Consider the following 114,579-nt stretch of genomic DNA (forward strand, 5'->3'; position numbering starts at 1 on the left):
CTGCCGCTGGTGGCGATGGTGATCGGGCTGGCGGTGCTGACGGTCATGTTCTGGCGGGGGCCCGCGCTCGCGGCCGCCCTGGGCGACCCCGAGGTCGAGGCCGGTCAGGAGGGCGCTCCCGCGCCCGAGGCGACGGCCGAGCGCCGCGCCGACTCCACGGACGGCGTCTCGTCCGAGGACCCGCGGGTACCGCTTCCGGACCGCGTCTCCTGAGGTCTGACGGCAAAGAGTAAGCCGCCCGGAGGTTCGCCTCCGGGCGGCTTATGTTTATGCCACGTCTTACTTATTGCTGCTCGGTCACCCGCAGCGAGGCGTAGAAGTCGACGCAGTCGCGGTAGTTCGGCAACAGCCCGCTGTCGATCGCCTCGGCCAGGCTCGGCGCCGCCGCGTCCCGCGCCGACAGTTGCGGCACGTCGGCCGGCCACTCGATGCCCAGGTCGGGGTCGAGCGGGTGTACCGCGTGCTCGCGGGTCGGCGAGTACGTCTCCGAGCACAGGTACGCCAGGGTGGCGTCGTCGGTCAGCGCGCAGAACCCGTGGCCGAGGCCCTCGGCGATGTACACGGCGTGCCGGTCGACGTCGTCGAGGCGCACCCCCTCCCAGCGCCCGAAGGTGGGCGAGCCGACGCGCAGGTCCACGATGACGTCGAGGACCGCACCGCGTACGCACTGGACGTACTTGGCCTGGCTCGGCGGTACGTCGGCGAAGTGGATGCCGCGCACCACGCCACGGGCCGACACCGACAGGTTGCCCTGTGCCAGCCGCAGCGGGTGCCCGACCGCCTCGGTCAGCTTGTCGTGCCGGTAGAACTCGCCGAACAGGCCGCGCGGATCACCGTGCAGCACCGGGATCACCTGGTAGGCGCCGTCGATCGACAGGGGAAGAATCTTCATGCCCGGATCTCTTCGCTAGTACGGCTTGTCGAGAAGGTCGAGGAGGTACGTACCGTAGCCGCTCTTGACCAGCGGCCCGGCCAACTCGCGCAGGTGGGCGGAGTCGATGAGACCGGTCCGCCAGGCGACCTCTTCGATGCAGCCGACCTTCAGGTTCTGCCGTTCCTCGATGACCCGGACGAACTCGGCGGCCTGTACCAGCGAGCCGAACGTGCCCGTGTCCAACCACGCGGTACCGCGGTCGAGAACCGTCACCCGAAGTTCGTTCGCGCGTAGATAAGCGTCGTTCACCGCGGTGATCTCGAGTTCGCCCCGGGCGCTCGGTCGCAGCCCACGCGCGATGTCGACGACCCGGTTGTCGTAGAAGTAGAGCCCCGGCACCGCGTACGGCGACTTGGGCTTCTCCGGCTTCTCCTCGATGGAGATGACCTTGCCGGCCTCGTCGAACTCGACGACCCCGTACTCCTGCGGGTTGGAGACGGCGTACGCGAAGACCCGGCCTCCGCTGATCGCGGTGTTCTCACTGAGCTGACGGCCGAGGCCGACGCCGTGGAAGATGTTGTCACCGAGGATCAGCGCCACGGCCTCGTCCCCGATGAAGTCCGCCGCGATCACGAACGCCTGCGCGATGCCCTCCGGACGCTCCTGGGCCGCGTACGTCAGCGTCAGCCCGACCTGCGAACCGTCGCCCAGCAACCGCTGGAACTGCGGCTGGTCCTCAGGAGTCGTAATGATCAGAATCTCGGAGATACCGGCCATCATCAGGGTAGACAGCGGGTAATAGATCATTGGTTTATCGAAAACCGGCATGAGCTGCTTGGACACGGCCTTGGTGATGGGCCATAGTCGGGAGCCGGTACCGCCCGCGAGCACTATTCCACGCACCGCGCCAGCTTAGACGGCGCCCGACACACCGGGAAAACGGCGGGTTCGCACGCGTCGGACGCACAGCGCACGGGTCGAAGTGGGGCGCTATAGTCCGGTACTCATGAGAATCCTCGTCACCGGTGGCGCCGGCTTCATCGGGTCTCACTTCGTGCGGACCGTCCTGGCTGGAGAGCGCGCCGGAATCACCGACGCCACGGTGACCGTTCTCGACAAGCTGACCTACTCCGGCAACCGGGCCAACCTGGACCCGGTCGCGGACCACCCCGGCCTTACCTTCGTCGAGGGTGACATCTGTGACGAGGGTCTCGTCGACGACCTGGTCGCCGGTCACGACGCCATCGTCCACTTCGCCGCGGAGTCGCACGTCGACCGCTCGATCCACGGCGCCAAGCCGTTCGTGGTGACCAACGTGCTCGGTACCCAGACGCTGCTGGACGCGGCCGTCCGCCACGGCACCGGCCGGTTCCTGCACGTGTCGACCGACGAGGTGTACGGCTCCATCGAGACCGGTTCCTGGCCCGAGGACTGGCCACTGGCGCCCAACTCGCCGTACTCGGCGTCCAAGGCCTCGTCCGACCTGCTCGCGCTGGCCTACAGCCGCACCCACAAGCTGGACGTCGTCGTCACCCGCTGCTCGAACAACTACGGGCCGTACCAGTTCCCCGAGAAGGTCATCCCGCTGTTCGTCACCAACCTGATCGACGGCCGCAACGTCCCGCTGTACGGCGACGGCGGCAACGTCCGGGACTGGCTGCACGTGGACGACCACTGCCACGGCATCGCCCTGGCGCTGACCGGCGGTCGCGCCGGCGAGGTGTACAACATCGGGGGCGGTACCGAGCTCACCAACAAGGAGCTGACCGGCCTGCTGCTGGAGGCCTGCGGCGTCGGTTGGGACCGGGTCGACTACGTGGCGGACCGCAAGGCCCACGACCGGCGGTACTCCGTGGACATCACCAAGAGCGCCAACGAGCTGGGGTACCAGCCGCGGGTTCCCTTCGACACCGGCCTGGCCGACACGGTCCGCTGGTACACCGAGAACCGGAACTGGTGGGAACCGTTGCGGGCGAAGGCCGGGTTGTGAACGGCCCGGTTCTGGTCAACCCGTCCGCCACGGTCGGTACGGACCTGACGGGAGACGGGCCGCGGGCCATGGCACCATGTGACGAGACGCTCATCGATGCTCCGGCACCGCCGGGATCCCTCAGCTCGCGGAAGGCATCCGCATGAAGCTCAACGTCCTGACCGCGATAGTCGGTCTCGCGCTGCTGCTTGTGATCTTCGAACTGCTGCGCCGCCGCCAACTGCGCGAGAAGTACGCCGTGCTGTGGATCGTCGTCGGTCTCGGCGTGGTCCCGCTCGCGGTGTTCCCCCGGGGTCTTGACACCTTTGCCAAACTGATCGGGGTCGCGTCCGGAGCCAGCCTCGTGCTGTTCCTCGGCGTGCTTCTCCTCCTGGTCATCTGCACCCACCTGAGCTGGGAGACGAGCCGGCTCGAAGAGGAGACCCGCACCCTCGCCGAGGAAGTGGCACTCATCCGCACCCAGCTCGCCGAGCTGGACTCCAGGGAGCTCAGCAATGACGAGCGATAAGCGCGTCCTGATCGTCATTCCGGCGTACAACGAGGGCGAGTCGATCGCCAAGGTCATCGCCGAGGTCCACGCCGAACTCCCGGGCTACGACGTGCTGGTGGTCGACGACGGCTCCACCGACGACACTGCCGCTGTCGCCCGTGCGGCGGGCGCGAAGGTGACGGTCCTCCCGTACAACCTCGGGGTCGGCGGGGCGAGGCGCCTCGGCTACCTGTACGCCCTGCGCAACAACTACGACGTCGCGGTCCAACTGGACGCGGACGGCCAGCACGACCCGCGCAACGTTCCGCTGCTGATCGACGCGCTGGAGACCTCCGACCTCGTCATCGGCGCCCGGTTCGCCGGCGAGGGCGAGTACCACGCCCGCGGCCCCCGCTGGTGGGCGATGAGGCTGCTGTCGTTCGTACTCAGCAAGATGGCGGGCACGAGGCTGACCGACACCACCTCGGGCTTCCGGGTGTGCAGCCGGCCGCTGATCGAGGGGTACGCCCGCTGGCTGCCGGTGGAGTACCTGGGCGACACCGTCGACACCGCCGTGTGGGCCATCCGCCACGGCTACACGGTGAGGCAGGTACCGGTGGCGATGCGGGCCCGGATGGCCGGTACCCCGAGCGCAAACCCGCTCAAGTCGACGGTGTACCTGCTTCGCTCGATGATCACCCTCTTGCTGGCCCTCGTCCGCAAGTGAAGCGTCTGCTGCGGGCGGTACCCGCCGGCACGATTCTGGTCGGCGGTGGACTGGCCGTCCTCGGGCTGGCGTCGTACGTCCACCTCGCAGTGGCCGGTCACGCCCTGAAGGACGCTCCGGCCGCCTACTCGTCGGTGTCGGTGCTGTGGGCGCTGGTCTTCTCGGTCGGCATCGGTCTGTTCCTGCCGGTCGAGCAGGAGGTCTCGCGGCTGGTCGCGGCCCGCGCGGTCGCCGGCGAGGGCGTCGCGCCGGTACTGCGTACCGCCTGCCTGTTCGCCGGCGGCATGTTCGCGCTGCTCGTGGTCGTGCTCGGACTGGCCGCGGGCCCGCTGTCCCGGCTGCTCTTCGAGGGCGACCGGCTGATGGTGGTGGCGCTCTGCGGCGCCCTGGCCGGGTTGGCCTGCGAACACACGTCCCGGGGCGTCATGTCCGGGCTCGGTCGCTTCGGCTGGTACAGCGCCCAGCTCGGCGTCGACGGCGGCCTGCGGATGGCGATGGCCGCCGGGCTCGGTCTGGCGGGCGTCCGCTCGCCGGTGGCGTACGCGCTGATCCTGGCAGTGGCGCCGCTGGCCTCGGTGGTGCTGACCCTTCCCGGCGCGCTACGCGGCCTCGGCTCCGGCGCGCCCGTGACGCTGCGCGCGCTGTGCCAGGGTCTGGGCCTGCTGCTCGCCTCGAACCTGCTGATGCAGGTCATCGTCAACATCGGCGTCATCAACGTCAAGCTGCTCTCCCCAGGCGACACCGCGTTCGCGGGCTCCCTGCTGAACGCGCTCCAGCTGGCCCGGATGCCGCTGTTCGTCTTCGCCGCGCTTCAGGCGTCGCTACTGCCGGCGCTGACACGCGCGCTCGCGAGCGGGGACATCCAGGGGTACCGCCGGGTCCTGATCCGGTCGGTCGGGGTGGTCGTGCTGCTCGGCGTGGCCGGCGGGGCCTTCGCCATCGCGGTCGGCCCGGACCTGGTCCCGCTCCTGTTCTCGCAGCCCGACGTGCTGGGCCGGGCGGGCTTCGCCTGGCTGACGGCCGGCACGCTCGCGTACATGGTCGCCAGCGTGGTCGGTCCGGCCGTCGTGGCGCGTGGCCGCCACGCGGCGCAGACCCTCGGCTGGCTGGTGGGCACCGCGGTGCTCGTGGCGATCACGCTCGGCCCCGGGGATGTCCGCCTGCGGGTCGAGCTGGCGTTCGCGATCGGTTCGCTCGTGGTGATCCCGGTACTGGCCCCGTTCGCCTGGTCGCGCCACGCGGCGCCGTCGCCGTCCGGTACGCAGCCGGTCGTGGCGGCCGGCGCCAAGGCCGACTGACGCGGTCAGCTTCCCCCGGACGGGCTGTTGGCGGGCTCCGGTGACGAGCCGGTCGGGCTGGCTACCGGCGCCGGAGCCACCGGACCGGACGTATCCGACGGCTGGGTCGCGGGTACGGGTGCCGGCGCGACGGTGGTCGGCTTGGGCGCGCGCCGTGGCGCCGCCGGAGCGGGAGCCGTAGGCCGCCGGGTCGTTGCCGGCTGCGGCGCGACCTTGGGCAGGCTCGCCGGAGCACTGGTACTGGCGACCTGCGTGAGACTGGGCGACGGAGCGTCCGAGGCGATCGCCGGAGCCGACGGCGCGGGATCGGCCGGGAGAGCGTCACCGGGCGGGGCGCTCTGCAGGCCGGCCCTCGCCGGCGGTTCGGACATCGCCATCGCGTCGGGTACGAGCCGCGTGACGCCGGCGCCGCCCAGCAGGAGGCCGGTAGCCAGGTACCCGACGACGAACCAGCGAGATCGCGGCCTGCGGTGTCGGCCTACCGGCATCCGTACTCCTACCCAGACGTCTTCATCGCGCGGTGAATGTCATGATCATCCACCTTTGTACGCGACGTCCGCGTCCGAGCCGGGCCTGACGGTCAATATCGGTACAAAAGTCCAAGTGGCCGTCGTCGTTCTGCCGGCGCAGGACGACGTTCGGCCGCGTCGCCCCCGGAAACCGGCGTCCGGTTGTGTCCGGAACAGTCCGACAGCGTCCGATGGCGGTTCAGGCGCCGGGCGCGCGGTACTCCACGTTCTGCTTGGCCGCCTGGTCGACCTCTGCCGGGGTCAGCAGCACCGCGGTCTGGGTGGTGGCCCCGCCGGACGCGCCGATCACGAGAGCGACGGCCGCGGCGGCCTTGTTGTCGGGCAGCTCGCAGATCACGTACGTATCGGGCTTGCCGAAGCCGAAGTCGAACGACTCGAGGCGCCCGCCGACACTCTCGGCCATCCTCCGGACCGCCTCGACCCGCCCGCTGCCACCGTCCTTGAGCAGCCCGCGGAGGCCCTCGTTCGTGTAGGTCGCCTGGATGAGGAACCTGGGCATCGAGATCACCCCCTTCAACCCAACCTAGGTTCCCGGGGCGTACCGGCCGAAACGGCCGCTGGGGCAGTCGACCGAAATTCCTCAGAAGGCCGGCTCGCCAGGTCCGCCCTCGTCGGAGTGGACGGCCGTACGGAAACCGCTCCACCTCGGTCCGAGGCCGGCGATCGGACCGGAGCCCCTGCCTAGCGGAGTTCGCCCCTGAGCAGACCCATCGTGAACATGTCGTACCACCGGCCGTCGCGTCGGAAGACCTGACGCAGCCGGCCCTCCTCGACGAAGCCGACCTTCCGGTAGAGGTGGTGGGCACCGTGGTTCTCGGTCACGACGGTCAGCGTGATCTTGTGCAGGCGCATCTTCTCGAACCCGTACCGGCAGATGGCCCGCATCGCATCGGTGCCGTAGCCGCGTCCCCAGTACTCCTTCTCGCCCAGATAGATGTCCAGCTCGGCGCATCCGGTCTCCGGTTCGGCGTCGCGTAGGCGAACCAAGCCGATGAGCGTTCCGTCGGCGCGGACCTCGACCCCGTAGAGCACGTCACCGTACGCGTTGCGCGGCTGCTCCTCCATCCGCTTCCTGACCTGGGCCAGTGACTGGGCATAGCCGTCGCTCATCCAGCGCATCACGTCGGGGTCGTGGTTCCACCGCCATAGCGCGTCGGCGTCCGATGGCTCCATCGGCCGTAGCGTGACCAGGTCTCCGGGCACCATGTCGGGCTGCCTCTCCAGTGCGTCGTGATCGCGTACAGGACTCGGCAGTGGTAGCACAGGCTCAACGTCGCGCTCAACCGATTAGCTGCCCGCTTACGTTTCTACTGGTGGTGGACACGGTGGCTGGACGAAGATGCGCCGCGGCTGGAACAACTGTCAGCGTGGTTTATCCACAGACGCACAGTGGCGGCACAGCGCGAGTCTGGCCGCCATTTACGTCGGTAAGCAGACCTACACGAGCCGCCCGAAATAGCGGCTGTACGTGACGACCTGGGGGCACGAGACGACCGACACAGGCGACCCCGGAGTGGATCGCAGCGGCCATTGTCTGTAGTTGACGCAAGATCAAAGGATGTTCTTGCTGGTGGAGACGAGGGGACTCGAACCCCTAACCCCCGCCTTGCAAAGGCGGTGCTCTGCCAGTTGAGCTACGCCCCCGGGTACTCCCGCGGCACCGGGTCAATTATCACGGCGTCGCCACGCCGAGGATAGCCGGGGACGGCCGGAAGCTATCGCAGATCAGGTGCGGTGGTGGCCTCGTGCCACAGGGCCCGCTCCTCGTTGGCGGAACGGACCTTCTTCGCGATGACTGCGGCGACGCCGAGAACACCAGCGAGGATGATCAGCTTCTTCACCATGTGGGGCTAGCTGGAATCGAACCAGCGACCTCAGAGTTATCAGCTCTGCGCTCTAACCGACTGAGCTATAGCCCCTCATCCTCCGCTGCGGTCTCCCGCAGCGGTGCGACGAGCAAGGTTACCGCACCCGTCTCGCGGATCCCAAACCGGGTACGCCGCACCTGACTTGAGCCTGGCGGCGCGGCGTACCCAAGGAAATCACTCCTTCTCGGCCAGCGTCAGTTCAATTCCACCGACGAGGTCCGAGCACACGTTGTAGATGAACGCACTGAGCGTCGCGAGGGCCGTGAAGAGCACGACGTTGACCAGGCCGAGCAGGCCCGAGCCGACGATGATGCCCTTGGCCGTGATCTTGAAGGTGTTCTTGCTGTCGCCGCCGGTGGCACCCACCATCTCGCTGAGCGCCTTGTTGACGCTGCCGACCACGCCCATGGCGTCGAGCGCCATGTAGAGCACCGCGGTCGCGACCACGCCAACGATGAACAGTACGAACGACACCGCGAACGAGAACTTCATGACCGACCACGGGTCGACCCGCTTCAGGTACAGGCGGGCACGGCGAGGACCGCGGCTGGCGGCCGCGGCCACGGTGGTACGGGCACTGCGGATCGCGGCGCCGACCCGGCCGCCGGGGCCACTAGACCCCGGACCGCCGACCCGGCCACCGGTCTTGATCGGCTGCGTCGCGAGCCCGGGGCGAGTGACCGAGGCAGCGCCCCGGACGGTCGCGCGGGCCACGGCAGGGGCGCCGGCTGCGACCAAGGTCGAGTCGGCCCCCTCCCCCTCCTCTGACGCGTCGTCTTCGTCGTCCGAGGACGGCTGGATGGCATCGGGCGGTGGTGCCATGCCCGGTGCCCGGGTGAACTTGGGTACTGAGGCGGAGCCGGTCGCGGTCGGCTTGGTCGAGCCCTGAGAGTCCGAGTCACCCTCGGACTTCTCACCTGGCACGGTCGCGCGGCCGACCACAACGCCGGTGGCTTCGTCTTCGCCGGTGCTGTCGTGATCAGGGGACTCGGAGTCAGCCTCGGCCGGCTTGGTGGCCGGTCCAGCCTTTCCCGACTTCGCCTGGGTCTCTGGCATTAATTATTCCTGTTCGTCCGGCTCGTCAGCGTTGCGAGCAATCGCGACGAGGGTCACGCCATCCGGCAGGTCCATCAGCTTGACCCCCATTGTGTTCCGATCCCTCGTCCGGCGTACAGGCTTCACCGGAGTTCGGATCACCCCACCGTTAGAGGTGATGGCGAACAACTCGTCGTCCGGACTAATGACGACCGCACCCACCAGGCCCCCGCGGCGAGACGTGATTTTAGCTGTGAGGACGCCCTTCCCCCCGCGCCCCTGGACCGGATACTCCTCGATCGGTGTCCGCTTCGCGTAGCCGCCATCCGTGGCGACCAGCACGTCCATACCCTCCCGCACAACTTCCATAGCTAGCAACTCGTCGCCATCCGTAAAACGCATCCCGATCACGCCCGAGGTCGCCCGGCCCATCGGACGGAGGGCGTCGTCGTTGGCGTTGAACCGGATGGCCTGCGCCTGCCGGCTGACCAGAAGCAGGTCCTCGTCGGGCGCGACCAGTGCGGCGCTGACAAGTTCATCATCTTCACGCAAGTTGATGGCGATGATGCCACCCGAACGGTTGGAGTCGAACTCATCGAGCCGGGTCTTCTTGACCAGGCCGTTCTTGGTCGCGAGTACCAGGTAGGGGGCCACCTGGTAGTCCGGGATCTGGATGACCTGGGTGATCTTCTCTTCCGGCTGGAAGGCGAGCAGGTTCGCGACGTGCTGGCCCCGGGCGGTGCGGTTGGCCTCGGGAAGCTCGTACGCCTTGGCCCGGTACACCCGGCCCTTGTTCGTGAAGAACAGGATCCAGTCGTGTGTGGAGCACACGAAGAAGTGGCTGACGATGTCGTCCTGGCGCAGGCCGGCGCCGTTGACGCCCTTGCCGCCCCGCTTCTGCGAGCGGTACAGATCGGCCTTGGTGCGCTTGGCGTACCCGGTCCGCGTGATCGTCACGACCACGTCCTCGCGGGCGATGAGGTCCTCCATGGAGACCTCGCCGTCGAACGGCACGATCTTGGTACGCCGTTCGTCGCCCCACTTGTCGACGATCGCCGCGAGCTCGTCGGAGATGATCTGCCGCTGCCGCTCCGGCTTCGCGAGGATGTCCATGAGGTCGGCGATCTCGATCTCGATCTTCGCCAGCTCATCGACGATCTTCTGCCGCTCCAACGCCGCCAGGCGCCGCAGCTGCATGTCGAGGATCGCCGTCGCCTGGACCTCGTCGATCGTCAACAGCTCGATCAGTCCGCTGCGGGCCTCATCCACTGTGGGCGAGCGACGGATCAACGCGATGACCTCGTCGAGCGCGTCGAGCGCCTTGACCAGACCGCGCAGGATGTGCGCGCGCTCCTCAGCCTTGCGCAGCCGGTAGCGGGTACGCCGGACGATGACCTCGATCTGGTGCGCCACGTAGTACCGGACGAACTGTGCCAGGTTGAGGGTGCGCGGCACCCCGTCGACCAGCGCGAGCATGTTCGCGCCGAACGTCTCCTGCAGCTGGGTGTGCTTGTACAGGTTGTTCAGCACGACCTTGGCCACGGCGTCGCGCTTGAGCACGATCACCAGGCGCAGACCGGTGCGGCCGCTGGACTCGTCGCGGATGTCGGCGATGCCGGCGAGCTTGCCCTCCTTGACCAGGTCGGCGATGCGCTCGGCCAGGTTGTCCGGGTTGACCTGGTACGGCAGCTCGGTGACGACCAGTTGCGTGCGGCCCCGGCTGTCCTCATCGACGTCGACAACCGCGCGCATCCGGATCGAGCCCCGGCCCGTGCGGTAGGCGTCCTGGATCGGCCCGGTACCGACGATGAGGCCGGAGGTCGGGAAGTCGGGACCCTTGACGATGTTGATCAGCTCGTCGAGGGTGGTCGCCTCGTCCACCTCCGGGTTGTCGAGGCACCACTGCACCGCCTGCGCGACCTCGCGCAGGTTGTGCGGCGGGATGCTGGTCGCCATACCGACCGCGATACCGCTCGATCCGTTGACGAGCAGGTTGGGGATGCGCGAGGGCAGGATCGTCGGCTCCTGCGCCCGGCCGTCGTAGTTGGGGACGAAGTCGACGGTCTCCTCGTCGATGTCCCGCAGCATCTCCATGGCCAGCGGGTCCAACTTGGACTCGGTGTACCGCATGGCGGCCGGCGGGTCGTTACCCGGCGAACCGAAGTTACCGTTGCCGTCGACCAGCGGGTACCGCAGCGACCAGGGCTGCGCCATCCGTACCAGCGCGTCGTAGATCGACGCGTCGCCGTGCGGGTGGTACTGACCCATGACGTCACCGACCACACGGGAGCACTTCACGTACCCGCGCTCGGGCCGGTAACCCGAGTCGTACATGGCGTACAAAATCTTGCGGTGGACCGGCTTGAGGCCGTCACGGACATCGGGCAGTGCCCGACCGACGATCACGCTCATCGCGTAGTCGAGGTACGAGCGCTGCATCTCGACCTCGATGCCGACCGGTTCGATCCGGCCGCGCAGCCCGATCGCACCTTCTGGGCCGTCAGCCGCCGGGGTGAAGTCCTCGCCGTCCGGACCCGTACTCTGCGTCACGCGTCATTCCTTACTAGTCATTGCGTCCGATTGTCCGCTGTGGACAACCGGCTGTGCTGTGGAAAGTCTCAACGGCGCGGGCCGACGGACGGCGGCCACGCCGCCCGTCGGCACGGACACCTAGATGTCGAGGAAGCGCACGTCCTTGGCGTTGCGCTGGATGAAGCCGCGCCGCGCCTCCACGTCCTCACCCATGAGCACGCTGAACAGTTCGTCGGCGGTTGCCGCGTCGTCCAGGGTGACCTGGCGGAGCGTGCGGGTGTCCGGGTTCATCGTGGTCTCCCACAGCTCCGGGTAGTTCATCTCACCCAGGCCCTTGAACCGCTGGATGTCGTCCGGCTTCGCGTTGGGCTTGGTCTGCTGGCGCGCCAGGATCAGGCCGTCTCGCTCCCGGTCGGAGTACGCGTACTGCGCGTCGTCGCCCCGCTTGTTCCACTTGATCTTGTACAGCGGAGGCGCGGCCAGGTAGACGTGCCCCAGCTCGACCAGCGGCCGCATGAACCGGAACAGCAGCGTCAGCAGGAGGGTGCAGATGTGCTGGCCGTCGACGTCGGCGTCGGCCATCAGCACGATCTTGTGGTACCGGAGCTTCTCGATGTCGAAGTCGTCGTGGATGCCCGTGCCGAGCGCCGTGATCAGCGCCTGCACCTCGTTGTTCTTGAGGACACGGTCGATCCGGGCCTTCTCGACATTGAGGATCTTGCCCCGAATCGGCAGGATCGCCTGCGTCTTCGGGTCGCGCCCCTGCTTGGCCGAGCCGCCGGCCGAGTCACCCTCGACGATGAACAGCTCGGAGACGCGCGGGTCGGTCGACTGGCAGTCGGCCAGCTTGCCCGGCATCGAGCCGGACTCCAGCAGAGACTTGCGCCGGGCCAGCTTGCGAGCCTGCTGCGCGGCGATCCGGGCCCGGGCCGCCTGGGAAGCCTTGGTGATGATCATCTTGGCTTCGGCCGGGTTGCGGTCGAACCAGTCGACGAGCCACTCGTTGCAGACCTTCTGCACGAAGCTCTTGGCTTCGGTGTTGCCCAGCTTGGTCTTGGTCTGACCCTCGAACTGCGGGTTGGCCAGCTTCACGGAGATGATCGCCGCAAGACCTTCCCGGATGTCCTCACCGGAGAGCTTGTCGTCGGTGCCCTTCAGCAGCTTCTTGTCCGCGCCGTACTTGTTGACCACGGTGGTCAGCGCCGAACGGAAGCCCTCTTCGTGGGTGCCGCCCTCGTGCGTGTTGATCGTGTTGGCGAAGGTGTAGACACTCTCGCCGTACGACTCGTTCCACTGCATGGCGATCTCTACCGAGATTCCTTCGCCCTCGCCGGCGAACTGCACCACGGTTTTGTGGATGGGGGTCTTGGTCTGGTTGAGATGCCGGACGAAGTCCGCGATGCCCTCCTTGTAGCAGAAGGTGACCTCCCGCGGAGCGGTCTCCGCGCCGTCGGTCTGTCGCTCGTCGCGCAGGGCGATCGTCAGGCCGCGGTTGAGGAACGCGTACTCCTGGATCCGGCGGTAGATCGTCTCGAACTTGAACTCGGTCGTCTCGAAGATGCTCGGGTCGGGCCAGAACGTGACCGTCGTACCCGTGCCCTCGGTCGGCTCCACCTGGGTCAGGGGGCCTTCTGCCTTGGTGTTGCGGAACGACTGCCGCCACAGGTGGCCGGCCTTCTTGACCTCGATGTCCACCCCGGTGGACAGGGCGTTCACGACGGAGATACCGACACCGTGCAGACCACCGGAGACCGCGTACGCCTTGCCGTCGAACTTGCCGCCGGCGTGGAGCATGGTCAGCGCCATCTCGACGCCCGACTTCTTGGTCTTCGGGTGGATGTCGACCGGGATGCCGCGGCCGTTGTCGATGACGCGCACCCCGCCGTCGGGGAGGATGGTCACCTCGATGGTGTCGCAGTAGCCGGCGAGGGCCTCGTCGACGGAGTTGTCGACGACCTCCCAGACCAGGTGGTGCAGGCCGCGCTCACCGGTCGAGCCGATGTACATGCCGGGCCGCTTCCGGACGGCTTCCAGGCCTTCGAGTGCGGTCAGTGACGCCGCGGTGTAGTTGTCCTGTGGTTCGTTCGGCGCTGCCACCCTGGGTCACTTTCTCGCCCTACGACGACTGGGCCGTCGTCTTACCGGGCGGGGGTCATGCGAGCACGCCGCCTGATCAGCACGTGGAGGCCCGTTTCACACGCCCTCGGGCGGTGTCGGCGGACCTTGCCGTGCCGACCACCGCGGCGTGCGCGCGGATTGCTGTGTCGGCTGAGTCTTACGCTCAATCCTACCCGGCGCGACCGACACTTCTGCCCTCTGGGCACGTTTCTCAGCGCCTCAAATCGCCGTAGCGGCCCGAACGGCTCTGCCCGCAACTCCCCCTACACGCTCTGGGCGGAGGCGGGCGCCGCGCACCTGTGCGGGGCGTCGGGCAGAACTTCGGTGGCGTCGTGATCGGTCGTCGCCGGGGACGCGTTGCGTCCGTACTTATACCTAAACGTCGGGCTCTGTGGCTGAAATTCCCTCGTCGAGGGTCGCGCGAACGGGTCGCCGTGCCGTATGTTCCCCGCGCGCGGCCTTGCGTGTGCCGCGCGCACGGGAGGTGAGGCGGGATGGGGCTGGACAACGTCGCGGTGCAGTGGCCGCGAACCGGCCGCTTCTACGACCCGGTGGCGCCGGCGGAGTTCGTCGACTTCGGCGATCTGATCGACAAGGTCCCGGACCTGCCGGGCCCCGCCGCGGCGCTCGCCGACCACATCGCCAAGACCGGAACGCTCCGGGCCACCGGCTACACCGAACTCGTCGATCTCCTACTCGGCCTCGGCGGCGTGCTCTACGCCACGGAGGCCGCGTCCGAGGACGAGGACCCGGTGATCGACCCCGACGGGTGCGCCTGGATCGCCGGCGGCCTGGAGCGGTTCGTCGACGGCCACCGCGAGCTGGGCGAGGAGGTCACCTTCGAGACCGTCGCCACGGTGCTGCGCGCCGCGCTGGAGGGTTCCCGCCTGGCCGACCAGCAGCTCAAGTGGCTGGACGGCCGGCTCGACGCGCTTCGCGACGATTCCGGCGAGCCGCCGCAGTGGAGCTTCACCCGTACCGAGCTGCAGATCCTCGCCGGCTTCTACCGTCGCTGCGCCGACCGCGGCTTCGCCGTCTACGCCGACTACTGAGCCGACCGTTACCCGGTGACCCGCGGAGCCGGTAGCGCCTCCCGCGGCATCGGGTTGCGCCCCGGCACCGCCACGCCGTACCAGTCGTAGATGATTTCCAGGCGCCACCCCGGCGGCACGAAGTGCCGGCACTCCTCGGCCGGCGCCGCGCACAGGATCGCGTCGACCGTGCCGGCCGGCGGAGCCGGGTGGTGCGGCAGCACGCTCTCCAACGGCACCAGCTCGGCGTCGGGAAGCATCAGCCACCACGGATACTCCCACTGGTCACCGCGGATCACGAGCCCCACCCGCCTGGCGCCGGACGCGCGTACCTTCTCGGCGGCCCACTCGTAGAAGGCGCGGTTGCGGGGTATCCGCGCGAAGCGCTGGTCCCACTCGTCCCGCGACAGCACCGAGTTCTGGCCGACGAGCGGGCGCGGCGTTCCGGCCAGGGCGGCCCAGTACCCGTGGAGCAGCCCGGCGCAGACCACGACAGCGAGGGCACCGGCGACCAGGCGCAGCCGCACGCGGGGCACCCGGATCGCCCCGAGGCGGGGCAGCGCCCAGCCGACCAGTGGCGCGCCGAGGATCAGGGCACTGCCGACGAGCCGGTTGCCCCACGGCTGCCACTTCACCACCACCGCGTACAAGACCAGGACCCCGAGCACGGTCAGCGCGTACGCCCGTACCCGCCCCGGCACCCGCCGGGCGGCGACCGCGCCGGCCGTGGCCAGGAGTACCAGCGCCGACTGCACCGGGTACGGCGAGTGGTCCTCGTCCGGCCACCAGCGCGGGTTGGGGTACCGGGCCCTGCCGACCGTGATCGCCCGGTCCTGCGGGTCGACGCCGATCGCGTGGGCGAACCCGATCACCCCGTCGGCGACGGCCTTGTTTATTGCCGGTACCGGTACGACCAGCGTCGAGGCGGCGATGCGCGCGGCGTTGACCAGCAGCGCGGGCGGGTCGTGGCGCTCCAGCGCGAGGCCGTCGCTCTGGCTGGGCGGACCCAGCGGGCTGCCGAACTCGGCGTTCACGCGGCCCAGGTACGGCCCGGCCAGCACCCCGATCAGCACGAGGACACCGAGCGTACCGGCGGCCGCGTGCAGGACGGCCCGCTGACGGAGCTGGGACAGGCCCCAGAGGAGCAGGACCGGCGCGACGGCGAGCCAGCCGGTCGGCTTCGTGACGACGACCAGGCCGGCCGCGGCCCCGATACCGACGACCGCCGGCAACCGGCTGCGCCGGCCGAGCTCGTCGACCACCAGCGTCGCCGTGCACACCACCCAGGCCGCGACGACCAGGTCGTTCTGGGTACTGGTCGCCTCGAGCACCACCATCGGCGCGCTCGCCACCGTGGCCGCGGCGAGCAGCTGACCGAGCCGCCCCACCCCCAGTTGGGCGGCGATCCGCGACGCGGCGAGCGCGCAGCCGAGCGCGGCCGACCACTGCACCAGGTTGTACAGCCCGTCGCCGCCGGTGAGCAGGCGGAGGTGGAGCAGCAGGTACTCGGCGCCCGGTGCCAGTACCACCTGGGGCAGCATCAGCGTCGGGTACAGCGAGACGTCGTGCTGCGCCACCCAGTGCTCGATCTTGGGAAGGTGGTAGTAGTTCGAGTCGTAGTTGTTCGGGGCGCTGACGAGCGCGAGGAAGAGCTCGACGCCGGCCAGGACCGCCAGCGCGGCGAACAGCAGCCGCTCCACCGGTGACGCGGACCGGGCCCGCTCCCGGAGCGCGGACCGGAGACAGGCACCGTCACGCCGGCGACGCAGGAGCGCGAGTACCGCCGAAGCGGCGAACCCGACCAGCCACAGTCCCACGATCGGCGCCGTCGTGACGGCGTGGACCGCCGACAGCACCTCCACCCCCATGATCGCGAAGGCGCCGACGGCCACCCCCGCCCGGACGGCGGCCAGCCGCAGTGGCGCCGTGGCGGCGGCGCGTGGGCGCAGCGCGTACCCGGTCAGGACGACGGTCGCGACGGGAAGCAGGGCGCCGAGCATCACCCGTACGTGTCCCGGGGCCCGCGCCCGCGCACCCGCCTGGGTCCGCGGCTCCACGACGGCGCAGCCGGCCCGTGGATGTGAAGCTTCGTCACGACCCCGTTCCCGATCTCGCCGGCGATGCGGATCAGCAGCTTGGCGGCGAGCAGGCGCAACTGGGTGGCCCAGGCCGTGGACTCGGCCTCGACGGTCAGCTCACCGTTCTCGAGCTTCACCGGCCGGCAGTGCCCGGCGACGTCTGAGCCGACCACCCGCTCCCAGGCCCCGAACACGGTCGCCTCGGCGGTCGGGCGCTGCCAGCCGCGGGCCTTCACCATGCGGGCCAGGACCGAGGCGAGCGGCTGCGGGTCACGCGGATCGGGGCCGGGACCGGAGTAGCCACGTAACCGGCGTCCGCCCTCGGTACCCGTACCGTCGCCCGAATTGCGGCGCCGGGTCGGGCGGGACGCCTCCCGTCGCACGCGGGCCGCTTCCAGCGCGGCCCGGGCCAGTTTCGGGCCGGTGAGATCCTCACCGGAGGGCTGTGATGAACCGGACGGCGGTGACCGGTCCGCGTCATCCGACACGCCGCACCTCCCCGTTCCCGACCTCGTACCGTGTCCCTCGCAGGGCGGCGGGCACATCCGCCTCGACGGCACAGGTGACCAACGTCTGACTGGAGTCGGAGACCAGCTCTGCCAGCCGCTCGCGACGACCCGCGTCCAGTTCTGCGAAGACGTCGTCGAGCGCGAGCACCGGCTCGATGCCCTCCGAGCGGAGCAGATCGTACGCCGCCAATCTGAGTGCGAGCGCGTAGGACCACGACTCCCCGTGGCTGGCGTACCCCTTGGCCGGCACGTCTCCCAGCGTGAGCGTCAGATCGTCGCGGTGCGGCCCGACCAGGGTCGTGCCGCGCTCCACCTCCGACGCCCGGGACGCCTGCAGCGCCTCCCGGAGCCGCTCTTCCAGATTCTGGACACTCAACGGTGCGACAGAACCGTCATCCGTCCACGATGCCGAGTAGCTGAGCTGCGCGCTGCCCCGGCCGGCGCTCACCGCGTCGTAGGCCTTGGCCACCAGCGGGACCAGGGCTGCGACCAGCTCCAGCCGGCCCGCGAGCAGCTCGGCGCCGTACTTCGCCAGGTGCACGTCCCACACGTCCAGCGTCGACAGGTCACCGCGGCTGCCACCGCCCCGCTTCGCCAGGTACGAGGTCCGCAGCAGCGCGTTGCGCTGCTTGAGTACCCGGTCGTAGTCGGCCCGCACGCCGGCGAAGCGCGGCTGGCGGAGCGTGAGCAGCTCGTCGAGGTACCGGCGACGCTCGCTCGGGTCGCCCCGTACCAGCGCCAGGTCCTCCGGCGCGAACAGCACCATCCGCAGCGCGCCGAGGACGTCCCGCATCCGGGTGACCGGGGAGCGCCCGAGTCGGGCCTTGTTCGCCTTGCCCGGCTCGATCGACAGCTCGATCAGCAACTCCCGGGCGTCCTGGACGACCGCGGTGCGGACCACCGCCCGCTGCGCGCCCACCCGTACCAGCGGCGCGTCGGTGGCGACCCGGTGGCTGCCGAGCGTCGCGACGTACCCCAGGGCCTCCACCAGGTTGGTCTTGCCCTGGCCGTTGCGGCCGACGAACACGCACGGGCCCTGCTCAAGGTCGACGGCGACGCGGGGGTAGTTGCGGAAGTCGACCAGTTCGAGCTGGCGTACGTACACCTAATCCTTCTTGAACGCGTGGCCGCCGAACTGGAAGCGCAGCGCGGCGATCGCCTTCATCGCCGGCGAGTCTTCCTGACGGGAGGCGAACCGGGCGAACAGTGACGCGGCGATCACGTTCATCGGCACCGCGAGGCGGATGGCCTCCTCGACGGTCCAGCGCCCCTCGCCGGTGTCCTCAGCGTACCCGCGGATGCCGGACAGGTCGGGGTCCTCCTCGAGCGCCCGGTCGAGCAGGTCGAGCAGCCACGACTTGACGACGGTGCCCTCGCGCCAGGACTTGAACACGCCGGGCACGTCCTCCACGTACTCGGAGGCGCGCAGCAGCTCGTACCCCTCGGCGTACGCGTGCATCAGGCCGTACTCGATGCCGTTGTGCACCATCTTCGCGTAGTGCCCGGCTCCGACACCGCCGGCGTGGACGAAGCCGTACGGGCCCTCCGGCTTGAGCGCCTCGAAGATCGGCATGCAGCGCTGTACGTGCTCGTCGGCGCCGCCGACCATCAGGCCGTACCCGTACTCGATGCCCCAGACGCCGCCGGAGACCCCGACGTCGACGTAGCCGATGCCGCGCTTGCCCAGCCGCTCGGCGCGCGGCCGGTCGTTGCTGAACCGCGAGTTTCCGCCGTCGATGATGATGTCGCCCTCGGACATCGTCGCGGCCAGCTCGTCGATCGTGGCCTCGGTGACGTCGGCCGGCACCATGACCCACACGACCCGGGGAGCCGCGAGCTTGCCGACCAGTTCCTGCAGGCTCGCGACGTCGGAGACTTCCCGGTGGTGGTCATAACCGACCACCTCGTGCCCGGCGCGGCGTAGCCGTTCGCGCATGTTGCCGCCCATGCGGCCGAGGCCGACGAGACCGAGTTGCATGTCTTCTCTCCCAGGATGGATCGTCGCCGCCCCGCGCGCTCCGGGGCGACCAGTCGCGAGGTGCCGTCAGCCGCCGATGCGCACGGGCATGATGAGGTACCAGTACCCCGACGAGATCTCGCCATCCTCACCGGCCGGCTCGATGATGGCCGGCTTCTTCGGGTCGGTGAACGAGAACACGGCAAACGGCCCGTCCAGCGCGTTCAGCCCGTCCAGCAGGTACTGGTGGTTGAACGCGATCGTGAGCGGGTCGCCGGTGAACGTGCAGTCCAGCGCCTCGCTGGCCCGCGCGTCCTCGGTACCGCCGGCCTCGACGACCAGCCCGTCCTCGCTGAAGCGCAGGCGGACCGGGGTGGCGCGCTCGGCGACGAGCGAGACGCGCTTGACGACCTCGGTGAGCGCCGAGACCGCCACCCTGGCCTGTGCGCTGTGGGTGTCCGGGCGCAGCGAGCGCACCTTGGGGAAGTCCCCGTCGAGCAGTCGGGACGTGGTCCGCCGGGCACCACCGGCGAAGCCGATCATGCCCTCACCCACGCTGCCGCGCGCCAGCGCGATCGTCACCTGGCCACCGAGGGGGCCGAGGGTCTTCGCCGTGTCGTGGAGGGTCTTGGCCGGCACCAGGGTGGCGGCGCTCATCTCCGACTCGTCGGCGGTCCACTCGATCTCGCGCACGGCCAGCCGGTACCGGTCGGTGGCGAGCAGCGCGATGCTGTTGCCCTCGATCTCGAGCCGGACGCCGGTGAGGATCGGCAGCGTGTCGTCACGGCCGGCCGCGATGGCGACCTGGGAGACGGCCTCCGCGAAGATCTTGGCGTCGACCGTTCCGGCGGTCTCCGGCATCTGCGGCAGGCTCGGGTAGTCCTCCACCGGCATCGTCGGCAGGGTGAACCGGGCGCTGCCGCACGTGATCTCGACGTGCGAGCCGACCGCGGCCACCTCCACCGGCTTGCTCGGCAGCGCCTTGGTGATCTCGGCCAGCAGGCGGCCGGAGACCAGGGCGGCGCCGTCGGCGTCTGCGTGCACATCCACCGTGACCTGGCTGGAGACCTCGTAGTCGAAGCCCGAGACCTGCAGGGTGCCGTTCTCCACGCGCATCAGAACGCCAGCGAGCACTGGCACGGACGGCCGACTGGGCAGGCTCTTGGCCGTCCAGGCGACAGCGTCGGCCAGTGCGTCACGCTCGACTCGAAACTTCATCGCGGTGCCTCCCGCGTCGACAGATCTGGTTGTGCCTACGGAACCTTAATGGCAGATGTTGACCTCTGTGCGCTGACCCCGACGATCCGCTCGATCAAGTTTTTCCCCACCCTGATGATTGGGTTTTTCTTTTCTAAGAGATAAAACCCATCGTCGTCATAGGTCCTGTGCGTTCTGTGGATGACGGTCGTTTTAGCAGCTCAGACTGGATATTGGTACGTTGACATCCTGTGGGTATCTCGTGCTCCGTCATCCACAGAACGCCGTCTGCGGCTGTGTGGACACCGTCGTCCACAGCTCGTCCACCGACTATCCACCGGTAGTCCACCGCGTTCAGGGGACTTATCCGCAGGCCTGGGGACAGTCGGAAGGCCAAGATGATCACTCTCAGTGGCTAATCCAGATACGCGGAGATACGTCCACAGCGCTATCCCCACCGGTTATCCACAGGCTGTGGACCCGATCGGGTGGTAAAAACGGGCGCAGCGGGCCGCCGGATGGGCGACCCGCTGCGCTACGCGGTGAAATGTCGAGTGTTACGGCATCTGCTTGATGCGGTTGGTCAGCTCGGCGATCTGGTTGTACAGCGAGCGTCGCTCGGCCATCTGCTGGCGGATCTTCCGGTCGGCGTGCATGACGGTGGTGTGGTCGCGGCCGCCGAAGGCCTGCCCGATCCGGGGCAGCGAGAGGTCGGTCAGCTCGCGGCAGAGGTACATCGCGACCTGGCGTGCGTTGACCAGTACCCGGGAGCGGGAGTGCCCCCGCAGGTCGTCCAGGCTCACGCCGAAGTAGTCGGACGTCGACGCCATGATCTGGTCGGCGGTGATCTCCGGGCCCGAGCCGTCCGGGATGAGGTCGCGCAGCACCTCCTCGGCGAGCGAGAGCTCGACCGGTGAGCGGGTCAGGTTGGCGAACGCGGTGACCCGGATCAGCGCACCCTCCAGCTCCCGGATCGAGGACGCGATCCGCGAGGCGATGAACTCCAGGACGTCCGGCGGTGCGAACAGCCGCTCCTGGGCGGCCTTCTTCTGCAGGATCGCGATCCGCGTCTCCAGGTCCGGCGGCTGGATGTCGGCGAGCAGGCCCCACTCGAACCGCGTCCGCAGCCGGTCCTCCAGGGTGGCGAGCTGCCGGGGCGACCGGTCGGAGGTGATCACGATCTGCTTGTTGGCGTTGTGGAGCGTGTTGAAGGTGTGGAAGAACTCCTCCTGCGTACGCTCGCGGTTCTCCAGGAACTGGATGTCGTCGATCAGCAGGATGTCGACGTCGCGGTAGCGCCGCTGGAACGCGCTGGTCTTGTCGTCTCGCAGCGAGTTGATGAAGTCGTTGGTGAACTCCTCGGTCGACACGTACCGCACCGACCGGGCGTTGCCGAGGGTCTGAGCGTAATGGCCGATCGCGTGCAGCAGGTGCGTCTTGCCGAGCCCGGAGTGGCCGTAGATGAACAGCGGGTTGTACGCCTTGGCCGGCGACTCGGCGACCGCCACCGAGGCGGCGTGCGCGAACCGGTTGGACGAGCCGATGACGAACGTCTCGAACATGTACTTGGGGTTGAGCCGGTTGCCGCCGTTGTCGGCCCCCAGGGCGCCCCGGTCGCCGCGGCCGGTACCGGGGCGGACCCCGCGGGACGGCTCGTGGCGCAGATCGACGGCGGGGCGTGCGCCCCCGGTCGTACCGTCGCCGTGCCGGCCGGTCGGGACGGTGGGGCGGTCACCGTGCGGGCCGGTCCGACCGTCGTCGCCGCGGCTGGCCATGGCACCGGCAGTGGACAGTCCCGGCAGCGTCGGGATCGCGCTGCCCCAGTCCGCCGCGGGCGCGGGCGAGACGGGGTCGTCGAAGAGCCGGTCGGGGTGCAGCGGGCCGCCGTCGAGGGCGGCCGGTACGGACGGGACGGGCCCCGCGGGCGAGAGGGGGGACTCGATGGGCGCGGGCAGGGTCGGGCTCTCCTCGGGCTGCCGTACGGTGACCGCCACCTGGACGGGCCGGCCGAGCCGGCGCGAGAGCGCCTCCGTGATCGCGGGCCGCAGCCGGGACTCGATCACGTCGCGGGTGAAGGCGTCCGGTACCGCCAGGAGCGCGGTGTCCTCCACGATCGCCCGTAGTCGGGTCAGTCGTAGGTACGCCCGCTGCTGCGGCGAGACGATCTCGTCGGCAAGCTCCTCCGTCGCCGCGGCCCACACCGTGGCCAGCTCGCCCACGTCCGTCACCGTCGCCACCCCCATCGTTCGTCGCGGTCCATCCCGCGCCCCCCGCCGACCCCGGCGACAGACCCCATTGTCCACAGGTTGTCCACAGCCTGTGTATCAACGAGTGACGTGCCGCAGACGGTCGGTCTAGATACGGACGCTGCGCTACGAAAGTGGCATCGGTGCTGCTTCACCCTGCCCCAACGAACGAACGCCTCGTCGGTTGCTCTGCTGTTCCCCCGGGGCGGGCACGATCGGGGTCGTTCCCGCGTGCACCGCAACGGGGCACGCTAACAGCGTTGTCCACAACCTCTCAACCGCTGTCCACACCTGCTCGCATCGGTCGAACGGATGGCAGGCGGCGCCACGAAGCCGCGATATTGGTCTTTGGGCAGGTACGGCGTACCCTGGAACGGCTGTCCTGTCGCCGGCTGGTAGGCTGGCGCGACGGTGTGTCCGCCTTGACAGCGGTCGCCAGTCCTGAACTGACGGGCGCAGGTCGCCCCCGAAGCATACGAAGACGGAGCCTGACGTGAGCAAGCGCACCTTCCAGCCGAACAACCGCCGGCGCGCGAAGACCCACGGTTTCCGCCTGCGCATGCGGACCCGCGCCGGTCGCGCGATCATCTCGACGCGCCGCGGCAAGGGCCGCACCCGCCTCGCGGCCTGACCGCCCCGCCCGACAGGACTGGGGCGTGCCGTGCTGTCAGCCGCGCAGCGACTGAGGCGGCGGGAAGAATTCGCCGCCACGATCCGAGCGGGCCGCAGAGCGGGCCGGGGCGTGGTGGTCGTTCACCTCGACGCTCCGGATGATCTCGGTACCCCCCAGGTTCCCGACGACACCTCACCGGCGCCCGCCGGGAGAGCCGATCTCCCGGTGCGCGCCGGTTTTGTCGTACCCAAGACAGTGGGCAAGGCGGTCGCCCGCAACAAGGTCCGCCGGCGCCTGCGGCACCTGATTCGGGAGCGGCTGGATCGATTGCCGCCAGGCGCTACCGTTGTGGTGCGGGCGCTGCCCGGGGCGGCCGACCGGGCTTTCCCGGAACTGGCTGAGGATCTCGACGCCGCTCTGATCGCGGCGCGTAGACGCCAGCCACGCCGCTCCCGCAGGGAGGGCAGATGAAACCGGGCCGACTCGTTGCGCTGCCCATTATCGCGTACCGTCGTTGGATAAGCCCGGCGATGCCGGCGCGGTGCCGGTTCTACCCTTCCTGTAGCGCCTACGCGCTCGAGGCGGTAACCACCCACGGCGCCCTGCGCGGTATCTGCTTGGCAGTCTGGCGATTGCTGCGCTGCCACCCATTCCACCCCGGTGGGTACGACCCGGTGCCGCCACGCTCCGGCAAGCGCCCCCGAACCAATCTCGACGAAGTAACTGGAGCCGTGCAGTGAGCAACCTCTTCAGCCCACTGATGGCAGTGATCTACGAGGCCATCTCCGCGATCCTGCTGTTCTGGCATGCCGCCTGGCACAAGGTGCTGGGCGATGCCAGTTGGTTGGCCACCAACTGGTCGTGGGTGCTCGGCATCATCTTCCTGGTCATCACCGTACGGGCCATCCTCTTCCCGATCTTCGTCAAGCAGATCAAGTCGCAGCGGGCGATGCAGGCGCTCCAGCCCAAGGTCAAGGCCCTGCAGGAGAAGCACAAGGGCGACCGGGAGACCATGCAGCAGGAGCTGATGAAGCTCTACCGGGAGGAGAAGGCCAACCCGCTGATGGGCTGCCTCCCGATGTTCCTCCAGGTGCCGGTGTTCCTGGGTCTGTTCCACGTGCTCAAGCACCTCAAGCCGACCATGCCGGAGCGCCTGAAGACGCTGTACGGCTGGACCGTCGGCCAGTTCGACAGCGCCTCGCACGCCAAGCTGTTCGGCGCCCCGATCGCCGGGAGTTTCAAGTCCACGCCGCACGAGCTGGAGCTGCTCGGGGCCAACGGCACCACCGTCAAGGTCGTCGCCGCCATCCTGATCGCCACCATGATCGCCACGACGTTCCTCACCAGCCGCCAGATGATCCTCAAGACCGGCTGGGCCGAGGACCCGCAGCAGCGGATGGTGCAGCGGCTGATGCTGTACGGCGTCCCGTTCTCGCTGCTCATCTCCGGCGCGATCTTCCCGATCGGTGTGGTCATCTACTGGGTGACGCAGAACCTCTTCTCGCTGGGCCAGCAGATGTGGGTGCTGCGTAAGTACCCGCCGCCGAACCAGCCCGGCGCGGCGGCCAAGCAGCCGGCGAAGCCCGACGCCAAGGGCAAGGGTGACGGTGCGGCAAAGCCGGCCGAGCCCAAGGCGCTGGGCCCCAAAGTCGGCGCGAAGCCGGTGAACCCGAAGAAGGGCGGAGCGGCCAAGCGGTAGGTGGGTCGATGCGACCGGCTCGGGTCGCGGGGCACGGCACCCAGGTGCGGCGTCCGATCCGGGCCGTGGCGCTCCCCACCGGCGGCCATCGCCCTCTATACCGACGTCATGTGACGGCGCCCAGTGCGCCCCGATCATCCGGAGATGACCTGTGACTGATACGAGTACTTCTTCCGTCCCCGAGTCGACCGCGGACGCGACTGCCGCCGAGCCCGAGGCCACCACGGCCGAGGAGACCGCTGACGGAGGTACGGAGCGCCCGGCCGCCGACAACAAGGACCTGTTCCGGGAGAGCGAGATCGCCGCGGACTACGTGGAGGGCCTGCTCGACATCCTCGACTACGACGGCGACATCGACGAGCTGACCCAGGGCGGCCGCCCGGTCGTAGAGGTCGTCGGTGCGCGGCTCCAGTCGCTCGTAGGGCAGCGGGGCGCGACCCTCGAGGCCCTGCAGGAGCTGACCCGGCTCGCCGTCTTCCGCCAGACCGGTACGCCCAGCCGACTGCTGCTCGACGTCGGTGGCTACCGTGCCAGCCGTCGCAAGGAACTGGCGGCGGTGGCGAAGAACGCGGCCGAGAAGGTGAAGCAGTACGGCGAGGCGATCAAGCTGGACCCGATGAGCGCGTTCGAGCGCAAGTGCGTGCACGACGTGATCAACGCGCTTTCCGGGGTAGAGAGTGAGTCCGAAGGTGTCGAGCCGAGCCGGCGGATCGTGGTACGACCCGCAAGCTGACGACATCCGGTACGACCTACGGCGCCGCGCACCTCGTGCGCGGCGCCGTCGTTTGAGCGGGGAGGTCGGCGTGAGCTACCGGGTCGCACGTAGGTCTGGGCGCTTCGTCCGGCGGTTTTCGCGCTTCGGTCCGGTGCCCTGCGCGCCTCGCCGGGCGCCCTGCGAGTCTCGTGCGGTGGTCCGTGCGTTTCGTGCGGCGGTCCACGCGCCTCGCGCCCGTCCCGGCAGCCGTGGTTGCCCAGCCGTGAGCCACCCCGACACATCGCTGACCGATTCGACCTGGAGGCCCCTGTGACCGGCCCGTCCTTCGACCCACCGGCCGAAGTCGCCGAGGCGGCGACCGCTCTCTTCGGCGAGCGGTTACCGCTCGCGGCCGAGTACGCCCGGCGACTGGCGACGGACGGCGTCGTCCGGGGCCTGATCGGCCCCCGCGAGACCGAGCGGCTCTGGGGCCGTCATCTCCTCAACTGTGCCGCCGTCAGCGAATTGGCGCCTTCAGAGGCATCTGTTACGGATGTCGGTTCTGGGGCTGGGCTGCCGGGCCTCGTGCTGGCGGTGGCACGGCCGGATCTGACCGTGGTCCTGGTCGAACCGCTCGCTCGCCGCGTCGACTTCCTCTCGGAGGTGGTGGACGATCTCGGGCTCGACAACGTGTCGGTGGTACGGGCACGTGCCGAGGACGCTACCGATCTGTCCCCCACCGACGTCGTCACCGCCCGGGCGGTTGCGCCCCTGGACCGACTGGCCGCCTGGTGCCTGCCGCTCGCCCGGGTCGGCGGACGTCTGCTTGCCCTCAAGGGCGCGACGGCGGCCGACGAGGTGGCGGCACACCGGGATGCGATCGCCCGCCTCGGCGGAGGCGATCCGGTGATCCGATCATGCGGGGTGGGGCTCCTGCCGGAGCCGACCACGGTCGTCGAGGTGGTACGGGAACGGGACGTGACGCCGGCGGCGAAGCGCCCTCGGGGGGCGGGAGCGGTGCGATCCCGCGGGGGTTCCCGGTCTCGGTCGGGCTCGGGGCCGCGTCCACCCAGGCGGTGACCCTGCGCCGCCTCAGGCGGCGAGGGCGGTGGTGGGCCGGCATGGGTTTCGGCCAGGCGCCACTCCCGGGTTGGGATGGTGTGACCCGGGCGGATCGCCGGCTGTGGTCCGGGATGCCGTCGGCGGCCGGTGCGCGTAATCATCGACCCTGTGGTCGCGCAGTGCGGTCTTCCCGCGCGGCCGTAGCCTTGCGGGCGGCCCTGGCGCACCGGGCTAGCCGCACAGGGGTCTTCGTGCGGGGGGTAGCCCTGTGGGCCGCCTCGGCGTGCCGGGGTGGTGCCAGAGGGTGGCCTCGTGGCCGGCGGGCGCCTGCGCGGCCGCCATGCCCGCGGTCCGCCACCACCCGGCGAGCGACACCGCGCCCGAACGGGGAGCGGTCGGCGGCTCACCGCCAACCGCGCCGCGGTCGGCCGGTGGTCGCGGAGTCGGGGCAAGCGATTCGGTGCCGTCTCGCGTCTCGCGCTGTGGCCGGCCGGGCTCGATTTTCGGATAGTGAGATCACGTACCGTCGGAGATCCGAGCCTCCGCGACCCGTCATACGCCAGTAGCTGGCCTTTGCCGGTCGACCAATGTCTGGTCCCGATCGCCGTTCGTCCATCGCTCGTGGGAAGTCCATAGATTCGTGTTCCGGCGCACCGTAGGCTGACCGCGGCGTCTGCGGCTCGCCAAGCCGGGTGTCTGGATCAACGCCCACCTCCTCACTGGAACCGCATGCGCCGTCCGAGTGGCCGACCAGGTCGGCGGCGTTCAGTTATCCGGGACGGACGGGGTTTGACACGGTGCGCGAGAACGGTACGTATGACGAACTCGAACCCGAGCAGGGTGGCAGAGGCAATGTTTCACGTGAAACTGAGGGGTCTCACCGGTTGGCGGTGCCTCATCCTCGGTTCTCGGGCGTCTCGACCAACGAGGCATACCCCGATTGGGCGCCCAACGCCGCGACGCGGGCACCCTCGCCAAGAATATCGGCCGGGCCTCGGCCCCCCGTGGTGGAATTGGACATCTCTGCTCCTGCGAACGTGAGGTGGACCGGTACCGTGTACGAGCGCGGTGCTGCGCCGATCGACGAGGAAGTACCCCTCGGGCAAGACGAGTTGCCCGCATCGACTCGACGCACGCCGCCATCGCCCCGTCCTCACTCCGCCGTACCCGCCGATACCGAGGTCGCCGTGACCGATGCATACGTTTCACGTGAAACTGAAGATCCGCCCCTAGCCCTGGAGGCCAAGCGGGCGGTCCAGATCCTTAACCCGAGCGGCGAGGTCACCATGCCGCGCCCGCTGCACCGCCGGATCGTCAGTGTCGCCAACCAGAAGGGAGGCGTCGGGAAGACCACCACCGCCGTGAACATCGCGGTGGCCCTGGCGCTCCACGGCAACCGGGTTCTGGTGGTCGATCTGGACCCGCAGGGCAACGCCTCCACGGGGCTGAACGTGCCCCACCACGCCGGCGTACCCGACATCTACGACTGCCTGATCGACGGCGCTCCGCTGGACGCCGTGACCCAGGCCGTCGAGGGCATTCCGAACCTCTGGGCCGTACCCGCGACGATCGACCTCGCGGGTGCCGAGATCGAGCTGGTGTCCGTCGTTGCCCGTGAGTCGCGGCTCCGTCGTGCCATCGAAGCGTCCCGGGCGGAGTACGACTACATCTTCATCGACTGCCCGCCTTCCCTCGGCCTGTTGACCGTCAACGCCCTCGTGGCTTCCAGGGAGGTGCTGATCCCGATCCAGTGCGAGTACTACGCGCTGGAGGGTGTTCAGGCCCTCACGAGCAACATCGACCTCGTACGGTCGCACCTCAACCCGAACCTGGACGTCAGCACGGTCGTACTGACGATGTACGACCGGCGCACCCGTCTGGCCGATCTAGTCGAGCAGGACGTGCGCACCCACTTCGGCCCGAAGGTGCTCGACGTGGTCATCCCCCGCAACGTCCGCGTCTCGGAGGCTCCCAGCTACAGCCAGTCGGTCATGACGTACGACCCGGGCTCGCGGGGCGCGGTCTCGTACTTCGAGGCGGCTCGGGAGATCGCACTGCGAGGCGCGGAACAGACAGGAGAGCAGGAATGAAGAACAACCGTCGTGGTGGTCTGGGACGAGGTCTCGGAGCCCTCATCCCCACCGCACCCCCGGAAGCTCCCGGGGCGACGGCGACGGCGACGGCCCTGGCGACGCCGCCCGGCTACTCCCCTGCCCCGTCCCGCCCGGCCGCCGCTGCCGGAGGCTCTCAGGCCGACTCCGCGGAGTTCGTAACACCAGCCGGTCCTGAACGTGACCTCGCACCGGTACCGGGCGCCCGCTTCGCCGAGGTGCCGGTCGACTCGATCGTCCCCAACCTCAAGCAGCCGCGTCAGGTCTTCGACGAAGAGGCCTTGGAGGAGCTCAAGGTCTCGATCGACCAGGTCGGGTTCCTTCAGCCGATCGTGGTTCGGGAAGTCGAGCCGGAGCGCTACGAGCTCGTCATGGGCGAGCGGCGGTGGCGGGCGGCTCAGGCGCTGGGCCGGGAAATCATCCCGGCGATCATCCGCGATACCCGCGACGACGACATGCTGCGGGATGCGCTCCTGGAGAACATCCACCGGGCCAACCTGAACCCGCTGGAAGAGGCCGCCGCCTACCAACAGCTCCTGGAGGAGTTCGGGGCGACCCACGACGAGCTGGCCAAGCGGATCGGGCGTAGCCGTCCTCAGATCTCCAATACGATCCGGCTGCTGAACCTCCCCGCGAACGTCCAGCGCCGGGTGGCGGCCGGCGTCCTGTCGGCCGGGCACGCGCGGGCGCTCCTGAGCCTCGACGATGAGGAAGAGCAGGAGAAGCTCGCGCACCGCATCGTCGCGGAGGGTCTGTCGGTCCGCGCGACGGAGGAACTGGTGGCGCTGGCCGGAGCCGAGGGCAACTCCCGCAAGGCCCCGGCGCAGCGGCGCCCCAAACCGCATGCGCCGGCGCTGTCCGACCTCGCGGATCGGCTCTCCAATCGCTTCGACACGAGCGTGAAGGTCGATATCGGCCGCCGCAAGGGGAAGATAACGATCGAGTTCGCGACTGTGGACGACCTCGAGCGAATCGTCGGGCTCATCGGGCTTGAGGGGCGAGCTCCGCAGGCCGAGTGACGGTGTACTGAGAAAGGGGCGGCCGGTATCCGGCCGCCCCTTTCTGTTCCTCTCCGTGCCGGAGTTCTCCACAGGCTTTTTCCACAGGCGGAGCCGTTTCACGTGAAACCACGCTGAAAACGGGGTCACCGCTCTGTGGATAACCCTGGGAGTTGGTGCGTCACACTGCGCTCGACTGGTCACTCTCCGCCATGCCGGCTCCGTTCGTGACGACGGCTTCCGATGAGCGCCGACCCTCGCGCTTCGGCCCTGCTCAGTAGGGGGGAGACATCGGTATGGACGGTTGCTAGGGTCGGCTCGTGTCCGAGGTACCGCGCCCCCTACCAGGCTTCGCCGCCTGGCCCACGTTCCCCTTCGAAGGCGACCTGCGCGTCAAGAAGCTGGACGATCCAGTTGCCGTGGAGCCTCCGCGGCATGGCGACGATCCGTCCGAGTGCCGTGCCTGCCATGCCCCAGACCAGGCGTACATCTGGGTGAGCGATCGGTGGCGGGTACGAAGCCTGGACCGTCCCACTGGTCTGCCCATGGTCCTCATCCTCGAATCGCGATCGCATCTCGACCTCGGCGATCTGCCCAACATGCTCGCCGCCGAGTTGGGGGTCATGACGGTACGGCTGGAGCGAGCAGTCCGGTCGCTGGACGGTGTGGCGCGGGTCCACGTCAATCGGTGGGGCGACGGCTCGGCCCATCTGCACCTGTGGTTCCTGGCCCGCCCGGCCGGGCGGCTCCAGCTACGGGGGACCTTCCTCTCGCTGTGGGACGAGATCCTGCCGCCGATTCCTGAACATCAGTGGCGGGAGAACCTCGCGCTCGTGGCGGCCTGGCTCGCCGAGTTCGGCGGTACTCCGCTCGCTGAGCCGCCGCGCATCGACTGGAAGTCCCCGGCGACCCTCACCCCCGTTGCCCAGTCGGGACCGGATGCGAACGGCCCCGCGGCCGCCGGTGGTGCGCTGGCAACCGCCGCGGAGGCGCCTACCCCGGATGTGAGCGAGTCGGAGGCCGCCAGGGACCGGGGCGCGGCTCCCGATGACCCGGCGACCACGAGCGCGGACGGGGAGGGGACGCCCGGCGCCCCAGCCCCGAGCGGCGATGATGCGACTGCGGTACCGGCCGTGCCCGGCGAGTCCGCGAGCACGGATGAGATCCGGGTGGTCCCAGGCCCGTCCGGCTTCCCGCCCATCGGCGAGCCAGGCACGCAGCGGCGCACCCGAGCCGCCGACAAGCCCGGTCCGGTCCCGGGTCAGCGCGACGGCTCGGCGGACGGCCAGGGTCAGCGCGACGGCTCGGCGGACGGCCAGGGTCAGCGCGACGGCTCGGCGGACAGCCGAGATCCGGCCGCGTCGACGCCCGCCTAGTCCGCCGACACCGGACCAGCCCGGCTTGTGCCGCCGCCACAAGCCGGCAAAGCCCGCCAGACGCCTGTAGCCGGTCGCACGGCGGCTGGGTACCCGATGGTGCCGCCAGGGCTGGCACAGGGCCACCAGCGGCCGTACAAGGGCACGCCGCCCACCAAGGGCGGCCGGCCTCCCGGCGATTCCGGCCTCTCCCCCTGAAACGGGCGCCGAGGCGCGATCCGCCGGCATGGCCCGGCTCGGCCGGTACGGGATGGTTGGTGCCGCCGTTACCCTCCCCCGACCGAAAAATGCGCGTACGATCCCTCACGGGGGCAAGGAGGCGGGCGGGTGGCTGGACGACGTAACAGCTCTGTGGGGAACGGCCGATGTCACGCCGCCTTGTCAATCTGACCCTCGACACGCTCGAGGACCTGCCACGCGCCTGTCGCAGGTGCGTCTTCTGGGAGCTTGACCCGGTAGCCGCCGAACGGGCCTGCAGTTCGGGTGATCCAGAGCTGGAGAAAGAGGCCTGGGTCTCGCAGACCCTGCTCGAGTGGGGTTCGTGCGGAAAACTGGTGTACGTCGACGGGATGCCGGCTGGCTTCGTCATGTTCGCGCCGCCGGCCTACGTTCCGCGCTCCATGGCGTTCCCGACGTCTCCGGTCTCGCCCGATGCCGTCCTGCTGACGACCGCGCGGGTCGTCGGGGCGTTCGCCGGCGGCGGTCTCGGCCGGATGCTCGTCCAGGGCGTCGCCCGTGACCTGACCAAGCGCGGGGTCAAGGCCATCGAGGCGTTCGGCGACGCCAAGTTCGGTGACGAAGCCGCCGACGACCGGTCCGGGGGCTGTCTGGCCCCGGCGGACTACTTTCTCTCGGTGGGGTTCAAGACCGTACGGCCGCATCCGCGGTACCCACGGCTGCGGCTGGAGTTACGCACCGCCCTGTCCTGGAAGTCCGACGTGGAGTACGCGCTGGAGAAGTTGCTCGGCTCCATGAGTCCCGAGGCGCTGCTGCGCCCGGTACGACCGGCGACCCGCTCGACCCTCTAGGACCGACGAGAACCGCGTCAGTGGGCGGCGGCCTGTGCCGCCGACGAGGCAGCCGACGCACGCAGCTTGCTGACGTCGATCGAGCCGGTGGGCACGTCGATCTCGACCGGGTAGTACATCCGCTGCACCGCGGCCATGATGGCCTCGACCATCAGGTCCCGGAACAGCGGGTCGACGAGCCTGGTGCGGTCGACCGGCGAGGTGAGGTATCCGGCGTCCACCCGGACCGCGGGCATGCGGGTCAGGCGCAGCAGGTCCCAGGTCTTGGAGTGGGTCTGGCAGTTACGCATGCTGGTACGTGCCACGATCTCCCGCTGGACCAGGCCCGCGAGCCGCTCCCCGACCGTGGAGGTCACGCCGCTGGTCGTGCCGTAGTGGTACGTGGCGACGCCGTCCGCGGCGGTGTTGCGGTGACCGTCAAGGTGGATTGAGATGAGCAGGTCGGCGCCGAGGTCGTTGGCGAGCTTCGCGCGTTCCCGGTTGGTGATCGTCTCGACCGGGTTGGGTCCGCGGGTGAGGTACACCCGCATGCCGGCGGCGGCGAGCCGCCCCTCCAACCGGAGCGCGATGTCGAACGCCAGGTCCGACTCGGTCCAGCGCAGCGGACCGTCCGGTACGACGAAGCCGGGGTCGGTCGGACCGCCGTGACCAGGATCGATGACGATCTTTTTTCCTACCAGGGCGGGGCCGGAGGCGTGGAAGGCGGCGGTCTCGCGCAGCAGCTGCGGGCGTCCACCGACGACCTTGCGGCCGAGCCGGCGCAGGGCGTTGACCGTGGCCGGTCCACAGGAGCCGTCGGGCGACAGCCCGACCTCGCGCTGGAACTGCGCCACCGCCCGCGCGGTGTACCCGCCGTACACGCCGTCGGCGCGGCCCAGGTCGTAACCCATCTCCAGCAGCCGCTCCTGCAGTTGCCGGACGTCGTCGCCGACGAGCGGGTCGGTGACCGCGTGGTACAGCGCCCGCTGCCCCAGCCGCCAGCGCGCGGCGTCGAGCGCCCGCCAGGTCTCGTCGCTCACCTGGCCGTCGATGGACAGGCCACGCCTCTGCTGGAAGGCCCGTACGGCGATCTCCGTGTCGGCGTCGTACTCAGCGCCGCCGTCGGAGTCACCCAGCAGTCCCAGCGTGCTCAGGATCGTCCTGATCTCCACCACTGCTGGACCGTGGTCACCGCGCCGGATCGGACGCATCGACGACCTCCCTCTGCCTCCCCGAGCGTGCACGGGAAACGCTTGTCGTGCCGGTACTGTGTGCGGGCCGCCGCCGTTATGGGCGAATGCACCGGAGCGTACCGTCCCACGTCCGCTCGCGCCCTTCGGCGGCAACGCCGGTCATGGCGAGGTGGATGAGGCGGACCGGGACGGCGAAAGACGCCTTCGGGAACCTATCGCGGATCTCGTCTGGGAACAAAACACCTAGGAAAGCATGAACTTCTACAAAGAAAACGTCCCGTGCCCTGCAGGGCACGGGACGCTGTAAAGGTACAACTCAGGGCGTTGCTCTGATACGCCTCAGATCGCCGCTTCGATCATGCGGAGCAGCGCACTCTTCGGGTGCGCACCCACGATCGACTTCACCGGCTCACCATTCTTGAAGATGGTCAGCGTAGGCACCGACATCACCTGGTACGCGGTGGTGGTAGACGGGTTGGCGTCGATGTCGAGCTTCACGATCTCCAGTTTCTCGCCGAGTTCGGAGGCGATCTCCTCGAGTACGGGCGCCACCTTGCGGCATGGCCCGCACCACTCTGCCCAGAAGTCGACGAGTACCGGCTTGTCCGACTGAAGGACGTCGCTGGCGAAGGTGGCGTCGCTGACCGACTTGGTGGCTCCCATTTCGGTTCTCCCCTACTTGGTTGTGCTCAGGATTCCAGGGCGATGATGTGACGCTCGGCGTCAAGCGCCGCCGCACAGCCGGTACCGGCTGCGGTGATGGCCTGACGGTACGTGTGGTCGACGACGTCACCGGCGGCGTACACGCCGGTGAGGTTGGTACGGGTAGTGGGAGCGGCCACTTTCACGTAGCCCTCGTCGTCCAGCTCGACCTGGCCGCGGAACAGGTCGCTCCGTGGGTCGTGGCCGATCGCGACGAACACGCCGGTGACGTCGAGCTTGGTCTCCTCGCCCGTCTTGATGTTGCGGACCTTCAACCCGCCGACCTTGCCGCCCCCGTCGATCACCTCGGTCACCACCGTGTCCCACAGCACACGGATCTTCGGGTTGGACAGCGCCCGCTCCGCCATGATCTTGCTGGCGCGGAACTGGTCGCGGCGGTGGATGATCGTGACGGTCTCGGCGAACCGGGTGAGGAACGTCGCCTCCTCCATCGCGGAGTCACCGCCACCCACCACGGCGATGTTCTGGCCCCTGAAGAAGAAGCCGTCACAGGTCGCGCAGGACGAGACACCGTGGCCCAGTAGCTCCTGTTCGCCCGGAACCCCGAGCGGACGCCAGGCCGAACCGGTAGCCAGGATCACGGACCTGGACCGGTACTCGGTGTCACCGATCCGGACGATCTTGATGTCCCCGGTCAACTCCACCGAGGTGACGTCGTCGGTGATGAACTCCGCGCCGAAGCGCTCGGCCTGCTTGCGCATGTTGTCCATGAGCTCAGGGCCGAGAACACCGTCCGGGAAGCCGGGGAAGTTCTCCACTTCGGTCGTGGTCATCAGGGCACCACCCGAGGTCGCGCCCTCGATCACCAGCGGCTGGAGGTTGGCGCGTGCGGCGTAGACCGCGGCCGTGTAGCCGGCCGGCCCCGAGCCAACAATGACGAGGTTGCGGACGTCGTCCACGTGGACTCCCTAACGATTGAGGCTGCGCGAGCCTGTGCTGGCCAGAACGCCATCGTACGAACCGGAGATTCCCGCTGTCGTACGTGTCCCGCATCACCCGAGCGGGGCGCTGTACCGCTGATCGGTGGCGACGCCGCCGGCGCCGCAGGTCGGGCCCACCGCGACCACCCATTTCTGCCCGGTGACCCCGCGTGCGCCGTCCAGCAGGACGATCAGGGCGGGGCTGCCCTCGTACCGCGCGTAGTCCAGCAGGCTGGCCGTGCCACCGTACTGCGTCACGAGCGCCTTGATGCAGGCGGCTCTGGCGATCGGCTCGGTGAGCGGCCGCAGCGCCTCGGGCACGTCCGTCGGCCGGGCCGAGGGCTGTGCGGGCGCCCCGAGGGTGTTCGGGCGGGCGTCGGACTTCGCCGCGCCGCTCGGGGTTACGGGGGTCGAGGAGCGGCCGAGAACCGCGAGGGTCTCGGGGCTGTAGTCCGAGCCCGACGCGTTGACGGCGGCGCTCGCGGCGTCGGAGGCCGCCTCGGGGCCACCCGTGGCCGGCGTCGGCGCGGTCGCGGAGGTGCCGGCCGCGTTGTCCGACGCGTCGCCCGCGCCGCCGAGCAGGTGTGGTCCCAGGCTCACCGTCCCGAGGCCCAGAACGAGGACGGCGGCGGCCACGCCGACCACCGTGCGCCGACGCCAGCGGGGCCGCGCGGCGGTTTCGAGCCCACCGGGCAGCACCGAAAGGTGGGCTTTCACGGGCGGTCTCGGCTCGGCGGCGAGCGCGGCGTCCAGCCGCGCCACCACGTCGTCGGGCATCGGCTCCGACCGCCCGGCCAACTGGGCCAGGTCGGCCCGTACGAACGCGTCAGCGGCAACGAGAGCGGCGTGCGCCCGGGTCCAGGCCGGGTCGGTGGCGACAAGGTGGGCAACGCGTGCCTCATCGGGAGTGCCGTCCAGCGCTCCGCCGATGTAGTCGGCGAGCCGATCGAGATCGACATCACCGTTCACGTGCTGCCCTCCTTCCCTGCGGTCGTGATGCCGGACGGGTTACCGGTCGGTGATGGGACGTCCGCGTCGACCGCCCGGTTCCGCACCTCGGCCGGATCGTGATCGCGCAGGTGGCCCAGCAGGACCGCCAGGCGGGCCCGGCCGCGGGCGCACCGGCTCTTGATCGTGCCTTCCGCCACCCCGAGGACGCGGGCCGCGTCGGCCACCGGGTACCCCTGCAGGTCGACAAGGACCAGGGCGGCCCGCTGGTCCGCCGGTAACTGGGCCAGCGCGGCGTGGACGACCAGCGCGGTGTCCGGGTCGGTGGACGGCGCCACGGTCCGGTCGACCTCCGGCAGCGGTACGGTCGGACGGGCCTGACGCCGGCGTAACCGGTCCAGACACGAGTTGACCACGATGCGGTGCAGCCACGTCGTCACCGCGGAGTCGCCGCGGAACCGGTCAGCGGCCCGGAACGCCGACAGGAGCGCGTCCTGCAGCGCGTCCGCCGCCTCCTCACGGTCACCGGTGGTCCGCAGGGCGACCGCCCAGAGCCGGTCGCGGTGCCGCCGGACCAGCTCGGCGAAGGCCTGCCCGTCCCCGGCGGCATGAGCTAGCAGCAGCGCCCCGTCGTCGCGAGGGTCGCGCGCGTCGCTCTCGCCCACCACGGCCTGAACCCTACCGGTCGGCCGCCAACCCCGGGTTCACTGTACGGAGACCGTGACCTCTTGGACGCCCACCTGGTACTTGCCCGGGCTGGTCGGCACCGACGGCAGTTTCGAGATCCAGATGACCAGGTAGCGGACCGGCTTGTCCGGCAGACCGGGCAGCAGGACGTTCGTCGCCGCGTCCGCCTTCGGGTCGCCGACCAGGCCGAACTCGGCACCGTTGATCTTGAGGGTGCCGCCCTCGCTGGTCGCGACCGCGAACGTGCCGCTGAGGTCGCTGGGCGCCGTCGAGGCGGCCCGGAGTTCCAACGACGCGCCCTGCGCCGACAGCTGTACCTGCACCCGGGCGACGTGCTGCTCGCTGCCCAGGTCGAGCAGGACGCCCATACCGGACTTGACATTCGCGAAGCTGGGGCTGTCGTTGTACTGGTCGGTGCGCCAACCGGTGTTGATGTTGCCGTCGACGATCTTCCGTACGTCGGTGTCGTTCTCGTTCTTCTTGCCCTTGACGTCGTCGACGAGGTGCACCTGGTTGGGGCTGAGCTTCAGCTCGGTGAGTTGACCGGAGCGGGCGTTGCCGGGAGTCGACGTGCTGCGGCCGGGACCCTGCGGAACGGCTTGTCGGTGATCCGACAACACCTGGGTGGCGCCCAGCACACCGGCGAGTGCGATGACGATCAGTCCGGCGATCCCGATCATGATCTTGCGACTGGTGGGGCGGGACGGCCCGGCGACCGTACCGGCGGAGTCGAACTCGTGGAAGCCGGACCCCTCGGCCGCGAAGAGCGGGTGACCGCCCTCCTGCTCGAACCGGCTGAGCTCGCCCACCAGGACATCCGCCGGGGGGACCGCGAGCGTCGGGTTGAGCAGATCCGTCGTGAGCTCGTCCAGGTACGACGGGATCCCGGCCCGTACCTGCCGGGGGGCGGCGAGATTGCCGTCGTTGTCGCGGATGGCGTCGGGCAGCGACGTAGGCCCGGCCTCGGCGTGCGGCCAGTGGCCCGTCAACGCGCAGTACAGGACGGCACCGATCGCCCGCAGATCCGCCTCGGGCGTGGTCGCCTCGTCGGCCCGCGCGTCGGCGAGCACGACCCGCCCGTCACCGGCGATCAGGACGGTGCCCGGGTGGATGTTGCCGTGCGCCATTCCGGTGCCGTGGATCGCCGCGACGGCGTCGGCCACCGCGCATGCGATCGTGGCGGCGCGGTCGGCGTCGAGCGGGCCGTCGGCCACCAGCTCGCGCAGGGCGGAGCCGTCGACCCACTCCCGGACGACGTAGGCCCGGTCCCCCTCGTCGATCGCGTCGTACACGCCGACGAGATGGGGGTGCACGATGCGGCTCGCGGCGACCGCCGCGGACAGCATCTCGCCGGCGGAGTCCCCGCCCGGGTAGCGCAGCACGACGGCGACCGGACGGCGCAGGACGACATCGATTCCGCGCCACATCTGCCGGCCGAGCGAGTCGTTGTTGACGTGCTGCTCGAGCTTGTACCGCTCGGCGAGCACCTCTCCCACGCTGGGGGCGCCGAAGGTCAGCACCTGGGGAGCTCCACCGGGCGCCTCCTGACCTTCGCCGTTCTGGGTCACCCGTCCTCCCTCTGGTCGGACCCGCGCCGCGCGGCGCCGTCGGTTCGCACATAAGCCTAGGCGTTTCCGGCGACCGTCGGGACCGACCTTACCTGGCGGCTCTGATGTTGCGGATATCCCGTCATCGTTCTGTTGCGGACGCGGTGGCGTGCTGTAATTACTCAACTACTTAGTGATGCCGACCGTTGCGCTCGGTGTCCAAGGCTCTCTGGAACGGTACGAAGGGTGACCGGGCGCCGGTTCAACGCCCGAGCCGCGCCCGCAACATTCCGCCCAACTCGGTGACCTCGCGCACCCGCAGGGCGACCGCGGCGGCGACGTACCCGGCGAGCAGGACGACACCACCGACCACGAGTTCGATCACGCTGCCCAGCCAGTCGTCGGCGAGGACGGCGCGCAGCCCCACGACGGCGAGCCCGGCCGGCACCGCCGCCAGCGCCGCCGCCAGAGCCAGCCGGGCCAGCGTCGAGCCGACCGCGCGCAGGCCCAGCCGCCCCATGCGCCGCCGCAGCAGCCAGTACCCGAGCACCGTGCCGAACACGAACGAGATGGCGTTGCCACCCATCAGGCCGGCCGCCACCCCGACGACGGGCAGTACCAGCAGGCCGAGCCACTGCACCGCGATGCGCAGCGCCACCACCGGAAGGTTGATCAGTGCCGGTGTCCTGGTGTCGGGCATCGCGTAGAACGCGCCGAGCTGGAGCTGGCTGATGGCGAACGGCACCAGGCCCAGCCCGGCGACAGCGATCACCCAGCCGGTCTTGACCGCGTTGTCGTGCCCGTAGTCGCCGTGGTCGAACAGTGTCACGCCCAGCGGGCGGCCGAGCACGAGGTAGGCGGCGGTGGCCGGGACAAGGATCACCGACGAGAGCCGGGTGCCGAGCGAGAGCTGGTCGGCCAGGTCGGCGTAGCGGCCCTCGGAGGCGGCCGCCGACATCCGGGGCATCAGCGCGGTCAGGACGGACACCGCCACGATGCCGTGGGCCATCATGAAGATCAGGTACGAGTTGAGGTAGATGGCCGGACCGGGGGCACCTGCCCGGTCAGCGGCGATCTTGGCAATCTTCAGCGCGGCGACCACACCGACCTGGCTGACCAGGACGTAGCCCAACATCCAGCCGCCGATGCGGGCCAGTTCGCCAAGGTGCAGGGCACCGAAGTCCCAGCGCCAGCGCCACCGGAAGCCGACCTTGCGCAGGGCCGGGATCAGCCCGCAGGCCTGCACCACGATGCCCAGCGTGGTGCCGACGCCGAGGACCAGGACCTGGGTGGTGGAGATCGTGGCCGCGGAGTTCCCGGTCGACGGGAGCAGCATGTACAGCGCGGCCGTCGCGATGACCACGATGTTGTTGAGGATCGGAGTCCACATCGGGGCGGCGAAGTGCCCGCGCGTGTTGAGGATCGCCGCGAGCAGCGCCGCGACGCCGTAGAAGAAGATCTCCGGCAGCAGTAGGTAGCCGAGGATGGTGATCAGGTCACGGTCGGCGGCGGGTGTGTCCGCGTTCGCCATCAACCTCGTCAGCAGCGGCGCGGCGGCGACCGCGGCCACCGTGGCCACCGCCAGGAACACCGTGGCGAGGGTCAGCAGGCGCTGCGCGTACGCCTCGCCCCGGTCGGGGTCGTTGGTACGGGCCCGGACCAGCAGCGGTACGACCACGCTCGCCAGCACGCCGCCGAGCAGCAGCTCGTACACCATGTTCGGCAGGTTGTTGGCGAGGTTGTAGTCGTCGGCCAGCGCGGCGGAGCCGATCGCCGCCCCGATCGTGGCGGTACGCAGGAAGCCGGTCACCCGGCTGACGACGCTCAGCGCGGCCATCACGGCGCTGTTGCGCGCGACCGATCCGCCGCCGTCCCCCGGCGAAGCCGGCTCGCCCGGCGGTACCGGGCCGGTGGGCGGCACCGTCGGCAGGACCACGGTCGGCTGTGACTCGTAGCCGGCCTCGTGGGCACCGCGGGTACTGGAGTCGGGGGTGACGACCGGCAGCGCGACGGTCGCGTCTGGGTCGAACGATCGCGAGTTGCCGTAGTCGGCCCGGCCGGTCATGCCTGAGAAGAGTAATGCCCGTTCCCGTCGTCATCGCTGCGGCGGGATACCGGAGGCATCTACCTGCCGCTGCCCGATAGGCTTGCCATCCCATGTCGAACTCGTCCCCCATTGCCCGGGCGAACGCCGCGACCGGCGATGGCCAGGAGCCCGCCGCCACCAACCGTGAGCTCACCGAGGCACAGCGTCGCGCCGTCGCGGAACTGATGCGCGTCTCGCCCGTAGCCGACGAACTGGGGCGGCGTTTCGCCGCCGCCGGTCACGAGCTCCACCTCGTCGGCGGTTCGGTACGTGACGCGCTGCTCGGCCGGCTCGGCGACGATCTCGACTTCGCCACCAGCGCCCACCCGGAGGAGACCCAGCGGCTGCTCGAGGGCTGGGCCGAGGCGATCTGGACGACCGGCATCGAGTTCGGCACCATCGGTGCGGCCCGGCGGGGTCTGCGGTTGGAGATCACGACGTTCCGGGCCGAGGCGTACGACCGGGTCAGCCGCAACCCGATCGTCCGGTACGGCACGAACCTCGCCGACGACCTGAAGCGGCGCGACTTCACCGTGAACGCGATGGCCGTCTCCGTGCCAGACCACCGGTTCACCGACCCGCACGGCGGCCTGGCCGACCTGGCGGCGCACACACTGCGCACTCCCGGTACGCCACAGGAGTCCTTCGCCGACGACCCGCTGCGGATGCTGCGGGCGGCGCGGTTCGCGTCGCAGTTGCGGTTCACCGTCGCGCCCGAGGTGGTGGCCGCGATGACCGCGATGGCCCCCGACCTGGCGCGGATCACCGCCGAGCGCATCCGCGACGAGTTCACCAAGCTGCTGACCGGTGCCGATCCGGTCGCCGCGCTACGGCTGCTCGTCGACACCGGCCTGGCCGAGCAGTTTCTGCCGGAGCTGTCCGGACTGCGGTTGGAGATCGACGAGCACGCGCAGCACAAGGACGTGTACGAGCACACGCTGACCGTCGTTCGCAACGCCATCAACCTGGAGGAGGACGGACCGGACTTCGTGCTGCGCATGGCGGCCCTCCTGCACGACGTGGGCAAGCCGGCGACCAAGTCGGTCGGCCTCGACGGGCGGGTCAGCTTCCACCACCACGAGGTGGTGGGCGCCCGCATGGCCAGGCAGCGGATGAAGGCGCTGCGGTACTCCAAGGACGTGACGACCGCCGTCACCGAGCTGGTCACCCTGCACCTGCGCTTCTACGGGTACGGGCGGGGCGAGTGGACCGACTCCGCGGTGCGCCGCTACGTCGCGGACGCCGGTGACCTGCTCCCCCGGCTGCACAAGCTGACCCGCAGCGACTGCACGACCCGCAACCGGCGCAAAGCGGCGGCCCTGGCAGCCGACTACGACGCGCTGGAGGAGCGTATCGAGAGGCTGCGGGCCGCCGAGGATCTCGCGAACGTACGCCCGGACCTGGACGGAAACGCGATCATGGAGCTGCTCGGGCTCCCGCCGGGTCCGCTGGTCGGTCAGGCCTGGCGCCACCTCAAGGAGCTGAGGCTGGAGCGGGGCCCGCTCGACCACGACGAGGCCGTGGCCGAGCTGCACCGCTGGGCCGCCGAGCGGGGCGTCACCCCACCCGGCTGATCGTCACCTCCACCTTCGGGCGGCCGTCGCCGGGTCCGTTGGAGTCGTCGGTGCCGGCCTCCGCGATCTTCTCCAGGACGTCCAGCCCCGCGGTGATGCGGCCGAAGACGCTGTAGCTCGGGTCGATCGCACTGTCGCGGTACACCAGGAAGAACTGGCTGCCGTTGGTACCCGGCCCGGAGTTCGCCATCGCGACGGCGCCGCGGGGGTACGCGGGGTTGCTCCTGGTGGGCAGGTTCTCGTCGCCGTACCGGTAGCCGGGGCCGCCCTGGCCGGTGCCGGTCGGATCGCCGCACTGCAGCACGTACAGGGCGTCGGTGGTGAGCCGGTGGCACTGGGTGCCGGTGAAGTACCCGCCCCGGGCCAGGGTCAGGAACGAGTTGACGGTGCAGGGAGCCGCGTCGGCGGCCAGGTCGATCTCGATCACGCCCTGGCCGGTGGTCAGCTTGACGTGCGGCCGGCCGGACACCGTCGGACGCGGGTTGGGCGTGGCGACCTGGCGCTGGCCGGAGTCGGTCGTGGCCTGGTACTGGCAGCGCGGACCCGTACCGCCGGACCCGCTGGCGACGGGGCTCTTCTTCGTGCCGCTCCCCGATCCGTCGTCGAGCCCGTCGTCGAGCCCGGGCGTCCCGGCGCTCGGATCGGCGCTCGTCTCGGCGCTCGGAGTGGGTGTGACCATCGCGGTGTCACCGGCGCGGTGGCGGGTCAGCGCGAGGGCCGCACCACCCCCGGCGACCAGGACCAGGGCCGTGACGAGGGCGACCAGCCCCCAGCGGCTGGAGCGGGGCGAAGCTTTACGTGGCATGTGGAGGAAGCATAGTCAAATCGGATATGTCGGGCTTGCGGAAAGCCGTGGCGGCGGGTCGTCGTGCGGAAGCCGTGGTGCGCGGGCCGCACGGGAAGCCGCAGCGCGGGCCCCACGGGAAGCCGCAGCGCGGGCCGCACGGAAAGCCGCGCGCTCAGACGCCGCGCCCCACCCCGCCACGAACCTGCCGCGCGCCGACGATGTCGTCGCCGACCCGCCGCGCCCAGCGCCCGGCCGTCACCGTGTACCAGGCGGCGACCACCGCGTACCCGATCCCGACGACCAGCAGCACGCCCGCCGAGTGCCCGTCCGGCGGGAGCACCAGCGCGGCGACGAACAGGCCGACCACGAAGCACAGGTTGAACAGGGTGTCGTTGACGCTGAAGACCCGGCCCCGGTAGGCGTCCTCGCACTCGTGCTGCAGGGCCGTGTCGACCACGATCTTGATGCCCTGGGTGGCGATGTTGACGAACACCACCGCGATCACGAGCAGGCCCGGCCTGAACGGCAGGCCGAAGGCGACCACCACGACGGCGGTGGCCATGAGCAGCGCGGCGACCCAGCGCCACCCGCCGAAGCGCCGGGTGACCGGAGGGGTGAGGAAGGCCGCGATGAGCACACCGGCCCCGCCTGCGACGAACACCATGCCGAGCCCGCTGATCGACCCGTTCAGGTCCCTGGACGGGTGGAAGTACTGGCGGTACAGCAGGAGCACCGCCAGCGCGAGCACCCCGTACAGCGCCCGGAAGGCCGACTGCGCCAGTACCGCGTACGCGGCGCCCCGCCGGCTGGCGAGGTGCCGTACTCCGCGCACCATGCCGTGGGCGACGGTGACCAGAGCGGCGGCGAGTGCGTCGCGGCGGCGCTCCCCCGCCTCCGGCCCCAACTCGTCCGGCCGGAACGACCATCGCGCGAGTAATGCCGAGGCCAGGTAGCCGACCGGCGCGAGCGCCGCCAGCAGCGCGTACCCGTGCAGGGTCGCCGAGAGCGCGGTCTTCACCAGGATCACGGCGGTGCCGAGCCCGAGCGAGAAGCAGATCGAGCCGAGCGTGCCGCTCAGCGCGTTCGCGGTGACCAGGCGCCGGTCCTCCACCACGTGCGGGATGGCCGCGGACAGCCCGGCCAGGAAGAACCGGTTCAGACCGATGACGAGCAGGGCCAGCCCGACGAAGGCGGCGGCATGCTCCGTCCCGTACCAGATGAAGGCGACCGTGGGCAGTACGAGCAGCGCGCGCAGCGCGTTGGCCATGACGATGATCGAGCGCCGGCTCCAGCGGTCGAGGAAGACCCCGACGTACGGGCCGATCAACGAGTACGGCAGCAGCAGCACCGCGAACCCGATCGCGATCTCCAGCGGGTCGGTGCGCTTCTCCGGGTTGAACAGGACGCTCCCGGCGAGGCCGGCCTGAAACCAACCGTCAGAGATCTGGCTGACCAGTCGGACGCCCAGGAGGCGGCGGAATCCGCGCGCGGCGAGCACGGCACGTAGGTTGCGGGCGTTCTTCTGGGTGTCCAGCAGGGGGCTGGCGGTCGCTGGCACCCCTCGAGCCTACGTGGCGGCGCGCCTGGACCGGGTGCTGCGAACACCGCCGGGGAGCGAGCGCGTGCACACTGGGCAGATGCGCTGGATCGTGCTGTCGACCCCGGTGGGCGACCTGTCGGTCGCCTCCGCTCGTGAGGCCATCTGCCGGGTCGAGTTCGGGCGCGTCGACGCCCGGCCGGGAAGGGCTGAGGGGGTCGACGACGCCGTGCTGGCGGCGGCGACAGCCCAGTTGGAGGAGTACTTCGCCGGCCGCCGGACGGCGTTCGAGCTTCCGCTGGCCGAGGTCGGAGGCTCGGAGTTCGAGCGGGCGGTCCGGGCCGAGCTGTCGCGGATCCCCTACGGCGAGATGCGCACGTACGGCCAGGTCGCCACCGCGGTCGGCGATCCGGGCGCGGCGCGGGCGGTGGGGACCGCGTGCAACCGCAATCCCCTACCCGTACTCGTGCCCTGTCACCGGGTGGTGGGCGCCGGCGGGAAGCTCGTCGGCTTCGGCGGCGGCCTGCCGCGCAAGCGGGTCCTGCTGGAGTTGGAGGCGCGGGTACGGGTGGAGCGCGACTTCGCCCCGTAGCGCACTTCCCCGGTGCACAAACGCCGGACGGCGGCGGGATCACCCCGCCGCCGTCCGGAAAAAACGTACGTTTCCCGTGAAACGTTCCGTCAGCGATCGACCTCGCCGCGGATGAACTTCTCCACGGCCTCGTGCGCGTCGTGGTCGTTGTACTGCACCGGCGGCGACTTCATGAAGTAGCTGGAGGCGCTCAGGATCGGGCCGCCGATACCCCGGTCCTTGGCGATCTTCGCGGCGCGCACCGCGTCGATGATGACGCCGGCCGAGTTGGGCGAGTCCCACACCTCGAGCTTGAGTTCGGCGTTGAGCGGCGTGTCGCCGAACGACCTGCCCTCCAGGCGGATGTAGGCCCACTTGCGGTCGTCGAGCCACGGCACGTGGTCGGAAGGTCCGATGTGGACGGAGGCCTTCTCCATCTCGTGCGGGATCTGCGAGGTCACCGACTGGGTCTTCGAGATCTTCTTCGACACCAGGCGGTTGCGCTCGAGCATGTTCATGAAGTCCATGTTCCCGCCGAAGTTGAGCTGGTACGTGCGCAGCAGCTCGACGCCGCGGTCCTCGAACAGCTTCGCCAGCGCCCGGTGCACGATCGTCGCGCCCACCTGGCTCTTGATGTCGTCACCGACGATCGGCAGCCCCGCGTCCTCGAACTTCTTGGCCCACACCGGGTCCGACGCGATGAAGACCGGCAGCGCGTTGACGAACGCGCACCCGGCGTCGATGGCAGCCTGGGCGTAGAACTTGTCCGCCTGGTCCGAACCGACCGGCAGGTAGCTGACGACGACGTCGACCCGGGCCTCGCGAAGCGCGGCGGCCACGTCGACGGGGGCGTCGTCGGACTCCTCGATCATCTCTCGGTAGTACTGGCCCATGCCGTCGTAGGTCGGTCCACGCTGGACCGTCACGCCGGTGGGTGGCACGTCGCAGAGCTTGATGGTGTTGTTCTCGCTGGCGACGATCGCCTCGGCCAGGTCGCGCCCGACCTTCTTGGCGTCGACGTCGAACGCGGCCACAAACTCGACATCGGAGACGTGGTAGTCCCCGAAGGTGACATGCATCAGACCCGGGACGCGATCTCCGGGATCGGCGTTGCGGTAGTACTCCACGCCCTGGACCAGGGACGAGGCGCAGTTACCGACACCGACGATGGCAACGCGGACGGAGCCCATCGCGAGTGCCTCCTCACTTCTGGCTTATCGCTCCGGCGGGTCCGGAGGCGGGTTGGAAGGGATAGTTACCTGGGGGGGTCGACCGGAGCGCTCGTGCGCGATGAGCTCCTCCAACCAGCGGACCTCGCGCTCACAGGCGTCCAGACCGTGGCGTTGCAGCTCGAGCGTGTAGGCGTCGAGTCGTTCGGCCGCGCGCGAGAGCACGTCTCGCATACCTTCGCGGCGCTCTTCGACCCGGCGACGGCGTCCCTCGAGGATGCGTAGCCGGGTCGCGGAATCGGTACGGGCGAAGAACGCGAAGTGCACGCCGAACCCCGGGTCGTCGAAGGTCTCGGGACCCGAGCTGCCGAGCAGTTCCTGGAAACGTTCCTTGCCCTCTGCCGTGATCTTGTAGACCACCCGGCTCCGCCGGTTGGTCAACAGTGGTGCGTCGGCGGCGGGCGCCACCGACTCCTCGGTGATGCAGCCGGCGGCCTGCAGCCGACGCAGCGTCGGATACAGCGATCCGTAGCTGATGGCTGCCCGGAACGCGCCGAGCTTCGTGGTGAGCTGCTTGCGCAGCTCGTATCCGTGCATGGGCGACTCGTGCAGGAGTCCGAGAATGGCGAACTCGAGCACCGTCGCCTCCCTTCACCACCTGTCCCCCGTGACATCTGCCCGATGTATCGGGTCGATACATCGCACGTTAGGCGCAGCGGTCCGGGCACGCAACTCGAAGCGGTGAAATAGGCGTGTCGGGTCGCTCACTGATCACTATGGGTGACCGTTGTCGCCGTGTTGCGCATGACCGCGTACCCTCGGGCGCATGCGTACGCAGCGCCAGGTCGTCGACTACTCGCTTCGGCGGCGGTCAGTGCTGCGCGAGGTGTACTCCGGGCGGGTCGGTACCCATGAGGTGTGCGACGCCTCGCCCTACCTCAAAAGCGCAGCCAAGTTCCACGGCGAGCCGACCGAGGACCACTGTCCCGTCTGCCGTCGCGAGAACCTCACGCACGTCCACTACATCTACGGCGACGAGCTCAAGCAGGCCGCCGGACAGGCCCGCCGCAAGGCGGAACTGCCGGTCCTGGCGATGACGTTCCGTGAGTTCCAGGTGTACGTCGTCGAGGTGTGTCGTGGCTGCGGCTGGAACCACCTCGTCGAGCAGTACCTGCTCGGCCGGGACGGGATCGAGCAGTCGACCGGGACGGCCGACGCGGTGGGCGCGAACGCGCCGGCCGGTTCGACCGGCGCCGGCCGCACGCCGACCCGTGCCCGTACCCGGCTGCGACCCGGGAGCGGCGAGTGAGGAGAGCTCGCCATACCGACCGTCGGTCCTCGTGGCCGGGTCGGAGCGAGACCTTTGGATCACGTCCGATAAATCGGAACTTATCTATTAACGGCCCTTTCGGTGGCGGCACCGCCCGTGACGTGCGCGGAACCCGGTACGTACGGACGTGTGTCGCTTCGCCGGTAGGTGGCAGGGCTCACGGATCCTGATGATGGCAGTGGTGTCAGCATCACAACCGGCAAGGTGGGACGCATGAACGACGGTGACCCGAACGCCCCCCGGCGGGGGCGGGCCCAGGTTCCGGGCTCGCCCGGTGGCCCCGCTGGCGGGAACCCCTTCGGCGGCATGCCCATGGCGGATGGCTCCGGCGCCTCGTCCGGCCGTGCGCGGGTCGGCCGCGCGTCGGTCGGGGGTGCCGGCGGTGGCGCCGCCGGACGTGCCCCCGTGGGAGGTGCCGCCGGCAGTGCCGGACGGGCCCGCGTACCGGTTCAGAGCGGTGCGGCCGGTCGCGCCACGGTGGGCCGCGCCAGCGTGTCCGCCGGTGCGGCGGACGACGTCATCGAGAACCGGGGAAGCAGTGGCCGGCCGGCGAAGGGCTCGCCGCCGTCGGGCGCCGCGGCCGCGCGGGCCAAGCGGGCCCGGCGCCGCAACATGATCCTCGGCGCGTTCGCCCTCTTCATCATGATCGCCGGTGGCACGGTCGTCGGTGGCACGTTCTTCTACGACGACGTCGCCCTGCCCAAGGATCTGCCGCAGCGGGAGCAGTCGACGACGATCTACTACTCGGACAACAAGACCGAGATGGGGAAGATCGGTAACCAGAACCGGACCATCATCCCGAGCGACCAGATCCCGAAGGACGTCAAGAACGCGGTCGTCGCGACCGAGAACAAGACCTTCTACACCGACCGCGGTATCTCGTACACCGGCATCGCCCGGGCGGCCTGGAACAACATGACCGGTGGCGAACGCCAGGGCGCCTCGACCATCACCCAGCAGTACGCCCGGGAGGTCGCCGAGCTCAAGGGGATCACGTACTCGCGGAAGCTGCGCGAGGCCGTGCTGGCGATGAAGCTCAACGACACGTACGACAAGGACAAGATCCTTACCGCGTACCTCAACACGGTCTACTTCGGACGTAACTCGTACGGTATCGAGGCGGCCGCTCAGGCGTACTTCGGCAAGAGCGCCAAGCAACTGGACGCCGCCGAGGGCATGGCCCTGGCCGCGATGATCAAGAACCCGGCGGGCGGCCCGAACGGCCTCAGCTACTACGACGGCACCGTCCAGCCGGAGCAGGCGGTCGCCCGGTTCGAGAGCATCAAGCCGAACATGGTCGAGATGAAGTTCATCACGCCGGAACAGGCCGCGACGCTGAAGTACCCGCCGATGAAGAGGTACGACCCGAGCGACCCGGCGTTCGCGCCGCAGTGGGGCCTCGACCGGCCGACCGGCAACGTCCTGCACAACGTGATCGACGAACTGACCCACATGACCGACGCGAAGGGGAACCCGATGTTCCCCGACCTCGAGGCCGGCGGCTACCGGATCGTCACCACGATCGACAAGAACATGCAGGACCAGGCCGAGAAGTACGCCAGCGGGAAGCTCAAGGACTCCCCGCTGGCGAGCGCGAAGGCCGGCGCGATCCAGGGCGTCCCACCGGAGCAGAACAAGGTCGTGGCGGCACTGGTGTCCGTCGAGCCGTACAGCGGCCGGGTCAAGGCCTACTACGGCGGCCCGAACGGCGCCGAGCAGGACGTGGCCGGGGTCTGGCGGGACAAGATCCTCAGCCCCGACAAGAAGGACGACTGGGCCGGCTTCGGCCGGCACGCGCCGGCGTCCTCATTCAAGGTCTACACGCTCGGTGCGGCGCTCCGGGAGGGCATCTCCGTCAACTCGTACTGGGACGCCCCGGCGACCAAGAAATACGACGGTGAGCCCGGCGAGATCCGCAACGCGGAGGGGAACGGCAAGTGCGCCGCCGGCCAGACCTGCCGGCTGTGGGAGGCCACGGCGCAGTCGCTCAACGTGCCGTTCTACGACCTGACGAAGCAGATCGGGCCGAGCAAGGTGCTCGAGTTCGCCCGTGACGCCGGGGTCCGGTACATCTGGGACGACAACGGCAAGAAGTACGACCTCAACCCGACCGGTCCGATCAAGGACCCCCTCAACGACGCCCACGTCGGCATCGGCCAGTTCCGGGTCACCGTCCTCGATCACGCCAACGGCGTCGCCACCCTCGCCGCCCGCGGCGCGCGGGCGCAGGCGCACTTCGTCTCGCAGGTGTACAAGGGCTCCGCGCTGCTGTACAAAGAGGCCTTCAAGCCGGCCCAGATCCGCGGGTTCACCCAGCAGATGGCGGACGACGAGGCGTACGCCCTGCAGAAGGTGCTCAGCAGTACCAACCCGGGTCTGCAGCTCGCCAACCAGCGCGTTGCCGCCGCCAAGACCGGTACCTGGCAGGCCACCGAGGGTGCCAGCGACACCAAGAACAACGGCAACTCCAACGCCTGGATGGTCGGGTACATCGCCCCCGACCTGACCAAGAAGCCGCAGCAGTTCTACGGGTTGGCGACGGCGGTGTGGATGGGTGCGCTCAAGGGGGACAGTGTGCCGATCACCATCGGTCGCTCGCCGATGTTCGGCTCCTCCGGTCCGGGGAAGATCTGGAAGGGCTACATGGACGTCGTCACCACCAGCATGCCGAAGACCAAGTTCGCCGAGCCGAAGTTCGTCGGGGACGACAGCAGGGGCAACGTGGCGGCACCGGTGGCCCCGCCGCCCGCCGACCCGAACGCGGGTCAGCCCGGCGGTATCTGCATCCCGCCGTTCTGCCAGCCGGGGCAGCAGCAGCCGGGTGGGCCGGGGCAACCCGGTCAGCCCCCGGCCCAGCCGGGAGTCGTGCCCGGCAACGGCAACGGCAACGGCAACGGCCATGGCAACGGCGGTCAGGGCGGCGGCGGACCGGCACCGGGCACACCGGCCGTGTTCCCGTTCAGACGGAACTGAGCTGAAAGATGTCGAGGCCCCCGCGCGGTAGCGATCGCGCGGGGGCCTCGCCGTTGCGCCCGCCCGGCCGATTACGGCCACCAGGGGCGAAAAGCTGCCGTCGCGCCACACGGCCGCCGGGATCGGGCAGGATGCCAACCATGAGCACGAACACGGTGGCGCAGCCGGACCCCCGCCCGACGAACGGGAGGCCTGACGACCTCGTTGACGAGCCGGCCCGATCCGACCGGTTCGTCCGCGGCCTGTCCGAGGCGATCGGCGGCCCGCTCGGCGAGCACGCCGTACGGCCACCGCGCTCGAGGTTCGGCGGCGGCCGGTTCTGGACCCCGGTGCGCATCGTGCTGGCCCTGACCTGCCTGATGCTGTCGCTGCACTGGGTGCAGAAGTCGCCGTGTCGGGACGGCGCGTGGGGCCAGGACCTACCGCAGTACAAGCACTTCTGCTACACCGACGTGCTCGCGCTGTACTACGCCGAAGGGCTGGCCGAGGGCAAGGTGCCCTACGCCGGTCACGCCGTCGAGTACCCGGTGCTGACCGGCGTGTTCATGGGCGCGCTGGGGCTGCCGGTACACGCGTTCGCCGCCGACAGCCCGGGGATCAACCAGGCCCAGCGCTTCTACGACCTGAACGCGCTGGTCCTCGGCGCGCTCGCGGTCGCCACCGTGGCGATGATCCTGGCGCTGCGCCGGCGCCGACCCTGGGACGCGGCGATGTTCGCGCTGTCACCGGCGCTCTTCGTTTCCGCGACCGTCAACTGGGATCTGCTCGCGGTCGCGCTGTCCGCCTTCTTCCTGTACTTCTGGGCCCGCAAGCGACCCGTGCTGGCCGGGCTGATGCTCGGCCTGGCGACCGCCGCGAAGTTCTACCCGCTGCTGCTGGCCGGCGCGCTGATCGCGCTCGCCCTGCGGACCGCACGGCGGCGGGAGGTCTCCGCCGTGCTCACCACGCTTGGCGTCGCGGCCGGCACCTGGGTGGCCGTGAACGCGCCGGTCGCGCTGCTGTATCCGAGTTCGTGGCGGGAGTTCTTCCGCCTCAACTCCGAACGGGGCGTCGACTGGGGAACGATCTGGTACATCGGCGAACACTTCCCGCTCGGCGGTGACCGGTACGGGCTCCCGCCGTTCCAGTGGCTGGACCACCAGCCCGGGCACGGGACGCTGAACACGCTGTACCTGCTGTTGTTCGTCCTCGCGTGCGTCGGCATCCTGCTGCTGGTCCTCCGCGCACCGCGGCGCCCGCGCCTGGCGCAGGTGGCGTTCCTGATCGTGGCGGCCTTCCTGGTGACCGGCAAGGTGTGGTCGCAGCAGTACGTGTTGTGGCTGCTGCCGCTGGCGATCCTGGCCCGCCCCCGCTGGGGCGCGTTCCTGGCCTGGCAGTTCGCTGAGGTCGCATACTTCGTGTCGTTCTACGGCGAGCTGATGAACGCCTCCGGGCGCAACGTCTTCCCCGAGTGGGTCTTCGTGCTGGCGTCCGTCCTGCGGCTGGGCACGGTGTGCGCCCTGATCTGGTTGGTGGTCCGCGACATCCTGCGGGCCGCCGACGACGTGGTGCGGCAGACGTACCCCGACGACCCTGACGGCGGCGTATTCGACGGCGCCCCGGACGCCGACTGGCTACGCCTGAGCCCGGAGCGCGGGTGGATCGACGGCGAGGCCGCCCCGGCGACTCGCTGACGCGGCGCTACGGCGTGAGCGTGTAGATGATCATGTCGCCGCGCTCCTCGCGGGTGATGCCCAGCGAGTCCACGTTCGCGGCGAGCCGCATCGGGTCGTCGAGCTTGTCGCGGAGGATCACCACGGTGCGCACTCCGGCGGCACGAAGCTGCTCGACACTGTCCGCCTCGGGGAACTTGTCCCCCGCCGCGCGCAGCTCGGCCTGCTTCGGCGGCTGGTATCCGCTGAGGCCGTTGACCATGGTCGGGAAGCCCGACGTGCTCCACAGCATGTACACCTCGTCGTCGTTCCCCTCGTCCGGAAGGACCAGGAACGGACCCCGTAGCTGGCTGAACCCGGCCGGCGGGGCGGGTACCACGGGGTGCGGCATCGTGTTCACGCCCTCGGCCACCACCAGCGCGAGCGGGATCAGCGAGGCGACCCGTAGCAGCCGCTCGCGCCAACCCGGTACGCGGTCGCCCCGCGCGGTGCCACCGCGCCCGGCCAGTCCGGTGAGCGCGCCGGCCGCGAGGACGCCGAGCAGCAGCGTGGTCCAGATGATCAGCCGACCGGGGGTACGGAGGGCGTCGATCCCCGGCAGATGGTAGAGGGCCACGTACCCCAGCCAGCCATTGAACGGCCCGTTGGTGCCGAGCGCGCAGACCAGCGTCACCACCACGGCGGCCGCCAGCGCCAGGCGGGCACGCAGCGACCACGCCGAGACGAACAGCCCGGCCAGCGCCAGCCCGATCAGCGCGAAGCCGGGGAGCAGCGCCATCTCGGGCGGGAACGGCAGGCTCTCCCGGATCGCCGTGTGCGCGGTGCCCCACACCAGCGAGTCCGGCGGGGCAACCAGGAAGCCGCGCAGCGGCGGCGAGAAGACCCTCAGGTCCGAGATGGTCCGGCCCACGTTCGGGTACGTGGCCATGACCCGGAAGAACGGGTAGGCCATGAACGCCGTGACGGCCAGGAACACGACGCCGCCGATCAGGTTGAACAGCACCGCACGGCGCGGTATCCGCCACCGACGCAGCAGCCAGGCGACCGCCCCGACCAGGACGCAGCCGCCGAGCACGTACCCGAAGATGATGCCGATGCCGAAGCCGATCGAGATCTGCCAGGCGGCCACCAACCAGCCCGCGAGGATCCATCGCGGGCGGACCAGCTCGCGCCGGTAGCCGTCGCGCAGCGAGAGCCCGTGCCCCCGGGCCAGCATCGCCAGCGCCAGCACGATCCCGCCGTTCGACATGATGTGCAGGTGGCCGGACTGGCTGTAGTGCCACGGCGCGTACGCGTAGGCGACGCCGGCGAGCGCCGCGCCGACGCGGTTCGCGCCGAGCTGGCGGACCAGGGCGTACGCCCCGACGAACGCGAGCGCGAACGCGAAGATGAACAGCACGTTGTACCGGATCACCGCCGCCACCCAGCCGGTACCGATGAGGCCGGCCGGCAGGTATCCCAGCATGGTGTCGGTGAACGCCAGGCTGTACGGGTTGGGGTAGAACGCGTTGGTGTGCCACAACTGGGACGGGTCGTGGGTGAGGGCGTGACCCGACCAGGACAGGATCCAGGCCACCAGCGGCGGGTCCCCGAGGTCCTCGGGCAACGTGTCGCTCGGGTGCAGTGCGGCCGGCCACGTCATGGCCACGGAGAGCAGGACACCGAGGACGCTCACCACGGTCCATTCGTGGCTCAGCACCCGGCCCAGCCGTCCGGCCCATCGCCGTACCCGGCCCGGAGCCCGGACCGACGCCGGTCCGAACGCCTCCCACCGGTCCGGGCCGTCGCCGGAGGCGGTCACGCCGGCTGAGGCGCCGTCGGCGCCCGAGCCTGCTCCCGGATCCGTCGCTTCGCCGGGGGTGTCCTCCGCCTCCCCGGCCGCCGTGCTTTCCGTGGGCGTGTCGGCCCGGTCCGATCCCGTCGGTTCACGATCGCTGGTCATGGTCGCCTTACGTCGTCAGCCGTTCGCGCAGGTAGGCGATGTCCGCCGCCTGTCCCTCCGCCCCACCGGGCGTCTCCACCACGACCGGGCAGCCGGCCGCGCGGACCACCGCGGTGAGGAGGTCGGGGTCGATCGTGCCCTGTCCGAGGTTGGCGTGTCTGTCCCGTCCGGAGTCGAACGCGTCACGGGAATCGTTGGCGTGGACGAGATCGATACGGCCCGTGATGGCCTTTACCCGGTCGACGATGCCGAGCAGGTCTTCCCCGCCGGCGTGGGCGTGGCAGGTGTCGAGACAGAAACCGACCTCGTACTCCCCGATCGCGTCCCAGAGTCGGGCGAGCGAGTCGAAGCGGCGGGCGCACGCGTTGTCGCCGCCGGCCGTGTTCTCGATCAGGACCCGGGTGCCGAAGCCGCCCGACTCCGCCGCGTACGCGAAGGTCTTCCGCCAGTTGTCGAAGCCCTTGGCGATGTCGTCGCCCTTGTTGACGTGACCGCCGTGCACGATGACTCCGCTGGCGCCGATCTCGGCCGCGGACTTGGTGTGCGCCACGAGGAGCTTGCGACTGGGGATCCGGATGCGGTTGTTCAGCGTCGCCACATTGATCACGTACGGCGCGTGGACGAAGACATCGATCTCACTCGCGCGCAGCTCGGCGGCGTCCGCGCGCGGCTCGGGCGACGCCCAGCCCTGTGGGTCGGAGAGGAAGAACTGCACCACGTCGGCCGAGCGCGCTCCGGCGGCGCCGAGTGGGTCGGTTGAGTCGAGGTGTGCCCCGATACGCATGCGGCAGAGCCTACGACGAACCGCTGACATCGAACCCGCGTCACTGTGCCCTATTCGCGTCGTTAGTCCGATCGACCCCGAACCAAAGGTATGAGCCGCGCCGGTCCCCCCGGTGCGCCCCGGAAGATGTGGATGTCGACGTTGTCTGGACACCGAAGGACCCCAGGCGCGGCGGCGGCGATCGCGGCGGTAGCCTTCGCCGCCGGCCTGAGCCTGGGCACCGCCCCCGCGTACGCCGCAGACAGTCAGACGGTGAACTTCACCGGCGGCAGCGTGCTGAGCATGCTGGTGTGCAAGTCCGAGCCGAGTGTGGCCCGGCTGAACGTTCCCCGCGAGTCGCGCGTCATGTTCGTCAACCGCCTCGGCCAAGCCGCGACGCTGCGCATCAACGGACAGCCGGCGGTGGAGGTCGGTCCCAACAAGGCGGCGCCGGTCGTCTTCCACCGCGGGCCGGTCTCGGTCTCGATGACCTTCTCCTGCGGCGCCGGCATCGTCCAGCAGTTCTCCGCCGCGTCGGTCTCCGTCACCGGTGGGGGTGCGCCGCCGACGCAGAAGCCGACCGCCAAGCCGTCGACGCCCGCCGCGAGCCACAGCGCACCGGCCAAGAGCCGTGCCGGTGAGACCGGTCGAGCGGCGCTGTCGCCGGTGCGGCCGGCCACCCCGAGCAGCGACGCGGTGGTGCCGGCCGGCGACGGCGGTGGTCCGGCCGCACCCGACCCGGCGGCCGGTGCGGCCACCAACTCCGGAAAGGGCGGTAACGCGGTCGCCCTTGAGCCGATCGTGACGGCCTCCGGTACGCCGAGGGACAGCGCCTCGGGCCTGCTCGCGCTGGTCGCCGCGGTTTGCGCGATCGGCGTGACGATAGCGTCTATTCGGGCTATTATCTCAAAACGTACAACTCAGACGCGCTACGCGTAGGGTTCATACAGTCTCCGCGGGGCTCTCGTCCAACTCGCTGGTGTGGTCGTTCCTCCCCAGGTCCCACCCAAGAAACGGACGAGCGCCCCGCGGTCTCTTCAGGTGGTCGGCCGGCGTTCGCGCCGGTCGACTCTTGTATTGACAGTGGCCCGGCTCCACCTTCGGCGGGCCGAGCCGCTATTCTTGTTCGGTTCACCGGCATCCGGTGCCGGTGAACCGACGCACGACCTCCTGCCACGGAAGGACCGTGGCCGCCAGACCAGAGGGGGTGAGCACGTCTTGCGTCATTACGAAATCATGGTGATCCTCGATGGAAGTCTCGAGGAGCGCACCGTCGCACCGTCGCTTGACACGTACCTGAACGTGATCCGGACGTCCGGTGGCTCGGTGGAGAAGCTCGACGTGTGGGGCCGTCGGCGCCTCGCGTACGAGATCAACAAGAAGACCGAGGGTATCTACGCCGTCATCGACCTGCAGGCTGAGCCGCAGGCCGTGGCAGAGCTGGACCGTCAGCTGCGACTCAACGAGTCCGTGCTGCGTACCAAGGTCATTCGGCCGGAAGTCCGCTAAGACATTTCCGGCAGAGCCCGATCACGCTCCGGGCCGAAATTGTCACACCCGAGTGACAATCTGAGCCCGAACAGCCGAATGCGCGCGAGGAGCGACCAATGGCAGGAGAAACGATCATCACGGTCGTCGGCAATCTGACCGATGACCCCGAGCTCCGCTTCACCCCCTCGGGTGCGGCGGTCGCCAAGTTCCGCGTCGCCTCGACCCCGCGCACGCTTGACCGGGCGTCCGGCGAGTGGAAGGACGGCGAGCCGCTCTTCCTGGCGTGCAACATCTGGCGCCAGGCGGCCGAGAACGTGGCCGAGTCGCTGCAGCGCGGCGCCCGGGTGATCGTCACCGGCCGGCTGCGTCAGCGGTCGTACGAGACGCGCGAGGGCGAGAAGCGCACGGTCATGGAGCTGGAAGTCGACGAGATCGGCCCCTCGCTGCGGTACGCCACGGCGAAGGTGCAGAAGATGTCGCGCAGCTCCGGTGGCGGTGGCGGCTTCGGTGCCTCCAGCGGCGGCGGTGGCGGTGGCGGTAACCGGGGCGGCGGCGGTGGTTACGCCGACGACCCCTGGGCCAGTGCCGCGCCGGCCGGTGGAAACGGCGGCGGATCGGGCTCCTCCTTCGAGGAAGAGCCCCCGTTCTAATGGCATTTGGAGCAAGGAAAATGGCGAAGGCTGCGGCACTGCGCAAGCCGAAGAAGAAGGTGAACCCTCTCGACAAGGAGAGCATCACCTACATCGACTACAAGGACACCGCGCTGCTGCGCAAGTTCATCTCCGACCGCGGCAAGATCCGCGCGCGGCGGGTGACGGGCGTGAGCGCCCAGCAGCAGCGGCAGGTTGCCCGTGCGGTCAAGAACGCCCGTGAGATGGCGCTCCTGCCGTACACGACCACGACCCGCTGAGAGGAGGCCGACATGAAGATCATCCTGACCCAGGAAGTGAACGGACTCGGCTCTCCCGGCGACATCGTCGAGGTCAAGGGCGGTTACGGACGCAACTACCTGCTCCCGCAGGGGTTCGCGATTCCGTGGAGCCGGGGCGCGGAGAAGCAGATCGACGTGATCAAGCGGGCCCGCGCGGCCCGGGAGATCCGCGACCTGGACCACGCCAACGAGGTCAAGGCGAGCCTGGAGAACCTGTCGGTCAAGCTCCCCGTGCGCGCGGGTGAGGGCGGCCGGCTCTACGGCTCGGTCACCCCGGCCGAGATCGCCGCTGCCGTCAAGCGCGCCGGCGGTCCCGACCTGGACAAGCGCCGGCTCGAACTGTCCGGCCACATCAAGTCCACCGGTGCCCACAAGGTGCAGATCCGCCTGCACCCGGAGGTCTCGGCGGCGTTCACGCTGAACGTGGTGCCCGAGAAGTAGGTCACCCACGACGCGGAAAACGGGCGGTGCGTACGACGCGCCGCCCGTTTTCGTGTCCGCGGTCCACCGCTCGATCCGGGCGGGTCAGGCGGTGTTGACCACCGTGTAGAGAATGGTCGCGATGCCGGCCCCCACGACCGCGGCGGCGAAGCCGACCGTGGCGGACCGCCAGAACGGCGAGACCCACCGGATCAGCAGCGCCATGAAGGCACTGAGCACAATCGCGATCCCGAGCTCCGGCAGGTGCGCCTGGAACGTCTGGAACGCCGCATCGCGCGGGGCGGGACAGGGCTGCCCGGCCGCGGTGACGCAGCCGGCCTGGGCGGTACTACCCAGCAGCACGGCCCATAGCAGGAACGCGCCGATCGGCAGGCCGAACCAGCCGACCGAGGCGAGGGCGGCGCCGACATACCGGTACGACGACACGTCGTCGGCGCCGCCGGCACGCCTCGCGGTGACGGCGGCCGGCCGGCGGACCGGCTCTCTCCGGCCGGTGGGGGTCTCCCTCCGGCCGTCAACGGTCTCACCACGGCCGGTGACGGCGCGCTGGGTGGTGCTGCCGGCGACGCTCCGTGGACCGGCGTACGCGGTCGTTCGGATGGAACTACGCCTCGGTGGCCACTCTTCCTCGTCGTCGTAACCGCTCACGGCGTGCCGGCCGGACCGGTAGCGGGGCGCGTCGTCCTGGTCGGGCTCGTCGTCGTATCGGGAGCGGAGCGCCCGGCGGCCCGACGGCTCGGAGTCGCCGACCCGGTAGTCGTCCTCGCGGCCGCGGATCGCCCGCGTCACGCTCCTGGGGATCTCACCGGTGTCGTCGTACCGCCGGACGCTGAAGCTCGGCTGCTCACCGGTGTCGCCGCTACGCGGGACCCACTCGCCACGGCTGCTGCTCCAGGAACCGGTCTCCGTGCTCCGGTCGCCGCCGTCGAGGTCCTCGTCGAACGAGGGCGGACGGCGCCAGGAGCCGGTGGTCGCGGTGTCCCGGGCACGCCAGGTGCCCGTCTCGCTGCGCCACGTCTCCAGGTCGGAGTCGGCGTGCCTGCCACCGCCTTCCGCCGGAGTCCCGGCGGAACCGATGGCACGGGTACCGAAGCGGGCCGTGCCCGGGTCCCGGGACCCGACGCGGCCGCCGCTGATGTCACCGGGTTCAAGGTCGATCGTCGTGCCGCTGCGCCACGGGGCCGGTTCGGCACGCCAGGCCTCGGTCGCGGGATCCTCGCCGATCCCGGTCGGCTGCGGCGGACGCCACGAGTCCGTACCGCCCTGGTCGCGGGAGCGGGACGACGCGGGGATGAACCCGTTCCAGCTGGACGAGGAGTCCGACAGCAGGTCCAACGGGTCGATGCGCGGCCGGGTCGAAGCCGGGAGCGCTCGCAGGGCCGCCTGCTCCTCGGCGCGCCGGGAGCGGCGTGGGCCCTCCTCCTCGCTGCGGCGGGAGCGGCGGGGCTCCGGGTCGTCGACGACGCTCGGCCAGGAGCCGGGACGGTACGGGCGTACCGGCTCGTCGTCGTGGTCGCGCCGCGAGACGGTACCGGGCTCCCACCGTGGCTCGTCGTCCGACGATTCGGGGTACGCGGAGTAGCGGCTACGCGGGGAGCGGGGCTCGGGCAGGAGGTCGTCGCGCTCCTCCCGGGAGAAGGACCGCTCCGACGGCGAGAACGACCGCTCCGACGGCGAGAAGGACCGCTCCGACGGCGAGAAGGACCGCTCCGCGGACGGGAGGGCCCGGTCGTCGGTACGGGAAGGCCGGTCCTCGGCCGGGGAGATGGTCGACCAACCGGCCGCGTCCGAGCGGACGCGCGGGACGGGACGGTCGGACTGCCGCCCGCTCCGCTCAGCGGTCCGAGCGGTGCGGTCGCGCCGGGCGTTCAACGGGGTCGGGCGGTCGATCGTCGCATCGCCGAACTCGGCAGCGCTTGGCGGTCGGCGACCATGGCCGTCACGCGGCCTGTCCCCCTTGTCGCGATAGCCCACAGCCGGAGAGCGACCCTTCTGTGACGATGTTGCGGACACCCGGAGCCGGAATCCGGTCGGGTGGATCCGTTCGCCAGCGACGATACCCGGTGCCGTTCGGCGTGTCGTGACCTACTTTGTTTCGTCCACAGGCTGGGGACTAGATCAACCCAGGTCGGAGCGGGTACCGGTGCCTCGTCCCCAAGGTTTTCCCCAGCCACCGCACAGCTGTGCCCACCGGTTGCGGGCCGATGTCCACAGGTTGTCCCGAGGCCTGTCCACGACCCGAATTGTGCTCTGGCCTCGGAGTTTCTACGGTGGTCGCTCGGTGCTCTGTCGAAACTGTCGTACCCATGCGGTTTCCTGACACCTCCGGGGAACCGGGCGAGCAACAGGTCACGGAGGCGGGAGCATGTCGATCACGGATGACGTGCGGGCGGCCGAGTCGTGGCCACCGGACGGTCACGGCGGCGGCGAGCCGCGCGGGACCGCGCAACGCGCCGGCGGGTCCGGCGGCGACGGGCACTTCGACCGCACCCCGCCCCAGGACGTGGCGGCCGAGCAGTCCGTCCTCGGCGGCATGCTGCTGTCCAAGGACGCGATCGCCGACGTGGTCGAGATCCTCCGGTCAGCCGACTTCTACAAGCCCGCGCACACCACGATCTTCGACGCGATCATCGACATCTACGGGCGGGGCGAGCCCGCGGACGCGATCACCGTGGCGGCCGCGCTGCACGACTCCGGCGACCTGGCCCGGGTCGGTGGCGCGCCCTATCTGCACACGCTGCTCGCGAGCGTGCCAACGGCGGCCAACGCCGCCTACTACGCGAAGATCGTCAGCGAGCGTGCCGTACTGCGCCGACTCATCGAGGCCGGCACCCGCATCGTTCAGCTCGGTTTCGGCAGCGCCGCCGGCAACGGCCGCGACACCGACGACCTGGTCGACATGGCGCAGCAGGCCGTGTACGAGATCACCGAGCGCCGCACCAGCGAGGACTTCGCGGCGCTGGCCGAGATGCTGCAGCCCACGCTCGACGAGATCGAGGCGGTCGGCGCGTCGGGCGGGGTGATGACCGGCGTGCCGACCGGCTTCACCGACCTGGACCGGCTGCTCAACGGCCTGCACCCGGGCCAGTTGATCATTGTTGCCGGCCGACCCGGACTCGGGAAGTCAACTGCATCGATGGACTTCGCCCGCAACGCGGCCATCCGGGCGAACTCGGCCAGCGCAATCTTCTCCCTGGAAATGAGCAAGGTCGAGATCGTCATGCGGGTGCTCTCGGCGGAGGCCAAGGTGCCGCTGCACGTGCTCCGCTCCGGCCAGCTCTCCGACGACGACTGGACCAAGCTGGCCCGCTGCATGGGCGAGATCAGCGACGCGCCGTTGTTCGTCGACGACACGCCCAACATGAACCTGATGGAGATCCGGGCGAAGGCTCGGCGGCTCAAGCAGAAGCACGACCTCAAGCTGATCGTCGTGGACTACCTCCAGCTGATGAGCTCGCCGAAGCGCACCGAGAGCCGTCAGCAGGAGGTCGCAGAGCTGTCGCGTGGCCTCAAGCTGCTGGCCAAGGAGGTCGAGGCCCCGGTGATCGCGGTGAGCCAGCTCAACCGTGGTCCCGAGCAGCGCACCGACAAGCGCCCCCAGCTGTCCGACCTGCGTGAGTCGGGCTCGATCGAGCAGGACGCGGACGTCGTCATCCTGCTGCACCGAGACGACTACTACGACAAGGAGTCGCCGCGGGCCGGCGAGGCCGACTTCATCGTCGCCAAGCACCGTAACGGCCCCACCGACACCGTGACCGTGGCCGCGCAGCTGCACCTGTCGCGGTTCGTGGACATGGCGATCTAGACCCGGGACAGTAGCGATACCACCTCGGCGTCACTGACCTGCTCGAACTCTTCGTACCAGCGGCTCACCGCATCGAAGTCGGTTGGCTGTACCGGGCAGATGACCTCGTCGGCGACCCGGAGCAACTGCTCGACGGCGAGCGGGGAGCCGACCGGTACGGCGACGACCACCCAGCGGGCGCCGAGCCGGCGGGCCACCGCGACCGCCGCCCGGGCACTGGCGCCGGTGGCCAGCCCGTCGTCGACCAGTACCGCGATCCGCCCGTCCAGCGCGAGCGGGGGCCGGCCGAGCCGGTACCACTGTTCGCGCCGGTCCAACTCCGCGAGCTCCCGCCGCAGCACGCCGGTGATCTCGTCCGCGGGCAACTGCGCGGCCAGGTCCTCGTTGAGGATGCACACGTCCTCGGCGCTCAGCGCGCCGAACGCGATCTCGGGAGCCGACGGAACCCCGAGCTTCCGTACGACCAGCGCCTCGAGGGTCACCTCCAGGCGCCGGGCGATCACCGCGGCGACCGGCACGCCGCCGCGTACCAGGCCGACGACGACGAGATCCGGGCGCCCGGCGTACTTGGCCAGCGCACCGGCGAGGACGGCGCCGCCCGCCGCGCGGTCGCGGAAACTCACTCCCCCTGTGTACGCCCGACGGCGATGCGCCGCGAACCCACGTGGGCCGGCGCACCCGCGTCGGCAACCGGGTGCAGCGCCGACCGCCAGACCAGGTACGCGGCCGGGTACAGCAGGTACCCGAACCGGGTGGCGGGCATCAGCGCGATCGCGGCGGTGAGCCCGTACGCGCTGAACGTCGCGGCGCTCCCGGCGTCACGCGGTGGCCGGCGCAGCAGCCACCAGCCGATCACGAGGCCCGCCACGACCAGCAGCGCCGCGGCGATGCCCCGCCCGGCCGGCAGGGCCGCCGCGATCAGGTGGCCGGGGAACGGCGACGCCGCCGGGCTGCCGACCAGTCCTCGGCCGAGTGGGAAGTGGACGAGGTTCTCCACGGCCGCACCGGGGTCCACCGCCACGGCCGGCACCACGGCCAGGACCGGCAACCCGAGGGCCGGTACGGCATAGCCGCCGAGCGCGCGCCGGCCGCGGGTCGCGGCGAACGCCAGCAGTACCAGCGCGACCGGCCAGGCGAACAGCTTGAGGGTCCCGGCCAGGCCCATCGCGAGTCCGGCGGCTGCCGGCCGGCCGGTCGCGGCGAGGGCGAACGCCAGCAGGCAGAGCGCGAGGACCGGCAGGTCGTCCCCGCCGACCGCGAGGGCGAGGGCGCACAGCGGCAGTACGGTCGCCGCCTGGGCAGCCCGTACCAGGGTCGCGCCGGGCACTCGCGGCGCCAGCACCGCCAGGGCCGCGCCGAGCGCGACGGCGGTGGCCAGTGCGAACCACACCCGGGCATCGGTCCACCAGGCGTTCCCGGCGAGCGCCCGGGGCAGCCCGAACACCGCCATGCCCGGCTGGTACGGGACGTACCCGAGCAGTCGCTCGTCGGGTGGCATCGCGGCGATCGCCGCCCGGCCGAGGTAGGGGGTACCGGCGTCCAGCAGGCGCCCGCCGGCGCGCTCGACGACGGTCACCTCCTCCTGCGCCTGGCCGTGGGCCGCCTCGACAACGAGTGGTACGAGCGCGGTCGCCACCCAGCACAGCCCGGTGACGACCGCCCGCCCGATCACAGCCGCGCGTCCGACGACGAGTTGGACGAGCACGCAGAGCGTGGCCGCCGCGTACCCGAAGACGGCGATGGCGCCCCAGGCGCGGTGCGGGCCGAGCGTGGAACCGGCCGCGGTGACGAGCGCGAACAGTGCGGACAGGCCGTACAGGGCGAGGTCGACGGCGAGAACCCGCGCCGCCGGACCTCCACGCGGGCGTACCATCACGGCCGCCAGTCTGGCAGATCAGCTGCTGCGGTCGAGGCGCTGGCCGCCGCGGGGGCGTTTCGGGATGCGTACCACCGACCCCGCCTCGTGCAACGGTTCGGCCAGCCGGCCCGGCCGGCCGTCGAAGCCCCGGCCCAGCGCGGCGAGGAGCGCGTCCAGCGACATCGCGCGGGCGAACAGGTACCCCTGGCCGGCGGGGCAGCCCAGCTCCCACAGCCGCCGCCGCTGGTCCTCGCTCTCGACTCCCTCGGCCACGACCATCACCTGGAGGCTGCGGCCCAGCTCCACCGTGGACCGGACGACGGCCGCCTCGGCCGGGGAGTCCATCCCGGAGACGAAGCCACGGTCGATCTTCAGCTCCTGTACGGGTACCCGCGCCAGGGTCGACAGCGACGAGTACCCGGTACCGAAGTCGTCGAGCGCGATCACGATGCCGTCCTCGCGCAGCGCGCGGAGCACCTCGTCGACTACCTCGAGCTGGCTGAGTATGAGCGACTCGGTCACCTCGATGACCAGTGCCTCCGGCGGCAGGCCGTACCGGGCGAGACTGGCCTTGACCGTGCCGGGGAACCGCGGGTCGAGCAGGCTGCGCGGTGACACGTTGACCGCCACCGGAATCGTGTAGCCGGCGGCGCGCCAGGTGACGGCGGCGGCGAGGGCCTGGTTGAGGATCGACTTGGCGAACGCGCCCAGTTGGGTGGAGCGCTCGATCGCGTCGAGGAACCGGGCGGGCGGCAGGTCGCCGTGGTCGGGGTGGTGCCAGCGGGCGAGGGCCTCCGCCGCGATCACCTCGGCGCTGCCGAGGTCGACGATCGGCTGGAACTTGACGGTGAACTCCTCCTCGGCCAGCGCCCGGGCCAGGTCGCCGCCGAGGACGAGGGAGTCGACGTCCGCGGTGTCGCGGGTCGCGGCGTACCGGGTGACCTGCTGGCCGCTCTTCTTGGCCTGGTACATCGCGATGTCCGCGCGGCGGAGCAGTTCGGCGATGTCCGTGCTGCCGTCGGCGACCGCGATCCCGGCGCTGGCCTCGACGCTGATCCGCATGCCGTCGAGGTCCATCGGAGCGGCGATCGACGCGAGTACGGCCTGCGCGCGGGGGATCGCGACCGGCGGCGCCGGCAGCCCGGTGAGCAGGATCGCGAACTCGTCGCCACCGAACCGGGCGACCAGGTCACCGGCGGTGGACAGCGCCTCCAGCCGGCGGGCGATCTCGATCAGGACCCTGTCGCCGGCGGTGTGCCCGAGGGTGTCGTTGACCTCCTTGAACCGGTTGAGGTCGAGCAGCACCAGGGCGGTGACGCCGTGGGGCGGGCCGCCCAGGATCTCGTCGGCGTACTGCTCCAGCCGGCGACGGTTGGCGAGCGAGGTCAGCGGGTCCTGCGCGGCGGCGCGGGCGTGGCTCTCGGCGAGGCGCCGGGTCTCCGCGTGCGCGGACGCGTTGCGGATCGCGGTGCAGAGCGCGGCCGCGAAGGTACGGAAGATGTACTCCTCCCGCTCGCTGAGCGCGACCTGACCGCGGAACCGCAGGCGAAGCTCGCCGATCGCGGTGTCGCCGTCGTGGCTCTCGAGCGGCGTGATGATGGCTGTGCCCTGTGCCGGCGGCGCCGAGTCCGGCGCGTCGTCGTAGTGGACGCGTTCGTCGGTGCCCCGTACCAGCCGGGCCGGCGACGACCCCTCGTGGACCTCGACCTCGACCTCGTCGGCCGAGAACAGCTCGGCGGCCCGCCTGACCGCGGAGCGCAGGACGCCGTCGAGGTCGACCGCGTTGAGCTCGTCCGTCGTGCGGGCCAGACGTTGCCACGCGGCCCGCTCCTCGCGGTTGCGGACGCGGCCTGCGGATGACAGGTGCAGCGCGTACAGCAACGGGGAGAGCCCGATGACCAGCCAACGATCAACCGTCAAGATCATAGTGGCGCCGAGCGCCATGGCCAGGCCGATAGACCGGGAGACCAGCCGGATGTCGAGGTGTTCGAGGAACCGCTCACGGAGCGACGTCCTCGTCGCCAGCGCGATGACGGGGAAGATGAGGCCCTCGTCGACGATCGCGTACGCCAGGGCGGCGACGGGTATGACGAGAAGGTGCCGGGAGAGGCTGCCGGCCAGCTGCTCGGGGCCGACCGGCGGTGCGCCGAGGGCGACCATCACGGCACACGCCGCGCTCGCCGCCAGGCTCTCCTTGGCGACGTTGAACCGGAGTTTCATGAACGCCGACCGGGCCCTCAGGTTGGCGACCAGGACCCCGAGCGCCATGCCGAGCACCACCCAGCCGAACGACACGATTGTCGACGCCATCAGCACCGTCGCGGACTCGGCCGACAGCCAGATGTTCGTGGAACGGATGCGGATGCTGACGCCGCTGATCTTCGCCAGGGCGATCAGGCCGCACAGGACCACGGGGAACAGCCCGGCCGGTTGATGGTCGAAGATGACGTCGCGGAGCGCGGCGAGGATGTTGCCGGCCCCGCACACGACAACGAGACCAACCAGCAGCCGCAGCCGCCCGTTGGTCGCGTCGTCGTCTGTCGTCGTCACATCGCCCGTCCGTTCGCCCCCTGCATGGTGCATGGGGGGCGGGGGCGGATGTCAACCGCTTCGACGGTCCGGTTCGGGCTTCGCGGGCCCGACCGATCGTCCGACTCGGTCCAGTCAGGCCTTTAGCGCCACTCGACTTCACGCACTGTAATCTCCTCATGATCGTCGCCAGCCTGTCGTCCAGCGAACCCCGACGATGTGGTGGTGCATCCGAGCGCTCTGAGCACAAGATATGAGGAGATCGTTGCCGGTGCCCAATTAATTTGTCAGAGCATTCGGCATGTGCGAACTTGGTAATATTTCGTAACAGAAGTCCGATTGTGTGATTACGGACCGTGTCGACTTCATGGACAGCTCTCTGCGATGGTGACTCGCCAGTGGCTGGCGGTCGAGGTTCAGAAATCGCACGGAGTAGTACGGTCGACCGCCGCCAAACGCCCGAACTGCTGTCGGTAAACGCCTCGTCACCGAATGACTGGTACCCGGGAATGAAATCGAGATGCGTCAATTCACTGAACCGGGTGAACGCCGCGCGGCCCCGCCGCCGCTCGACCCGTACGCTCGTGGACGTGGCTGAGCGGTTGACACACGTGGACGACAGCGGCGCGGCGCGCATGGTCGACGTGTCGGGCAAGGACGTGACGGTGCGCCGGGCGGTCGCCGCCGGCACCGTGACCACCACCGCCGAGGTGATCGCGCTGCTGCGGCGGGACGCGCTGCCCAAGGGCGACGCGCTCGGCGTCGCGCGGGTCGCCGGGATCATGGGCGCCAAGCGGACGCCGGACCTCATCCCGCTGTGCCACCCGATCGCCCTGCACGGCGTCCAGGTGGAGCTGACCCCGCGCGAGACGAGCATCGACATCGAGGTCGCGGTCAAGACCGCCGACCGAACCGGCGTCGAGATGGAGGCCCTGACCGCGGTGGCCGCGGCCGGGCTCGCCCTGATCGACATGGTCAAGGCCGTCGACCCCGCCGCCGGGCTGGACCGGGTACGGGTCCTGCGCAAGGAGGGCGGCAAGACCGGGCTGTGGGAGCGTCCGTCGTGAAGGCGCGGGTGGTGGTGGCGTCCAACCGGGCGTCCGCCGGGGTGTACGAGGACACCAGCGGGCCGCTGCTCGTCTCCGGCCTGCGTGACCTCGGCTGCGAGGTGGGTGAGCCGGTTGTCGTCCCGGACGGGCCGCCGGTCGAGGGCGCCCTGCGCACGGCCGTCGCCGATGGCATGGACGTGGTGGTCACCAGCGGGGGTACCGGCATCAGCCCCACCGACGCGACGCCGGACATGACCAAACGGGTCCTCGACTACGAGATCCCCGGCATCGCCGAGGCCATCCGGGCGTACAGCCGGGACAAGGTACCGACCGCGGTGCTGTCCCGAGGGGTGGCGGGCGTCGCGGGTCGCACCCTGATCGTCAACCTGCCCGGCTCCAAGGGCGGCGCCAAGGACGGCCTGGCCGTGCTCGGACCCGTCCTGGCCCACGCGGTAGATCAGCTTCGCGGCGGCGACCACTAGACCGTTAGGCTCGTACCCGTGACGCCGGTGCCCTGGGACGAAGCACGAGCGGCCGCCTACCGGGCCGGAGCCGACGCCGCGCGCGCGGCCGTCGAGACGCCACTGGCCGAGGCCGACGGCCTCACGCTGGCCGCGCCCCTGGTGACCCTCACCGATCTGCCCGCCTTTCCCACGTCGAGTGTTGACGGGTGGGCGGTACGCGGGCCGGCGCCCTGGCGGGTGGTGGGGCGGGTGCTCGCCGGCGACCAGGCGGCGCCGCTGGCCGACGACGGTACGTGTGTCGAGATCGCCACCGGCGCGATGGTGCCGGGCGGCACCGAACACGTGCTGCGCGTCGAGGAGTCCACCCTGGACGGTGAGCTGGTCACCGGCGAGCCGCGACCGAACCCGGAATGGCGCGTACCCGGAGACGAGGCATCCCGGGGCGAGGAGCTGCTGCCCGCCGGCACCCCGGTCACCCCGGGGGTGATCGGCCTCGCCGCGTCCTGCGGTTACGACGCCGTACCGGCACGGCCGGCGCCGCGGGCCGCCCTGATCGTCTTCGGCGACGAGCTGCTGACCTCCGGGCCGCCCGGTGCCGGTCGGGTGCGCGACTCCCTCGGCCCGCAGCTCCCGGGCTGGCTGCGCCGGCTGGGCGCCACTGTGGACACGATGGTCGGGCCGGTCAAGGACACGCTCGACGCGCACGTGGAGGCGATCCGCACGGCGTTCGAGAGCGGCGCGGACCTGGTGTGCACCACCGGCGGGACGATGCACGGGCCGGTCGACCACCTGCACCCGGCCCTCGCCGAGCTGGGTGCGTCCTATGTGGTCAACACCGTCGCGGTACGCCCGGGCTTTCCGATGCTGCTGGCGGCGCTGCCGGGCGGCAAGTTCCTCGCCGGGCTCCCCGGCAACCCGCAGTCCGCGGTCGTCGCGCTGATGTCGCTGGTCGCCCCGCTGCTGGCCGGGCTGCAGGGCCGGGCGTCGGCAGCGACGCGAACGGTCACGCTCGGCGCACCGATTCCCGGCCGGGGCTCGTACACCCACCTGGCTCTGGTACGGCTGGAAGACGGCCTCGCGTACCCGGTCGGCCACGTCGCCTCGTCGATGCTCCGTGGGCTCTCCCGGTCGGCCGGCTTCGCGGTGGTCGCACCCGGTACGAACGGTGACAAGGGCGCTACGCTTCCGCTCGTACCGTTGCCCATGATGGACGGAGAACGGCCGTGACCATCGCGGAGGGAGCGACCACGGCGGTGGCGGTGACCACCGAACCGCTCGACGTCGCCGCGCACGAGCGCCTCGTCGCGCGCGCCGCGGCCGGGGCGGTGGTGTCGTTCGCCGGGATCGTGCGCGACCACGACGACGGGCGCGGAGTCCTGGAGCTCGAGTACGAGGGGCACCCGAGCGCCGGCCGCATCCTCGCCGAGGTGGCCGCCGAGATCGCCGCCGACCCGGCGGTGTACGCGGTCGCGGTGTCGCACCGGATCGGCCGGTTGGAGATCGGCGACGTGGCCCTGGCCGCGGCGGTGTCGACGGCGCACCGCGCCGAGGCGTTCGCCGCCTGCGCCCGGCTGGTCGACGAGGTGAAGGCGCGGCTACCGATCTGGAAGCGTCAGGGTTTCGCCGACGGCACCGAAGAGTGGGTCAACTGCCCCTGATCGAAGAGGGTCGAACGGCACGTGCCCCGCGAGCGTCGTCGCTCGCGGGGCACGGAGTCGGGCTACGGCGTCAGGCGGACGAGCGGACCAGGCCCCGGCGGGCGGTCGCCGGGCGGGGGTCGAAGACCGGCTCGGCCCCCTGCCGCCAGGGCAGCAGCACGACCAGCATGATCGCGGCCAGCGCCAGGGAGTTCTCCATCAGCGCGCCGTACCGGCCGTCGGCGTAGTGCGACATCTGGGACAGCCGGTGCTCGTACCGCCACATCGGTGAGATGACGATCAGCAGGTAGACACCGACCGCCGCGGTGGCGTGGCGCAGCCCCGCCAGTACCGGGAAGCGCCCGATGTTGAAGCCGCGCACCGCCCGCCGGCGCCGCAGCGCCACGTCGACCAGGATCACCAGCGCCGGTACCAGGAACACGAAGTGGTGGGTCCACGAGATCGGGCAGATCGCGTTCGCGGTCAGGCCGATGATCGTGAACGCGGCCATCTCGTCGCCCTCGACGTGGGCGGCCTTGGCCCGCGACAGCCCGACGGCGAGCAGCAGGACGGCGAACGCCAGCCACATCAGGGTGGGCGTGGTGGGCGAGTCGTAGGCCCGGGCGAGCAGGCCGGCCAGGGACTGGTTGGGGGTGGCGTCGACGACGCCGACCCGGTTGGTGTCCCAGACGACGCTGCTGAAGTAGGTGACCGACTCGCCACCGGCGAACAGGTACCCGACGGCGGTCGCGCCGATCGCGGCGCCGATCGCGGTGAAGGCGACCCGCCACTGGCGGGTGACCATGAAGTACACGATGAACAGGCCCGGGGTCAGCTTGACCGAGGTGGCCAGCCCGACGCCGGCGCCGGCGAACGCGCCGGTCACCCAGGCGTGCCGCAGCCAGCCCAGCAGGGTCTGTTCCGGGCGCGGACCGCCGGCCGGTGCGGGGTCGAGGCCCGTCGCCGGTCCGCGGGTGAGGGTCGCCCGGCCGCGCCAGCGCAGGGCCACCAGGTCCGCGACGATGAGGCCGGCCAGGATGAGGTTGATCTGGCCGAAGCCGAGGGTCTCGCGGACCGGTTCGGTCGCGCCCGCCAGCGACACGGCGACCCCGACGGCGAACCAGCGCGGGACGCCGTACCGGTCGGCGATCGGACCGACGACGGTGAACAGGATCAACGCCAGTGCGGCGAGGTTGAGCAGCACGTTGACCCAGCCCGCGGCCTGCGTACCCAGCATCGCCATCGGCAGCATGGCCAGCGCGGCGAACGGGGGGTACGTGAAGCCGAGCGTTGTCTGGGGTGCAACGAACTGGTACAGGTCGCCGCCCTCGGCCCACCACACCACCGCGCCGTGATAGATCCGCAGGTCGAAGAAGTCGTACTGGCGACCGTACGTCCGGACGGCCCACACCGCGACGAGCGCGGTGGCGGCGACGACGCCGAGCCGTACGAACGTGGTCGTCCAGACCTGCCGTGCAACGCGGTGAACTGTGGTGAGCAGGGACGGCGGTCGCTCGACCGTCGCCGGCATTCGGCTGCCACCCCCGTACTGCTGTCGGTTATCTCGCCCATCTCGCCTTGTTCCGACAAGCAGCGTAGAACGGCCGGTCACGCACCACCTCCAGCGTTATCCGACCGTGTCCCATCGCACACGAGCCGGTGATCTGTACGCGCGTGTTAACTCATCGCTGTTTGCGGGGTTATCACCGCTGGAGGAGCGAATAGTCAGCGCGAGACCTTGTTGTTATGGTCTCGCGCTGATCGATGTGATCGTGCCCTTGGTCGGAGGCGGCCGTCAGCGGGTCAGCACACCTGCGACCGGTGTGGACTTCACCGCGAACTTGGCCTCCCTGGTCGCCGTACGCGCGGCGCGGCGCGCGTCGTCAGCGGCCCGCTTGGCCTCCTTCGCCGTGAGGTGTGCCGCCCGTTTCGTCTCTTTGGCGGTGGTGTGGGCGGCGCGCTTGACCGTGTCCTGGGCGTGCTCCGCGAGGTGACCCGTGCGCCAGGCCACGCCCGGCTTTCCTTCGGTGTCGACGGCGGCGAGCAGCAGGCCGCCGAGCAGGCCCAGGTTCTTGAGAAGCTCGGGGCGGTCGAGGATGGGGCGTCCGGTGGTGTCCCCGGGCTCGGGGGACCAGACGTCGCGGCCGGCCAGTGTGGACGGAACGAGCGTACCGGCGAGCGCCAGGGCGGCGGGGCCGACCGCCGTGTTGGTGCCGAGCAGGACACCGCCCACCATCTGCACCACGCCGGTGGCGCGCGCCAGCGAGCGCGGGTCGGTGGGCAGGCCGACCGAGTTGAGGGTCGGCCCCCACCGGTCGGTCACCGCCTGCGCGCCGTCGAGGTACCGGTCGGGATTCTTGTAGGCGTCCAGCCCTCCGCGGACGAAAACTGCCGCGAGGAGAGCGCGAGCCACGGTACGAACTGGTTTCATGCGGCTCCCTTACCCGTCATCGACCGGCTTTACCCTCGACCGGCCTGAATCCTTGCCGCCGCGTCTACCGTGGACCTCAGGCATCCACCGCGGGCTGGGAGCGGAGGTACCGGCCGAAATGCGGCACCGTGAACGCGACGGCGCCCCGCTCGCCGGAGTAGATGAGGCCCTTCTTGATGAGCGCGTCGCGAGCCGGTGAAAGGCTCGCCGGCTTGCGCCCCAGCGCCTTGGCGATCTCGGCGGTCGCCACCGCCGTGTCCATGTCGTCGGCCTCGGCCAGGGCCGCCATGGTGCGCATGTACTCGCGCTCGGCCGGCGTGGCCCGCTCGTACCGGGAGCCGAAGAAGCCGACCGCCAGTTCGGCCTCCGCGTCCGGGGCGGCGACCCGCACGTCGCCGGGGGTGATCGGGTTACGGGGTGCGTGGTCCCAGGTCGCCTTGCCGTAGGCCTGCACGAAGTACGGATACCCGCCGGAGGTCTCGTAGAGGGCATCGAGCGCCTTCGGCTCGTACTCGACCCCCTCGCGCGCGGCCGGCGCGCTCAGCGCCCGGTCGGCGGCGAGCCGGTCGAGCCGGTCGATCCGCTGGTACCTGAACAGCCGCTCGGAGTACGACTTGGAGGCCGACAGCACCGCAGGCAGGTGCGGGAGGCCGGCGCCGACCACGACCAGCGGCGCCCCGGTCTGCGACAGTTCGTGGCACGCGGCGCACAGCGCCGAGACGTCGCCGGCCGGTACGTCCTGCATCTCGTCGATGAACAGCGCGATCCCGGTACCGACGTCGGTGGCGATGCCCGCCGCGTCGGTGAGCAGTTCGACCAGGTCGATCTCGATGTCACCGGAGTCCGCGCGGCCCCGGGCGGCCGGCACATCGATGCCGGGGTTCCACCGGTCGCGCAGCTTGGCGTTGTCCGGGACCGACCTCGCGCCGAACGCTCTCAGGACGCCGAGGAACTCGTCGATGCGGTCCGGCGCGCGGTGGCGTGGCGCCAGCTCGCGGATCGCCATGTGCAGCGCGGCCGTGACCGGCCGGCGCAGCGACTGGTCGGGGCGCGCCTCGATCTTGCCGGTGCCCCAGAGTCGCCCGATCGCCTGCGACCGCAGCGTGTTGAGCAGGACGGTCTTGCCGACACCGCGCAGGCCGGTGAGGACGAGCGAGCGCTCCGGACGGCCCCGGGCGATCCGTTCGAGGACCACCTCGAACATCTCCAACTCGCGGTCGCGTCCGGCGAGCTCCGGTGGGCGCTGGCCGGCTCCGGGCGCGTACGGGTTGCGAACCGGATCCACGATCGCACGGTATCGGCACGTCTAGTGCGTCCGCTAGACATTGGTAGAAGTAACTCGAGCCCCTTCTCGTGCTTTCTAGGAAATTGACTAGATAGCTCTAGAAGGTGCTACTTCCGTTGCTTGAGGCAGAGCACGAAGTCCTTGGAGTCGGCGGGGCTGTCGAAGAAGTAGTTGTGCGTGTATCCCGGTACGCCGTCGCACCTGGCCTTGTCGATCGTCCCGGAGAAGCGCTTGACCACCTCGAACGTGTCCTTGGCGCAGGTGACCACGCGCATCCGAGGTACCTCGTTGCTGCCGTCGTTGACCAGGCATTCACCGAGCTTCACGTCGCCGGCGTCGCCGCTCACGGCCTCGCCGTCGCCGACCACCGCGTCCGGTGGTGGTACCGGCGTCGGCGAGTCGGCGGTGGGTGCCGGCCCCGCGTCCGTCGCGCCGGAGGCGGCGCGCCCGTCGGTGCCCTTCTGCCGCATCAGGTAGAGGCCGACGCCACCGGCGCCGAGCAGGAGTACGGCCAGCACCGCGACCACGGTGACCAGAGACCGCGACCGGCGGCGGCCCGGCTTCCCCGCCGGCTTCGCCACCGGTTTCACCGGCAGACTTGCCGGCAGCGCGGCCGGTGCGTGCGTCGTCGGCGGTGCCTGGGTCTGCGTGGCCGCCGGGTAGGGCTCATTCGGCGTCGTCGGATAGGCCTGCGGGCCGGCCGGGTACGTCGGCGCTCCAGCCGGGTACGTCGGCGCTCCAGCCGACGGGTAGGTCTGCGTGCCGGCCGGGTCCCAGGTCGTCTCCGGGGAACGGGAGTGCGGCTCCCAGGCGGGTGGCTCCCACGCCTGCGGCTCCCTCCGGGGCTGCTGCTGGTACGGGTCGTACGAGGGCGGTTGGCCGTAGCCCGGCGACTGCTCGTGCCTCGGCTGCCCGTGGAACGCCGTGTGCCGCAGATACTCGGGCTGCTGCGGGTAGTCGGCCTGCCCGTACCGCGACGCCGACGGCGGGTACGCGGTCGGGGTCACGTACGGGGAGTCCTGCTCGTACGAGCCGCCGCCCGGCGCGGTCGGCCCCGACGTCGTGCCCCAGGCCTCGCCCGGCCCCCAGGGCTGGCCGTACGACGGGGCCTGCTGCCCGTACGACTCGCCGTTCTGCTCCTGGTACGGATCCCCCGGCTCCTGGCCGTACCGCGGATCCCATGGTTGGCCTGCGGGGTGGCGTCCGCCCGGCGGTCCGGACATCGACATGGGGGCTCCTCCCGGTCGTGGCGGCGTCGGCACCCGCTCCGACCACATGGGCACGGCTGTTACCGGCCACCGTAGCGTGATCGCCTGATCGGCTCATCTCAGGAAAAACCGCGGCGCGCCCATGACCGGAACGTTACGTATGACCGGCAGGTTACGTCGGGAGAAGCGCCGTCGGGGGGCGCCGCACCCTCCGCAACCCGACCGGGCGACCCCGGGTCACCGGTCTGGGTGGCGCTGCTCGTCGTGGTCGGCGTGGCGGTGGTTTCCACGGCGCGCCGCCGGAAGCGGTTGTCCACAGTGTCATCCACCGAACCGTCCACCGAGCCGATCACGCATAACTGCAGCTCAAAGCCGTCCTGACGGCCGTTTTCCACAGGCTGTACGGACCTTTTCCACAAGAGCCCACAGACCGCGCGGAGGGTGCGCTACGGTGCCCCGATGCTCCGGGTGCTGCTCGCTGCCGCGACCGGCGCCGCTGCCGGGCCGCTGCTGCGGACGTGGGTGTCGGCGTACGCGCGGCCGCCCGCGACCGGTCTGGTGAGCGCGATCGCGGCCGGGGTGTTCGCCCTGCTCGCCTGGCGGATACCGGCGGTACCGGCGCTCGCGGCGTTCGGCTGGGTCGGTTGCGTCGGCATCGTCGCCGGGTTCGTGGACGCGGCCCTGCACCGGCTCCCCGACCGGCTCACCGGGCTTGCGTTCACCGGGGCGCTGGTCCTGCTGGCCGCCGACGCGCTCGCCGGCGGCCGGGCCGGCGCCCTCGGCCGGGCCGTCCTGTCCGGCGCCGCGCTGGCCGCCTTCTACGCCGCGCTGGTCGTGGCCAACCCGGTGGGGATGGGGGCCGGGGACGCCAAGCTCGCCCTCAGCCTCGGTACCGTGCTCGGCTGGCTCGGTCCGACCGTGACGTTCCTGGGCGCGCTGACCGGGCTGGCGCTCGCGTCCGTGTACGCGATGATTCTGCTGGCCTCGCGGCGGATCTCCCGCGGCGACCACCTCGCGCACGGCCCGTTCATGCTGCTCGGTGCGCTGTTCGCGATCGTGGTCAGAGACAGCTAGATCAGCCGGAGCTGCCGGTCGCGGGGGCGGCGCGGCTCGTCCCCGCCCCGCCGCTCCAGCAGACCCGGATCGATCGAGGACAGGAACGGCGAGGCCGCCAGCTCACGCTCGGAGCCGTGCCGGAACCGCTTACGGGCGTGGCTGAGGTACAGCCGGTCCTGCGCCCGCGTGAGTCCGACGAAGAACAGCCGCCGCTCCTCGGCGACGTCGTCGTCGGACGGCGCCGCCCCGGGGTGCCGCAGCGGCAGCAGCCCGTCCTCGCAGCCGACCAGGAACACCACCGGGAACTCCAGGCCCTTCGCGGCGTGCAGGGTGAGCAGGGTGACCCGGTCCGCCCGCGGGTCGAGGGCGTCGACCTCCGCGCCGGTGGCGAGCTCGCGCAGGAACCGCTCCAGGTCGTCGCCGCAGCGCAGGGCGAGCGGGGTGAGCAGCTCGACCGCGATGTGGACGTCCTCGGCCCGCACGCCGCTGTTGATCTCGTCCAGCGCCGGCTGGGCGCAGCGGGCCGCCAGGACCTGCCCGACCAGCCGTACCCGCGCGGCGAGCGAGCCGTCCAGCCCGGTGGCGAAGCGCAGCTCCCGGGCCAGGGCTTCGACGCCGGGGCGGTCGAGCAGCCGGTCGTGCGAGCGCTTCTGCACCGGGATACCGGCCCGCGACAGCGCGTCCACGATCGCGGCTGCCTGGGAGTCGGTGCGGTACAGCACCGCGATGTCGTTGAACGACAGCGGGCCGCCGGGCGCCGACCGGGAGTCGACCCGCCCCGAATCCAGCGAGCGGTGCGACACCCCGCCGACGAGTTCGTCGACGGTACGCACGACGAAGTCGGCCTCGTCCGCAACCGACGCCGCCGAGTACAGCACGACCTGCGGCGCCTCGGGGTCGACCCGGGCCGGGTCGAGCCGGCGCCCCGGTACCAGCGTGGTCGGGGCGATGGCTTGGACCGCGGCGGCCAGGATCGGCGCCGAGGAGCGGTAGTTGCGGGTCAGCCGCACCATCCGGGCCTCGGTGAAGTCGGTCGAGAACCGCAGGAAGAACGACACCTCGGCGCCGCGGAACGAGTAGATCGCCTGGTCCGGGTCGCCGATCGCGTACAGGTTGCCGTCCGGCGGGCACAGCAGGCGCAGCAGCGCGTACTGGGTCGGGTCCACGTCCTGGTACTCGTCGACGAAGACCCACTTCCACCGGGCCCGGTATTCGTCGACGAGCGCTCGGTTCGCTGACAGCAGCGCCACCGGCAGCGACACCAGCTCGTCCAGGTCGACCAGGTCTCTGGCGCGGAGCGCCTTGACGTACTTCTCGCGGAGCACCGTGGTGTCCTGCTCGCGGAGCGGCGCGTCGTCGGCGAGCGAGGCGAGCGCCCGGCGGGCCTCCCGCTCGGACGGGTTGGACCCGAGCCCGGCCGCCTCCGCGACGACCTCCAGCCGCTCGGCCTCCTCGGCCACCCGGAAGTGCGGCGACAGCCCGGCCGCGCCCGCGTTCTCGCGCAGGATCGACAGGCCGAGCGAGTGGAACGTGGCGACCGTGACGTCCTCGGCCACCGGTCCGAGCAGCCCGTCCAGGCGCTGCCGCAGCTCCTCGGCGGCGCGCCGGGTGAACGTGATCGCCAGGCACTGCTCGGGGTACACGTTCAGCTCGGCGCACAGGTACGCGATGCGGTGGGTGAGCGTCCGGGTCTTACCCGTACCCGGCCCGGCGACGATCAGCATCGGGCCGCCCGGCGCCGACGCGGCGACGCGCTGCATCGCGTCCAGCCGGTCCAGCAGGCCGGTGCCGACCTCCTCCATGCCGGCGAACATCGGTTCGAACGGCTCGTGCGGCGAGACCGACGGGGCCAGCGGCGGTGCCGGGGTCTCGGTCTTGCGCTGCTTCGGGGTGTTCTTCTTCGCTTTGACGGGGGCGTCGATCACTGCCGCCGGCTTCGGCTTCGGCTTCGGTCGCTGCTTCGGCACGGGTACGTCGAAGAGCGTGTCCCCGGAGTCGCCGCGCAGCTCGGCGGGCTCGAAGAGCCGGATCACGCCGTACTCGCCGTCGTAGCCGGCGGTCCGGTGGACCCGGCCGGCCCGCAGCCGGCCGATCGCCTCGCCGAGCAGCTCCCCGCCGGCGCGCGTCACCTCGTCGAGCGGGGCGTGCCGCAGGATCGAAAGCTCCGGTCCGAGGGCGGCCACGAGCGTGTTGAGCTTGCCGTCGACGGTCTTGGACTTCGGGCCGACCCCATTGACCTCACCCAGGATCTCGGCGAGCTGGATCAGGTGCTCGACCGCCGGCGCCCCGTCCGGGCGGAAGTCGTCGGGCCGGTCGGCCAGCTCCTCGACCCGGTGCAGGACACCGATGGTGAGCGGCTTGCCGCACTCCGGGCAGCGGCCGCCGGTCTCGCGGCTGCGTGCCGGCTCCCAGTTGACGCCGCAGGCCCGGTGGCCGTCGGCGTGGTACTTGCCCTCCTCGGGGAAGAACTCGATCGTCCCCGCCAGGCCGTCGCCGGTCCGGAGCGCCTCTCGAACCGCGTAGTAGTCAAGCTCGGCGGTGAGTAGGGTCGCCTCGCGGGCCAGCGCCGGGGCCGAGTGGGCGTCGGAGTTGGAGACCAGGCGGTACCGGTCGAGGCTGGAAACCCGCCAGTTCATCTCCGGGTCGGACGACAGCCCGGTCTCCACCGCGAAGATGTGGTCGGCCAGGTCGGCGTAGCAGTCGGCGATCGCGTCGAAGCCCGACTTCGAGCCGAGCGCCGAGAACCAGGGCGTCCAGATGTGGGCCGGCACCAGGTACCCGTCCGGGCTGGCCTCGAGGGTGATCTCCAGCAGGTCCCGGGAGTCGAGGCCGAGGATCGGCCGGCCGTCGGCGCCGAGGTTGCCGATGCGCCCCAGTGCGGTGTTGAACCGGGCGACCGCGTCGAGGTCGGGCAGGTAGATCAGGTGGTGGACCTTGCGGGTACGGTCGCCGCGCTTGTAGATCGTGGAGATCTCGACCGAGAGCTGAAACCGCACGGGTACGTCCTGGCCCGCCAGGCGTGGTGGCAGCTTGCGCAGCACGTCGGCCTCGCGGTCGGGGTGCAGCCGGTACAGGCCGGGCTCGGCGGGGACCAGCGACTCGCGGAGGTGGTCGTACCAGGCCGGATGGGTGAAGTCGCCGGTACCCAGGAGGGTGATGCCCTTGCGCCGCGCCCACCAGCTGAGAGTGTCGAGATTGAGATCCCGGCTGCAGGCGCGCGAGTACTTGGAGTGGATGTGCAGATCCGCCACGTACGAAGGCACGAGCCATCCTAGTCACAGCGCGTGTCGTACCCGTACGTCGGCACGCCCTCTTCGTTGACGCGCCGCCGAACTCGAAGATCGCTGAGGTCGGCTACGCCGAGCGCAGCTCGATCAGGGTGATGTCGGGCGGGGCGCCCACCCGTACCGGCGGTCCCCAGAAGCCGGCGCCGCGGGTCACGTAGAGCTGGGTGTCGCCGAAACGGGCGTACCCGGCGATCACCGGCTGCTGGAGGCGTACCAGGTAGCTGAAGGGGAAGATCTGGCCGCCGTGCGTGTGGCCGGAGAGTTGCAGGTCCACGCCGTGGTGCTGCGCGTCGAGGACCTGGATCGGCTGGTGGGCCATGAGGACGACCGGCTTGGCCGGGTCCCGGTCCGCCAGCGCCAGGCCGAAGTCGGGCCCGTCGCCGTACTGGGCTCCGGTGACGTCGTTGACGCCGGCCAGGTCGAGGCCGTCGATCTCGACCCGCTCGTTGCGCAGCACCGACAGGCCGTACGACTCGATCTCCGGGATCCACTCCTGGTACCCGGAGAAGTACTCGTGGTTGCCGGTGACGAAGAACGAGCCCCGGCGGCTACGCAGTCCCGACAGCGGACGCGCGGCGCTGCCGAGCTCGGCCACGCTGCCGTCGACCAGGTCGCCCACGACCGTGACGAGGTCGGCGTCGAGCCGGTTGATGGTGTCCACGATGCGCTGCGTGTGGCCGCGCCCCAGCAGCGGCCCGAGGTGGATGTCGGACACCACCGCGATCCGGAAGCCGTCCATCCGCCGGGGCAGCTTGCGCAGCGTGATCTGCCGGCGGACCACCGTGGGCGGACCCATCGCGGTACGGGTACCGACCGCCGTGGCACCGACGGCGGTCAGCCCGGCGACGATCGCCGCCGACCGGGCCAGCAGCAGCCGGCGCGACGGGTCGGCCACGCCCGGCGGGGAGTCCACCACGGCCGGCTCGGGCTCGGCGGCCACCACCGCCTTGCGCCGGCGTACCCACGGACGCAGCGCGAGCCGCGGGATCTCCAGGACCAGCAGGACGGTGAAGGCCAGGAACATCACCGACAGCCACAGGTAGCCCGGCCAGGCCAGCAGCCGCTGCGAGTCCAGCGGCAGGGCCCGCGTCGCCGCCACGGTGGCCGGTGCCAGCACGGCCAGCGCGATGATCAGAACCGTCCCGATCCGCCGCCAGCGGCCGGGCCGGGTGGTGTCGCGTACCAGCCGGGTCCAGAGGTACAGGTGGAGCAATCCGACCACCAGGACAACCACCAGCAGGAACGCAGAGATCATGGTGGGAGAGACTAGCCGCCGGCGAACGGCGGCAGGACGTCCACGCCCGCCCCCGCCGGCAGGGCGGCGCCCCGGTCGTGGCAGACGACCTCGTCCACCAGGAACGAGGCGACCTCGAGCACCTTCTCCAGGCCGGAGCCGTGCCTGGCCGACAGCGTGAGGATCAGTTCGTCCAGCGTCGCCGCGTCGACCTGCTCCTCCCCGGTCCCGGCCGCGGCCCGGGCGCCGGCGAAGTACCGCACCGTCACCATCGCGTGGCTCAGCCCCCGATCGCCGACATCGGCCGGGCCGGCTGCAGGAAGGCCGGGTCGTCGATGCCGTGGCCGGCCGGTTTGCCCCACATCGCCTCGCGCCACAGCCGTACCAGCTCGTCGTCGGACACCCCGGCGCGCATCGCGCCGCGCAGGCTGGTCTCCTCCTGCGCGAACAGGCACGCGCGGACGGCGCCGTCGGCGGTCAGCCGGGTGCGGTTGCAGGCGCGGCAGAAGGGCTGGCTCACGCTGGCGATGACGCCGACCTTGGCGGGCGCGCCGTCCGGCCGGACGTGGCCAGCCACCAGCCACGTCTCGGCCGGTGCGCCGCCGCGCTCGGCCGGGTCGGGCAGCAGCTCGTACGCGCCCTTCAGCTGGTCGAGGATCTCCGTGGCGGTGACCATGTTGTCGCGCCGCCAGGTGTGCCCGGCGTCGAGCGGCATCTGCTCGATGAACCGCAGTTCGTAGCCGCGCTCCAGGGCCCAGGCCAGCAGCGGCACCGCCTCGTCCTCGTTGACGCCGCGCATCAGTACAGTATTGATCTTGACGGGTTTCAGCCCGGCGGCCTCGGCCGCGGCGACCCCGGCCAGGGTGTCGTCCAGACGGCGACGGTGTGCCAGCCGGACGAACCGCTCGGGGTCGAGCGTGTCCAGGGAGATGTTGACCCGGTCCAGCCCGGCCTCGGCCAGCGGCCGGGCCTTCCGGTCCAGGCCGATCGCGTTGGTGGTCAGCGAGAGGCGGGGGCGCGGTCGCAGCGCCGCCGCGGCCGCGACGATGTCGACCAGGCCGGGGCGCAGCAGCGGCTCGCCGCCCGTGAACCGGATCTCGCGGACGCCGAGCCGCTCCACCGCGATGCGCACGAGCCGACCCACCTCGTCGTCGCTCAGCAGATCGGGGCCGGGTAACCAGGGCAGCCCTTCCGGCGGCATGCAGTACGTGCAGCGGAGGTTGCACCGGTCGGTCAGCGACACCCGTAGGTCGGTGGCCACCCGCTGATAGCGATCGATCAGCGCAACGTCGGGGGTCATGCACCGAACGGTACCCTTCGCCACCGACATTGGACTCGTCATGATCCGCACAACTTCCGATATGTTGCGGTCTCGATGGGCGTGGAGACGACGGCTCCCGGTCAGAAACCGACCGCGCGGGCGGCGGCCAGCACCGAGGAGCGGTACGCCCCGCCGAACAGGGCCGTGTGTACGAGCAGCAGGTACAGCTGGTGCAGCGGTACCCGTTCGCGCCAGCCGGCCGCCAGCGGCCACGCCTCGTCGTACGCGTGCAGGATCCGGTCGGAGTACGGCGCGCTGCCGAACAGCGACAGCAGGGCGAGGTCGGTCTCCCGGTGGCCGCCGTGCGCCGCCGGGTCCACCAGCCACACCCGCGAGCCCGACCACAGCAGGTTGCCCGGCCACAGGTCGCCGTGGATCCGCGCCGGCGGCTCGTCGCCGGCCTCACCCGCGCACCCGTCGATGTTCTCGATGATCTGGTCGATCCGCGCGGCGTCGGCATTGGACAGCGACCCGTTGTCGACCGACATGCGCAGGTACGGCGCCAGGCGGTTCGCGGCGAACCAGCCAGGCCAGGGGCCGGGTGACGGCTCGTTGGCCAGCGGCAGCGACCCGATGTAGCCGGGCCAGTCGGCGCCGAACGCCGGCGCACCGGCGCGGTGCAGCGCGGCCAGCTCGCGCCCCAGTCGCTCGGCCGCCTCCTGCTCCGGCTCGGTCTGCTCGACCCACTCCAGCGCGAGCATCCCGGGCAGCTCGGCGATGACCTCGGGTACGGGTACCGCGCCGGCCTCGCGCAGCCAGCGCAGCCCGTTGGCCTCGGCGGCGAAGAAGTCGGACGGCGCGCCCTCGAGCGACTTGGCGAACACCGACTCGCCGGTGTCGAACGTGAGCCGGCTCGACGCGCAGATGGAGCCGCCCGCGACCGGCGTCTCCCGGATGCGCTGGTGCGTCAGGAACGTCGGCAGGTGGTGCGGGTGCTCGCGCAGGTACGCCAGATCCACGTGTGAAACGTTACCGGCCCCGGACCGCGCGCAGGGCGGTTCGGGCGTCCGCGTACGCGTGCAGCACGTCGCGTACGGGCGCGACGACCAGCTCCCGGCCGACCTCGCGGACGGCGGCGTGCAGCCGGGTGGCCGCCCGCGCCGCGGCGCGTCGGGAGCCGAGCCCGATCAGCGGCCGGACCACGGCTGACACCAGTACCCCGGCGAGCAGCCCGCCGAACAGCAGGACCGTCGCCAGCGGCACCCGGCCGACGTTCGGGCCGGGCAGCTCCGGCAGGCCGAGCGCGAAGAACACGTACCGGACCGCCAGCCACGCCAGGCCGACCAGCGCGACGAGGGTGGCAGCCCACTGGAGTACGCCGACGAACCGCCACCAGGCCGGCCGGCGGCTCACGCCGAGGTCGGTACGCGCGATCACGACGTCGAGCTCGTCGGGCAGGTCGTCGGCGCGCGACCGGGCCGCGTCCAGGATCGCACCGGGCCACGGCTCGGGCAGGCCGGCGCCGGCCCGGTCGCCAAGGGCGCGCAGCGCCAGCCCCACCGCCGCACGCTCGGCGGGCGCGGCCGGCGGCAACGAGGTGGCCTCGGTGACCGCCGCACCGGCATCGCCCAGCCGCAGCCGCCGCAGCGGGTCCGGGCGCAGCCGGCCCAGCCAGCGCGACACCGGCCAGCCCATCTCGGCCAGGGCGCGGCGGCGGTACGCGCGCCGGGTGGCGTCCGTGACCATCGGTACCCCGGCCGCGCCGGCCAGGGCCGTGGTCAGGGTCTCGATGCTCTCCCGGTCGACGCTGTGCTCCGCCGCCTCCGGGCCGAGCAGCGGCTCGAAGGCGGCGACCACGTCGTCCAGGTCACCGCCGAGCCGCTCCAGCGCCGCCCGCCGCTTCGCGACCGCGCCCTCCAGCAGGTCGCGCAGTTGCCGCGGGCCGGGCCGGTCCACCGCGGAGGTGGCGAGCACCGGTACGCCGTCGAGCCCGTCGGTGGTCAGCAGCCGCTTCAGGTCCTCCAGGCAGCGCTCGGCGTCGGCCGGTTCCAACCGGTCGGTCTGGTTGAGGACGACCACGGTGACGTCGCGGTGCCGGGCGAAGTGCGACAGGTACCGCTCGTGCACGACCCGGTCGGCGTACTTCTGCGGGTCGAGCACCCAGATCACCAGGTCGACCAGGGACAGCAGCCGGTCGGACTCGACGCGGTGCGCCTCCTCGACGGAGTCGAAGTCGGGCAGGTCGAGCAGGACCAGCCCGCGCAGCTTGCGCTCGTCGTCGCCGTCCAGGGCGCTCTCCCGGCGGAACCGGCGCGACGGCGGTACGCCCAGCCACTCGAGCAGCTCGCCGCTGTGCTCGGCGCCCCACACGCAGGCGTGCGCCACCCCGGTCGTCGGCCGGCGTACCCCCACCTGGGACAGCTGCAGCCGGGCCAGCGCGTTGAACAGGCTCGACTTGCCGCTGCCGGTCGCACCGGCGAGGGCCACCACGGTGTGCTCCCGGGACAGCCCCATTCGCTGCCCGGCGCGGTCGACGACGGTACGGGCGGGAGCGAGTCGCTCCTCGGGCAGGTGGTCGTCGACCGCCCGCAGGAACCGGCGCAGCGCCTCCACCCGGTTCGGGACGTCGGACAGTTCGGACCGGCCCGTGGTGTCCCGGCGCCACGCGGTGTCCAGGATCATGACTACACCCCGTTCAGGGTCGGCTTCGGCAATCCGCCGCCGCCGGGTAGCAGGGTAGCCGCCCGCGCGGCCTGCGTGGTCGTCGCGGCCCGGCGCAGCCGATCGGCCGCCGTCGGGTCGATGCCGGCGTTGTCGAGTACGGCCAGGAAGCGGTCGGCCTCCTCCTTGAGCAGCGTGGAGATCCGGGCCAGCAGGTCCTGCCGCGCCTTGTCGGCGAGGTCCCGGATCGCCTGGTCTCCGAAGATCGCTTCGAGCACCTTCTGCGCGGCCACCGTGGTGCCGCCGGCGACCGCGATCTCCAGGCCGGTCGGGATGAACGACGTCGCGACGAAGACGCTCACCATCACCAGCAGGCCCGTCGCGTTGACCGCGAAGGCGCCGGCCTTGGCCGCCTTGCGCTTGCCGCCGGCCTCCTTACGTACCAGGTCCAGCACGCCCCGCTGCCAGTCGCGGACCATCCGCTCGACCCGCTCGGGCAGGTCGGCCGAGGACGCGGTCAGTTCGATCGCCGCCTCGGGCTTCTCCAGCAGCGCCGCGCCGGCGGGGTGCGCCCGCCAGGCGGCGACGGCCCGTTCGCTCGCGTCGGCGGCGGCGTTGCGGACCAGGACCACCAGCCCGGAGCCCAGCGCCGCCTGCAGCTGCTGGGCCGGCTCCGACCGACCGGTTATCGCCGCAGCCATCCGGTCGCGTGCCCGTCCCACCTTGGCCTGCAGCCCGCGCATCAGCTCGCCGGTGCCCACCAGGTCCTGCCACCGGGCGAGAACCTCGCCGCGCAGCAGCGCGCCGTCGCGGACGCCCTGCTCGACGGCTGTCCCGGCGTCGCGGTAGGCGGCGCTCACCGCGGCCGCGAGAACGTCCGCGGCGTCGACCTGCTCGGTGGCGGCGACCGCGAGCCGTTCGACGGCGGGCCCGAGCGCGGCGACGGCGCCGTCGACGGTCTGGCGGACCACGGAGGCCCGCGCGGCCGCGGACTGCGCCAGCTCCGCGAACCAGTCCCGCAGCGGCGTCACGATCCGGTCCGGGAGCAGTCCCTGCTCCAGCCGGGTCTCGGGCAGCACGAACAGGGGCGCGGCGCCCAGGTCGTTGGCGCGCAGCATGCCGGTCAGGTGCGGCCCGATCGCGTCGGCGGCGCCCGACGGCACCCGGTCGAGGACCAGGGCGATGGCCGTGCCCCGGTCGCGCGCGGTGCGCAGCAGCTCCCACGGCACGGCGTCCGCGTACCGGGCCGCCGTGGTCACGAACAGCCACAGGTCGGCCGCGGCGAGAAGCTGTACGGCGAGCGCCCGGTTGGCGTCGACCACCGAGTCGATGTCGGGCGCGTCCAGGAAGGCGAGCCCCGGAGTGAGGCCCTCGGACGGTACGACCTGGAGGGCATCGGTGCCGGACGGCCGGCCCGTGGTCCGCTCCAGGCCGGGCAGCAGCCGCGCCTCGGTGAACCAGGGCGCGTCGTCGGGGTGGCAGACGAGGACGGGGGCCCGGGTCGTGGGCCGCAGCACGCCGGCTTCGCTGACCGTCGCCCGTACCAGGCTGTTGACCAGCGTGGACTTGCCCGCCCCGGTGGAGCCGCCGACGACCACGAGCAGCGGTGCGTCCAGCCGGCCGAGCCGGGGGAGTAGGTAGTCGTCGAGCTGGTCGCGGATCGCCGAGGCCTCGCCGAGCGCCTCCTCGGCGCTCGGCAGTGCCAGCGGGTACCGGATCCCGGCCACCGTGTCGCGCACGTCGCCGAGGGCGCCGACCAGGCGTTCTACCCTCGGCGCGACAGCATTGCCCGACGGCTCGGCCCGAGGGCCGGAGCGGGCCGCGGACGTGCTGGTGGAAGGCTCGTCCGCCGACGCGGACCGGCTGGATCGGGCGAGCGTCGGATCGCCCTGCGTGGTCACGCGTCAAGCGTGCACGATCAAGCCCTGACCAGACAATGCGGGGGTACGTATCTGTCGATCCGTTTGCCCGATTCCGCCATGACGGGAGCCCTCCGTGAGGCACGGATCACGAGTATGCGCGTAGGGTTGCGCGTGGTCGGCTCAACTGTGGCATCATTGAGTCCGGTTAACTCAACTTAACGACGGGGATCTCCCCGGCCACTGGAGGAACGAAAACATGGCACGTGCGGTCGGCATCGACCTCGGTACCACCAACTCGGTGGTCAGCGTCCTCGAAGGTGGCGAACCCACCGTGATCGCGAATGCCGAGGGAGCCCGGACGACGCCGTCTATCGTCGCCTTCGCCCGCAACGGCGAGGTGCTCGTGGGTGAGGTCGCCAAGCGTCAGGCGGTGACGAACCCCGACCGGACCATCCGCTCGGTCAAGCGCGAGATGGGCACCAACTGGTCGCTCGACATCGACGGCAAGAAGTACACCCCGCAGGAGATCTCCGCGCGGGTGCTGATGAAGCTCAAGCGGGACGCGGAGTCCTACCTCGGCGAGCAGATCGCCGACGCGGTGATCACCGTCCCGGCCTACTTCAACGACGCGCAGCGGCAGGCCACCAAGGAGGCGGGCGAGATCGCCGGCTTCAACGTGCTGCGTATCGTCAACGAGCCCACCGCCGCCGCCCTGGCGTACGGGCTGGACAAGGGATCCAAGGAGCAGACCGTCCTGGTCTTCGACCTGGGTGGTGGCACGTTCGACGTCTCCCTGCTGGAGCTGGGCGAGGGTGTCATCGAGGTCAAGGCGACCGCCGGTAACAACCACCTCGGCGGCGACGACTGGGACGAGCGGATCATCGACCACCTGGTCAAGACGTTCCGCGGCCAGCACGGCATCGACCTGTCGCAGGACAAGATGGCGATGCAGCGGCTCAAGGAGGCGGCCGAGAAGGCCAAGATCGAGCTGTCCGCCGCCACCACGACCAGCATCAACCTGCCCTACATCACCGCCGGCCCGGCGGGCCCGCTGCACATGGACACCCAGCTGTCGCGCGCGGAGTTCCAGCGCATGAGCCAGGACCTGCTCGACTCCTGCAAGGGCCCGTTCGAGCAGGCGATCAAGGACGCGGGGATCCGGGTCAGCGACGTCGACCACGTCATCCTGGTCGGCGGCTCGACCCGTATGCCGGCCGTCTCCGACCTGGTCAAGCAGCTCACCGGCAAGGAGCCCAACAAGGGCGTCAACCCGGACGAGGTCGTCGCCGTCGGCGCCGCGCTGCAGGCCGGCGTGCTCAAGGGCGAGGTCAAGGACGTCCTGCTCCTCGACGTCACGCCGCTGTCGCTGGGTATCGAGACCAAGGGCGGCATCTTCACCAAGCTCATCGAGCGCAACACCACGATCCCGACCAAGCGTTCGGAGATCTTCACGACCGCCGACGACAACCAGCCGTCCGTGCTGATCCAGGTGTTCCAGGGTGAGCGGGAGATCGCGGCCTACAACAAGAAGCTCGGCACGTTCGAGTTGACCGGCCTGCCGCCGGCGCCGCGCGGCGTACCGCAGATCGAGGTCACGTTCGACATCGACGCCAACGGCATCGTGCACGTCGGCGCCAAGGACCTCGGCACCGGCAAGGAGCAGTCGATGACGATCACCGGCGGCTCGGCGCTGCCGAAGGACGACATCGAGCGGATGATGCGCGACGCGCAGGACCACGCCGACGAGGACAAGCGGCGCAAGGAGGAGGCGGAGACCCGCAACCTCGCCGAGGCGCTGCAGTGGCAGACCGAGAAGTTCCTGGCCGAGAGCGGCGACAAGTTGCCGTCCGAGGTCAAGGACGAGATCAACGAGGCGCTCGGCGAGCTGCGTGGCGCGCTCGGCGGCTCCGACATCGAGCGGATCAAGCAGGCCCAGGAGAAGCTCGCCACCGTCTCGCAGAAGGCCGGCTCGGCGCTGTACGAGCAGCAGTCGGCGGCCGGGGCGGACGCGGATGCCGGTACGGCCGGTGGCGCGACCGGTTCGGGCCCGCAGGCGGCGAAGGACGACGTCGTGGACGCTGAGATCGTCGACGAGGACGACAAGCGGTGACCGAGTCCCGCCGCACGGACTCCGGTTCCCGGCCGGACGCGACCGAGTCGCGCCGGCCGGGAACCGCCGGGGCCGGCCGGCACGCCGCCGGCGCGCCGGAGGAGTCGGCAGAGGAACGGGTCGTCATTCGGGACAAGCGGAAGATGAAAGTGCCTGACGGAAAGCACACGAAGAGTACGGAAGCGGACGCCGACGAGACGGCGGCCCGGAGCGGGGCCGAGGCGCAGCCGGACGCGCCGGCCGGCGATGTGGTCGAGGAGCCTGCGGCCTCGCCGCTCGGCGCCGAGCTGGAGTCGCTGCGGACCGAGCTCGACGAGCGGACCAGGGACCTGCAGCGGGTCACCGCCGAGTACGCCAACTACCGCAAGCGCGTCGAGCGCGACCGGGCGTTGGTGGGCGAGCAGGCGACCGGCAACGTGCTCGCCGCGCTCCTGCCCGTACTCGACGACCTGGACCGGGCCCGTGACCACGGTGACCTGGTCGGTCCCTTCGGCACCGTGGCCGATCAGCTCACCACCGCGCTGTCGAAGTTCGGCCTCACCCCGTTCGGGTCGAAGGGCGATCTGTTCGACCCGAACCGCCACGAGGCGGTCGCCCACCTCACCTCGGCCGAGGTGACGGAGCCGACCTGCGTCGACGTCATGCGCCGTGGCTACCTGCTCGGCGAGCGGTTGCTGCGGCCGGCGCTGGTCGCCGTAGCCGACCCCGAGTGATCAACCATCGTGCCGGTCGCGGTGCCGCTCCGGCGGCACCGCGACCGGTGACCACCTTCGATCAGGAGGCCCCCCGGTGAGTTCCAAGGACTGGCTGGAGAAGGACTTCTACGCTGTCCTCGGCGTCGCCAAGTCGGCCTCCACCGACGAGATCAAGAAGGCGTACCGCAAGCTCGCCCGCGACCTGCACCCCGACCACAACCCCGGGGACAAGAAGGCCGAGGAGCGCTTCAAGGACGTCTCCGAGGCGTACGGCGTCCTCTCCGACGAGCGCAAGCGCAAGGAGTACGACGAGATGCGCGCCCTGTTCGGGTCGGGCGCGTTCCGGCGCAGCGCCCGCGCCGGGGCCGGCGGCGGTGCCGGTGCCGGCGTCCCGTTCGACCTGTCCGACCTGTTCGGGGCCGGTGCCGGGGCGGGCGCCGGTGACCGGCGGTTCGGCGGCGGCGGCGGCGGGTTCTCCGACCTGTTCGGTTCGATCTTCTCCGGTGGCGGCGGCGGGACGGGCCGCCGGGGTGCCGGCCGTGGCCGCGACGTCGAGGCCGAGGTGACGCTGTCGTTCGCCGACGCGGTGCGGGGCGTCACCATGCCGCTCACGCTCCGGACGCCGGGCGTCTGCGACACCTGCCACGGCAGCGGCGCGGCGCCGGGCAGCAAGACCCGGCAGTGCCCGGCCTGCCACGGCTCCGGCCTGGTCACCAGCAACCAGGGCGCGTTCAGCTTCTCCGAGCCGTGCCGGGAGTGCCAGGGCGTCGGCAGCATCGTCGAGGAGAAGTGTCCCGAGTGCCGTGGCACCGGCGGGGTCACCAAGACCCGTACCCTCAACGTCCGCATCCCCCCGGGGGTGAACGACGGTCAGCGCATCCGGCTGTCCGGCCGGGGTGAGCCGGGTGAGCGCGGCGGCGCGGCCGGTGACCTGTACGTCTTGATCAAGGTCAAGGCGGATGAGATCTTCGAACGCAAGGGTGACGACCTTGCCCTGACCGTGCCGATCACCTTCGCCGAGGCGGTGTTCGGCACCGACCTGCGGGTGCCGACCATGGACGGCGCGGTGACCGTCCGGGTGCCACCGGGCACTCCCGGTGGGCGGACCCTGAGGGTACGCGGGAAGGGCGTCGCCACCCGGTCCGGGAGTACCGGAGACCTGCTCGTCACCGTGGACGTGCAGGTGCCCAAGGACCTGTCCGAACAGGCGCGCAAGGCGCTCCAGGAGTTCGCCGACGCGACTCCGCCCGCATCCCGCGAGCGACTCGACGACGCCGCCCGACGGATGACCGGAGGGAGCCGCTCGTGAACGAACACGTGGAACAGGTCGTGATCGGCGTCGAGTCCGACGACAAGGTGCTGATCATCTCGGTGGCGGCGCGGATGGCCGGCATGCACCCGCAGACCCTGCGCCAGTACGACCGGCTCGGGCTGGTACAGCCGGGCCGGTCGTCGGGCGGCGGCCGGCGGTACAGCCCCCGCGACGTCGCACTGCTGCGGGAGATCCAGCGGCTGAGCCAGGAGGACGGGGTCAACCTGGCCGGCATCAAGCGGATCATCGAACTGGAGCAGCTCGTCACCGTACTCCAGGAGCGGCTCGCGGACGCGCGGACGGAGCTGGCCGAGGCGCGGCAGCGGATCGCTCAACTGGAGGCCGGCAGCGCGTTCCCGCGCCGGGATCTGGTACCGCTGTCCCGCAGCCAGACCGCGCTGGTCGTGTGGCGCCCGAGCCGGCCGGCCGGCCAGTAGCGGCGTCAGCCGCGGTAGTGCCTCAACCGATGCGGCGCGGGTTGCGGACCAGGTCGCCCTCGCACCAGTCGCGGTACTCGAACAGGTCCGGTCGGGCCAGCAGCATCCGTACGTTGTGCGCCCAGACCATCAGCACCTCGTCGCCGACCTGCTCGGCGTGCTCGATGAACTTGCGCAGCCGGCGGCGCGGGTGCGCCCGGAAGTTGGTACGGATGGCATCGGCCGCGTAGATGTACAGGCAGTGCAGCGCGAAGCGGCGCGCGGGACAGCTCTGGTCGGCGGCGAGGTCGAAGAGCGTGCCGATGAGTCGGTCACCGGAGACGAGCAGATCCCAGTCCGGGGGCAGGGTGTGGAGCATCGTCGGGTCGGGGTGGTAGGCCCAGGCGCGCAGCTCCGCGGGGGTCGGGTCGACCGGATTCGCGAAGCCGCGAAAAGGCGCTTGTTGAACACTCACCGCTATCTCCTTGGCCAGTCTGACTCCGCGTGTCCTGGCAGGATCGGCGTCACCGTAGCCGGTCAGGCGTCGTTTACGGAAGAGCCCGAGGTGCCGTCCCGGCTGCTCCGGGCCGCAGCACTCCATGATAGGTCGGCCGTGCCGGTACATTGCCCCCTGTGACCGGCGAATTGATGCCCTCCAACCGCGAGATGCGGCTGTCCGATGCCGACCGGGAGCGGGTGGTCGGCTGGCTCAACGCCGCCGTCACCGAGGGGCGACTGACCCTGGCTGAGTTCGAGGAACGTGTCGACGCGGTGCTGCGCGCCAAGACGTACGGCGAGGTGGAGCCGCACCTGGCCGACCTGCCGGTGGGGATGGCGTCCGGTGGGCGGCCGTCGCGGGACCTCGTCGAGCTGCGCAGCACCGCCGCGTCCCTCACGCGCCGGGGACGGTGGGCCGTCCCGCGCCGCCTCGTCGTGCGGAACAAGGCCGGTTCGGTCAAGCTCGACTTCGCCGAGGCCGTGATCGACCACCCGGTGGTGGAGATCGACGTGAACGTGCTGGCCGGAAACACCGTGCTGATCCTTCCCGCCGGGGCGACCGCCGACATCGACGACGTGCGGATGACGGCGGGTCATGCGAGATCGACGGTGCCGGCGAGCTACGACGTGCCCGACGGGCGTCCGCGCTTCGTGGTGACCGGCTCGCAGAAGGCCGGCAACCTGACGGTCCGGTACCGACGCCGCTTCCTGCGCTGGAGCTGGTAGCTCGGGGCGCGGTTCGACGGGGTGGCGACGGTGGTCGCCACCCCGTCGGTGTGTGCGCGTTCTCATGGCGGATTGAAAGTTGAGTTGGATAGACTCAACCCCGGATTTGGGTCTACCGATGAAGTCCGAGGAGCCGATGAACGCCGAACGCCTCACCACGAAGAGCCGCGAGGTCATCAAGGCGGCTGTCGACACCGCCGCATCCCGCGGCCACGCCACGGTCGAGCCGTGGCATCTGCTGCTCGCCCTGCTGGACACCGGCGGGTCGACCGCCGCCGGGCTGCTGCGCGCGGTCGGCGCCAACCCGGCCGACGTACGCCGTGAGGCCGTCCGCGCCGTCGAGAAGCTGCCTTCGGCCCGGGGTTCGTCCGTGGCGGAGCCGAGCATCGCGCGGGAGTTCGCCAACGCGATCGCCTCCGCCGAGCAGATCGCCCGGCCACTGGGCGACGAGTACGTCTCCACCGAGCACCTGCTGGCCGGCCTGGCCCGGGTCGGCGGCGCGGTCGGCAACGCCCTGCGCCGGGTGGGCGCGACCGAGGAGAGCCTGGTCGCCGCGTTCCCGCAGGTACGCGGCGGTGACCGGCGGGTCACCACCGCGGACCCCGAGGAGGGCTACCAGGCCCTGGCGAAGTACGGCGTCGACCTGACCGAGCTCGCCCGCGAGGGCAAGATCGACCCGGTCATCGGGCGGGACTCCGAGATCCGCCGCGTGATCCAGGTGCTCTCCCGGCGTACCAAGAACAACCCGGTCCTGATCGGCGAGCCCGGCGTGGGTAAGACCGCGATCGTGGAGGGCCTGGCCCAGCGCATCGTCGCCGGCGACGTACCGGAGTCGCTGCGCGACAAGCGGCTGGTCTCGCTCGACCTCGGCGCCATGGTCGCCGGCGCGCAGTACCGGGGGCAGTTCGAGGAGCGTCTCAAGAGCGTCCTGGAGGAGATCAAGAACTCCAACGGGAAGGTCATCACCTTCCTCGACGAGCTGCACACCGTCGTCGGCGCGGGCAAGGCCGAGGGCTCGATGGACGCCGGCAACATGCTCAAGCCCATGCTCGCCCGCGGCGAGCTGCGCATGGTGGGCGCGACAACGCTCGACGAGTACCGCGAGCACATCGAGAAGGACCCGGCGCTGGAGCGGCGTTTCCAGCCGGTCCTCGTCGGCGAGCCCACCGTCACCGACACCATCGGCATCCTGCGCGGCCTGAAGGAGCGCTACGAGGTGCACCACGGCGTGCGGATCACCGACGCCGCGCTGGTCGCCGCCGCGGCGCTCTCCGACCGGTACATCACCGACCGCTTCCTGCCGGACAAGGCGATCGACCTCATCGACGAGGCCGCCTCACGGCTCCGGATGGAGATCGACTCGCGGCCGACCGAGGTGGACGAGGTCCAGCGGGCCGTCGACCGGCTCGCCATCGAGGAGATGGCGCTGGCGAAGGAGCCCGACCCGGCCAGCGTCCAGCGGCTGGAGAAGCTACGCGCGGAGCTGGCCGACCGCCGCGAGCAGCTCACCGCGCTGACCGAGCGGTGGCAGTTCGAGAAGCAGCACATCGCCGCGATCTCGTCCACGAAGGAGGAGCTGGAGCGGCTGCGCGGCGAGGCCGAGCGGGCCGAGCGCGACGCGGAGCTGGAGCGGGCCGCCGAGCTGCGGTACGCCCGCATCCCGGAGCTGGAGCGGCGGCTGACCAACGCCGAGGCGGAGCTGGCGGCGCTGCAGAGCGCCGGCGCGATGCTCAAGGAGGAGGTCGGCGCCGACGACATCGCCGCAGTCGTCGGCGCGTGGACCGGGATCCCGGCCGGCCGGCTGCTCGAGGGCGAGACCGCGAAGCTGCTGCGGATGGAGGAGTCCCTGCGGGCGCGGGTCGTCGGCCAGGACGAGGCGGTCGCGGCCGTCTCGGACGCGGTACGGCGCGCGCGGGCCGGCATCGCCGACCCCGACCGTCCGACCGGGTCGTTCCTGTTCCTCGGCCCGACCGGTGTCGGCAAGACCGAGCTGGCCAAGGCGCTCGCGGAGTTCCTGTTCGACGACGAGCGGGCGATGGTACGCATCGACATGAGCGAGTACGCCGAGAAGCACTCGGTGGCCCGCCTGCTCGGCGCCCCGCCCGGCTACGTGGGGTACGAGGAGGGCGGCCAGCTCACCGAGGCGGTTCGCCGGCGGCCGTACTCGGTGATCCTGCTCGACGAGGTCGAGAAGGCCCACCCCGACGTGTTCGACGTCCTGCTGCAGGTGCTCGACGACGGCCGGCTCACCGACGGCCAGGGGCGTACGGTCGACTTCCGCAACGCGATCCTGGTACTGACCTCGAACCTCGGCTCGCAGGTGATCGCCGACCCGACCCTGACCGAGGAGCAGCGCCGGGACGCCGTCATGGCGGTGGTACGCGAGCACTTCAAGCCCGAGTTCCTCAACCGGCTCGACGACATCGTGGTGTTCGCGGCCCTGGCCGGCGACCACCTCAAGTCGATCGTCGGCATCCAGCTCGCCCGGCTGGCCCGGCGGCTGGCCGACCGCCGGCTGGTCCTCGACGTCTCCGACGTGGCGCGAGATTGGCTGGCCAGTAATGGGTATGACCCCATCTACGGTGCCCGCCCGCTGCGCCGGCTGATCCAGACCGCGATCGGCGACCAGTTGGCCAAGGCGCTGCTGGGCGGTGAGGTCCGCGACGGTGACCGCGTCGTGGTGGATCTGGCCGACGACAAGAGAGCGTTGACGGTCCGCGCTGCGTGACCGTTTTCTCTAGCGATCTCGGACGCCTGCGCGACCCGCAGCACGCGCAGGCGTCCAGGATCGCCGTCGAAGGGAGCGACATGGAGGAGCTCGAGCGGAATCTGCGCGAACTGGAGCAGGCCGAGGTGGTCGCGTTCGGCGGAGTCGGTTTCGCCGGCGAGGTGTTGTCGGTGACCAGGGCGTTCGACGCCGTGGCCGACGAGTGCGGTGCGGCACTGCGACCGCGGCTGGAGCGCCTGCTCGACCGGGGATCGGCGGCCGGGCGGGTGTACGCCGCCTTCCTCCTGGCGCGCTGCGACCGGCAGGCCGGTCGGGACGCGTGGCAGCGGCTGGCCGGCGACCGCTCCCCGGTCGAGACCTTCACGGGCTGCGTGAAGAACCGGACGACGATCGCCGAGTACGCGGCCGCCCAGCACGAGCCGGCCTGACCCGCCGGTAAACAGACCCGAACGGCCATGTGATCAGCCTCGCGTATTCGATCTCCACCGGATACCGTGTCCGCCGGATGTCCCGGGAGGCGCCGGGACACCCGGGGAGGAGACGTCGATGGCGTACGCCGCCGCGCCGGTGGAGCCCAAGAGGCGGCCTGCCGTCGTCACCGTCGCGTGCTGGCTGCTCTGCCTGGTCGCCGCGGCCCAGGTGCTGTCGGCCGTCGTCACCCTCAGCCAGTTGGGCGCGAGCAGGCAGGCGTACCGGGAGGTCTTCCTCGCGACGCCAATGAAGGGCGCCGAGGACATGTTCGTGGCGATCTCGGCCGCCTCCGCGGTGGGGTTCGGCCTGCTCCTGGGCGTCGGGTACGTCGTACTGGCGGTCCTGGACGGCCGGGGCCGGAATCCGGCCCGGATCATCACCTGGATCGTCGCCGGCCTGTCCGTCTGCATTTCCGTCGCCGGCCTCGCGCTGAATTCGGCCGCTCTGAGCACCGGTGGTACCGGCTCCGCCAACGGCGCTCCCAGCGGCCAGGAGATCCAGCAGGCGCTCGACAACGCCTGGCCGGGGTGGTACCAGCCGGTGCTCACCACGATCGGAGTCGTCTCCCTCGTCGGCCTGGTCGCGACGGTGGTCCTGCTCGCGCTGCCGGCCGCCAACCGGTTCTTCCGCAAGCCCGAACAGCCTGCGGCGTGGCAGCCGCCGGTCCCGCCGCCGACCGCCTGAGCACATCGATCCGGCACCTTTCACACGAGGAGACACTGGTGACCAAGACCGCACTGGTCACGGGGGCGACCGCCGGCATCGGCGCCGCGTTCGCGCGGCGGCTGGCCGTCGAGGGGTACGACCTGGTTCTGATCGCCCGTGACGAGGCGCGGCTGGTCGCGTTCGGTGCGGAGCTCGGTGACCGGCACGGCGTGACGGTGGTACCGATGGCCGCCGACCTGTCCACGACCGAGGGCTGCGAGCGGGTGGAGGCCCGGCTCGCGGACCCGGCGGCACCGGTCGACATGCTGGTCAACAATGCCGGGATCAGTCTCAACGCACCGTTCCTGCAGTCGACCGTGGATGGCGAGGAGAGACTGCTGCGGCTCAATGTCCACGCGGTCATGCGGCTCACCCTGGCGGCGCTGCCCGGAATGGTGGAGCGGCGTCGGGGTGAGATTGTGAACGTTTCATCGGTTGCGGGTTTCGGCACGCCGATGCCCGGCTCGACGTACTCGGCGAGCAAGGCGTGGGTGACTAACTTCAGTCAGTCGATCGCCGAGTCGGTCCGGTCGTCCCCGGTTCGGGTGATGGCGCTGTGCCCCGGCTACACCCGTACTGAATTTCACAATCGTGCCGGCATAAACATCTCGATGATGCCGGACTGGATGTGGCTGAGCGCCGAGGAGGTCGTTCGGGACGGCCTGCGCGATCTGCGGCGCGGAAAGATCGTCAGCGTGCCGGACTGGAAGTACAAAGTCGCGGTCTTCGGCCTGCGGCACCTGCCGCAGGGCCTGGTACGAACCGTGTCAAAAGACGCGCGCGGCCGCATCCAGCGGTAGACCTTTTGCACAAATTACGCATCTGAACCAATAATGTTTGGGATACGTCGGCGCTCTAGCACTCGATCATTGAGTCGCTGACACGATCGTCAGGAAAGCGACGCTCGTCACAACGATAGTCGTCAGTATCCGGCGTGTCGTTGGTGTACTGGTGGCCCCGGTCGCCCGGAACTGGAAGAATGTGACTGCCGGAATAGCGGGGCGTTCGTGTCCGTCGAACGCGTGACCAGTACGCTTTTCAGCATGACCGAACGTGACGACCTCGGTAAACTCATCACTGAACTGGCTGTGGTAAACGGCCGCGTGAGCTTGTCCTCGGGTGGCGAGGCGGATTTCTATGTGGACCTGCGCCGGATCACCCTCCATCACGCGGCCGCGCCGCTGGTCGGGCGGGTGATGCTCGATCTCGTCGCGGACTGGGAGTTTGACGTCGTGGGCGGGTTGACGCTGGGAGCCGATCCCGTCGCCACGGCTATGTTGCACGCGGCTGCCGCACGTGGCCGGGCGGTTGACGCGTGCGTCGTACGCAAGGCGGAGAAGGTCCATGGCTTGCAACGGCGGATCGAAGGGCCCGACGTGGCGGGACGGCGGGTGCTTGCCGTCGAGGACACCTCTACAACCGGCAAGAGCGTGTTGGCGGCGGTGGAGGCGTTTCAGCAGGCAGGAGCCGAGGTGGTAGGGGTGGCTGTGATCGTGGATCGAGGAGCGGGGGATGCGGTGCGATCCGCAGGGCTGAACTACCGCTCAGTATTCTCGTTGGCCCAGCTTGGCCTTGCGGTTTGAAAATTTGTCGATTCGGACCTGCGGATATGCAGGCGGGTCGATGCTGTTGGTGGAAGGATGGATTTCGTGGGAACTGCGCTGGCCGAGATGACAATGCCTCAGATTTCGCCGCTTGCCGGCGAACCGATCGATCGTGCTGACGCCGAGCGCCTCGCCGGGGTGCTCAAGGCGCTCGCCGATCCGGCCCGACTCAGGCTGCTGAGCCTGATCCAGTCGGCGCCGGAGGGCGAAGCCTGCGTCTGTGACTTGACCGCTCCGCTGGGCCTGTCCCAGCCGACGGTGAGCCACCACCTCCGCATCCTGACCGAGGCTGGACTGCTCGAGCGGGAGAAGCGGGGCGTGTGGGCGTTCTACCGGATCGTGCCGGCTGCGATCGGTACGATCGCCGACCTGCTCACGCCGCCGCGTAAGCGCGCCAGCAAGAAGTCGGCGCGCTGACCGGACATCACGCCCCTGGCCGGGGGCGGGTGTGAACTACGGCGCCGGAGATCCGCGCGACCAGCTCGCTCATGTGGGGAGCGAGGTGGTCCGCGCGGGTCTCGTCGTGGGCTCCGGTGGCAACCTGTCCGCCCGGGTGTCCGGCAACGGTGACTTCTGGGTCACCGCTGCCGGCACCTGGCTGGACCGGCTGGATCGGTCGGCGTTCGTCCGCGTCCGCATCGCGGACGGTGCGACCGTGTCGGACGACACCCATCCGCCGACCTCCGAGCTGCCGCTGCACCTGGCCACCTACCGCCGGCGGCCCGACGTGGCCGCGATCGTGCACCTGCACCCCCAGGCGGTACTGCTGCTGGACGCGCTCGGTGAGCAGATCCGGCTGGTCACCACCGATCACGCCTTCTACCTGCGCCGGGTCGTGACGACTCCGTTCCGGCTGCCGGGCACCGCGGAGCTGGCCGACGAGGCCGCGGCCGCGGCCGCCGACGGTACCAACTGCGTGATCCTCTCCCGTCACGGCTGCTCCGTCGTAGCCGACAGCGTGGAGCTGGCCCACAAGCGGGCGCTGTACCTGGAGGAGGCGGCCCGCCTCACGTACCAGGCGCTGGCCCTGGGCCGGGCCGGGACGCTGCCCGACTGCCCGCCCGAGTTCGTCCGGGCCGTCGAAGCGGGTACGCAGTCCACGGTGTGACCACGCACGCGGCAGGCCTTTCACAGTCGAACGCCCGGAGGAGATCGGTGCGATCTTCCTCCAGGCGCTCGCGGGACGAACTGAAGTCTGTGCTCAGGCCACGTCGTCGCGGCGTGGGGCCGCCATGGCCCGGGAGCGCCGGCGGTCGGCATAGCCCCGGCCGACCTCGATCATGATCGGGAGCGCCGAGAGCAGCACGATCAGCAGCGTGACCGGAATGATGTACGAGTCGATCTTCTCCGGTGGGATGACGTTCGTGATCTGCTTGGCGAGGGCCCAGCCGGCGAGGACGATGCCGTCGGTCCACAGGATCCCGCCGATCACGTTCCAGATGAAGAACTGCTTCGCGGGCATCCGCAGCACGCCGGCGACCGGGTTCAGGAACGTGCGGACGATCGGGATGAAGCGCGCGAGCACGACCGCCTTCGCCGGGCCGTACTTGTTGAAGTAGTACTCGGCCTTGTCCACGTACTCCTGCTTGAACAGCCGGGAGTTGGGCCGGTTGAACAGCGGCCGGCCGTACCGGGCGCCCAGCCAGTGCCCGAGCTGGGCGCCGGCGATCGCGCAGATCGGGGTGACCAGCAGCATCCAGGACAGCGGAAGCTGGATACCGACGATCTCCTTCGCGACGGGAGAGGCCGCGATCCCGGCCAGGAACAGCAGCGAGTCACCGGGCAGGAAAAAGCCGATCATCAGGCCGGTCTCGGCAAACATGATCACCCAGATGCCGACCAGGCCGAACGTCCTGAGCAGGCCCTTGGCGTCCAGAGGGTTGAGCGCAAGCGTGTCATTGAGGGCACGTGTCTTCTCGGCGGTATCCACGGGCAATGAGGTTACCTGTGCCCCGCACGTCCCGGCCTGGTCCAGGCACACCCGCACGCCAGGCTGCCGCCGTGGGTCTTTTCGTGGCGGTCCCCGCCGGTACGGGCATAGCGTGGAACCCGTGGCGGCCGACACGCTGAGCCTGAGCGACCCGTACACGGTGGCGACGAGTTACTGGCACCGGCTCGACGACGGGCGCATCCAATGCGACGTCTGCCCGCGGGCCTGCAAGCTGCGCGAGGGGCAGCGCGGGCTCTGCTTCGTCCGCGGTCGGGTGGACGACCAGGTGGTCCTGGCCAGCTACGGCCGCTCGTCGGGGTTCTGCATCGACCCGATCGAGAAGAAGCCGCTCAACCACTTCCTGCCCGGCTCGTCGGTGCTGTCCTTCGGTACCGCCGGCTGCAACCTGGCCTGCCGCTTCTGCCAGAACTGGGACATCTCCAAGTCGCGGGAGATCGACACGCTCTCCTCGGCGGCGTCCCCTTCGATCCTTGCGGAGACCGCGGAGCGGCTCGGCTGCCGCAGCATCGCGTTCACCTACAACGACCCGGTGATCTTCATGGAGTACGCGATGGACGTCGCGGACGCCTGCCGGGAGCGCGGCATCAAGGCCGTGGCGGTGAGCGCCGGGTACATGAAGCCGGCTCCGCGCGCCGAGTTCTACCGGCACATGGACGCGGCGAACATCGACCTCAAGGCGTTCACCGAGTCCTTCTACCAGAAGATCACGTTCTCCAAGCTGCCCGTGGTCCTGGAGACGCTCGAGTACCTGCGCGACACCGATGTGTGGTTCGAGATCACCACGCTGCTCATCCCCGGCCACAACGACTCCGACGCCGAGATCACCGACGAGTGCGAGTGGTTGGTTTCGCACGTGGGCCCGGACGTGCCGCTGCACTTCACGGCGTTCCACCCCGACTTCAAGATGCGCGACGTGCCACACACCCCGCCGGAGACGCTGAGCCGGGCCCGGCGGATCGCCCGCGAGCACGGGCTGCGCTACGTCTACACCGGCAACGTCCACGATCCCGCGGGTCAGACCACGACCTGCCCGGGCTGCGACCGGCCGGTGATCGTGCGCGACTGGTACGTCATCAGCGACTACCGGCTGACCGACGACGGCCGGTGCGACCACTGCGGCACCTCGCTGCCGGGCCGGTACGACGGGCCGGTCGGCTCGTGGGGCGCGCGGCGGGTACCGGTGCGGCTGGGGATGTGATGGCTGGCGGTCGCCGGGCGGTACGGACGGCGGCCCGGCCGCCCGCGGTCGCCGGGCTCTTCTACCCGGCCGATCCGCGCGTCCTCGCCACCCAGGTCGACCAGCTGCTCGACGCGGTCGACGTGCCGGCGAACGACGTGCTGGCACCCGCCTACGTCGTACCGCACGCCGGCTACCAGTACTCCGGTCCGACGGCGGCCCACGTGTACGCCCGGCTGCGCCACCACGCCTCCGAGGTGTCACGCGTGGTCGTGGCGGGGCCCGCGCACCGGGTACCGGTGGAGGGCTGCGTCGTCTCGGGTGCCCGGGAGTGGCTCACCCCGCTGGGTGAGGTGCCGGTGGACCAGCGTGTCGACGCGCTGGTCGCGAACGGGTACGCGGTCTTCGACGACCTTCCGCACGCGCCGGAGCACTCGATCGAGGTGCAGTTGCCGTTCCTGCAGCGCACCGTGGGCGAGGTGCCGCTGGTACCGATCGTCGTCGGCCCGTCCGGCGTCGACGACGTGGCGGCCGCCCTCTCCGCCGCCGCCGAGCCGGACCCGGCCGGCACGGTCGTCCTGTGCAGCACCGACCTGTCCCACTACCTGCCCGACGAGCAGGCACGGCAGCGGGACGGGGAGACGCTGAGGGCGGTCGGGGATCTCGCCCCGGAGCGGATCGGGGAGGGCGACGCGTGCGGCGTGTTCGCCCTGCGTGGCCTGGTCGGCCTGGCGCGGCGGGTCGGTCTGGAGCCGTGGCTGCTGGACTACGCGACGAGCGCGGACACGACCGGGGACCCGACCCGGGTGGTCGGGTACGCGGCGGTGGCCTTCGCCCCGAGGTAGCGGTCGGCATAGACAATGGTGGGATGGCCCGACGACTCGTGGTGATCGGTGGCAACGCCGCCGGCATGTCCGCCGCCTCCCAGGCCCGCCGCCGGCGCGGCCGGGACGAGCTGGAGATCGTGGTCTTCGAGCGGAGCCACTTCACGTCGTACTCCTCCTGCGGCATCCCGTACTGGGTGGGTGGCCTGGTGCCGGGCCCGGACGAGCTGGTGGCCCGGACACCGGCGACCTTCCGGGACGAGTACGCGATGGACGTCCGGCTGCGGCACGAGGTCGTCGCGATCGACCTCTCCGAGCGCCTCGTCGTGGCGAAGGACCTGGCCAACGGCGGCGAACCGGTCCGGGAGCGCTTCGACGACCTCGTGTACGCGCCGGGCGCCGCCCCGGTGCGGCCGGACTGGGCCGACGGCGGGCCGGCGGGCGTGTTCGGCATGCAGACCCTCGACGACGGGGCCGCCCTGATGGGCTGGCTCGACGCCGACGCCGACGCCGACGCCGACGCCGACGCCGACGCCGACGCCGAGGTTGTCGCGGCGCCGCGGAGCGCGGTCGTCGTCGGCGCCGGGTACATCGGCGTCGAGATGGCCGAGGCACTGGTCCGGCGCGGCCTTCGCGTGACGGTGGTCGAGAAGAGCCCGCAGCCGATGTCGACCGTCGACCCGGACATGGGGGCGCTGGTCCGCGACGCCATCTGCGGGCTGGGCATCGAGGTCCGCACCGGGGTCGCGGTGACCGGGCTCAAGGAGACCGACGGCCGGGTGTCGGCGGTGGTCACCGACGAGGGTGAGCTGCCGGCCGACGTCGTGGTGCTGGGCCTGGGGGTACGCCCGAACACCGACCTGGCGCGCGACGCCGGACTCCCGGTCGGGCGTACCGGAGGGGTCGTCACCGACCTGCGGATGCGGGTGGCCGACGGGGTGTGGGCGGCCGGCGACTGCGTCGAGACGGTGCACCGGGTGAGCGGGCGGCCGGTGTACGTGCCGCTGGGTACCCACGCCAACAAGCAGGGCCGGGTCGCCGGCATCAACCTCGGCGGCGGGTACGCGACGTTCCCCGGGGTGGTCGGCACCGCCGTGACCAAGGTGTGCGACCTCGAGGTCGGCCGGACCGGCCTGCTGGAGCGGGACGCCACCGCCGCGGGCTATGAGTACGTGACCGCCGTGATCAGGTCGACCAACCGGGCCGGCTACTTTCCGGGCGCTCAGGAGATGACGGTCAAGCTGATCGCGGAGCGGCGCACCGGCCTGCTGCTGGGCGCCCAGATCGTCGGGCGGTCGGAGGCGGCCAAGCGGATCGACGTGCTGGCGGCCGCGCTCTGGCACCGCACGACCGTCGAGGAGATGACCGCACTGGACCTCGGCTACGCCCCGCCGTACGCCCCGGTCTGGGATCCGGTCCTGGTCGCCGCGCGGAAGGCGGCCGCTGCTGTGGAGGCGGGTCAGTAGTCGTCGTGCACCTCGACGGGGATCGACTGCTCGATCGCGTCGGCCTCGCTGACGTCGGGCCGTACCCGCGGGGTTTCCGGCCGGTCGTCGGGGACGGCCAGCAGCGCCTGCTCGATCGCGTCCGCCTCGCTGACGTCGGGCCGTACCCGCGGCTCCTCCGGCAAATCCTCGGGGTGAGCCGGCAGCGTCTGCTCGAACGCGTCCGCCAGTGGCGCCTCCGGATCCTCGGTCGCCGGCCGCAAGGGCTCGTCGGCCTCGTCCCCGGTACCCCGGAACTCCTCGTCAGGCTGCGTCATGGCTCCCCCATCCGCTCGTCCCATTTCATACCGTACGCAGCTAACCCCGTCTGATGCGCTCCGAAACTCCAGGTTCGTCCGCCCACCGTGTTTTCCAGGCCCCCGCGCGCACCTCCGCGCTGCTGCGGGATACTCCCTGCACGAGGACAGCGGGTTCCCCCGACGACGGACCCACCAGCCAAGGAGCGTCGCAATGCCCATCGCTTCGCCAGATGCCTACGCCGAGATGCTCGACCGAGCGAAAGCCGGAGCGTTCGCGTACCCAGCGATCAACGTGACGTCATCGCAGACGCTGAACGCGGCCCTTCGCGGCTTCGCCGAAGCGGAGAGCGACGGCATCATCCAGGTCTCGACCGGTGGTGCCGAGTACCTGTCCGGGTCGACCGTGAAGGACATGGTCACGGGCTCCGTGGCGTTCGCCGCGTTCGCCGCCGAGGTCGCGAAGAAGTACCCCGTCAACATCGCCCTGCACACCGACCACTGCCCCAAGGACAAGCTGGACAAGTTCGTCCGGCCGCTGCTCGCCATCTCGAAGGAGCGGGTGGCCCGGGGCGAGGAGCCGCTGTTCCAGTCGCACATGTGGGACGGCTCGGCGGTGCCGCTGGCCGAGAACCTGGAGATCGCCCAGGACCTGCTTGCCGAGGCCGCCGCGGCGAAGGTGGTCCTGGAGGTGGAGGTCGGTGTCGTCGGTGGTGAGGAGGACGGCATCGTCGGCGCGATCGACGAGAAGCTGTACACCACCGCCGAGGACGGGCTGGCCCTCGTCGAGGCGCTGGGCCTGGGTGAGAAGGGCCGCTACATGGCGGCGCTGACCTTCGGCAACGTGCACGGCGTCTACAAGCCGGGCAACGTCAAGCTGCGCCCGGAGATCCTCAAGGAGATCCAGGAAGCGATCGGCCGGCAGTACGGCCGGGAGAAGCCGCTGTCCCTGGTGTTCCACGGCGGCTCCGGCTCGTTGCTCGAGGAGATCCGCGCGGCGCTGGACTACGGCGTGGTGAAGATGAACATCGACACCGACACCCAGTACGCGTTCACCCGGCCGGTCGCCGAGCACATGTTCCGCAAGTACGACGGCGTCCTGAAGATCGACGGCGAGGTCGGCGACAAGAAGGCGTACGACCCGCGGGCGTGGGGCAAGGCGGCCGAGGGGAACATGGCCAACCGGATCGTCGAGGCGTGCCAGCACCTCCGCTCCGTCGGCACCAGCATGAACAAGTAGTTCCGTTCTTCCTCGATCTTGGACACTTGGCGGGCCTGGTCCCGCCAGGTGTCCAAGATCGCGTTCAGCGGGTTGTGAGGAGTGCGACCGCCTCGGCGACGTCGTCGGTCACGTGGATCAGCCCGCTCAGGTCGCCTACCGGCGAGCCGGCCAGCAGGGGTTCGAGCAGTGCGCGGACCGGCAGCCGGTCGGTCCAGTACGCGGTGTCCAGGAAGACGTACGGCCCGCTGATCCCGTCGGTGGCGTAGAACGTCTTGGTGGCGGCCTGGAACACCTCCTGAACGGTGCCGGCCCAGCCCGGCGCGAACACGATCCCGCCCCGGGACAGCCGCAGGATGGTGTCCTCCCGGATGGCGTTGGAGAAGTACTTCGCGACCCGGGCGGCGAACAGGTTGGCCGGCTCGTGCCCGTACAGCCAGGTCGGGATCGACAGCCCGCCGCGCCGCGCGAAGCTGAGGCCGCCCTCCTCGACGGTCGCGAAGTCGTCGCGGACCTTGAGCGCGGCGGCCGTGTACGGGTCGTGGTCGCGGAAGTCGGGTGCGCCGGCCAGGAGCTCGATCGCGGCGGCGAGGTCCGCAGCGGAGCGCTCGGCCAGGAAGGCGCCGAGGTTCGCCGCCTCCATCACGCCGGGGCCGCCGCCAGTCACGACGAGCCGCCCGGCCCTCGCCAGCTCCCGGCCCAGCGTCGCGGCCAGCCGGTAGGTGGCCGAGCCCCGAGGCACCGCGTGGCCGCCCATCACCCCGATCGCCGCGGACCGGCCGGCGGCCGCGATCCAGGAGTTCGTGACGACGGCGAGGGCATTGTCGATCCCGCTGTCGTGCAACCGCTGTACCAGCGCCTCGCGCGGTGCCGGCTGGGCGCCGCCGGCCGCGCGGAAGTGCTGGTACACCACCGTGTCGTACATGCCGTCGAACCCGTCCCGCGCGAAGCCGGCGGCGAGGTCGTCCGGGGTGTACAGCCGGCTGGGATGGGTGGGGTACGGGACCTCGTCGAACGACGGCACCACCAGCGCGCCGCGGCGGACCAGGCCCGCGGTCATCTCCGGCGAGGCGAACCGGCAGCCGACGAAGAGGGCATCGTGAACGTCCACGGCGGACAGTGCGGCGACCGCGTCCCCGTCGTCCAGGCGCAACCCCTGGACGATCAAACCGCTGAGGGTACCGGCGGAGAGGTGGCGGTCCAGCTCAGCTCGCGATTCGACCTCGTTCGGGGTGTCGTCGTGGAGAGCGATGACGTCGGTGGGTGGAGGTGTCGGCACCCCGGTAATCCTGCCGCAACCGGCCCCGAACAGGGCGATGGCCCGAGTACGAGTCTCGGGCCATCGCGGTGCCGGTTCCTGGGGAGGCTCCGGACCTCAATCCTCATCCGCCTTGCGCAAACGCGCACCGGCCGCACGCGTGACGAAGACCTCAACCGTTTGGCCATCTGCGGGGCCGGTGCGGGGGTTGAATTGCGACATGAAGAACCTGCTCCCACAGCCGCCGCCCACGTTGTTGCCCGCCGATACCGAGGCTGACGCGGCCATGGCCGAAGCCGGTGTGGGTGACGAGGAGACCGCCCCGGCCGGCCCGGTCGGCGTTCCGGACGACCTGAAGTCCGTGGCGGCGAGGTTTCCGACCTACAGCACCGCCTGGGCGCGGCTCGGCGAGCACGCGCTCGCCGCGGGCGACCCGGTGACGGCGTACGCGTACGCCCGGACCGGGTACCACCGGGGTCTCGACCAGTTGCGCCGCAGCGGGTGGCGCGGGCACGGGCCGGTGCCGTGGTCGCACGTACCCAACCGTGGCTTCCTGCGCAGTGTGAACGTCCTGACGCTGGCGGCCGACGCGATCGGTGAGTCCGAGGAGGCGGCGCGCTGCGCCCAGCTGCTCCGGGACTGCGACCCCGCCGCCGGCGACGCCCTCTCCGGCTGATCGTCGCCTCTATCGCCTTGATCGTCAGGACTTCCGCATCGGAGGTGTGGTCTCGGAGTGCTCGGGAGACCACAACCTCCGATGAGGAAGTGAGTTGATCTAGAGGCCCTCGGCGACCGCGGCCGCGATCTTCAGCCAGGCGTCCTTCGTCTGGGACGAGAGCCCGCTGTAGCGGAGCGGCTCACCCGAGTCGATCAATCGCTCGTACGGTGCCAGCAGGACGGTACGGGTACGCGCCTGGAAGTGCTGCTCGATCGCCGGGATGTCCAGCTCGCGGCGGCTCGGCGGCATCGACACCACGGTGACGGCGTTACGGACCAGTCGGTGCAGCCCCTGCTGCTCCAGGTAGTCCAGCATCCGGGCGGCGGTCTCGGCGGAGTCGTTACGGGCTGACATCGTCACCACCAGCTGATCGGTCGCGTCGATCGCCGCCTGCCAGTTCTCCGCGCGTACGTTGTTGCCGGTGTCCACAAAGATCAGTTTGTAGAACCGGCTCACGACCTCGCGGATGTCGCCGAACGCCGCCGCGGTGAGCATCTCGCCCGCGGTGGCCGACTCGTCCGAGGCGAGCACGTCGAACATGCCCTCGCCCTGGGCCCGTACGAACTTCGACAGGTCACCGACCCGGCCGTGCGCGCCCCGGAAGCTGTCCATCTCGCGGAGCAGGTCCCGCACCGTACGGGCGTGGAAGTCCTGCTGGGCGCGCATCCCGAGGGTGCCCTGGGTCTCGTTGTTGTCCCAGGCCAGCACGTATCCGCCGCGTCGCTGCCCGAAGGTCATGGCCAGCAGCAGCACCGCCATGGTCTTGCCGGCACCGCCCTTGGGGTTGACCACGGTGACCTGGCGCAGACCGCCGAAGTTGCGCCGCACCATCTCGATGTCGTGGCGGATCTTCTGCTCGCGTGCCCCGGGGCCCAGGTTGAGCAGGCCGAACGTGGACTTGCGGAGCACGGCCCGCATACCGATGGTCGCCACCGGCTCGACCGGGCGCGCGGCGCGGCGGCGGGCGAAGTCCTCCGCCGTCACGGCACCCTCGGGCGCCCAGTCGGCAGGCGCAGGAGCGTGTGGGACCGGCCGCTCGGCCGGCGGTACGTACGTCGGGGCCTGGTAGACACCGGGCGCGGGCGAGTAGGGCGGCTGCGGTGCGACACCGGGTGCCGGCGCGGTCGGTGCCGGACCGGCCTGGTACCCGGCCGCCGGTGGCGCCACGGGCTGGGCCGGTGGCGGAGGGGTGTGCGTCGGTTGTGGCGCCACGGGCTGGGCCGGTGGCGGAGGGGTGTGCGTCGGTTGCGGCGCCGCCTGGGCCGGTGGCGGCGTGGCCGGCTGTGGCGCCATGGCCGGCGCCGGGGGGCCGGCCTGGGCCGGCCGCGACGGCGGGTCCATCGACGCCGGCGGTCCCGAGGACGGTCCGGTGGGCGTCCCCGCTGCTGCCGGCGCCTCCACGGGTGCCGCGGGTGCCTGCGGCGGCTGTGCGGGCGGCGGGTCGGCGGGGCGGTAGATGCCGGGTGGGGACGCAGTCGGCGGCCGGACGCTGGCGGACTCCGAAGCCGCGGCGGTCGGGGCCGGAGCGGCCTGGGCCGACGTCGGAGCGCCCGGCGGGGCGACCGGCGGGGCGACCGGGGAGGTCGGAGCCGCTGACGCCGGTGCCGTCGGAGCGGGAGCGGCTGCGGTGGCTCGCGCGGCCCCCGGTGCCGCTGCTACGCCTGACGCCGGCGGTACGCCCACCCGGCCGTTGCCGCCCGCACCCGGCTCGGTACGCGGAGTGGCCGGCGGCTGGGTCCAGGGTGAGCCCAGGTGCTCCTCGCGCGGGCGGGTCGGTGCGAACGCCGGCGTGGTCGGATCGATGGTGACCGGCTGGCCGTGCACGGGCGGTGGGGCCAGGTGATCGCGGGGCGGCCCGCCACGGTCCTCGCGGGACGACGCGACGTTCTCATCCGGCGGCCAGAACGGCTCTTCCATGGCGTACCCCCCTCCGGGCGATGCACAGCAGAGTTTCGCATGGTTTTGAATATGTCACCGTAGTGGCCTCGGCCGGGCCGGCCGGAACCGTTACGCCGCGAAGACGGCCCACGCTCCTCGCTCCATCCACCAGGTCCTCTTGCGTCCCAGTGTGCCCGCCACCCCGTCATCGACAAATGGAACATCCGCTCGCGGGTGAACGGCGACGGCACGGCCGCGGGCCCGGCGTACCTCCACCCGTACCTCCCGCCGGCCGTACCACCGGCGCGTGGTGACCGGCAGCGCGACCGCCACGTCGAGTACGCCGTCGGCGGCGTCGGCCTTGACGATCAGCGGCAGGTCGTCGACTGTCGCGTATCCGTCGGCGTTGGCGACGGCCGTCGCGAGCAGGGGCTCGGTGCCGTCACTGAGCACGGTGTCGTCGACGTTGACCTGAGCGGCGTACGGCACCGCCCGCCCGGTGTCGTCGGAGCCGCCGAGCAGCGTGCCGTGCAGGGTCACCGACCCGCCGTCGTTGCGCAGCAGGTCCAGCCGGCGGGCGCGCCCCGCCAGGACGGCCGCGGCGACCTCCGCCGGCTCGCGGGGCAGCCCGAGCCGGGCGACCAGCTCCACGTCCCCCATCGGGAGGATGCCCAGTGGGGGCAGGTCGGGCAGGGTGCGGTCGGCCGGGAGATCATCGGGGCGCTTGCTGGGCGCCGGCGCGTACCGGCGGACCAGCCGCCGTACCACCGCGCGGACCTCGCCGTCGGTGGCCGCCGCGACGATCACCCGGGCGTCGGCGTTGTCCAGCACGGCGTCGATGTCCGCGTCGGAGTAGGCCGTGATCGTCTCGACCCGGGCACCTCCGGCGACCAGCGCGTCGCGGCAGGCCAGAACGGGTACCCGTGGACTGCTCGAGCACCCGCCGGCGGGCCCGTCCTCGAGCGTCAGCAGCACCACGTCGTACACCGTTTCGCCTCCTTGTTAGCCTTGCACCCCGGGGCCCGGCCGCGGCCGGAGCGGCACCGACCCCGCGGAAGGCGGAACTCAAATGCCAGCGATCGTGCTGATCGGCGCGCAGTGGGGCGACGAGGGCAAGGGCAAGGTTACCGACCTGCTCGGAGAGCGCGTCGACTACGTCGTGCGGTACCAGGGCGGCAACAACGCCGGCCACACCGTGGTCACGCCGGACGGGCAGAAGTACGCCCTGCACCTGCTCCCGTCCGGGGTGCTGACGCCGGGCTGCGTACCGGTGATCGGTAACGGGGTCGTGGTCGACCCGAAGGTGCTCCTCAGCGAGTTGGACGGGTTGGCCGAGCGCGGCGTGGACGCGACCAGGCTGCTCATCTCGACCGACGCGCACCTGATCATGCCGCACCACCGGGCGCTGGACCGGGTGGTCGAGCGCTACCTCGGCTCGTCCCGGATCGGGACCACCGGGCGCGGCATCGGGCCGGCGTACGGCGACAAGATCGCCCGGATGGGCATCCGGGTGCAGGACCTGCTCGACCCGGGCATCTTCCGCAAGAAGCTGGAGCTGGTGCTGCGGGAGAAGAACCAGATCCTGTTCAAGGTCTACAACCGCAAGCCGATCGACGTCGATGCGGTCGTCGAGGAGTACCTGGGGTACGCCGAGCGGCTGCGCCCGTACATCGCCGACACCCGGCTGATCCTGGGCAAGGCCCTCGAGGCGGACAAGACGGTACTGCTGGAGGGCGCCCAGGCCACGCTGCTGGACGTGGACCACGGCACGTACCCGTTCGTGACCTCGTCCAACCCGACCGCAGGTGGTGCCTGTGTCGGCTCCGGCGTCCCGCCGACCCGGATCAACCAGGTCATCGCCGTGGCCAAGGCGTACACCACCCGGGTCGGTTCGGGCCCGTTCCCGACGGAGCTGTTCGACGCCAACGGCCAGCACCTACTCAAGGTCGGCGGGGAGTACGGGACGACGACCGGCCGGGAGCGCCGGTGCGGCTGGTTCGACGCGGTCGTCGCCCGGTACGCGGCGCGGGTCAACGGCGTCACCGACTTCGTGGTCACCAAGCTCGACGTGCTGAGCGGCCTGGAGAAGGTGCCGATCTGCGTGGCGTACGAGATCGACGGCGAGCGGGTCGACGAGATGCCGATGACGCAGACCGCCTTCCACCACGCCAAGCCGATCTACGAGGAGCTGCCCGGCTGGGACGAGGACATCTCCAAGTGCCGTACCGAGGCTGAGCTGCCCGAGAACGCGCGCCGCTACATCGAGCGGATCGAGGAGCTGTCCGGGGCGCGGGTCAGCGCGGTCGGCGTCGGGCCGGGGCGCGACGAGAACGTGGTCCGCCACCCGCTGCTCTGAGCACCGACCGTACGATCGCGTTGTGCGTGTCCTTCTGATCGGTTCCGGCGGGCGTGAGCACGCCCTCGCCACCGCTCTCGCCGTCGACCCGTCCGTCACCTCGCTGGTCTGTGCCCCGGGCAACCCCGGGATGGAGTCGCTGGCCGAGCTGGTACCGGTCGACGCCGGCGATCCCGACGCCGTCGCGGGCCTGGCCGTACAGGTACGGGCCGACCTGGTCGTGATCGGCCCCGAGCAGCCGCTGGTGGCCGGCGCAGCTGACGCCATCAGGGCGAAGGGCATCGCCTGCTTCGGGCCGTCGGCCGAGGCGGCGCGGCTGGAGGGGTCGAAGGCGTTCGCCAAGGAGATCATGGACGTGGCCGGCGTGCCGACGGCCCGGTCCCGGGTCTGCGAGAGCCCGGCCGAGGTGGCCGCCGCGCTCGACGAGTTCGGGGCGCCGCACGTGGTCAAGGACGACGGGCTCGCCGCGGGTAAGGGCGTCGTGGTCACGTCCGACCGGGGGGCGGCGCTCGAGCATGCCGCCGGGTGCGGCCGGGTCGTGGTCGAGGAGTACCTCGCCGGACCCGAGGTATCGCTGTTCGCGGTCACCGACGGCGAGGCTGCGCTGCCGCTGGTACCGGCTCAGGACTTCAAGCGCGTCGGTGAGGGCGACACCGGCCCCAACACCGGCGGCATGGGCGCCTATGCGCCGCTGCCGTGGGCGCCCGCCGGCCTCGTCGACGAGGTCATGGCCTCCGTGGTGCACCCGACCCTGGCGGCGATGCGCGAGCGCGGCACGCCGTTCGCCGGGCTGCTGTACGTCGGGCTGGCGATCACCGCCGACGGGCCGAAGGTGATCGAGTTCAACTGCCGGTTCGGTGACCCGGAGACCCAGGTCGTACTGGCTCTGCTGGAGACGCCCCTGGCCGGCCTGCTGTACGCGGCCGCGACCGGTGCGCTGGGCGGACACCCGCCGCTGCGGTGGCGCGACGGCTCGGCGGTGACCGTGGTGGTGGCGGCCGAGAACTACCCCGGTACGCCCCGCAAGGGAGACGTGATCACCGGCGCCGACGGCGTGCCCGGCGTCATCCACGCCGGTACGGCCCGCCGTGACGACGGCGCCCTCGTCTCCGCCGGCGGACGGGTACTGTGCTGCACCGCCGCCGGTGGTGACCTCCAAGCCGCCCGGGACGCCGCCTATGCGCTGGTCGACGGGGTCGGGCTGGCCGGCTCGCATCATCGCCGGGACATCGCGCTGGCCGCGGAGCGCGGCGAGATCGCCGTGCCTTAGTAGATCTTGGAGAGTCCGACACCGGTACCGGTGCCGAACTCTCCAAGATCGGGAAGTCAGTCCTCGATGCGCGGCAGGTGCATCGTGACGTCGTTGGAGTCGGCCGCCGAGCGGGGGTCGGGCTGTCGCGGCGGCGGGCTCATCGGCGCCCGGTACGACGATCGGGGACTCGTCGGCGGCTGGTGGGTCGGCGGCTGGTGAGTCGGCGCCTGGCGCATTGGTGCCGGGCCAGCCTGCGCGGGACCCGCCGGTGCCGGGCTCGTCGGCGCGCTGGGCGCCAGGTACCGACGCATGATCTTGCCGGTCGCGTTTCGGGGCAGCTCGGCGACGAAGTGGACGTCCCGCGGCACGCTGAACCGGGCCGCCGTTCGGCGTACGTACTCGCGTACGCCCTCGGAGTCGAGCTGCTCGCCCTGGTAGAGCACGATCCAGGCGGCCAGGCGCTGGCCGTACACCCGGTCCGGGACGCCGACCACGGCCACGTCGCGGACCTGGGGCAGCTCGGCGATGGCGTTCTCGACCGCGGAGGGGTACACGTTCTCCCCGCCGCAGATCACCATGTCGTCCTCGCGACCGTCCACGTAGACCAGACCCTCGGGGGAGACGCGGCCGATGTCGCCGGTCGCGATCAGCCCGTTACGCCACTCCTTGTTGCCGCCGTCGGTGTAGCCCTCGAAGAGCATGTCGTTTCCGACGAAGATCCGGCCGACCTTCTGCGGCGGCAACGGGTTGCCGTTCGGGTCGAGGATCAGCACCTTGGTGCCGACGGGCGATCGCCCGGCGCAGGTGGGGTCGGCGCGCAGCTCGTCGGGCGTGGCGATGCTCGCCCACGACGCCTCGGTCGACCCGTACAGGTTGTAGAGCACGTCACCGAAGACGTCCATGAACCGCAGGACCACCGGCGCGGGCATCGCCGAGCCGCTGGTCGCCACGACCCGCAGCGGGGTGTGGATCCGCCGGCCCTGCGAGGCGTCGAGCATCCGCTGCAGCATGACCGGCACCGCCAGCAGCGCGGTGCACTGGTGCTCGTGGATCGCGGCGAGCGTGTCCATCGGCTCGAACCGCCGGCGCAGCACGACGGTCGCTCGCAGCGCCAGGGCGATCTGCAGCCCCGCGTACCCCCAGGTGTGGAAGAGCGGGGCGGCGATGAAGATCCGTTCGCCGACCGACATCGGGATCCGGGAGATCACCGCGGCGAGCGGGCTGAAGCTCGGCGGGATCGGCCGGCGGGCGCCCTTCGGGGTACCCGTAGTGCCCGACGTGAGCACGATCGTTCGACCCGTCTGCTCCGGCGGAGGTCCGTCGTCGTCAGGGGAGCGCTCGATCAGTCCGGCCACGGTCGGGGTCTCGCGGCCGGCGTCGCCGTCGGCGCTGACCCGGGCGACGGACGGCGGAACGGCCGACACCATCTCGAAGAACTCGTCGTCGTGGATGAGCACGCTCACCTGCTGGTTGTGCAGGACGTTCTCGAGCTGGCCGGGGCCGAGTCCGGTGTTGACCAGGACCACGTCGGCGCCGATCATCCCCGCGGCCAGCATCGACTCGAACATCGACACGGAGTTGCGGCACAGCAGGCCGAGGCGGTCGCCCTCGGCCAGGCCGTACCCGGCACGCAGGCCGTTGGCCAGCCGCCGGGCGTTCATCGCGAGTTCGCCGTACGTGACCGAGCGGGTCTCGTCGATGACCGCCACTCGCCGAGGATCGCGGGCGGCCGCCGAACGCATCTCGCCGGTGAGGGTGAACCCCCACCGGCGCAACGCATTGAGCTGGCGGGCGACCCTGTCGGGCCGCCCCGGGCTGAGTAGGCCACGTCTAGCCAACGTCCGGATCAGGAAGGCTGCTTGCACGTCATCTGCCTATCGCTCGTGGTGCCCCCACGGTAAACCCGTGCCCACCATTCATCGATGTTCGTGATGGAGCCCCCCGTGACCCGGGCACTCAGCGGATGTACATGCCCGAGATCGCCCGAGAGACCACCAGTCGCTGGATCTCGCTGGTCCCTTCGAAGATGGTATAAATCTTGGCGTCTCGATACCAGCGCTCAACTGGATGGTCACGAACGAAACCGGCGCCGCCGAGGATCTGGACCGCCTTTTCCGCGTTGGCGACCGCCACCTCGCCGGCCTTGAGCTTGCTCATCGAGCCCTCACCGGATTCGAACACCCGGTTGTTGCGCCCCATCCAGGCCGCACGCCATACCAGCAGTCGGGCCGCGTCGAGCTCCATCTTCATGTCGGCGAGCGCGAACGCGATGGCCTGGTTCTCGATGATCTTCCGGCCGAACTGCTCCCGGTCCTTGGCGTACTCCAGCGCGTACTCGTACGCCGCGCGGGCGATGCCGAGCGCTTGGGCGCCGACGGCCGGCCGGGACAGCTCGAACGTACGCATGGCTGCCTGGCCGCTGGCCCGCTGGCCCTCCCGGGCCCGAGCCAGCCGCTCGTCGAGCGCCTCCTTGCCGCCGAGCAGGCAGCTGCCGGGCACCCGCACCTCGTCGAGGAACACGTCGGCGGTGTGCGAGGCGCGCAGGCCGAGCTTCTTCAGCTTCTTGGTGGCGTCGAGGCCCGGGGTGCCGGGTGGCACGATGAAGCCGGCCTGGCCGCGCGAGCCCAGCTCCGGGTCGACACTCGCGGTCACCACGTGGACGTTGGCGATGCCGCCGTTGGTGGCGTACGCCTTCTGCCCGCTGATCACCCACTCGTCGGTGGCCTCGTCGTACCGGGCGCGGGTACGCATCGAGCTGACGTCCGAGCCGGCCTGCGGCTCGGTGGTGCAGAACGCGGCCACCTTGGGGTCGTCGGCGTCACCGAAGCACTGCGGCACCCACTCGACCAGCTGGTCGGGGGTGCCGGAGCCGTAGATGGCTGCGACCGCCAGGTGCGTGCCGAAGATCGACATGGCGATCCCGGCGTCGCCCCAGAACAGCTCTTCATTCGAGATGCACAGCGAGAGGCCGGTCGGATCGGACCAGGAGTTGACGAGGAACTCGAAGCCGTACAGCCCGATCTTGGCCGCTTCCTTGATGATCGGCCAGGGCGTCTCTTCGCGCTCGTCCCACTCCGCGCCGGCCGGGCGCACGACCTCGCTGGCGAAGCCGTGCATCCAGTCGCGCAGATCCCGCTGCTCCTCGTTCAGATCGAGCGAGAACTCGGGCATGGCTCAGGCCTTCGGGATGTCGAAGAGGTTGGCGATGTTCGCGGCGAGGCCCAGGTCGCCCTTGGCCTTCAGCTTGCCGGTCATGAACATCATCATCGGGTTGCCGTTACCCGAGACGACCTTGATGAAGTCGACCGGGCCCACGGTGATCGCCAGCTTCGGGTCGTGCTCGGGGGTCGGCGACAGCGTGCAGGTGCCGTTCGAGATGACCAGCTCGTACGTGCTCACGCCGCCGTCCGGGGCGCCGCCGACGTTCCAGTGGATGACGGCGTTGGTGGAGCCGGCCCGGTCCGCGCGGAACAGGCTGGGGAACTTCGCGAAGATCGCGTCGAGGATCTGCTTGCGGTGCTCGCCCTGCAGCAGTTCGGAGATCTCCGAGTCCTTCGTCTGCTTGACGATCTGGGCGAACTGCTTGGGCTCGACGGTGGCGAAGTCGAGGCCGGTGATGTCCGTCATGGGAACCCCTCTGTGGCTGATACCTTACTCGTGCGTAACCTTACGGGCGAGTAGGTAAGCTGGCAAGGTGCGACCCGTCACCTCCAAGCGCGTTCCGCGCGCCGTACGCGAACAGCAGATGCTCGACGCCGCCGTCTCCGTCTTCGGTCGGCAGGGCTTCCACGCCGCCTCCATGGACGACATCGCCGAGCTCGCCGGGATCTCCAAACCCATGGTGTACGCCTACCTGGGCACCAAGGAGGACCTGTTCAGGGCGTGTCTGCACCGGGAGGCGACCCGGATGGTCGAGGCGGTGGTCGGCGCCGTGGGGTCGAGTACCCGACCGGACGAGCAACTGTGGAACGGCCTGCGCGGCTTCTTCTCCTTCGTCGGTGAGCGTCGCGACGGCTGGAACATGATCTA

General features: G+C 70.7%; 104 protein-coding genes and 2 tRNA genes (2 of these 106 running past the window's edge). 52 read left to right on the forward strand and 54 right to left on the reverse strand.

Annotated features, from left to right (window positions below):
• Positions 1-213, forward strand: the end of a protein-coding gene (locus Pme01_RS09240) for a DUF2142 domain-containing protein (RefSeq protein WP_168113644.1). Its footprint begins 1,425 nt before the window's first position; only the last 213 of its 1,638 coding nucleotides appear in the window; its start codon lies off the left edge, out of view; the stop codon is at positions 211-213.
• A gap of 70 nt (positions 214-283) precedes the next feature.
• Here the strand turns inward: Pme01_RS09240 and Pme01_RS09245 are convergent, their stop codons facing one another.
• Together Pme01_RS09245 and rfbA are read right to left on the reverse strand one after the other, a co-directional pair.
• The gene (locus Pme01_RS09245) at positions 284-892 is read right to left on the reverse strand and encodes a dTDP-4-dehydrorhamnose 3,5-epimerase family protein (protein ID WP_168113645.1); all 609 of its coding nucleotides are present in this window, start codon (positions 890-892) and stop codon (positions 284-286) included.
• A 15-nt stretch (positions 893-907) separates the two neighbouring features.
• Entirely contained in the window at positions 908-1,777 is an 870-nt protein-coding gene (gene rfbA, locus Pme01_RS09250) for a glucose-1-phosphate thymidylyltransferase RfbA (protein WP_168113646.1), read from the reverse strand.
• Positions 1,778-1,880: 103 nt separating this feature from the next.
• On the opposite strand from rfbA, the gene rfbB reads away from it, so the two are divergent.
• The 4 genes from rfbB (at position 1,881) to Pme01_RS09270 (ending at position 5,358) form a co-directional block, all read left to right on the forward strand.
• Positions 1,881-2,864: a dTDP-glucose 4,6-dehydratase gene (gene rfbB / locus Pme01_RS09255; protein ID WP_168113647.1), complete on the forward strand. Its 984-nt coding sequence runs from the start codon at positions 1,881-1,883 to the stop codon at positions 2,862-2,864.
• A 142-nt stretch (positions 2,865-3,006) separates the two neighbouring features.
• The gene (locus Pme01_RS09260; protein ID WP_168113648.1) at positions 3,007-3,372 is read left to right on the forward strand and encodes a DUF2304 domain-containing protein; all 366 of its coding nucleotides are present in this window, start codon (positions 3,007-3,009) and stop codon (positions 3,370-3,372) included.
• A complete protein-coding gene (locus Pme01_RS09265) occupies positions 3,359-4,060 on the forward strand; it encodes a glycosyltransferase family 2 protein (protein WP_168113649.1) in 702 nt (233 codons plus the stop codon). Before Pme01_RS09260 ends, Pme01_RS09265 begins: the two co-directional genes overlap by 14 nt.
• The gene (locus tag Pme01_RS09270) at positions 4,057-5,358 is read left to right on the forward strand and encodes a polysaccharide biosynthesis protein (RefSeq protein ID WP_168113650.1); all 1,302 of its coding nucleotides are present in this window, start codon (positions 4,057-4,059) and stop codon (positions 5,356-5,358) included. Before Pme01_RS09265 ends, Pme01_RS09270 begins: the two co-directional genes overlap by 4 nt.
• Before the next feature lie 5 nt (positions 5,359-5,363).
• Here the strand turns inward: Pme01_RS09270 and Pme01_RS09275 are convergent, their stop codons facing one another.
• From Pme01_RS09275 to gyrB, 9 genes are all read right to left on the reverse strand, one after another.
• Positions 5,364-5,846, reverse strand: a complete 483-nt coding sequence (locus Pme01_RS09275; protein ID WP_168113651.1) for a hypothetical protein — start codon at positions 5,844-5,846, stop codon at positions 5,364-5,366.
• Positions 5,847-6,066: 220 nt separating this feature from the next.
• Entirely contained in the window at positions 6,067-6,387 is a 321-nt protein-coding gene (locus Pme01_RS09280; RefSeq protein ID WP_168113652.1) for a GYD domain-containing protein, read from the reverse strand.
• A 182-nt stretch (positions 6,388-6,569) separates the two neighbouring features.
• Positions 6,570-7,094 carry a GNAT family N-acetyltransferase gene (locus tag Pme01_RS09285; RefSeq protein WP_168113653.1) on the reverse strand — a complete coding sequence of 175 codons (525 nt, stop codon included), beginning with the start codon at positions 7,092-7,094 and terminating at the stop codon, positions 6,570-6,572.
• Positions 7,095-7,456: 362 nt separating this feature from the next.
• Positions 7,457-7,532 (reverse strand) — tRNA-Ala (locus Pme01_RS09290).
• A gap of 71 nt (positions 7,533-7,603) precedes the next feature.
• Positions 7,604-7,732: a DLW-39 family protein gene (locus Pme01_RS30830; RefSeq protein ID WP_239088103.1), complete on the reverse strand. Its 129-nt coding sequence runs from the start codon at positions 7,730-7,732 to the stop codon at positions 7,604-7,606.
• Position 7,733: 1 nt separating this feature from the next.
• Positions 7,734-7,807, reverse strand: a tRNA-Ile gene (locus Pme01_RS09295).
• Positions 7,808-7,930: 123 nt separating this feature from the next.
• On the reverse strand, positions 7,931-8,812 hold the full coding sequence (locus Pme01_RS09300; protein ID WP_168113654.1) for a DUF3566 domain-containing protein: 882 nt from the start codon (positions 8,810-8,812) through the stop codon (positions 7,931-7,933).
• A gap of 3 nt (positions 8,813-8,815) precedes the next feature.
• Complete coding sequence (gene gyrA, locus Pme01_RS09305; RefSeq protein ID WP_420850485.1) at positions 8,816-11,275, reverse strand: DNA gyrase subunit A; 2,460 nt, start codon at positions 11,273-11,275, stop codon at positions 8,816-8,818.
• A 186-nt stretch (positions 11,276-11,461) separates the two neighbouring features.
• On the reverse strand, positions 11,462-13,420 hold the full coding sequence (gene gyrB / locus Pme01_RS09310) for a DNA topoisomerase (ATP-hydrolyzing) subunit B (RefSeq protein WP_168113656.1): 1,959 nt from the start codon (positions 13,418-13,420) through the stop codon (positions 11,462-11,464).
• A 515-nt stretch (positions 13,421-13,935) separates the two neighbouring features.
• Between gyrB and Pme01_RS09315 the strand changes: the two genes are divergently transcribed.
• A complete protein-coding gene (locus Pme01_RS09315; protein WP_168113657.1) occupies positions 13,936-14,493 on the forward strand; it encodes a hypothetical protein in 558 nt (185 codons plus the stop codon).
• An 8-nt stretch (positions 14,494-14,501) separates the two neighbouring features.
• On the opposite strand, the gene Pme01_RS09320 is transcribed toward Pme01_RS09315, so the two are convergent.
• The 6 genes from Pme01_RS09320 to dnaA all read right to left on the reverse strand — a co-directional run bounded on the left by Pme01_RS09320 (position 14,502) and on the right by dnaA (position 22,456).
• Entirely contained in the window at positions 14,502-16,529 is a 2,028-nt protein-coding gene (locus Pme01_RS09320; protein WP_168113658.1) for a hypothetical protein, read from the reverse strand.
• A complete protein-coding gene (locus tag Pme01_RS09325) occupies positions 16,472-17,095 on the reverse strand; it encodes a DciA family protein (RefSeq protein WP_168113659.1) in 624 nt (207 codons plus the stop codon). The genes Pme01_RS09320 and Pme01_RS09325 overlap by 58 nt, the downstream gene beginning before the upstream one ends.
• The gene (gene recF, locus Pme01_RS09330) at positions 17,028-18,164 is read right to left on the reverse strand and encodes a DNA replication/repair protein RecF (RefSeq protein WP_168113660.1); all 1,137 of its coding nucleotides are present in this window, start codon (positions 18,162-18,164) and stop codon (positions 17,028-17,030) included. The genes Pme01_RS09325 and recF overlap by 68 nt, the downstream gene beginning before the upstream one ends.
• Entirely contained in the window at positions 18,165-19,037 is an 873-nt protein-coding gene (gnd, locus tag Pme01_RS09335) for a phosphogluconate dehydrogenase (NAD(+)-dependent, decarboxylating) (RefSeq protein ID WP_168113661.1), read from the reverse strand.
• Positions 19,038-19,103: 66 nt separating this feature from the next.
• The gene (dnaN, locus tag Pme01_RS09340) at positions 19,104-20,234 is read right to left on the reverse strand and encodes a DNA polymerase III subunit beta (RefSeq protein WP_168113662.1); all 1,131 of its coding nucleotides are present in this window, start codon (positions 20,232-20,234) and stop codon (positions 19,104-19,106) included.
• Positions 20,235-20,770: 536 nt separating this feature from the next.
• Positions 20,771-22,456: a chromosomal replication initiator protein DnaA gene (dnaA, locus tag Pme01_RS09345; RefSeq protein ID WP_168113663.1), complete on the reverse strand. Its 1,686-nt coding sequence runs from the start codon at positions 22,454-22,456 to the stop codon at positions 20,771-20,773.
• A gap of 496 nt (positions 22,457-22,952) precedes the next feature.
• Between dnaA and rpmH the strand changes: the two genes are divergently transcribed.
• From rpmH to Pme01_RS09395, 10 genes are all read left to right on the forward strand, one after another.
• Positions 22,953-23,090, forward strand: a complete 138-nt coding sequence (rpmH, locus tag Pme01_RS09350) for a 50S ribosomal protein L34 (protein ID WP_168113664.1) — start codon at positions 22,953-22,955, stop codon at positions 23,088-23,090.
• 30 nt (positions 23,091-23,120) lie between these two features.
• Complete coding sequence (gene rnpA / locus Pme01_RS09355; protein WP_168113665.1) at positions 23,121-23,543, forward strand: ribonuclease P protein component; 423 nt, start codon at positions 23,121-23,123, stop codon at positions 23,541-23,543.
• A complete protein-coding gene (yidD, locus tag Pme01_RS09360) occupies positions 23,540-23,812 on the forward strand; it encodes a membrane protein insertion efficiency factor YidD (protein WP_168113666.1) in 273 nt (90 codons plus the stop codon). Before rnpA ends, yidD begins: the two co-directional genes overlap by 4 nt.
• A gap of 20 nt (positions 23,813-23,832) precedes the next feature.
• Entirely contained in the window at positions 23,833-24,771 is a 939-nt protein-coding gene (gene yidC / locus Pme01_RS09365) for a membrane protein insertase YidC (protein ID WP_168114062.1), read from the forward strand.
• A gap of 151 nt (positions 24,772-24,922) precedes the next feature.
• Complete coding sequence (locus Pme01_RS09370; RefSeq protein ID WP_168113667.1) at positions 24,923-25,504, forward strand: Jag family protein; 582 nt, start codon at positions 24,923-24,925, stop codon at positions 25,502-25,504.
• 291 nt (positions 25,505-25,795) lie between these two features.
• Positions 25,796-26,545: a 16S rRNA (guanine(527)-N(7))-methyltransferase RsmG gene (rsmG, locus tag Pme01_RS09375; protein WP_239088106.1), complete on the forward strand. Its 750-nt coding sequence runs from the start codon at positions 25,796-25,798 to the stop codon at positions 26,543-26,545.
• A 779-nt stretch (positions 26,546-27,324) separates the two neighbouring features.
• On the forward strand, positions 27,325-28,617 hold the full coding sequence (locus Pme01_RS31435; protein WP_275408510.1) for a ParA family protein: 1,293 nt from the start codon (positions 27,325-27,327) through the stop codon (positions 28,615-28,617).
• Positions 28,614-29,657 carry a ParB/RepB/Spo0J family partition protein gene (locus Pme01_RS09385; RefSeq protein ID WP_168113668.1) on the forward strand — a complete coding sequence of 348 codons (1,044 nt, stop codon included), beginning with the start codon at positions 28,614-28,616 and terminating at the stop codon, positions 29,655-29,657. Before Pme01_RS31435 ends, Pme01_RS09385 begins: the two co-directional genes overlap by 4 nt.
• A 524-nt stretch (positions 29,658-30,181) precedes the next feature.
• On the forward strand, positions 30,182-31,012 hold the full coding sequence (locus Pme01_RS30835; protein ID WP_239088117.1) for a hypothetical protein: 831 nt from the start codon (positions 30,182-30,184) through the stop codon (positions 31,010-31,012).
• Between the two features lie 365 nt (positions 31,013-31,377).
• Entirely contained in the window at positions 31,378-32,040 is a 663-nt protein-coding gene (locus Pme01_RS09395) for a GNAT family N-acetyltransferase (protein WP_168113669.1), read from the forward strand.
• Positions 32,041-32,057: 17 nt separating this feature from the next.
• On the opposite strand, the gene Pme01_RS09400 is transcribed toward Pme01_RS09395, so the two are convergent.
• The 7 genes from Pme01_RS09400 to murJ all read right to left on the reverse strand — a co-directional run bounded on the left by Pme01_RS09400 (position 32,058) and on the right by murJ (position 40,102).
• Complete coding sequence (locus Pme01_RS09400; RefSeq protein ID WP_168113670.1) at positions 32,058-33,230, reverse strand: N-acetylmuramoyl-L-alanine amidase; 1,173 nt, start codon at positions 33,228-33,230, stop codon at positions 32,058-32,060.
• 321 nt (positions 33,231-33,551) lie between these two features.
• Entirely contained in the window at positions 33,552-33,875 is a 324-nt protein-coding gene (trxA, locus tag Pme01_RS09405; RefSeq protein WP_168113671.1) for a thioredoxin, read from the reverse strand.
• A 26-nt stretch (positions 33,876-33,901) separates the two neighbouring features.
• On the reverse strand, positions 33,902-34,834 hold the full coding sequence (trxB, locus tag Pme01_RS09410) for a thioredoxin-disulfide reductase (RefSeq protein WP_168113672.1): 933 nt from the start codon (positions 34,832-34,834) through the stop codon (positions 33,902-33,904).
• A 93-nt stretch (positions 34,835-34,927) separates the two neighbouring features.
• Positions 34,928-35,824: an RsmA family anti-sigma factor gene (locus Pme01_RS09415; RefSeq protein ID WP_168113673.1), complete on the reverse strand. Its 897-nt coding sequence runs from the start codon at positions 35,822-35,824 to the stop codon at positions 34,928-34,930.
• Entirely contained in the window at positions 35,821-36,468 is a 648-nt protein-coding gene (gene sigM / locus Pme01_RS09420; RefSeq protein WP_373315476.1) for an RNA polymerase sigma factor SigM, read from the reverse strand. Before sigM ends, Pme01_RS09415 begins: the two co-directional genes overlap by 4 nt.
• Positions 36,469-36,507: 39 nt before the next feature.
• Positions 36,508-38,058: a protein kinase family protein gene (locus Pme01_RS09425; protein ID WP_168113675.1), complete on the reverse strand. Its 1,551-nt coding sequence runs from the start codon at positions 38,056-38,058 to the stop codon at positions 36,508-36,510.
• 241 nt (positions 38,059-38,299) lie between these two features.
• Entirely contained in the window at positions 38,300-40,102 is a 1,803-nt protein-coding gene (gene murJ / locus Pme01_RS09430) for a murein biosynthesis integral membrane protein MurJ (RefSeq protein ID WP_168113676.1), read from the reverse strand.
• A gap of 92 nt (positions 40,103-40,194) precedes the next feature.
• Here murJ and Pme01_RS09435 point away from each other — a divergent pair, with 92 nt between their 5' ends.
• Positions 40,195-41,697 (forward strand): CCA tRNA nucleotidyltransferase, encoded by a 1,503-nt coding sequence (locus tag Pme01_RS09435; RefSeq protein WP_168113677.1) that lies wholly within the window; start codon positions 40,195-40,197, stop codon positions 41,695-41,697.
• On the opposite strand, the gene Pme01_RS09440 is transcribed toward Pme01_RS09435, so the two are convergent.
• Together Pme01_RS09440 and Pme01_RS09445 are read right to left on the reverse strand one after the other, a co-directional pair.
• Entirely contained in the window at positions 41,681-42,502 is an 822-nt protein-coding gene (locus Pme01_RS09440; RefSeq protein WP_168113678.1) for a peptidylprolyl isomerase, read from the reverse strand. The two genes, Pme01_RS09435 and Pme01_RS09440, sit on opposite strands and share 17 nt — an antisense overlap.
• 154 nt (positions 42,503-42,656) lie before the next feature.
• On the reverse strand, positions 42,657-44,042 hold the full coding sequence (locus Pme01_RS09445; RefSeq protein WP_168113679.1) for an MFS transporter: 1,386 nt from the start codon (positions 44,040-44,042) through the stop codon (positions 42,657-42,659).
• Between the two features lie 79 nt (positions 44,043-44,121).
• Between Pme01_RS09445 and Pme01_RS09450 the strand changes: the two genes are divergently transcribed.
• Positions 44,122-44,613 carry a methylated-DNA--[protein]-cysteine S-methyltransferase gene (locus Pme01_RS09450; protein WP_168114065.1) on the forward strand — a complete coding sequence of 164 codons (492 nt, stop codon included), beginning with the start codon at positions 44,122-44,124 and terminating at the stop codon, positions 44,611-44,613.
• An 89-nt stretch (positions 44,614-44,702) separates the two neighbouring features.
• Here Pme01_RS09450 and Pme01_RS09455 read toward each other — a convergent pair whose 3' ends face one another.
• A complete protein-coding gene (locus Pme01_RS09455) occupies positions 44,703-45,782 on the reverse strand; it encodes an inositol-3-phosphate synthase (RefSeq protein ID WP_168113680.1) in 1,080 nt (359 codons plus the stop codon).
• Positions 45,783-45,806: 24 nt separating this feature from the next.
• Positions 45,807-46,400 (reverse strand): PadR family transcriptional regulator, encoded by a 594-nt coding sequence (locus Pme01_RS09460; RefSeq protein ID WP_168113681.1) that lies wholly within the window; start codon positions 46,398-46,400, stop codon positions 45,807-45,809.
• Positions 46,401-46,587: 187 nt separating this feature from the next.
• Between Pme01_RS09460 and Pme01_RS09465 the strand changes: the two genes are divergently transcribed.
• The 3 genes from Pme01_RS09465 to Pme01_RS09475 all read left to right on the forward strand — a co-directional run bounded on the left by Pme01_RS09465 (position 46,588) and on the right by Pme01_RS09475 (position 51,737).
• Complete coding sequence (locus Pme01_RS09465) at positions 46,588-47,070, forward strand: DUF5318 domain-containing protein (RefSeq protein ID WP_168113682.1); 483 nt, start codon at positions 46,588-46,590, stop codon at positions 47,068-47,070.
• A 234-nt stretch (positions 47,071-47,304) separates the two neighbouring features.
• Positions 47,305-50,064, forward strand: a complete 2,760-nt coding sequence (locus tag Pme01_RS09470; protein WP_168113683.1) for a transglycosylase domain-containing protein — start codon at positions 47,305-47,307, stop codon at positions 50,062-50,064.
• A 131-nt stretch (positions 50,065-50,195) separates the two neighbouring features.
• Entirely contained in the window at positions 50,196-51,737 is a 1,542-nt protein-coding gene (locus Pme01_RS09475; RefSeq protein ID WP_373315474.1) for a glycosyltransferase family 87 protein, read from the forward strand.
• Positions 51,738-51,744: 7 nt separating this feature from the next.
• Here Pme01_RS09475 and Pme01_RS09480 read toward each other — a convergent pair whose 3' ends face one another.
• Together Pme01_RS09480 and Pme01_RS09485 are read right to left on the reverse strand one after the other, a co-directional pair.
• Positions 51,745-53,658 (reverse strand): putative glycosyltransferase family protein, encoded by a 1,914-nt coding sequence (locus tag Pme01_RS09480; RefSeq protein WP_168113685.1) that lies wholly within the window; start codon positions 53,656-53,658, stop codon positions 51,745-51,747.
• Between the two features lie 7 nt (positions 53,659-53,665).
• Complete coding sequence (locus tag Pme01_RS09485; RefSeq protein ID WP_168113686.1) at positions 53,666-54,442, reverse strand: deoxyribonuclease IV; 777 nt, start codon at positions 54,440-54,442, stop codon at positions 53,666-53,668.
• Positions 54,443-54,574: 132 nt separating this feature from the next.
• Between Pme01_RS09485 and Pme01_RS09490 the strand changes: the two genes are divergently transcribed.
• The 5 genes from Pme01_RS09490 to rplI all read left to right on the forward strand — a co-directional run bounded on the left by Pme01_RS09490 (position 54,575) and on the right by rplI (position 57,284).
• Positions 54,575-55,360, forward strand: a complete 786-nt coding sequence (locus Pme01_RS09490; RefSeq protein WP_168113687.1) for a hypothetical protein — start codon at positions 54,575-54,577, stop codon at positions 55,358-55,360.
• Positions 55,361-55,639: 279 nt separating this feature from the next.
• Positions 55,640-55,930 (forward strand): 30S ribosomal protein S6, encoded by a 291-nt coding sequence (gene rpsF, locus Pme01_RS09495; protein ID WP_168113688.1) that lies wholly within the window; start codon positions 55,640-55,642, stop codon positions 55,928-55,930.
• Between the two features lie 98 nt (positions 55,931-56,028).
• Positions 56,029-56,562, forward strand: coding sequence for a single-stranded DNA-binding protein (locus Pme01_RS09500; protein WP_168113689.1), 534 nt, complete (start codon positions 56,029-56,031; stop codon positions 56,560-56,562).
• 20 nt (positions 56,563-56,582) lie between these two features.
• Complete coding sequence (rpsR, locus tag Pme01_RS09505) at positions 56,583-56,822, forward strand: 30S ribosomal protein S18 (RefSeq protein ID WP_168113690.1); 240 nt, start codon at positions 56,583-56,585, stop codon at positions 56,820-56,822.
• Between the two features lie 12 nt (positions 56,823-56,834).
• Complete coding sequence (gene rplI / locus Pme01_RS09510) at positions 56,835-57,284, forward strand: 50S ribosomal protein L9 (protein ID WP_168113691.1); 450 nt, start codon at positions 56,835-56,837, stop codon at positions 57,282-57,284.
• 84 nt (positions 57,285-57,368) lie between these two features.
• On the opposite strand, the gene Pme01_RS09515 is transcribed toward rplI, so the two are convergent.
• Positions 57,369-59,156: a hypothetical protein gene (locus Pme01_RS09515; RefSeq protein ID WP_168113692.1), complete on the reverse strand. Its 1,788-nt coding sequence runs from the start codon at positions 59,154-59,156 to the stop codon at positions 57,369-57,371.
• A gap of 511 nt (positions 59,157-59,667) precedes the next feature.
• Between Pme01_RS09515 and dnaB the strand changes: the two genes are divergently transcribed.
• Complete coding sequence (dnaB, locus tag Pme01_RS09520) at positions 59,668-61,089, forward strand: replicative DNA helicase (RefSeq protein ID WP_373315477.1); 1,422 nt, start codon at positions 59,668-59,670, stop codon at positions 61,087-61,089.
• Here the strand turns inward: dnaB and Pme01_RS09525 are convergent.
• From Pme01_RS09525 to Pme01_RS09535, 3 genes are read right to left on the reverse strand one after another with little or no spacing between them, the layout of a single operon-like run.
• The gene (locus tag Pme01_RS09525) at positions 61,086-61,712 is read right to left on the reverse strand and encodes a phosphoribosyltransferase (RefSeq protein WP_168113694.1); all 627 of its coding nucleotides are present in this window, start codon (positions 61,710-61,712) and stop codon (positions 61,086-61,088) included. The genes dnaB and Pme01_RS09525 overlap by 4 nt on opposite strands.
• Positions 61,709-62,962: a glycosyltransferase 87 family protein gene (locus tag Pme01_RS09530; protein ID WP_168114066.1), complete on the reverse strand. Its 1,254-nt coding sequence runs from the start codon at positions 62,960-62,962 to the stop codon at positions 61,709-61,711. The genes Pme01_RS09525 and Pme01_RS09530 overlap by 4 nt, the downstream gene beginning before the upstream one ends.
• 21 nt (positions 62,963-62,983) lie before the next feature.
• Entirely contained in the window at positions 62,984-65,530 is a 2,547-nt protein-coding gene (locus tag Pme01_RS09535) for a putative bifunctional diguanylate cyclase/phosphodiesterase (RefSeq protein WP_168113695.1), read from the reverse strand.
• 536 nt (positions 65,531-66,066) lie between these two features.
• Between Pme01_RS09535 and moaC the strand changes: the two genes are divergently transcribed.
• From moaC to Pme01_RS09555, 4 genes are read left to right on the forward strand one after another with little or no spacing between them, the layout of a single operon-like run.
• On the forward strand, positions 66,067-66,543 hold the full coding sequence (moaC, locus tag Pme01_RS09540) for a cyclic pyranopterin monophosphate synthase MoaC (RefSeq protein ID WP_373315475.1): 477 nt from the start codon (positions 66,067-66,069) through the stop codon (positions 66,541-66,543).
• A complete protein-coding gene (locus Pme01_RS09545; RefSeq protein WP_168113697.1) occupies positions 66,525-67,007 on the forward strand; it encodes a MogA/MoaB family molybdenum cofactor biosynthesis protein in 483 nt (160 codons plus the stop codon). Before moaC ends, Pme01_RS09545 begins: the two co-directional genes overlap by 19 nt.
• A gap of 18 nt (positions 67,008-67,025) precedes the next feature.
• The gene (locus Pme01_RS09550) at positions 67,026-68,216 is read left to right on the forward strand and encodes a molybdopterin molybdotransferase MoeA (protein WP_168113698.1); all 1,191 of its coding nucleotides are present in this window, start codon (positions 67,026-67,028) and stop codon (positions 68,214-68,216) included.
• Between the two features lie 2 nt (positions 68,217-68,218).
• Positions 68,219-68,647, forward strand: coding sequence for a molybdenum cofactor biosynthesis protein MoaE (locus Pme01_RS09555; RefSeq protein WP_168114067.1), 429 nt, complete (start codon positions 68,219-68,221; stop codon positions 68,645-68,647).
• A 70-nt stretch (positions 68,648-68,717) separates the two neighbouring features.
• Here the strand turns inward: Pme01_RS09555 and Pme01_RS09560 are convergent, their stop codons facing one another.
• The 4 genes from Pme01_RS09560 to Pme01_RS09575 all read right to left on the reverse strand — a co-directional run bounded on the left by Pme01_RS09560 (position 68,718) and on the right by Pme01_RS09575 (position 73,571).
• Complete coding sequence (locus Pme01_RS09560; protein ID WP_168113699.1) at positions 68,718-70,157, reverse strand: glycosyltransferase 87 family protein; 1,440 nt, start codon at positions 70,155-70,157, stop codon at positions 68,718-68,720.
• 264 nt (positions 70,158-70,421) lie between these two features.
• On the reverse strand, positions 70,422-71,057 hold the full coding sequence (locus tag Pme01_RS09565) for a DoxX family protein (protein ID WP_168113700.1): 636 nt from the start codon (positions 71,055-71,057) through the stop codon (positions 70,422-70,424).
• 76 nt (positions 71,058-71,133) lie between these two features.
• The gene (locus Pme01_RS09570; protein ID WP_168113701.1) at positions 71,134-72,342 is read right to left on the reverse strand and encodes a DUF8462 domain-containing protein; all 1,209 of its coding nucleotides are present in this window, start codon (positions 72,340-72,342) and stop codon (positions 71,134-71,136) included.
• A 107-nt stretch (positions 72,343-72,449) separates the two neighbouring features.
• A complete protein-coding gene (locus tag Pme01_RS09575) occupies positions 72,450-73,571 on the reverse strand; it encodes an LppU/SCO3897 family protein (protein WP_168113702.1) in 1,122 nt (373 codons plus the stop codon).
• 438 nt (positions 73,572-74,009) lie between these two features.
• Between Pme01_RS09575 and Pme01_RS09580 the strand changes: the two genes are divergently transcribed.
• The gene (locus Pme01_RS09580; RefSeq protein WP_168113703.1) at positions 74,010-74,624 is read left to right on the forward strand and encodes a prepilin peptidase; all 615 of its coding nucleotides are present in this window, start codon (positions 74,010-74,012) and stop codon (positions 74,622-74,624) included.
• On the opposite strand, the gene Pme01_RS09585 is transcribed toward Pme01_RS09580, so the two are convergent.
• From Pme01_RS09585 to Pme01_RS09615, 7 genes are all read right to left on the reverse strand, one after another.
• Positions 74,621-77,869, reverse strand: a complete 3,249-nt coding sequence (locus tag Pme01_RS09585; RefSeq protein ID WP_168113704.1) for a UvrD-helicase domain-containing protein — start codon at positions 77,867-77,869, stop codon at positions 74,621-74,623. The two genes, Pme01_RS09580 and Pme01_RS09585, sit on opposite strands and share 4 nt — an antisense overlap.
• A 91-nt stretch (positions 77,870-77,960) precedes the next feature.
• A complete protein-coding gene (locus tag Pme01_RS09590) occupies positions 77,961-79,148 on the reverse strand; it encodes a metallophosphoesterase (protein ID WP_168113705.1) in 1,188 nt (395 codons plus the stop codon).
• Positions 79,149-79,159: 11 nt separating this feature from the next.
• Positions 79,160-79,399 carry a MoaD/ThiS family protein gene (locus tag Pme01_RS09595; protein ID WP_168113706.1) on the reverse strand — a complete coding sequence of 80 codons (240 nt, stop codon included), beginning with the start codon at positions 79,397-79,399 and terminating at the stop codon, positions 79,160-79,162.
• 8 nt (positions 79,400-79,407) lie between these two features.
• Positions 79,408-80,427: a GTP 3',8-cyclase MoaA gene (gene moaA / locus Pme01_RS09600; protein ID WP_239088108.1), complete on the reverse strand. Its 1,020-nt coding sequence runs from the start codon at positions 80,425-80,427 to the stop codon at positions 79,408-79,410.
• A 101-nt stretch (positions 80,428-80,528) separates the two neighbouring features.
• On the reverse strand, positions 80,529-81,407 hold the full coding sequence (locus Pme01_RS09605; RefSeq protein ID WP_168113708.1) for a fructosamine kinase family protein: 879 nt from the start codon (positions 81,405-81,407) through the stop codon (positions 80,529-80,531).
• Positions 81,408-81,417: 10 nt separating this feature from the next.
• Positions 81,418-83,070, reverse strand: a complete 1,653-nt coding sequence (locus Pme01_RS09610) for a GTPase (protein ID WP_168113709.1) — start codon at positions 83,068-83,070, stop codon at positions 81,418-81,420.
• A 2-nt stretch (positions 83,071-83,072) separates the two neighbouring features.
• Complete coding sequence (locus tag Pme01_RS09615; protein ID WP_203935511.1) at positions 83,073-84,950, reverse strand: GTPase family protein; 1,878 nt, start codon at positions 84,948-84,950, stop codon at positions 83,073-83,075.
• A gap of 217 nt (positions 84,951-85,167) precedes the next feature.
• Here Pme01_RS09615 and dnaK point away from each other — a divergent pair, with 217 nt between their 5' ends.
• The 4 genes from dnaK to Pme01_RS09635 all read left to right on the forward strand — a co-directional run bounded on the left by dnaK (position 85,168) and on the right by Pme01_RS09635 (position 89,465).
• Complete coding sequence (gene dnaK / locus Pme01_RS09620) at positions 85,168-87,021, forward strand: molecular chaperone DnaK (protein WP_168113710.1); 1,854 nt, start codon at positions 85,168-85,170, stop codon at positions 87,019-87,021.
• Entirely contained in the window at positions 87,018-87,734 is a 717-nt protein-coding gene (gene grpE / locus Pme01_RS09625) for a nucleotide exchange factor GrpE (protein WP_168113711.1), read from the forward strand. Before dnaK ends, grpE begins: the two co-directional genes overlap by 4 nt.
• Before the next feature lie 76 nt (positions 87,735-87,810).
• Positions 87,811-89,025, forward strand: coding sequence for a molecular chaperone DnaJ (gene dnaJ / locus Pme01_RS09630; protein WP_168113712.1), 1,215 nt, complete (start codon positions 87,811-87,813; stop codon positions 89,023-89,025).
• An 8-nt stretch (positions 89,026-89,033) separates the two neighbouring features.
• On the forward strand, positions 89,034-89,465 hold the full coding sequence (locus Pme01_RS09635) for a heat shock protein transcriptional repressor HspR (protein ID WP_373315478.1): 432 nt from the start codon (positions 89,034-89,036) through the stop codon (positions 89,463-89,465).
• 22 nt (positions 89,466-89,487) lie between these two features.
• Here Pme01_RS09635 and Pme01_RS09640 read toward each other — a convergent pair whose 3' ends face one another.
• Positions 89,488-89,919 carry a hypothetical protein gene (locus tag Pme01_RS09640; protein WP_168113713.1) on the reverse strand — a complete coding sequence of 144 codons (432 nt, stop codon included), beginning with the start codon at positions 89,917-89,919 and terminating at the stop codon, positions 89,488-89,490.
• 158 nt (positions 89,920-90,077) lie between these two features.
• On the opposite strand from Pme01_RS09640, the gene Pme01_RS09645 reads away from it, so the two are divergent.
• The 8 genes from Pme01_RS09645 to Pme01_RS09680 all read left to right on the forward strand — a co-directional run bounded on the left by Pme01_RS09645 (position 90,078) and on the right by Pme01_RS09680 (position 97,284).
• Positions 90,078-90,668, forward strand: coding sequence for a DUF1707 SHOCT-like domain-containing protein (locus tag Pme01_RS09645; RefSeq protein ID WP_203935512.1), 591 nt, complete (start codon positions 90,078-90,080; stop codon positions 90,666-90,668).
• A gap of 136 nt (positions 90,669-90,804) precedes the next feature.
• On the forward strand, positions 90,805-93,396 hold the full coding sequence (clpB, locus tag Pme01_RS09650) for an ATP-dependent chaperone ClpB (RefSeq protein ID WP_168114070.1): 2,592 nt from the start codon (positions 90,805-90,807) through the stop codon (positions 93,394-93,396).
• Positions 93,393-93,824 carry a hypothetical protein gene (locus Pme01_RS09655; protein ID WP_239088109.1) on the forward strand — a complete coding sequence of 144 codons (432 nt, stop codon included), beginning with the start codon at positions 93,393-93,395 and terminating at the stop codon, positions 93,822-93,824. The genes clpB and Pme01_RS09655 overlap by 4 nt, the downstream gene beginning before the upstream one ends.
• A 118-nt stretch (positions 93,825-93,942) precedes the next feature.
• A complete protein-coding gene (locus Pme01_RS09660; protein WP_168113714.1) occupies positions 93,943-94,551 on the forward strand; it encodes a hypothetical protein in 609 nt (202 codons plus the stop codon).
• An 8-nt stretch (positions 94,552-94,559) separates the two neighbouring features.
• On the forward strand, positions 94,560-95,372 hold the full coding sequence (locus Pme01_RS09665; RefSeq protein ID WP_168114072.1) for an SDR family NAD(P)-dependent oxidoreductase: 813 nt from the start codon (positions 94,560-94,562) through the stop codon (positions 95,370-95,372).
• A 243-nt stretch (positions 95,373-95,615) separates the two neighbouring features.
• Entirely contained in the window at positions 95,616-96,155 is a 540-nt protein-coding gene (gene pyrE, locus Pme01_RS09670) for an orotate phosphoribosyltransferase (protein ID WP_168113715.1), read from the forward strand.
• A gap of 57 nt (positions 96,156-96,212) precedes the next feature.
• On the forward strand, positions 96,213-96,593 hold the full coding sequence (locus tag Pme01_RS09675; RefSeq protein WP_168113716.1) for an ArsR/SmtB family transcription factor: 381 nt from the start codon (positions 96,213-96,215) through the stop codon (positions 96,591-96,593).
• 73 nt (positions 96,594-96,666) lie between these two features.
• The gene (locus Pme01_RS09680; RefSeq protein WP_275408512.1) at positions 96,667-97,284 is read left to right on the forward strand and encodes a class II aldolase/adducin family protein; all 618 of its coding nucleotides are present in this window, start codon (positions 96,667-96,669) and stop codon (positions 97,282-97,284) included.
• 93 nt (positions 97,285-97,377) lie between these two features.
• Here the strand turns inward: Pme01_RS09680 and Pme01_RS09685 are convergent, their stop codons facing one another.
• A complete protein-coding gene (locus tag Pme01_RS09685; RefSeq protein ID WP_168113718.1) occupies positions 97,378-98,112 on the reverse strand; it encodes a DedA family protein in 735 nt (244 codons plus the stop codon).
• Positions 98,113-98,227: 115 nt separating this feature from the next.
• On the opposite strand from Pme01_RS09685, the gene amrS reads away from it, so the two are divergent.
• From amrS to Pme01_RS09700, 3 genes are read left to right on the forward strand one after another with little or no spacing between them, the layout of a single operon-like run.
• Positions 98,228-99,325 (forward strand): AmmeMemoRadiSam system radical SAM enzyme, encoded by a 1,098-nt coding sequence (gene amrS, locus Pme01_RS09690; RefSeq protein ID WP_203935513.1) that lies wholly within the window; start codon positions 98,228-98,230, stop codon positions 99,323-99,325.
• On the forward strand, positions 99,325-100,149 hold the full coding sequence (gene amrB, locus Pme01_RS09695) for an AmmeMemoRadiSam system protein B (RefSeq protein ID WP_168113719.1): 825 nt from the start codon (positions 99,325-99,327) through the stop codon (positions 100,147-100,149). The genes amrS and amrB overlap by 1 nt, the downstream gene beginning before the upstream one ends.
• 23 nt (positions 100,150-100,172) lie before the next feature.
• Positions 100,173-101,594: an FAD-dependent oxidoreductase gene (locus Pme01_RS09700; RefSeq protein WP_168113720.1), complete on the forward strand. Its 1,422-nt coding sequence runs from the start codon at positions 100,173-100,175 to the stop codon at positions 101,592-101,594.
• Here the strand turns inward: Pme01_RS09700 and Pme01_RS09705 are convergent.
• Complete coding sequence (locus tag Pme01_RS09705; RefSeq protein ID WP_168113478.1) at positions 101,588-101,890, reverse strand: Rv3202a family protein; 303 nt, start codon at positions 101,888-101,890, stop codon at positions 101,588-101,590. The two genes, Pme01_RS09700 and Pme01_RS09705, sit on opposite strands and share 7 nt — an antisense overlap.
• A gap of 193 nt (positions 101,891-102,083) precedes the next feature.
• Between Pme01_RS09705 and fbaA the strand changes: the two genes are divergently transcribed.
• Positions 102,084-103,109, forward strand: a complete 1,026-nt coding sequence (gene fbaA / locus Pme01_RS09710; RefSeq protein WP_168113721.1) for a class II fructose-bisphosphate aldolase — start codon at positions 102,084-102,086, stop codon at positions 103,107-103,109.
• Between the two features lie 64 nt (positions 103,110-103,173).
• Here the strand turns inward: fbaA and Pme01_RS09715 are convergent, their stop codons facing one another.
• Positions 103,174-104,367 (reverse strand): LOG family protein, encoded by a 1,194-nt coding sequence (locus tag Pme01_RS09715; protein ID WP_168113722.1) that lies wholly within the window; start codon positions 104,365-104,367, stop codon positions 103,174-103,176.
• A gap of 199 nt (positions 104,368-104,566) precedes the next feature.
• Here Pme01_RS09715 and Pme01_RS09720 point away from each other — a divergent pair, with 199 nt between their 5' ends.
• Positions 104,567-105,022, forward strand: coding sequence for a DUF3151 domain-containing protein (locus Pme01_RS09720; protein ID WP_168113723.1), 456 nt, complete (start codon positions 104,567-104,569; stop codon positions 105,020-105,022).
• A gap of 99 nt (positions 105,023-105,121) precedes the next feature.
• Here Pme01_RS09720 and Pme01_RS30840 read toward each other — a convergent pair whose 3' ends face one another.
• Together Pme01_RS30840 and Pme01_RS09730 are read right to left on the reverse strand one after the other, a co-directional pair.
• The gene (locus Pme01_RS30840) at positions 105,122-106,981 is read right to left on the reverse strand and encodes a MinD/ParA family ATP-binding protein (protein WP_239088111.1); all 1,860 of its coding nucleotides are present in this window, start codon (positions 106,979-106,981) and stop codon (positions 105,122-105,124) included.
• A gap of 90 nt (positions 106,982-107,071) precedes the next feature.
• Entirely contained in the window at positions 107,072-107,929 is an 858-nt protein-coding gene (locus Pme01_RS09730) for a diacylglycerol kinase family protein (protein WP_168113724.1), read from the reverse strand.
• A gap of 82 nt (positions 107,930-108,011) precedes the next feature.
• Here Pme01_RS09730 and Pme01_RS09735 point away from each other — a divergent pair, with 82 nt between their 5' ends.
• Positions 108,012-109,298 carry an adenylosuccinate synthase gene (locus tag Pme01_RS09735; protein ID WP_168113725.1) on the forward strand — a complete coding sequence of 429 codons (1,287 nt, stop codon included), beginning with the start codon at positions 108,012-108,014 and terminating at the stop codon, positions 109,296-109,298.
• 22 nt (positions 109,299-109,320) lie between these two features.
• Positions 109,321-110,568 (forward strand): phosphoribosylamine--glycine ligase, encoded by a 1,248-nt coding sequence (gene purD / locus Pme01_RS09740; protein WP_168113726.1) that lies wholly within the window; start codon positions 109,321-109,323, stop codon positions 110,566-110,568.
• A 56-nt stretch (positions 110,569-110,624) separates the two neighbouring features.
• Here purD and Pme01_RS09745 read toward each other — a convergent pair whose 3' ends face one another.
• The 3 genes from Pme01_RS09745 to Pme01_RS09755 form a co-directional block, all read right to left on the reverse strand.
• Positions 110,625-112,415 carry an AMP-binding protein gene (locus Pme01_RS09745; protein WP_168113727.1) on the reverse strand — a complete coding sequence of 597 codons (1,791 nt, stop codon included), beginning with the start codon at positions 112,413-112,415 and terminating at the stop codon, positions 110,625-110,627.
• A 91-nt stretch (positions 112,416-112,506) separates the two neighbouring features.
• The gene (locus Pme01_RS09750; protein ID WP_168113728.1) at positions 112,507-113,721 is read right to left on the reverse strand and encodes an acyl-CoA dehydrogenase family protein; all 1,215 of its coding nucleotides are present in this window, start codon (positions 113,719-113,721) and stop codon (positions 112,507-112,509) included.
• A gap of 3 nt (positions 113,722-113,724) precedes the next feature.
• Complete coding sequence (locus Pme01_RS09755) at positions 113,725-114,177, reverse strand: SCP2 sterol-binding domain-containing protein (protein ID WP_168113729.1); 453 nt, start codon at positions 114,175-114,177, stop codon at positions 113,725-113,727.
• A 118-nt stretch (positions 114,178-114,295) separates the two neighbouring features.
• Between Pme01_RS09755 and Pme01_RS09760 the strand changes: the two genes are divergently transcribed.
• Positions 114,296-114,579, forward strand: the 5' portion of a protein-coding gene (locus tag Pme01_RS09760) for a TetR/AcrR family transcriptional regulator (RefSeq protein ID WP_168114074.1). 298 nt of this gene lie beyond the right edge of the window; the window shows 284 of its 582 coding nt (coding positions 1-284); it begins with the start codon at positions 114,296-114,298; its stop codon lies beyond the right edge, outside the window.

The organism is Planosporangium mesophilum (genome assembly GCF_016863255.1).
Classification (GTDB): domain Bacteria; phylum Actinomycetota; class Actinomycetes; order Mycobacteriales; family Micromonosporaceae; genus Planosporangium; species Planosporangium mesophilum.

What these genes read in the sequence shown, in the direction of transcription:
- Pme01_RS09245 (WP_168113645.1), bottom strand. Translation starts at nt 892, where the DNA reads ATGAAGATTCTTCCCCTGTCGATCGACGGCGCCTACCAGGTGATCCCG.
- rfbB (WP_168113647.1), top strand. Translation starts at nt 1,881, where the DNA reads ATGAGAATCCTCGTCACCGGTGGCGCCGGCTTCATCGGGTCTCACTTC.
- Pme01_RS09260 (WP_168113648.1), top strand. Translation starts at nt 3,007, where the DNA reads ATGAAGCTCAACGTCCTGACCGCGATAGTCGGTCTCGCGCTGCTGCTT.
- Pme01_RS09265 (WP_168113649.1), top strand. Translation starts at nt 3,359, where the DNA reads ATGACGAGCGATAAGCGCGTCCTGATCGTCATTCCGGCGTACAACGAG.
- Pme01_RS09275 (WP_168113651.1), bottom strand. Translation starts at nt 5,846, where the DNA reads ATGCCGGTAGGCCGACACCGCAGGCCGCGATCTCGCTGGTTCGTCGTC.
- Pme01_RS09280 (WP_168113652.1), bottom strand. Translation starts at nt 6,387, where the DNA reads ATGCCCAGGTTCCTCATCCAGGCGACCTACACGAACGAGGGCCTCCGC.
- Pme01_RS09285 (WP_168113653.1), bottom strand. Translation starts at nt 7,094, where the DNA reads ATGGTGCCCGGAGACCTGGTCACGCTACGGCCGATGGAGCCATCGGAC.
- Pme01_RS30830 (WP_239088103.1), bottom strand. Translation starts at nt 7,732, where the DNA reads ATGGTGAAGAAGCTGATCATCCTCGCTGGTGTTCTCGGCGTCGCCGCA.
- Pme01_RS09300 (WP_168113654.1), bottom strand. Translation starts at nt 8,812, where the DNA reads ATGCCAGAGACCCAGGCGAAGTCGGGAAAGGCTGGACCGGCCACCAAG.
- Pme01_RS09315 (WP_168113657.1), top strand. Translation starts at nt 13,936, where the DNA reads ATGGGGCTGGACAACGTCGCGGTGCAGTGGCCGCGAACCGGCCGCTTC.
- Pme01_RS09325 (WP_168113659.1), bottom strand. Translation starts at nt 17,095, where the DNA reads ATGTGCCCGCCGCCCTGCGAGGGACACGGTACGAGGTCGGGAACGGGG.
- gnd (WP_168113661.1), bottom strand. Translation starts at nt 19,037, where the DNA reads ATGCAACTCGGTCTCGTCGGCCTCGGCCGCATGGGCGGCAACATGCGC.
- dnaN (WP_168113662.1), bottom strand. Translation starts at nt 20,234, where the DNA reads ATGAAGTTTCGAGTCGAGCGTGACGCACTGGCCGACGCTGTCGCCTGG.
- dnaA (WP_168113663.1), bottom strand. Translation starts at nt 22,456, where the DNA reads ATGGGGGTGGCGACGGTGACGGACGTGGGCGAGCTGGCCACGGTGTGG.
- yidD (WP_168113666.1), top strand. Translation starts at nt 23,540, where the DNA reads ATGAAACCGGGCCGACTCGTTGCGCTGCCCATTATCGCGTACCGTCGT.
- yidC (WP_168114062.1), top strand. Translation starts at nt 23,833, where the DNA reads ATGGCAGTGATCTACGAGGCCATCTCCGCGATCCTGCTGTTCTGGCAT.
- Pme01_RS09385 (WP_168113668.1), top strand. Translation starts at nt 28,614, where the DNA reads ATGAAGAACAACCGTCGTGGTGGTCTGGGACGAGGTCTCGGAGCCCTC.
- Pme01_RS30835 (WP_239088117.1), top strand. Translation starts at nt 30,182, where the DNA reads ATGGTCCTCATCCTCGAATCGCGATCGCATCTCGACCTCGGCGATCTG.
- Pme01_RS09395 (WP_168113669.1), top strand. Translation starts at nt 31,378, where the DNA reads ATGTCACGCCGCCTTGTCAATCTGACCCTCGACACGCTCGAGGACCTG.
- Pme01_RS09400 (WP_168113670.1), bottom strand. Translation starts at nt 33,230, where the DNA reads ATGCGTCCGATCCGGCGCGGTGACCACGGTCCAGCAGTGGTGGAGATC.
- trxA (WP_168113671.1), bottom strand. Translation starts at nt 33,875, where the DNA reads ATGGGAGCCACCAAGTCGGTCAGCGACGCCACCTTCGCCAGCGACGTC.
- murJ (WP_168113676.1), bottom strand. Translation starts at nt 40,102, where the DNA reads ATGACCGGCCGGGCCGACTACGGCAACTCGCGATCGTTCGACCCAGAC.
- Pme01_RS09435 (WP_168113677.1), top strand. Translation starts at nt 40,195, where the DNA reads ATGTCGAACTCGTCCCCCATTGCCCGGGCGAACGCCGCGACCGGCGAT.
- Pme01_RS09440 (WP_168113678.1), bottom strand. Translation starts at nt 42,502, where the DNA reads ATGCCACGTAAAGCTTCGCCCCGCTCCAGCCGCTGGGGGCTGGTCGCC.
- Pme01_RS09450 (WP_168114065.1), top strand. Translation starts at nt 44,122, where the DNA reads ATGCGCTGGATCGTGCTGTCGACCCCGGTGGGCGACCTGTCGGTCGCC.
- Pme01_RS09455 (WP_168113680.1), bottom strand. Translation starts at nt 45,782, where the DNA reads ATGGGCTCCGTCCGCGTTGCCATCGTCGGTGTCGGTAACTGCGCCTCG.
- Pme01_RS09465 (WP_168113682.1), top strand. Translation starts at nt 46,588, where the DNA reads ATGCGTACGCAGCGCCAGGTCGTCGACTACTCGCTTCGGCGGCGGTCA.
- Pme01_RS09470 (WP_168113683.1), top strand. Translation starts at nt 47,305, where the DNA reads ATGAACGACGGTGACCCGAACGCCCCCCGGCGGGGGCGGGCCCAGGTT.
- Pme01_RS09475 (WP_373315474.1), top strand. Translation starts at nt 50,196, where the DNA reads ATGCCAACCATGAGCACGAACACGGTGGCGCAGCCGGACCCCCGCCCG.
- Pme01_RS09480 (WP_168113685.1), bottom strand. Translation starts at nt 53,658, where the DNA reads ATGACCAGCGATCGTGAACCGACGGGATCGGACCGGGCCGACACGCCC.
- Pme01_RS09485 (WP_168113686.1), bottom strand. Translation starts at nt 54,442, where the DNA reads ATGCGTATCGGGGCACACCTCGACTCAACCGACCCACTCGGCGCCGCC.
- Pme01_RS09490 (WP_168113687.1), top strand. Translation starts at nt 54,575, where the DNA reads ATGTCGACGTTGTCTGGACACCGAAGGACCCCAGGCGCGGCGGCGGCG.
- Pme01_RS09500 (WP_168113689.1), top strand. Translation starts at nt 56,029, where the DNA reads ATGGCAGGAGAAACGATCATCACGGTCGTCGGCAATCTGACCGATGAC.
- rpsR (WP_168113690.1), top strand. Translation starts at nt 56,583, where the DNA reads ATGGCGAAGGCTGCGGCACTGCGCAAGCCGAAGAAGAAGGTGAACCCT.
- rplI (WP_168113691.1), top strand. Translation starts at nt 56,835, where the DNA reads ATGAAGATCATCCTGACCCAGGAAGTGAACGGACTCGGCTCTCCCGGC.
- Pme01_RS09530 (WP_168114066.1), bottom strand. Translation starts at nt 62,962, where the DNA reads ATGGTACGCCCGCGTGGAGGTCCGGCGGCGCGGGTTCTCGCCGTCGAC.
- Pme01_RS09535 (WP_168113695.1), bottom strand. Translation starts at nt 65,530, where the DNA reads ATGCACCATGCAGGGGGCGAACGGACGGGCGATGTGACGACGACAGAC.
- Pme01_RS09560 (WP_168113699.1), bottom strand. Translation starts at nt 70,157, where the DNA reads ATGCCGGCGACGGTCGAGCGACCGCCGTCCCTGCTCACCACAGTTCAC.
- Pme01_RS09565 (WP_168113700.1), bottom strand. Translation starts at nt 71,057, where the DNA reads ATGAAACCAGTTCGTACCGTGGCTCGCGCTCTCCTCGCGGCAGTTTTC.
- Pme01_RS09575 (WP_168113702.1), bottom strand. Translation starts at nt 73,571, where the DNA reads ATGTCGATGTCCGGACCGCCGGGCGGACGCCACCCCGCAGGCCAACCA.
- Pme01_RS09580 (WP_168113703.1), top strand. Translation starts at nt 74,010, where the DNA reads ATGCTCCGGGTGCTGCTCGCTGCCGCGACCGGCGCCGCTGCCGGGCCG.
- Pme01_RS09590 (WP_168113705.1), bottom strand. Translation starts at nt 79,148, where the DNA reads ATGATCTCTGCGTTCCTGCTGGTGGTTGTCCTGGTGGTCGGATTGCTC.
- Pme01_RS09595 (WP_168113706.1), bottom strand. Translation starts at nt 79,399, where the DNA reads ATGGTGACGGTGCGGTACTTCGCCGGCGCCCGGGCCGCGGCCGGGACC.
- moaA (WP_239088108.1), bottom strand. Translation starts at nt 80,427, where the DNA reads ATGACCCCCGACGTTGCGCTGATCGATCGCTATCAGCGGGTGGCCACC.
- Pme01_RS09610 (WP_168113709.1), bottom strand. Translation starts at nt 83,070, where the DNA reads ATGATCCTGGACACCGCGTGGCGCCGGGACACCACGGGCCGGTCCGAA.
- dnaK (WP_168113710.1), top strand. Translation starts at nt 85,168, where the DNA reads ATGGCACGTGCGGTCGGCATCGACCTCGGTACCACCAACTCGGTGGTC.
- clpB (WP_168114070.1), top strand. Translation starts at nt 90,805, where the DNA reads ATGAACGCCGAACGCCTCACCACGAAGAGCCGCGAGGTCATCAAGGCG.
- Pme01_RS09660 (WP_168113714.1), top strand. Translation starts at nt 93,943, where the DNA reads ATGGCGTACGCCGCCGCGCCGGTGGAGCCCAAGAGGCGGCCTGCCGTC.
- pyrE (WP_168113715.1), top strand. Translation starts at nt 95,616, where the DNA reads ATGACCGAACGTGACGACCTCGGTAAACTCATCACTGAACTGGCTGTG.
- Pme01_RS09675 (WP_168113716.1), top strand. Translation starts at nt 96,213, where the DNA reads ATGGATTTCGTGGGAACTGCGCTGGCCGAGATGACAATGCCTCAGATT.
- amrB (WP_168113719.1), top strand. Translation starts at nt 99,325, where the DNA reads ATGGCTGGCGGTCGCCGGGCGGTACGGACGGCGGCCCGGCCGCCCGCG.
- Pme01_RS09700 (WP_168113720.1), top strand. Translation starts at nt 100,173, where the DNA reads ATGGCCCGACGACTCGTGGTGATCGGTGGCAACGCCGCCGGCATGTCC.
- Pme01_RS09705 (WP_168113478.1), bottom strand. Translation starts at nt 101,890, where the DNA reads ATGACGCAGCCTGACGAGGAGTTCCGGGGTACCGGGGACGAGGCCGAC.
- fbaA (WP_168113721.1), top strand. Translation starts at nt 102,084, where the DNA reads ATGCCCATCGCTTCGCCAGATGCCTACGCCGAGATGCTCGACCGAGCG.
- Pme01_RS09720 (WP_168113723.1), top strand. Translation starts at nt 104,567, where the DNA reads ATGAAGAACCTGCTCCCACAGCCGCCGCCCACGTTGTTGCCCGCCGAT.
- Pme01_RS30840 (WP_239088111.1), bottom strand. Translation starts at nt 106,981, where the DNA reads ATGGAAGAGCCGTTCTGGCCGCCGGATGAGAACGTCGCGTCGTCCCGC.
- Pme01_RS09735 (WP_168113725.1), top strand. Translation starts at nt 108,012, where the DNA reads ATGCCAGCGATCGTGCTGATCGGCGCGCAGTGGGGCGACGAGGGCAAG.
- Pme01_RS09750 (WP_168113728.1), bottom strand. Translation starts at nt 113,721, where the DNA reads ATGCCCGAGTTCTCGCTCGATCTGAACGAGGAGCAGCGGGATCTGCGC.
- Pme01_RS09755 (WP_168113729.1), bottom strand. Translation starts at nt 114,177, where the DNA reads ATGACGGACATCACCGGCCTCGACTTCGCCACCGTCGAGCCCAAGCAG.